We start from the raw sequence: 115343 nt of genomic DNA on the forward strand, positions 1-115343 counted from the left end.
AAGGCGGCGTGGCCGTGATCCCGGCTGACAGCCCCCACTTCGCGCGCCTCAAAGCCGCTGCGGACAAGCTGGGCATCACCGTAATTTCGTTCGGCAAGGCCGATCATGCCAACGTCCGCCTGCTCGATGCCGTATCGGCGATCGGCGGCGGTTCGTTGGTGACGGCGGACATGGGTGATCGGCGCGTGTGCTACACCGTGGCCTCGCCCGGCGAGCATTGGGTGATCAATTCGCTTGCGGTTATGGCCGCGGTGCGTGCGGTGGGCGGGGACCTAGGCGCCGCGGGCGTCGCGCTGGCCGAGATGGAGGGTCTTGCCGGGCGCGGCGCTCGCCTGGAGATCGACATCGATGACGACATGCCGCCGGGCCAGGCGCTGCTGATCGATGAAAGCTACAATGCCAATCCTGCATCGATGCGCGCCACGCTGGCGCAGCTGGGGCGCACGCCTGCTCGCCGCCGCATCGCGGTGCTGGGCGCGATGAAGGAACTGGGAAGCCATGGCCCTGATTATCACGCGGCGCTGGCGATGCCGGTGCGCGAGGCAGGGGTCGATTACGCAGTGCTGGTTGGCGGCGAAATGCAGCCACTGGCGGACGAACTGGGGAAAGGCGTGCCCAACGCGCTTGGCAAATCCATGGCCTTCGCGCATGTCGGTTCGGTGCCGGAAGCCTTGGAAAACCTGCGCGCCTTCGGGCTTGAGCGTGATGATGCGATCCTTGTGAAGGGCTCCAACTCGGTCGGTCTGGCGGCGCTGGTCGCGGCGCTTGGCAAACGCGAAGGGTAAGAGCGATGGGGGGGGCAGCAACCTATTGTCTGAACGCCGACCAACCGTTCGGCGCGTCGCGCGGATACGGCGCTGGCGTTGATCACGAAGGGGCCTTATCGGCCCTGCGCCATCTCGGCACAGACTAGGTCGCAACCCTCCCAATGCTGTACATCATCGCAGACTGGTTTCACTTCGAAGGGGTCTCCAACCTCTTCCGCTACCAGACGTTCCGCTCCGGCGCGGCCCTCATGACCGCGCTTGTCGTAGGGCTGCTGATCGGGCCCAAGTTCATCAACATGCTGCGCGTGCGCCAGGGGAAGGGTCAGCCTATCCGCCTGGACGGTCCGCAGACGCACCTGGCCAAGCGCGGCACGCCGACGATGGGCGGGCTGATGATCCTGATCGCGCTGGTCATCTCCATGCTCTTGTGGATGGACCTGACGAACCCGTTCGTCTGGGCCTGCCTGGCCGTGACGGTCGGCTTCGGCATGATCGGTTTCCTGGATGATTATGACAAGGTGACGAAACGCCACCATGCCGGCCTCTCCAGCAAGCTTCGGCTTTTGCTGGAATTTCTGGTGGCAGGAGTGGCCGCCTTCATCATCGTCAGCCAGCTGAACACGAACCTTTACGTGCCGTTCCTGAGCGGGCGCTACATCCCGCTGGGCCCGTTTTACTACGTATTCGCCGCTGTGGTGATCGTGGGTGCGGGTAACGCCGTGAACCTGACGGACGGGCTGGACGGCCTGGCGACGATGCCGGTGATCATTGCGGCGGGTACCTTCGCGATCATCGCTTATCTAGCGGGCCGCGTCGACTACGCCACGTATCTGGGCATCCCCCACGTGCCCCGCGCGGGTGAACTGGCGATCTTGTGCACCGCGATCATGGGGGCGGGGTTGGCCTTCCTGTGGTTCAATGCCCCCCCTGCAGCCGTGTTTATGGGCGATACCGGCAGCCTTGCGCTGGGCGGCGCACTAGGGGCTATTGCAGTCGCCGCGCATCACGAGATCGTGCTGGCGGTGGTCGGCGGGCTGTTCGTGCTGGAGGCGCTGTCGGTCATCATTCAGGTCTTCTTCTTCAAGCGCACCGGACGCCGCGTGTTCCGCATGGCCCCGATCCATCACCATTTCGAGCAACTCGGCTGGGCAGAGTCGACCGTCGTGATCCGCTTTTGGATCATCTCCATCGTGCTCGCGCTGCTAGGCCTGTCCACGCTGAAGCTGCGGTAAGCGGCGCGGCGATGATCGTCTCTCCCGCCTTCTCGGGCAAGCGGTACGCGGTGCTGGGTCTTGCCCGTTCCGGCTTGGCCACTGTGGAGACGTTGCTGGCCAGTGGCGCGCAAGTGATGGCGTGGGACACGCGGGAGGAACCCCGCGCTGCGCTGGCGGACCGCGTGGAACTTGCCGATCCTACCAGTGCCGACCTGACGGGCTATGACGCCGTCATCGTCTCCCCCGGCATCCCGCTGAACCGCCATCCCATCACCGAGGTTGCCGCTCAGGCTGGCGTGCCGGTGATCGGCGATATCGAGCTTTTTGCCCAGGCCCGCGCGGCCCTGCCTCCGCACAAGGTGGTGGGCATCACCGGCACCAACGGCAAGTCCACCACGACCGCGCTGGTGCGCCACCTTATCGAGAGCGCGGATCTTCCCGTCCTGATGGGCGGCAATATCGGCCTGCCGATCCTGGGTCAGGAGCCTTTGGCACCGAACGAGCACGGCACCGGCGTCTATGTGCTGGAACTGTCGAGCTATCAGATCGACCTGACGCGAAGCCTGGACTGCGACGTGGCAGCGTTGCTCAACATCACGCCGGACCACCTCGACCGGTATGAAGGTTTCTCCGCCTACGCCGCTTCCAAGGCGCGGCTTTTCGCGATGCAGAGCGCGGACCATCACGCCGTCTTCGGCATCGGGGACGATGATACCGCCGCGATCGCCGGGATACAGGTGGCGCGTCACGAACCGGGCCGGGTGAATTTTGCCGACGGGCGGGACATCGTATCCCTGCAGAAGGACTGGCCTTCGCTGCAAGGGCCGCACAACCTTCAGAACGCCGCAGTCGCCATCGCCATCGTCGAGGCGCTGGGGATCACGCGTGACCAGTGGGAGCCGGCGATCACCACGTTCAGTGGCCTGCCTCACCGCATGGAGCGGGTGGCGGAGGCGAACGGCGTGCTGTTCCTGAACGACAGCAAGGCGACCAACCCGGCCTCCACCGCACCCGCGCTGGCGGCATTCCCCCCAGATCCGGACCCGCGCATCCATTGGATCCTGGGTGGTTTGCCCAAGGGTGAGGATCTGGACGAGTGCGCGCCGTTCTTCGGCAATGTGGCGGCCGCCTATACGATCGGCGATGCCGGCCCGATGTTCGCCGACCTGCTGAAGCCGCATATGACGGTCCATCGCAGCGAGATGATGGCCGAAGCGATCCGCGAGGCAATCACGCAGGCCAAACCAGGAGACGTGGTCATGCTCTCCCCGGCATGCGCCAGTTTCGATCAATTTCGCGACTACGAAGCGCGGGGCAATGCATTTCGGCAGATCGTTCAGGCGCTGGTTGCGCCCGAAGCGCCGGAACGTGACGATGACGATGGGGTGATCGACTGATGGCGACCGCAGCATCCACGGTAACACCTATCGCCAGCGGCAACGCGATGGTGCGGTACAATCGCAGCCGTCGCAGCGCGTTGGCGATCTGGTGGCAGGAGATCGACCGGGTCACGCTGGCGCTTGTGCTGATCCTGATGGCGATAGGCACGGTCTCGGTGGCGGCGGCTTCTCCGGCCAGTTCGCGCCGGCTTTCCACGTCGGCCAAGCATCTGTCGGACCTGCACTTCTTCTTCATCCACTTGCGCTGGCAGGCGCTGGGGCTGCTGGCGCTGTTCGGCACCTCCACGCTGTCCAAGGAGACGGCCCGCCGCCTTGGTATCCTGATCGCCGGGGCGATGCTGTTCGCGCTGATGCTGGTGCCGTTCGTCGGCAGCGAAGTGAACGGCGCGCGGCGCTGGCTGAACCTGGGCGTCTCGATCCAGCCCTCCGAATTCCTGAAATGCGGCTTCCCGATCCTGCTGGCCTGGATCCTCGCCTGGCGCGTGCGGGACAATCGCCTGCCGGTGATGCAGGTGACCGTCGGCCTGATGGGGCTGATCGGCGTGCTGCTGATGGCGCAGCCGGATTTTGGCTCGACCATGCTGTTTTCCGCCACCTGGTTCGTGCTGATCCTGCTTTCCGGCTTGGATGTGCGCCGCATCATGGCGGCGATGGGCGCCGGCGTGGCGATCGTGGCGCTGGCCTACATGTTCTATGAGAACGGCCGGAACCGCATCAACGCCTTTCTGGGCGGTGGCAGCGCTTATGATCAGGTCGATCTGGCTGAGCGCACATTGCTGAACGGCGGTTGGTTTGGCACCGGCTTCTGGATGGGTTCGCGCAAGCTGTCCTTGCCGGAGGCACATACGGATTACATCTTCTCGGTGATCGGCGAAGAGTTCGGCTTGGCCGTGTGTGCGGTGATCATCATGCTGTATGCCGCGATCCTGTTTCAGGCGATCCTGCGGCAGACGCGGGAGGACGATCTGTTCACCGTGCTGGCCGGCACCGGCATCGTCGCCCAGTTCGGCGGGCAGGCCTTCATCAATATCCTGGTCAACCTTCAGCTGTTCCCCTCCAAGGGCATGACCTTGCCGCTCGTCTCGTACGGCGGTTCTTCCACCGTGGCGGTTTGCACTTGCCTGGGATTGCTGCTGGCCATTACGCGCAGAAACCCGTTTATCGAGCGTGAGCGGTTTTCGCTCAGCGATGTCGGAGAGACTGCATGACTGCCGCAAGCCGCCATTATGTGCTGGCCGCCGGGGGGACCGGGGGGCACCTGATCCCCGCGTTCGCGCTGGCGCTGGAGCTGGAACGGCGAGGGCATCACGTGGCGCTGATCACCGATGAGCGCGGCGCGCAGATTCCGGGCAAGCCTGCCAGCTTGCCCGCCCATATTCTGCCGCCCGGCCGCATCGCCGGAAAGAACCCGCTGGGCTGGGTCAAGGGCGCGATGGGTGTGATCGAGGGCCGCCGCATGGCGCTGCGCCTGTTCGAAAGCTTCGCGCCCACCGCCGTGGTCGGCTTCGGCGGCTATCCCGCGCTGCCGACGATGCTGGCGGCGCGAGCAGCGGGTATCCCCACGATCCTGCATGAGCAGAACTCGGTGCTGGGCCGGGTCAATCGCTTCTTCGCGCCGCGCGTCAATGCGATCGCGACGGCGTACGAGGATATCGACAAGCTTGATCCCAAGCTGGCCAAGAAGGTCACGCTGGTCGGCAATCCGGTGCGCAGCGAAGTGCTGGCGCTGCGCGATGCGCCGTTCCCGGCCTTCACCTCGGACAGTTTGCTCCGCATCCTGGTTACCGGCGGCAGCCAGGGCGCAAGGGTACTTTCCGAAGTCGTGCCCGATGGCCTGGCCATGCTGCCCACCGCCTTGCGGGCGCGGCTGCAAGTGATCCAGCAGTGCCGCCCGGAAGATATCGAGGCGGTGCGCCATCGCTACGCCAGCCACGGCATCCCGGCTGAACTGGCCACGTACTTTGAGAACATGGCCGAGCGATTGGCCCATGCGCACTTGTTCATCGGCCGGTCCGGAGCTTCGACCATCGCCGAACTGACCGTGGTGGGTCGCCCCGCGATCCTGATCCCGCTGCCGATCGCCACGGACGATCATCAGGCGGCCAACGCGCGCGAGATGGTGGCCGCCGGCGGTGCGCGGGCGATCCGGCAGGAGAAGTTCACCGCCAGCGAACTTGCCAAGCAGATCCAGGCGATGGCGCAGCACCCTGAAACGCTGGCGAACGCGGCGCATGCCGCGTGGAATTGCGGCTATCCCAACGCGGCGAGCGACCTTGCCGATCTGGTGGAGGGCTTCGGCGGTGCGCCGCTGATGGACGTGATCCGTGTTGGCGGAAAGCCTGCTGTGGCCAAGAGCAAGGAAGCCCTCGCATTGGAGAGCGCGGAATGAAAGGCGTCGCCACCGATATCGGGACCGTCCACTTCGTGGGCATCGGCGGCATCGGCATGTCCGGCATCGCCGAGGTGATGCACAACCTGGGCTACACCGTGCAGGGCTCTGACATTGCCGAGGGTTACGTGGTCGAAGGGCTGCGCTCACGCGGGATCAAGGTGATGATCGGCCACGCGGCCGAGAACGTCAGCGAGGCCGCCGTAGTCGTCACGTCGACGGCGGTGAAGCGCGACAATCCCGAGGTCGTCTATGCGCTGGAGCATCGCATCCCGGTCGTCCGCCGGGCAGAGATGCTGGCGGAGCTGATGCGGCTCAAAAATACCGTCGCCGTGGCCGGCACGCATGGCAAGACCACGACGACATCGATGGTGGCCTGTCTGCTGGAAGCGGGCGGCGTCGATCCGACGGTGATCAACGGCGGCATCATCAACTCCTACGGGTCCAACGCGCGGCTTGGCGCCAGTGACTGGATGGTGGTGGAGGCGGATGAGAGCGACGGTTCGTTTCTGCGGCTGGACGGCACCATCGCCGTCGTCACCAACATCGATCCCGAGCACCTTGAGCATTACGGCAGCTTCGACAAGGTGAAGTCCTCGTTCATCGAGTTCATCGAGAACGTGCCCTTTTATGGCGCCGCAGTGCTGTGCATCGATCATCCCGAGGTGCAGGCCCTGATCGGCAAGATCCGCGATCGGCGCGTGATCACTTACGGTTTCTCCGCGCAGGCCGATGTGCGGGGCGAGGCGGTGACGCCGGTGCCCGGCGGCAATCGCTTCGATGTCGTGGTGCGAGAGCGTGATGGCGAGCAGCGCCGGATCGAAGGGATCGAGTTGCCGATGCCGGGCCGCCACAACGTGCAGAACGCGCTCGCCGCCGTCGCCGTGGCGATCGAGATGGGCTGCGATGATGAGATCGTTCGCGGCGGCTTCGCCCAGTTCGGCGGGGTCAAGCGGCGTTTCACCAAGGTCGGCGAAGTGGGCGGCGCCACCGTGATCGATGATTACGGCCATCACCCGGTGGAGATTCGCGCCGTTCTTGCCGCCGCGCGCGAAGGCGTGAAGGGCCGCGTGCTGGCCGTGGTGCAGCCGCACCGTTTTACGCGCCTGCGCGATCTTATGGAGGAGTTCCAGACCGCCTTTAACGATGCCGATGCCGTCTATGTGACGCCGGTATATGCGGCAGGCGAGACGCCGATCGACGGTGTGGATGCCGAGGCGCTGGTCACCGGGCTCAAGGCGCGGGGCCATCGCGATGCGCATGTCATCGGCGGGGCGGATGAACTGGCCGAAGCCATGGCGCGGATCATCCGGCCGGGCGATATGATCGTTTGCCTGGGCGCGGGCGATATCACCAAGTGGGCGGCAGGCCTTGCCGGCGCGATCGGCGAGCGGGCCGTCGCCTGATGGTCGAGCAACCCACGCTCGAAAAGAATGGGGTGAGGGGGAAACTGACCCCGCAGGCCCCGCTCGCCCCGCTGGTCTGGTTCAAGTCCGGCGGCGCGGCAGAGTGGCTGTTCGAGCCCAAGGACATGGCCGATCTGCAGGCGTTCCTGCATGATCTCCATCCGTCCGTGCCCGTCATGGCGCTGGGGCTGGGCTCCAACATGATCGTGCGTGATGGCGGCGTGCCGGGCGTGGTCGTTCGTCTGGGCAAGGCCTTCGCAAGGGTTGAAAAGGTGGACGAAGTGACGCTGCGGTGCGGCGGCGGTGCTTCGGGTATTCTCGTCTCCTCCACCGCGCGCGATGCGGGCATCGCGGGGGTCGAGTTCCTGCGCTCCATCCCCGGCACCGTCGGCGGGTTCGTGCGAATGAACGGCGGCGCTTATGGCGGCGAGGTGAAGGACATCCTCGTCGATTGTGACGTGGTGCTGCGTTCGGGCGAACTGATCACGCTGGGTGTGGCTCAGCTTGGCTATACCTATCGCCACTCTGAATTGCCCGATGGCGCGATGGTCGTCAGCGCGCAGTTTCGCGGGCATCCGGGTGAGCCTGGCGCGATCCAGGCTGAGATGGACCGCATCTCCGCCAGCCGCGAGGCCAGCCAGCCGCTCCGCTCCAAGACCGGCGGCTCGACCTTCAAGAACCCGGAAGGCCACAAGGCGTGGCAGCTGGTGGATGAAGCCGGGTGCCGGGGACTGACGCTGGGCGGCGCGCAAGTGAGCGAGAAGCACACGAACTTCCTCATCAACACCGGCACCGCGACCAGCGCCGAGATCGAGGCGCTGGGCGAGGAAGTGCGGCGGCGCGTGCGGGAAAACTCGGGCGTGGAGCTGGAGTGGGAAATTCAAAGGGTGGGCGAACAGTGAAGAATACGGCCATCCCGAACGGAGATCGCGCATGACCATCGGCAAACTTCACGTCGCAGTGCTGATGGGCGGTTGGTCATCCGAGCGGCCCGTCTCGCTGATGAGCGGCGAGGGCGTGGCCAAGGCCCTGGAGTCCAAGGGCCACCGCGTGACCCGGATCGACATGGGCCGCGATGTCGCGCTCAAGCTGGCGGAGGCCAAGCCCGACGTCGTGTTCAACGCGCTCCACGGCTCGCCCGGTGAGGATGGCACCGTTCAGGGCATGATGGACCTGATGGGCCTCACTTACACGCATTCCGGCCTCTCCACTTCGGTCATCGCGATCGATAAGGAGCTGACCAAGCAGGCGCTGGTCCCCCACGGCATTCCGATGCCTGGCGGGCGAATCGTGCCGTGCGAAGAGATTTTCGAGCGAGACCCGCTGCCGCGCCCCTATGTGCTGAAGCCGGTGAACGAAGGTTCTTCTGTCGGCGTGGCGATCGTCACGGACCAGGGCAATTATGGCAATCCGGTTTCCCGTGACGCAAAGGGGCCGTGGCAGGACTTCGATCGCCTGCTGGCAGAGCCGTTCATTCGCGGACGTGAACTGACCACGGCCGTCATCGGCGATCGTGCCCTGCTCGTCACCGAACTGCGGCCTAAGTCCGGCTTCTACGATTTCGACGCCAAATACACCGATGGCATGACCGAGCATATCTGCCCGGCCGATATCCCGGATGACATCACCGCGGCCTGCAAGGACATCGCCCTGCGCGCGCACAAGTTGCTGGGTTGCAAGGGCACCAGCCGTTCGGACTTTCGCTGGGATGACGAGCAGGGCGTGGAAGGCCTGTTCCTGCTGGAAGTGAATACGCAGCCTGGCATGACCCCGCTGAGCCTGGTGCCGGAGCAGGCGAAGGCTTGCGGTATGGAGTACCCCGATCTGGTCGAGGCGATCATCGCCGAGGCACTGGCCGATGCGCGCGAGCGGGCCGGCACACCATGAGCCAGACGATCCGCCGCAAGGCGACGAATGTTCGCAAGACCGCGGCGGCGCAGGGCAAGAAGGCCCGTGTTAATCAGGCCAAGGCGCGCACCGGCTCGGTTCTCGACATGGCGATGGCGGCGCTGCCGTTCAGCGAAGCGCAGCTGCACCGCATCTTCCTGTTCGCCATCCTGGCGGGCGCGGCTGTGTTGGCAGTGGTCGTGGCGTCGGCGGCGGGATTGCCGGCCCTGGCGAACCTGCAAGTGGCGCAAGTGGCGTCCGGCGCGGGCTTCGAGGTGCGCCATGTGGACGTGCGCGGGGTTAAGAATCTCAACGAACTGAAGGTCTACGAACGGGCACTGGCCCAGCGTGACCGGGCGATGCCGCTGGTCGATCTCGATGCGCTGCGGCAGGACCTGCTCGGCCTTTCGTGGGTCAAGGATGCGCGCGTTTCTCGCCAGTTGCCCGATACGCTGGTGATCGACATCGTCGAGCGCGAGCCGCACGCGGTTCTACGCAAGGTCGATCGCTTCGTTCTGATCGACGAGACGGGGCACGAGCTGGAGACGGTGGCGCGCGGGCGGGCGCAAGGTAAGCTGATCGTGTCCGGGCTGGGCGCGGGCCAGCAGGTGATTGCGCTGTCCCGCGTGCTGGACGCCGCGCCCGCGCTCAAGCCCCGAGTGCAGGAAGCCGAATGGATCGGCAACCGCCGGTGGAACATCACGTTCAAGACCGGGCAGGTCCTGGCCTTGCCGGAGGGCGAGCAGGAGGCGGCCAGTGCCCTCGTGTCCTTTGCGCGTCTCGATGGAACAAATCGGCTGCTCGGCGGTAAAGTCACGATATTCGATATGCGCGCGCCTGATCGCATCTACTTGCGGATTCCTGGCCGCGAGGCGGAGGCGGCCGCGATCAAGGCCGGGGCGACACGCAAGGGGGAGGCGAACTGATGGCTGGCGCGCGATCTTCCACTCCCCGCATCAGCCGCGTGTTCGGGGCCGTCAACATCGGCTCGTTCCGCATTTCCGCCATAGTTGCAGGTATTTCCGATGTGGGTGACGTCGTGGTGCTGGGTTCCGGCCACCGCGCCAGCCAGGGCGTGCGCCGTGGTTATGTGACGGACATGACTGCGGCTACTTACGCCATCCGCGATGCGATCGACCGCGCGGAGAAAATGGCGGACACGTCTGTGCAGCGCGTCTGGATCGGCTGCTCGGGCGCGGGCCTCGCCTGCCAGGTTGCCGAGGTGGATGCCGAGATCGGCGGTCGCCGGATTGAGCAGGAGGACATCGACGAACTGCTCAGTTCCGCGCGGGACGTGATCCGGCCTGACGGGCGCATGGTGCTTCACGCGCAACCGGCGCAATATCGGCTCGACGGAGCGCACGGTGTCGCTAATCCACGCGGACTTCACGCCGAGCGGCTTGGCGTCGATATCCACATCATGCTGGCGGATGGCGCGCCGATCCGCAACCTGACGGAAGCGGTGCAATCCGCGCACCTGGAGGTAGAAGCGGTGGTCGGCTCACCCGTGGCGGCGGGCCATGCCTGCTTGTCGCCCGAGGAGCGGGATCTGGGCGTCGCTCTGGTGGAGTTCGGCGCGGAAGTCACGAACGTGGCGATCTATTCGCAAGGAATGCTGACGGGCTTGACCTCGATCCCGATGGGTTCGGCCGATGTGACCGACGCGATCGCTTCGGCGTTCGGCATTCGTCGCTTCCAGGCGGAACGGCTGAAGTGCGTCAACGGCTCGGCGCTTGCCAGCCCAGCGGACCATCGCGAGATGATCCCAGTCAACGCTCCCGGTGAGGAAGAAACCGGGCCGATCGCGCGCCATGCCGATGACAAGAACCGCATTCCGCGTGCCGAGCTGATCGCGGTCATCACCGGGCAGCTGGGCACCTTGATGGAAGAGGTCAACAAAGCGCTCAAGGCGATGCGTTTCAACGGCCAACGCGGCAAGCAGGTGGTATTCACCGGCGGCGGCGCCGAACTGGTAGGCCTGGCTGATTATGCGCAGGCCGCCCTGGGCAAGCCGGTGCGCATCGGCCGGGTGCCACATCTCAATGGCTTGGCCGAAGCGCATGTAAAGCCGGGCTTTTCCACACTGGCCGGTCTGGTGCTTTACGCCTCCGCCGATCCCATCGACATTCGCACGCTCAACAGTCGCCGGCAGCTGTCCGTGCGTTCGGAGCGGATGGGCACGGCAGGGCGTATCTATCGCGCTTTCCGGCAATATTTCTAGATGATGGCGTCGCAGGTGATGATTCCGGATGGCGTCTCGCCCCGATCCGATGCCGCATCGCCGAAATGTGTCCGAATTACGCTTGTCTGTTGTGGACAAAGCCTTGCGATGCTTTGCTTCCCGGCGCAGGGCTGTGCCATCAGATTTGGTCAATGATTTCTTGCCGCGCGTGTCTGCCAGGAGAGTAAGATGAGCATCAATATCGGACCGCCGGCGATTGAAGAGCTGCGTCCTCGTATCCTCGTGATCGGTGTGGGTGGTGCAGGCGGCAACGCCATCGCCAACATGATCCAGGCCCAGATCGAGGGTGTGGATTTTATCGTCGCCAACACTGACGCGCAGGCGCTGAACAGCTCGATCGCCGAAAATCGCATTCAGCTGGGCCCCGATATCACCCAGGGCCTGGGTGCAGGCTCGCGGCCTGAAGTGGGCCGCGCCGCCGCCGAAGAGACGATCGAAGAGATCGATCGTCTGCTCGAGGGCGTTCACATGGTGTTCATCGCCGCTGGCATGGGCGGCGGCACCGGCACCGGCGCCGCACCGATCATCGCCAAGGCCGCGCGTGACAAGGGCGTGCTGACCGTGGGCGTGGTCACCAAGCCGTTCATGTTCGAAGGCACGCGCCGCATGCGCTCTGCCGAGACCGGCATCGACGAACTGCAAAAGCATGTCGACACGCTGATCGTCATCCCCAACCAGAACCTGTTCCTGGTCGCCAAGGCGGACACCACCTTCAAGGAGGCTTTCGGGCTGGCTGACGAGGTGCTGCAGCAGGGCGTGCGCTCGATCACCGACCTGATGGTGATGCCGGGCCTTATCAACCTCGACTTTGCTGACGTGCGCTCGGTCATGGGTGAAATGGGCAAGGCGATGATGGGCACGGGTGAGGGCGAAGGCCCCAACCGTGCGCTCGAGGCCGCCGAACGCGCCATCGCCAATCCGCTGCTCGATGGCGTATCGATGCAAGGTGCCAAGGGCGTGATCATCTCGATCATCGGCGGCGACGACATGAAGCTGCTGGAAGTGGATGAGGCCGCCAACCACATCCGAGAACTGGTCGACAGCGACGCGAACATCATCTGGGGTTCCGCGTTCAATCCTGACCTGCAGGGCAAGATTCGCGTGTCGGTGGTCGCCACCGGTATAGAGCAATCGGCCGAGCAGGCCGAGATCGCCTCCCGCCCGATGAATCTGGGCAGTTCGCGCGGACCGGTTCGTCCTGCTGCGGCACCTTCCGCTGAGCGTGCGCCTGTGCCCTCGTTCGCGCCACCAGCGGCCTCGCAGGCCGCGCCCGAGCCTTTCGATCTTGGCCAGGACGCCGAAGTCGCCGAGGATGACAGCGCGTTCGATCTGGGCGGTGCCGAGGAACTGGCCCCCGAAGAAACGGCGGCCACCTCTGCGCAGCTTCAGCCTTATGGCGACGGTGCTGCGGCGCCGGCTCCCGCGCAACGTGGCACGCGTCAGGACGAACTCGACCTTCAGGCCGACGCCGCCGAGCCGGTCTCGCCGATGCGCCGCCGCACGTTCCTGTCGGAATCCGCCCCGGCGGCGGCTGCTCCGGCCCCTGCGGCCAAGCCCGCTGCGGCGGCTCCGGTGCAGCGTCCGGCATCGACCGGCAGCACTTTGTTTGAGCGTATGTCGAACCTTTCGCGCGGTTCGCGTCCAGCGCCGAGCGAAAACCCGGACGACGATGATAGCGGCTCTATCGCGATCCCGCGTTTCCTAGGTCGACAGAACAATCAGTAAGCCCATGGGCAGGAACGGTTTTCGTGATCGTTCCTGCCGGGTTAAGCTTGTGATGGGTAGGGGCTGGCTGATGCGATCGGCCAGGATAAACTGTGGGTAGTTTGGATATGAGGCACCGCCTTTCAGGCTGGTTGGCCGGTGTAGCTGGTGTTGCCCTGGCGGCCAGCGCTGGCTCCGCCGTGGCCCAGTCCGTCCCAACGGTTTCCCGGCCCGTCGTGCAGCGCCCGCCCAGCGCCGCCTCCCAGCGATTGAGCGCGGCTTTGGCCCGTATCGCGCGTGATCCACGCGATTACATGGCCTTGGTGGACGCCGGCGATGCCGCCAATTCGCTTGGCGATCCGGAAGCGGCCGTGGGTTTTTACACCCGCGCCGACGCCATCTCCCCCAACAATGCCCGGATAAAAGCGGGAACGGCCCGCGCTTTGGTGCTGCAGGGCGATCCCATCAAGGCGATCCCGCTGTTCGCCGCCGCCGAGGCGGGTGGTGCCGGTGTCGACGTCACGTCCGACCGGGGCCTTGCCTATGATCTGGTCGGTGACCCAATTACCGCACAGCGCTATTACCGCGCAGCACTGACCCGAAACGCCGACGATGAAACCCGCCGTCGGCTGGGGGTGAGCCTGGCGATCACCGGTGATACCGCCGGTTCGGAAGTCATGCTGATGCCGCTGCTGCGCAAGCAGGACAAACCCGGCTGGCGATCCCACGCCTTTGCGCTCGCGATCGAGGGTAAGACCAAGGAAGCGGTCGATACCGTCAACGCGATTCTTCCGGGTCCCCTCGCGCAAAGCGTTACGCCATACCTGCGATACATGCCCCGGCTGACACGGGCGCAGCAGGCAGCGGCTGCCAATCTGGGCAAGTTTCCCCGCGCGTCGGAGATCGGTCGCGATGATCCCGCCATTGCTGCCTATGCCGCTTCGGCACCGCGAATGGCTGCCGCGGATGCGGGCCTGATCCCCCGGGGCCAGCAGCTGGGAAGCGGCGCACGGAGCGTGCCGGCAGCGCCGCCGTTGACCCGATCGCAACGCCGCGCGCAAGAGAAGGCCGCGCAATTGGCTCGCGCCTCGTCAGCGGCGGCATCGCGCGTTGCACCACCCGATCCGCGGCCTGCGATCAGCCAGAGCAGTGACGGCGAGCTGCCAGCGATCGGCGGCGGCGGTCGCGGAACGCTGGCCATGAACGATGCCAGTCGCCCGACAGTCCAGACGACCACCTCGCGTCAGCCGCTGACACCGGCACCGTCGCCTGCTCCATCTGCCAGCTACGCGCGCCGCGAAACGACGGTTGAGCGCTCTGCTGTGCCGGCTGCTAACCAGAATTACGGCGCGATAGCGGGCACCGGGTCCGCGACGGTGCGAAGCGGATCGATCGTGCTTCCCGGGGCGGTAAGCGCTTCACCGGCGGCAAACGCGGGCAGCGCCGCTCTTGCCAGCGCGCAACCGCAAGTGCCGGGCCGTTCATCCGTCCCCACCACACCGCCAGCTGCTCCGGCATCGCCAGCCCTGGCTTCGGGTTCTTCTGCAGCACCGACCCCGGCTCCCACTGCTACGGCGAACACGGCGCCAGTCCCAGGCTTCGACCTGGCGCGCCTTGCCCCCACGGCAGGCCCCAGCGCCTCAGGCACCAGCACGCCGCCGCCAGCAGCGGGCGAAACCCCGCCCGATCCCGTATCTCTGGAAAAGATCTTTGCCGATCTCGGGTCACCGAGCCGGGCGGCCGCTCCGGTTTCAGGCGCAGTGGACATCCGCGCCATCGTACCGGCCAAGAATGTCCCGGTGCGTGAGCCGGAGGCCGTAGCGCCCGAGGCGCCGGCTCTGGCCAAGGCCGCCACTGCAAAGCCGGGCTCCAGGAAGGCGGCCGAAGCCAAGCTCGCGGATGCAGGCGCAATCGATACCAAGGCTGCGCCGCTGAAGGACGTCAAGCTCGACCCTAAGAAGGCCAAGGCCGACGCCAAGAAAGCGGAGGCGAAAAAGGCTGAGGACAAGAAAAAGGCCGATGCCGAGAAGCTGCTCAAAAGCAACCCGAGCCGCACTTGGGTGCAGATTGGCGTGGGCCGCAACATGGATGCGATCGCCTTTGACTGGCGGCGGTTCGTGAAGGAAAATCCGGCTCTGCTGAAAGGCCGCAAGGCCTCCACTATCGATATGGGCCGCACCAATCGCATCCTCGTCGGCCCGTTTGAGACTCAAAAGGCGGCATCGGCTTTCGTGGCACAGGCGAAGAAGGCCGATTTTGCCGGGGCTTTCGTGTGGTCCAGCACTGCCGGACAGGTGGTGGAGCCACTTGGCGCGAAATAAGGTAAGCGAACTTTTACCGGCTTATCCACACGCTGTTCACAGACTTGTCGAGTTTTGCGCAGGTCATTGATCCGCGACGATTGTGCGCAGGGCCGGTGAGGCCGCAATCGATACACGTCATGGAGGCGTGATGTCTGGGATTATGAGAAGCGTTGGAGACGACATCGAGCGGGAGGAAGACGCCGCACCGGTAGAGATGCTGGCCGCGCTGTTCGAGGCGCGAGACTGGCCGCACGAGTACACCGGCGAGGACGAAATCTCTGCCGAGGTGAAGGGCAGCTGGGCCACCTATCAGTTCCAGGCGATCTGGCGCGCGGAAGATCGCGTCGTGCAATTGCTGTGTCTGCCGGAAATCCGCGTCCCGGAGCCGAAGCGCGCCGCGATGCATGAGGCGCTGACGCTGATTAACGAGCAACTGTGGGTCGGCCACTTCGATATGTGGTCCAGCGGCGGTGTCGTGCTCTATCGTCATGGTCTGATGCTGGGCGAGGACGGACTGCTCGGCCCGGCGCAGGCGCAGACCGTGGTGGAAGCGGCGATCGATGAGTGCGATCGCTTCTATCCGGTGTTCCAGTTCATCCTGTGGGGCGACAAGACGCCGACCGAAGCGCTGGCGGCCGCGATGGTCGACGCTGCCGGCGAAGCTTGAGGGCAAAGGCGCAAATGGCGAAGTTCGACACGATCCTCATCGTTGGCTGTGGCAACATGGGCGGCGCGATGCTGCAGGGCTGGCTGACCGGGGGCGTCGATCCGGCGCGCGTGACCATCATGGACCCGGGCATGAGCGCCGCGCCGGACGGCGTGACCCTGGTTCGCGATGTACCGGATGCCGCGTTCGATGTCGTCCTGCTGGGGGTGAAGCCCCAATTGCTGGGTGCGGTTACCCCACAAGTGGAGGCACTGATCGGGCCGCAAACGACCTTGCTGTCCATCCTGGCCGGCGTGGAATTGGCGACGCTGTCGGCACGCTTCCCGCGCGCTGGCGGGATCGTGCGGATCATGCCCAACCTGGCCGCCGCGATCGGCCGATCGCCGCTGGCGCTGTCCGGCCGTGGGCTGGACGATGCGGCTCAGGCCGAATTGACGGCGCTGCTGGCTCCTTTGGGCACGCCGGAGTGGCTGGCGAAAGAGGGCCTGTTCGATGCGGTGACGGCATTGGCCGGATGCGGCCCGGCCTTCGTCTATCGTTTCATCGATGCGTTGGCGGCAGGGGCGGTGGCCTTGGGTATAGCCGAGGATCAGGCGCAACGACTGGCTCTCGCCACTTCGGAGGGGTCCGCGCTTCTGGCGGCGGCATCGCCCCACGGTCCGGGCGAACTGGCGCGCCGCGTGGCGAGCCCTGGTGGCGCGACTCAGGCTGGGCTGGATGTGCTCGACGATCAGGCCGCGCTGTCCAAGGTGGTGGCGGCGGCCATGGCGGCGGCGGAGCGGCGCTCCGCTGAAATGGGTGCGGCGGCACGCGGTGGCTGACACACTTCGTTACGCGATAGGCAACTCTCTCCTCCTTGAATTGTTGATCCCGGCGAGCGATATTCGCTGATGTCCGGAAACCATCGCATTGGGCGGTGCCGGAAAGGAGTTTGAAATGGCTAACTGGAACGACCCCCAGCCCCGTTCGGGCTTAGGTGCGTCCCCGAGCCTGGGTGGCCGTACCGGCACGCGTGTCGGCTACGATGCCGGCCTGCGTCGGCACATGCTGTCGATCTACAATTACATGGCTTCCGGCGTGCTGCTTTCGGGCGTTGTGGCGTTGCTGTTCGCGCAGTCCGGCATGGCGGCTCAAGTGCTGACCACGCCGCTTCGCTGGGTCATCATGCTGGCTCCGCTGGGCTTCGTCATGGCGATGAGCTTTGGCGTGAACAAGATGCGCACCTCCACGTTGCAGCTGCTGTTCTGGGGCTTCGCGATCGTGATGGGCCTCTCGCTCTCGTCGATCTTCCTGGTGTTCACCGGCGCGTCGATCGCCACCACCTTCTTTGCGACGGCGGGTGCGTTCGCAGGTCTTAGCCTGGTGGGCTACACCACGAAGAAGGACCTGTCGGGCATGGGCTCGTTCATGATCATGGGCTTGATCGGCATCATGATTGCCATGGTGATCAACCTGTTCGTACAGTCCAGCGCGCTGCAGATGGGCATCTCGATCCTGGGCGTGCTGATCTTCGCGGGCCTCACCGCCTACGACACGCAGCGCCTGAAGCAGGAATACTATGTGCTGGCCGGTACAGAGTTTGCCGGCAAGGCGATCGTGATGGGCGCACTCAGCCTCTATCTCGATTTCATCAACATGTTCCAGTTCCTGCTTAGCTTCATGGGTCAGCGGGACTGATCGGAAGGCGGTCGGCTCATCCGGGCTGAAATCTTCCACAGGTGAATGGCAATGCCCGGCGCGACTGCTTCGTGCCGGGCATTTGCTTTGTCGGCTGAACCGGTTAGATGGGTTTTCTCGCGATAATTGAAGAGGGTCGGGTGACGGCTGCGAACATCAGGGGGTCTATCCCTACTCCGCTTAAGCTGATCCCGTTGGTGGTGATCAGCCTGATGGCTGGTTGCGCCAAGAAGGTTCCGCCGCCACCGCCGCCGCCGGTCGTGGTGATCCCGCCCCAGCCGCAACCGCCGATGGGCGCGCAAGAGAACATGCGCATCCCCGAAGCGGCTCCTGACGGCACGCGCAAGACGGTGAATTCCAGCGTTTCCACCGCTCAGGCGGTATGGAACCTGCGCTCGGCATATAACGTGGCTGCGCTCAACTGCGTGGATGCCAAGTACAATCCCGTGTTGGAAGGCTACAAGTCGTTCCTCAAGGTTCATGACAAGTCGCTCGACAAGGCCGATGCGGAACTGAAAAAGAATTTCAACGGCGCATTCGGCAAGAGCGGCACGCGCGAGCGTGAGACCTACCAGACCCAGGTCTACAACTTCTTCTCGGTGCCCCCGGTGAAGGCCAGCTTCTGCGATGCGGCGATGCAACTGGCCACGGAGATCGCGGTGCTCCCGGCCGGTCAGTTGGAGGCTTACGCACCCATGGGCCTCTCCAAGTTCGAAGCACCGTTCATGGCGTTCTTCAACGCCTACGATCAGTATCGCGCAGACTTGGCGGCATGGCAGGCCAAGTACGGCGGCATCGTAGTGGTCGCACCCAACCAGGCGCAGAACTCTGCCGGTCCGCCCGCTGGAGCAGTGTCTGGCGTTTCCACCGGGACCGTTGCCCGCCCGCAGTAAGGTGGCGGTGGTTCGGGGGCAATTTAGCTCTTCCCTTGATGCGGTCCCTTCGCTAACGGGGCCGCTCGTGATGCGAGCGTACCCGCATCGCGCAATTGCTGGAACGGGGCCGTAGCTCAGCTGGGAGAGCGCGTCGTTCGCAATGACGAGGTCAGGGGTTCGATCCCCCTCGGCTCCACCAGTGATTGAATTTGTCGTATGACGGCCGCACAACGTGCGGCCGTTCGCGTTTGCCGGGCCGTGCCGCTCAGCGCAGAACACACCGGACTGAACCGCCATGCATTTTCTCGATCAAGCCAAAATCTATATCCGCTCAGGCGGCGGTGGCCCGGGTGCGGTCAGCTTCCGGCGTGAGAAGTACGTCGAGTATGGCGGGCCTGATGGCGGCGACGGCGGCAAGGGCGCGGATATCGTGTTCGAGGCGGTGGCCGGGCTCAATACGCTGATCGACTTTCGCTACACCCAGCACTTCAAGGCCCCGCGCGGTGGCCATGGCATGGGCAAGGATCGCAAGGGCGCGCAGGGCAAGGACTTGGTGATCAAGGTGCCGGTGGGCACGCAGATCATCGCCGATGACGAAGATCGCGACACGGTTCTGGCCGACCTGACCGAAGCCGGACAACGCGTGGTGCTGTTCGAAGGCGGCCTGGGTGGTCGCGGCAACGCCTCGTACAAGACAAGCACCAACCGCGCGCCGCGCCAGCATCAGCCGGGTCTGCCGGGTCAGGAAGCCTACGTTTGGCTGCGACTGAAGCTGCTGGCCGATGTCGGCCTGGTCGGGCTGCCCAACGCGGGCAAATCCACCTTCATCAACCAGCTTACCAACACGCACGCCAAGGTGGGCGCGTATCCCTTCACCACTCTGCACCCGCAACTGGGCGTGGTGCGCCACAAGAACCGTGAGTTCGTGCTGGCCGACATTCCCGGCCTGATCGCCGGCGCGGCTGACGGCGCAGGCATTGGCGATCGCTTCCTGGGTCATATCGAGCGTTGCCGGGTTTTGATCCATCTGATCGACATTGCCGGCACAGATCCTGCCGAAGCGATGCAGGTGGTGGAGGAAGAACTGGCCGCGTACGGCGAAGGTCTCGATGAAAAGCCACGCCTGATCGTGCTCAACAAGATCGACTTGGCCGATACCGAGCTGGCGGCCGGTTTTGCCGCCGAACTGCAAGAGGCCGGCGCCGAGCAGGTCTTCGCCATTTCCGGTGCGACGGGAGCGGGCATGGATGCGCTGCTGGACGCGGTGATCTCGCATCTGCCTGCCGCCACTGCCACGGAACGACCGCAGGGCGAGCAGGAAGAGGTGGATCAGGAGCCCTGGTCCCCGCTATGACCTACCCGCGCTGATGGCTCCCGCCCTGGAGGCTGTTGCCGCAGCGCTTGGGTTTGTCCCCATCGGCATCGATATGCCGTGCCGTGCGTGCCATGCCCCGCGCTTCCCATCGCGGGTGGTTTTGCCTAGAGGCTGACGCTCTCATGACGATCGCCAGCTTATCCGACTTGTCCGACAACACGCGCTGCCCGCTGCTGGTGGTCAAAGTCGGCTCGGCGCTGCTTGTGGGGCACGAAGGCGTGCGGCGAGAGTGGCTGCAGGAACTGGTCAATGAAATCGCCGCAGCGCGCGGGCGTGGGCAGCGGATCATCGTCGTCTCGTCCGGCGCGATTGCCTTGGGCGCGTCGCGGCTGGGTCTGGAGAAGGGCGGACGCGGCAGTCTGGCCGATGCGCAGGCCGCCGCCGCCGTCGGCCAGATCGCGCTGTCCGGGCTCTGGGCCGAATTGCTGGGCGATCATGGCCTGACGGCGGCGCAGATCCTGCTGACGCTGGACGATCTGGAAGATCGCCGCCGGTATCTGAACGTCACCGCCACGCTGGCGCGGCTTCTGGACGCGGGCGCGGTTCCCGTGATCAACGAGAACGATTCGGTCGCCACGCAGGAAATCCGCTTTGGCGATAACGATCGGCTGGCGGCACGCGTGGCGCAGGCGGCGCAGGCCAGCGCGGTCCTGCTGCTGTCGGACGTGGACGGGCTCTATACCCGCAATCCCAAGGAGCCGGGGGCGGAGCGCATCGCCGAAGTGGATGGCATCACGCCCGAAATCCACGCGATGGCGAGCCGCGAATCGGCGTCGGGCATGGGCTCGGGCGGAATGACCTCCAAGTTGCAGGCGGCCGAGATTGCGGAACTGGCGGGCATCGCGCTGGTCATAGGCAACGGAACGCATGCCCAACCGATCGCGCGGGTGACGCAACAGGGTATCGGGACGCTGTTTCGCGCCCATCGCCGCTCCGGCGCGCGCAAGGCCTGGCTGGGCGGGCGTTTGCGGTTGAAGGGCGAACTGCACGTCGATGCGGGCGCGGCGGCGGCTCTTTCGCGCGGGTCCAGTCTGCTCGCGAAGGGCGTGACTCGCGTCGATGGCCTGTTCGAGCGTGGCGATCCCGTGGCGATCTGCGCGCCCGCGGGCCGGGTGATCGCGCATGGCTTGGCCGAGTATGATGCCGCCGAATGCACGCGGTTGCAGGGGCGGCACAGCAGCGAACATGCCGAACTGCTGGGCTACGCGCCGCGCTCTGCCGTGATTCATCGCGACCAGTTGGTCTTGAAGTGATCGTCGCGCTGACGGGTGGCACCGGCTTTGTCGGCCGGGCGGTGCTGGAGTGCCTGCTGGATGCGGGTCATGAGGTGTCCGCGCTTGCCCGCTCTATCCAGGTGCCACTGGCGGGCGTGGAGTGGGTGTTGGGCGATTTGTCCAACCGGGAGGCTCTGGCCGAGCTGGTGCGCGGCGTGGATGCGGTGATCCACGTAGCGGGGGTGGTGAATGCGGCTGAGCCCCAGGGCTTTGTCACCGGCAATGTCCATGGCACGCTCAGCCTGGTGGAAGCCGCGCGGGACGAGGGCGTGCCACGTTTCGTGCATGTCTCCTCGCTGTCGGCGCGGGAGCCGGGGTTGTCGGCCTATGGTGCCTCCAAGGCGCGCGGTGAGACGGTGGTGAAGGCCAGCCTGCTCGATTGGACCATCGTGCGCCCGCCCGCGATCTACGGCCCGCGTGACAAGGAGATGTTCGAGCTGTTCCGCGCCGCCCGCTGGGGCGTGGTGCCGGTACCTCGCGACGGGCGCGCCTCGATCATTCATGTCGAGGATCTGGCACGCCTGCTGGTGGCGTTGCTACCCGGCGCCGATGATGTGAGCGGCCAGACCTTGGAGCCTGACGACGGTCGCCCCGGTGGCTGGGAGCATCGCGAGCTGGCACTGGCGATCGGCTGGGCAGTGGGGCGGCGCCCCCGCGTGCTGGGGCTTTCGCCTGCGGCCTTGCGCCGCGCGGCGGGAGTGGATGGCTTCCTGCGTGGCAAGGCCGCCAAGATGACACCGGATCGGGCGGGCTATCTCAGCCATCCCGATTGGACCGGGCACGCCGATGCGCAAGTGCCGGGCCATATCTGGGAACCCAAGATCGAGACGCGCGGCGGGCTGAAAACCACGGCGGAATGGTATCAGGAGCAAGGCTGGCTTTAACTGCTGACCTTTTGATTTTGATCAGGCGAACGATCGATTTCTGGTCCGTTCGTGTCGAGCCCCGTTCGTGTCGAGGGAAGTCGAGACACGGCAGCACTGCGCCAGCGCGTCTCGACTATGCTCGACACGAACGGGGAGGGCGTAAGACGTTGGCCGGGGGAAGCGGTTAGCTTCCCTCCCCATCCTCCGCCGGATCATCGCTTTCCGCCTCCGCTGGTGCTGATCCGGCTTTTTCCGCTGCCAGCTTGGTCATCGTCACATAGTCCAGCTTGCCCGTGCCCAGCACCGGCAGCGCATCGACGACGCGCACGTCGCGCGGCAGCATCAGTTCGGTGACGCCATTGGCCTTGCCCCAGCTGAGCAGCGCCTTGCCCTCCGCGCCCTTGGCGGTGGTGAACAAAACGAGCTGTTCGCCCTTCTTGGGGTCTGGACGCGTGACGACTGCGTTTTCCGCGTCGGGGAAGACTTTGGCCGCGTAACCTTCGACGGCCGGCAGCGACACCATCTCGCCACCGATCTTCGCGAAGCGCTTGGCGCGGCCCTTGATGGCGATGAAGCCTTCATCGTCGATGGTTACGATATCGCCGGTATCATGCCAGCCGCCTTCGGGCGGTTGCAATGTTCCGGGATCGCTGGCGAGCAGATAACCTGCCATCACGTTCGGGCCGCGGATGAACAGGCGGCCGCCTTCGTCGATGCCTTCGACGGGTTCCAGTTTCTGGTCGATGGCCGGGAGCAGGCGGCCGACTGTGCCCGCCTTGAAGTGCATCGGCGTGTTGACCGCGATCACCGGTCCGGCCTCGGTCGCGCCGTAGCCTTCCAGGATGCGCAGGCCGAACTTGTCGGCATAGGCCTTGCGCGTTTCGTCGCGCACGCGCTCGGCCCCGGCGAAGATGTAGCGCAGCGAATAGAAGTCATAGCTGTGCGCCATGCGGGCATAGCCGGCCAGGAACGTATCGGTGCCGAACATGATCGTGGCGTTGGCGTCATAGGCCAGCGCGGGCACGATGCGATAATGCAGCGGGCTGGGGTAGAGCACAGTCTTAACGCCGTTGAACAGCGGCAGCAGCGTGCCGCCGGTCAGGCCGAAGGAGTGGAACACCGGCAGCGCATTCAGCACGATGTCTGCGGGGTTGAAGTCCACGCGCGCGGCCAGCTGCGCGCAGTTGGACAAGAGGTTACGGTGGGTGAGGACGACGCCCTTGGGCGTGCCTTCGGAGCCGCTGGTGAACAGCACCACCGCCGGCGCTTCGGGCGAGATGCGCCGCGCCTTGTGGCGGTTTGCCGCGCCCAGCTTGGTCAGCAGCTTCCACAGCTTGGCCCAGGTGCCGATCCGCTTGGCGACATCCTCCAGATAGAAGATCCGGCGGCCGTCTGCCTCCAGCGCGCTGACGATCTCGCCCAGCTTGGCTTGCTCGACAAAGGCATGGGCGGTGACGACAGTGCGGATGCAGGCCGTTTCACAAGCGGAGAGCAGGTTGGCCTGCCCCGCGGTGAAGTTCAGCATCGCAGGCACGCGGCCCTCGGCTTGCAGCCCGAAGAAGGCGACCGCCACGCCCGCCACATTGGGCAGCAGCACACCCACGTTCTCGGCGGGGCGGGTGCCATAGGCCAGTTGCTCACCCAGCAGTTCCGAGGCGAGGATCAGGCGATCGTAGCTCAGCGGCTCGCGCTTGGTATCCTCGACGACGGCGGAGCCGCCGCCGTGCAGGTGCCGCGCTTCGCACAGGGCTGCGAACAAGGTGCTATCCGTGTGCGAGGTGTCGAAGATCATCGTGCTCATGACATCGTAGAGCTGGCGACCTGCCGTGGCGCGACGCTGGCGCGCGGACATCTCGCCCTCAATTTCGAAGCGGCGCGGGGGCAGCACGGTGATGCTGATCTTGGGGAAAAGGCGCGTGCGGACTTTGCCCTTCAGGTGCGAGAAAGGCGTGAATTGCGGGCCGTCCAGGCGCACCGGCACGATCGGCGCGTGGGCCTTGTCCGCCACCATGCCAGGGCCGTCGAACACCTTCATCAGGGCGCCCGTCACAGTGATGCGGCCTTCGGGGAAGATCACCAGCGTCTTGCCCTCCTTGACCGCGCGCACCATCGCCTTGGCGGCCATGGGGTTGGTGGGATCGACCGGAAAGGCCTCGAATAGCTTGAGGAAGGGCTTCACCCACCACGCCTTGGCGATCTGGGTGTTGATCGCGAAAGTCGGCTTGCCCGGCAGGAACGCGCCCAGCAGCACGCCGTCCAGCAGGCTAATGTGGTTGACCACGACGACGGCGGGCGTGCCCTCTGCCGGCATGTTCTCCGCACCGGTAACTTCGACCCGGTAGAGCGCCTTCAGCACCCACCGCACCACGCTCTTGAACACCGTCTCGGGCAGCAGCCACACGCTGATCAGCGCGACCGCCAGCGTGGCGAAACCCAGCGTGCCGATGACGCCGGGGATATCCACGCCGCTCGCCACCAAGCCTGCCGCGACTGCGACGACCAGGACGTTGACCGCCGCGTTCACGATGTTGTTCGCCGCGATCACTTGCGAGCGTTGCTCGGGCGCGGTCCAGACCTGCAGGATCGCATAGAGCGGCACGATGAACATGCCACCCGCAAAGGCGATCACGAAGATGTCGGCCAGAACGCGCCAGGAGCCGGGATTGGCGACAAATTCGGCCACCTTCGCACCGTTCACTTGCGGCTGGAAGGCGTGGGAGGAGAGCCACAGGTCGATCATGCCCGCCGCCATCAGCAGCGCGCTGACAGGCACATAGCGGGCGGATACCTCGCCCTTGAGCAGGCGGTTCACGGCCACCGAGCCCAGCGCCACACCCACCGAGAACACCGCCAGCAGCAGGTTCACGACATGCTGCGATCCCGAAAACTGCCCGGAAACCAGCGGTGCCAGTTCAATTGTCAGCACCGCGCCGGCACTGAAGAACCAGCTGATGCCCAGGATCGCCAGCCACACCCCGCGGCCATTGTGCGCAGCCTTCAGGATGTTCCACGTGCCGCGCGCGATGTTGAGATCGATCGGCGCACGCTTTCCCGCAGTGGGTGGGGCGGCGGGGACGGCGAAGCTCATTGCCAGACCCAGCGTGGCCAGACCCACGGCGACGAGGCCCGCCTCCCACGCGGGGATGAAGCCCGCCAGCAGTTGCCCGCCCAGGATCGCCAGGAAGGTGCCGCCTTCTACCAGGCCGGTGCCGCCCATGATCTCGTTAGAATGCAGGTGCTGGGGCAGGATCGAGTATTTCACCGGGCCGAACACGGTGGAATGCACGCCCATGCCGAACAGGCACGCTAGCAGCAGCGGGATCGACTGGAACCAGAAGCCGGCCAGGGCGAACGCCATGATCACGATTTCGGCCGTCTTCACCAGCCGGACGAGGCGGGCCTTGTCCATCCGGTCCGCCAGCTGGCCGGCGATCGAGGAGAACAGGAAGTAGGGCAGGATGAACAGGCCGGTCGATATCAGGCCCAGCTGGCCCGCCTTGTCCGGATCGCCCTTGTAGATCGTGAAGCTGGCCAGGAACACCAGCGCGTATTTCAACAGGTTGTCATTAAAGGCGCCCAGGAACTGGACGGCGAACATCGGGCCAAGCCGGCGTTTGCCGAGAAGCGAAAGATCGGGTGCTGACAAACGCTTACTCCTGCAACGCGAGGCCCCGCCGTCCGTTGGGACCCGGCAGGACGCTTAGCCTGATTTGTCTTCAGGAATGCTTTCGTATGCGGGCAAACGCAGATGGGCAATGAAGTCATCCACGAATTGAACGATCTCTTCATCCGTAGGCAGTTCTGGCCGGGTGAGCGCATGCGTACGGTACCCCACCATCGCGGCGTTGACGATGCGGGCCATGCGAGCGGCTTCGGCAGCGTCCATGGCGGTGGCAAGGAACGCGGTCATCTGCCGTTGAGCGCGGGCTGGAGCGCGATCATGGAAGACATGCCTGATCTCGGGGAAGCGGCGTCCTTCGGCGATGATGAGGCTGAACAAGCTGATCGCATCGGGCGTCAGCAGTTTTCGGGCCAACCGGACGCAATGATCTCGCAGCCCTTCGACGCTGAACGCATGACTGTCGAGCGGATCGCCTATGCTGGCGGCAAAACGCTCCACCAATCCATCGACCACGGCGGCGAACAGTTCTTCCTTCGATGTGAAGTGAGACCAGAGCGTGGCTTTCGATCCGCCGAGTTCGTCAGAGATCGCGGTCATGCTGGTGGCCGCGTAGCCCCGCTCCAGGAAGGAGCGCGTGGCAATCTCCACGATCGCCGTACGGCGATGCAGGCGGTTCATCTCGCGCTTCGTCAGGGCTATTTTCATACCGTACGGGGAAGTACACTTTTTGTTTGACACAGGCAAGCCGGAGGAGGATGGGCGCGATCGTGATGCGCAGAAATTTTCGAAATCGAATCAGGGCCGGAAGCAGTCTGGCGCTGACTTTGGCCCTTGCCGCGTGCGGCATGCCCAACCTGGGCGATCGCCCGCAGATCCGGCCCCCGGCGCAGTTGGAAAGTGCTCGCTCATTGGCTTCGGCTCAAGGCGGGATGACGACCGCGTGGCCTCAGGAAAACTGGTGGGAAGCTTATGGCGACCCCACTTTGAACGCGCTGGTGGCGGAAGGCCTGGCCAATTCCCCCTCCGTAGCGGCGGCGGCGGCGCGTGTTCGCCAAGCCACCGGGGCGACGCAGGTCGCAGGTGCGGATGGGCTGCCGCAGATCAATGGCGAGGGGCAAGCCGGCTGGACCAAGCAGAGCTATAACAACGGCTTCCCACGCGAATTCCTGCCGCAGGGCTGGAAGCAGACGGGACAGCTGGCCCTGACGGGTGATTTCGACCTCGATCTGTGGGGCCGCCGTCGCAAGCAACTGGCGGCAGCGACGTCCGAGGAATACGCCGTCCGGACCGACGCCGACCAGGCACGGCTTTTGCTGGCGAGCAATATCGTCTCCTCCTATTTCGACCTTGCGCGCCTGCTGGAGCGGGATACGTCGCTGTCGACCGCGGTCGCCTCGCGTGAGAGCTTGGGCGGTCTGATCCGCCGCCGGTCTGAACAGGGCTTGGAAAATCAGACGCCCGTGCGGCAAACTGCGGCAGAGACGTCTCGCGCGCGTGTCTCGTTGTCCGCCAATCGCGAGCAGATCGCCGCCCGCCGGCATGCGCTGGCGGCACTGCTCGGGGCCGGACCGGACCGGGGGCTGGATATCAAACCCGCCGTCCTGGGCACGATCCAGGAAACGGCTTTGTCCCCCGATGCAGGCATCGCGCTCGCGGGTCGTCGGCCAGATATCGTCGCAGCACGCCTTCGGGCGGAAGCTGCGGGCAAGCGCCTCGACATCGCCAAGACCGCGTACCTGCCGGACATTTCCTTGCGCGGCCTGATCGGCCTGACCTCGCTGGGCTTTTCGAACCTGTTCAAGTCGGGCTCCGACTATGGCACCGGCGCAGCGGCCTTCAGCTTGCCGATCTTCGATGGCGGGCGCTTGCGCGGCCAATACCGCCAGAGCCGGGGCGCATTCGACCTTGCCGTGGCGGATTACAACGAGACAGTCGTCACCGCGCTGCGCGAAGTGGCGGACGCGCTTGCCTCCCGCGAGGCGGCCAAGACGCAGGAGCAGGATGCGCGACAGGCGCGGCGTGATGCCGATGCGGCGTTCAGCCTGGCCTCGCAGCGCTACAACGCCGGTTTGTCCAACTACATCGACGTCTTGAGCGCGCAGCAAGTGGCGCTGGAGGCGCGAGAGGCGGCGATCGACGCACATTTCCGCACGCTTGCCACCGAGATCGCCCTGAAGCGGGCGCTGGGCGGCGGCTTTGCCGAGAATTCGAACGAAAAGGTTTCGAGCAATGACTGACATGGCGCAGGATCTCGCCACGGACGACCGCCATCGTGAGGGGCAGCGCGCGCATGACGCCGCGGCTGACAGCCCGCGCGACAGTGCCGGCACGCAGCCTGCTCAGGCAGATGAGAGCCCGACCAGTGTGGTCGACAAGTCCAGGCGCAAGCCGCTGATCATCGGCGTCATCATCGTCGTGCTGGTGGTTGCGCTGCTGTATTTCCTGTATGCCACCTTCATCGGCAGTCGCTCGGTTTCGACCGACAACGCCTACGTCGCCGGAGAGAACGCGCAGATCACGCCGCTGACGGAAGGGCAGGTCGCCGAAGTCGCCGTGGTTAACACGCAGCCCGTGCGTCGGGGCCAGCTGTTGATGCGGTTGGATGATGCCGATCAGCAGATCGCCGTGACAGAGGCCGAGGCGATGCTGGCGGCAGCGCAGCGGGCTTACACCGAATCGCGTGCGCAAGGCTCTGCGGCGGGTGCTTCGGCTGACGCGAAATCAGCCGCAATTCCCGAGGCGCAGGCCCGCCTGGCCACGGCCCGCGCCAATCTCGACAAGGCGCAGACCGACTTTCGCCGTCGCGCCAATCTGGAAGGCAGCGGTGCCGTATCCGGCGAGGAACTGACCAGCGCGCGCAATGCCCTGGCTGCGGCTCAGGCGGCGGTCGGCGAAGCGCAGGCCAGCGTCAACCAGGCGCGGGCCGATGCCGCCAGCGCGCGTCAGCAGGAAGTGGCCAGCCGCGCCGCCACGGCCGGTGTGGGCGTGAACGAGGCGCCGGAAGTGCGCCGTGCGATGGCCCGCCTCAACAATGCCCGCCTGGCCCTGCAGCGCACCGTGATCCGTTCGCCGATCGATGGTGTCATCGCCCAGCGCATGGTGCAGGTGGGACAGCGCGTGACCAACAGCACTGTCGCCATGATCGTCGTTCCGGTCGACCAGCTCTATGTCGATGCGAACTTCAAGGAGACGCAGCTGGGCAAGGTGCGCCCGGGCCAGCCGGCGGAAGTCATCTCGGACTTCTACGGCGATGACGTGGTCTATCACGGCAAGGTCGTCGGGTTCTCCGGTGGGACCGGTGCCGCTTTCGCCTTGATTCCGGCGCAGAACGCCACGGGCAACTGGATCAAGGTTGTCCAGCGCCTGCCGGTGCGCATCCAGCTCGACCCCAAGGAACTGCGCGAACATCCGCTGCGGGTCGGCTTGTCCATGGAAGCGAAGATCGACCTGACGGGCGGCCGCGACTGATGCTCTTCAGCCGCCTCTTCACGCCGACGGAGCCGCCCCGACAGCTTCATGGCGTGCGGCTGGTGCTGGCCGGGATCGCTTTGGCGGCCTGCAATTTCGTCGTCCTGCTCGACATGACGATCGCCAACGTCGCGGTGCCGCATATCGCGGGCGGCCTGGCGGTCTCGATCTCGACCGGCACCTGGGTGATCACGTCCTATGCGGTGGCAGAAGCGATCTGCGTGCCGCTGACGGGCTGGCTCTCCCAGCGGTTTGGCGCGATGCGCTGCTTCGTCACCTCTCTGATCGGGTTCGGCATATTCTCGATGCTGTGCGGCCTGTCGCAGACGCTGCCGATGCTGGTGGTGTTCCGCATCGGACAGGGATTGTTCGGCGGTCCGATCATGCCGCTTACCCAGACACTGCTGCTGCGGATCTTTCCCAAGGAATTACACCCCAAGGCGATGGCCTTGTGGGCGTTGACCGTCGTCGTCGCGCCAATCGTGGGCCCAATCATGGGTGGCTGGATCAGCGATAACTGGTCATGGCACTGGATCTTCTTTATCAACGTGCCGATCATTGTGGTGATCCTGTTCGCCATCTTCACGCTCTTGCAGGCGGTGGAGACGATGCGCCAAAAGCGGCCTATCGATGGGGTCGGGCTGGGGCTGCTGATCATCTGGGTTGGCGCGCTTCAAGTCATGCTGGACAAGGGGCGTGAAGAGGATTGGTTCGCCTCACCCTTCATCATCGGCTGCGCCGTGGTCTCGGCGGTCTTCTTCGCGTTCTTCGTGATCTGGGAATTGACCGAGGATGATCCGATCGTCGACATCAAGGTGTTTCGCCACGCCGGCTTTACCACTGCGACGCTATCGCTGGTCCTGGCGTTCAGCACCTATTTCTCGTCCATCGTGGTCATCCCGCAGTGGTTGCAGACTTCATTGAACTACACGGCCACAGATGCCGGCCTGGTCATGGCGTTCAGCGGCGTGCTGGCTCTGGCGGTGACGCCGTTCGTACCGGCCTTGATGAAGCGCTTCGATCCCCGGCTGCTGGTGTTCGTGGGGATCGGCTGGATCGGAGTGATCGCCCTGATGCGCGCGTTCACCTGGTCCGCCGGAGCCACCTTCTGGACATTTGCGACCCCGCAATTGCTGCAAGGTGCGGGCGTGGCGTTGTTCATGGTCCCGCTGACCACGATCAGCCTAGGTTCGGTATTGCCGCGGGAAACCGCGTCCGCTGCGGGTATCGCCAACTTCGGGCGGACGCTGGGTGGTGCGATTGCCACGGCGGTGGTGACGACGTACTGGACCAACCAGGCGCGGTCAGACGCGGCGCAGATGGCGGGATCGCTGAATGGCGCGCCGGAATTGATGACCAAGCTGCAGGGCCGGGGCTTTTCGACCGAGCAAGCGCGCGGCGTGCTGGATCAAACTGTGATGCAGCAAGCGACGGCAGTGGGAACCACCCACTTGTTCATGGTGGCCTTCGTGCTGTTCGTCTTCGCAGCGTCGGCCATCTGGCTGGCTCCGCGTCCACCAAAGAATATAAAGCCGGCCGCCGGACATTGAGGCGTCAGGTCCGCGGCACGGTAAATCCAAAGCGCGTGAACACCGCGCGACCCTCTGGCGAGAGCAGGAACGCGCGCAGTCCCGCGGCGTCCTTGCTGGGCGAAGCGGAAAGCCGCGCAATCGGATAGAGGATCGCCGCGTGGCTGGTCTCCGGGAAGGTCGCCACCACGCGGACTTTGGGTTCCACCCTGGCGTCCGTTGCGTAGACGATGCCGAGCGGCGCTTCTCCACGCGCGACGAGTGACAACGCGGCGCGCACGTTGTCCCCCGAAGCGATGCGACTGGAGACGTCCTGCCAGACGCTCATTGTTTCCAGCGCCTGCTTGGCGTAGCGGCCCGCCGGAACGCCGGACGGATCGGCCAGCGCCAGCCGTCCGCCGCCCAGCGCGCGGGCCAGCGGAAAGCCCGGCGTGATCTGCAGCGCCAGCTTGCTCGATGCCGGCGCGATCAGGACCAGGCGGTTGCCCAGCAGCGTGGCGCGGGTCGCCCTATCGATCTTGTTGCGCGCCGCCAGCTGATCCATCCATTCTTCATCGGCGGAGATGAACAGGTCCGCCGGTGCGTCGGTCTCCACCTGCCGGGCAAGCGCCGAACTGGCGGCGAAGGAGAGGACCGGCCGCGGATGCCCTTTCGCGGCCCAGGCATCGGCGGCCGCCTCCATCGCCTCTTGCAAGCTGGCGGCGGCCAGGACGACGGGCGCCTTCGTGTCGGTATCGGACGCAGGCGTCTGTCGCAGCAGCCATAGACCGGCCCCGAACAAAGCAATGACGGCAGCGATAAGGATAAGAGTGCGGCGCAAGCGAGGGTATCTCCAAAATCGATATTTTGCGGTATATAGTATGTTGTTTGTGAGGGAAGAGCGTTTGCGGGTGAGCGCGACGCGGCTATCGCGGCGCCATGTCAGACTTCCGCCTCTCGTCCCCCGCCGTCGCGCGCAATCGCGATCCGATCCTCGCCATCCTGCGCCATGTTCTGCCGGAGCGGGGCGAAGTGCTGGAAATCGCCAGCGGCACGGGCGAGCATGTGGCCTACTTCGCCGCCCAACTGCCGGGACTGAACTGGCAACCGACCGACCCCTCCGACGACGCGCTCGCGTCTATCACCGCGTGGCGTGATGCGGGTGGCTGGCCGAACCTGCTGGTGCCGCTGCGCCTCGATGCTGAAGAAGACGTCTGGCCGGTCGATCGTGCGGCGGCGATCGTGTGCATCAACATGATCCACATCAGCCCATGGGAAGCGACACAGGGACTGATGCGTGGCGCGGAGCGGCTGTTGCCATCAGGCGCGCCGATGGTGCTGTATGGTCCTTATCACCAGGCCGGAGTGCCGCTTGCGCCCAGCAATGCCGCGTTCGATGCCAGCTTGAAGGCGCGCGATCCTCGCTGGGGATTGCGTGATCTGGAAACGGTGCTGGCGCTAGCCCGGACGCATGGCTTGCGGTGCGAGGAGGTAACGGCGATGCCCGCCAACAATCTCACGGTCGTGTTGCGGCGGGATTGAAGCTGCGGTTCGTCAGCCGGGGCAGGACCAGAAACTGGAACAGGCCCCGCGCCAGATAGAACACGCTGAAAGCCAGCCACAGACCGGCATTGCCCAGCGGATGCGCCAACGCCAGCAGCGCCACGTACAGGATCATCGCGGCGATCATCGTGCCCAGCATCGCCCGCGTCCACCCGGCCCCCACGAAAACGCCATCAAACACGAACGAGGCAAAGCCGGCGAGGGGAAGCACGGCCAACCACAGACTGTCCCGCGCGGCAGCGTCGATGACTGCGGGATCGGTGCTGAATAGTCCGGTCAGCGGCGCGCCTGCGGTCAACCCGATCAGGGACAGCGCCACTGCGGCGGCGCCCCCGGCGATTATCGCGGCGCGCAGCACGGCCCGAAACCGGGCGCGATCCTGAGCCCCCACGGACTCGGCGCAGAGGACTTGCGCGGCGCTTTCGAACCCGTCGAGGATCAGCGTGCCCAGCATGAACAACTGGAACAGGATGCCATTGGCCGCGAGGATGACTGGCCCCTGTTGCGCCCCGCCGCGTGCCAGCAAGAGCAACGCCACCGTCAGCAGCGCGGTGCGCAGGAACAAGTCACGGTTGATGGCGAACAGCGGCCGCAGCGCCGCACCGCTCCATGTCAGGCGGTGGCGCGCAAAGTTGATCGCCTGCCGGGCCTCTGGCTGGCGAAACACCAGCGCTGCCAGCAGCGCGCATTTCAGTGCTTCGGACAGGAAAGTCGCAGCGGCCACCCCGCTGATGCCGAGCCCGAAACCGAGCACCAGCGCCAGGTCCAGCGCGATGTGGGCGATGTTGGCGCTGACCTCCACCATCAGCACGGCGCGAACGCGCCGCCGCCCGATCATCCAGCCGACCAGCACGCAATTGGCCAGCCAGATCGGGCCTGACCAGTAACGGATCGCCACATAGTCGGCGGCTCCCTGACGCAGTGCTCCCTTCGCCTCCAGCAGATCTAGGCCGATGGGCACGATCAACGGCATCGCCGCCAGCAGCAGCAGCCCGATCGCCAGCGAGACGCCCAGCGCCCGCGCGAGCGTTCCGGCCTGCAATTGCGCATCGCCGCGCCCGCTGGCCTGCGCGATCAGGGCGATGGTGCCGCTGCGCAGGAAGTTGAAGGCGTTCAACAGGCCGAACATCAGCTTTGCGCCCAGTTCCACAGAGCCTTGCGCGGAGGCATCGCCGAGACGGCCGATCGTCCACATGTCAGCCAGGCCGAACAGGGCGGTGGCGATATTGGTGAGCATCGCGGGCAGCGCGATGGCCCAGACCAGGCGCATCGGGGATGTTCGAAGATCGCTCACGACGCAGGCGACTGCAGCGCCGCCCGGGGTTCGTCAACCGATGACGGTGGTTTCCGCGCTTTCGCCGCCGCAAATCTGCGCTTGCAAGCGGGCGATATCCTCCAGGTGGGCCAGCCCGGTGCCGGGGGATAGCACCGCTGCAGATCCCGCCGCCATGGCCAGGCAAAATGCCTCATGGACGCTTTGCCCGGTGGTCAGTGCGAAGATCATCGCCGCCACGAAGCTGTCTCCTGCACCGACCGCGCTTTTGGCCTCGATCTTGGGGGCAGGAAGAAAGGTCACGCCGCTTTCCTGCGCCAGAACGGCTCCCAGATGGCCCAGCGTCACGGCCATGAATTGCGCCTTGCCCGCGCGAACGATGGCCAGAGCCTCGCACCCGATATCGTCGATCGTCTCCAATGGCCGTCCGACCAAGGCGGCCAATTCGCCTTGGCTGGGCTTGGCGAGGAAGATGCCGCCTGCCGCCAGCGCGGCTTGCAGCGGCTCGCCGGAAGTGTCGATGACCACGCGCGTATGACGCTGGCGGGCGATCGCAGCCACTTGCGCGTAGAAATCCACTGGCACGCCCTGCGGCAGCGACCCGGACAGAACCAGCGCGTCGAGCGGCAGGGCTTCGGAGATGGCGTCCAGGCAGGCTTGCCATTCCGCCTCGGCCACGATCGGCCCGGACGGCGTGAAGCGATATTCCTTGCCGGTGCCCAGTTCATGCACGGCAGAGGCGATGCGGGTATCACCTGCGATGGGGATGCGGCAGCAGCCCAGATCATGGTCGGCCAGCAGCCCGTCCAGCGTCGGGCCGGTCGCGCCGCCGGAGAGGTAGAAATTTAGCGCTTCGCCGCCTAGCCGCTGGAACACCCGCGCCACATTGATGCCGCCGCCGCCGGGGGCATATTGCTCGTTGCGGGTGCGCATCTTGTGGGTGTGTTGCATGCGATCGATGTCATACGAGACGTCGATCGTCGGGTTCATGGTCAGCGTGGCGATGCGGGGCATGGGCGAGGCGCGTCCTCTTCAGGCGTGACTGGTCTTCAGGCGGGACTGGGCAGCCGGGCGACCTGACTCCTAACGAGCGCGACGGCGGGAGGATGCATTATTCGCTGCGCATCGTCCCGACATGTCGTCAGCCGAGGCTGGGCACCGCCGAATGCCCCATGTCTTTAAGATAGCGCAGCGCCTCCGGCCCCGGTTGCGGGCGACCGAACAGATAGCCCTGGCCCTGCATGCAGCCTTCGTCGCGCAAGTAATCGCGCACGGTCTCGCGCTCGATCCCCTCCGCCGTGACGGTCAGGCCCAGGCTTTTGCCCAGGCCGATCACCGCCCGGATCACCGCGCGTGAATTGGTCTCTCCCTCCAGATTGAGGATGAAGGACTTGTCGAGCTTGATCTTGGTGAACGGAAAGTTGAGCCAATAGCCAAGGGACGAGTATCCGGTACCGAAGTCATCCAGCGAGATGCCGATGCCAAACGCGCGCAAGTTGCGGATGATGGCGGACGGACGGGGGCCTTTTTCCATCAGCACGGCCTCGGTGATCTCCAGTTCCAGCCGCCCTGGCGCGAGACTCGATGCCGTCAGCGCCGCGATGACGGTGCTGGTAAGGTTGCCGTTCCGGAACTGCAGCGGAGAGACGTTGACGGAAAGCTGGATGTGGTCCGGCCATTTCCGCGCTTCGGCGCACGCGGCGTTGAGGACGAAGCGGCCGACGGTATCGATCAGGCCCATTTCCTCGGCCAGCGGGATGAACACGTCGGGCGATACGGGTCCGCGCACCGGATGGCGCCAGCGCAGCAACGCCTCGAAACCCTGAACCTCGCCCGTCGCCAGCGCGACCAATGGCTGGTAGTGAACTTCAAGCTGGTTCTTTCGCAAAGCCTCGCGAAAGTCGATTTCCAGCCGGGTCTTTTCCTGCGCGGCGGCGTCCAGATCGCTTTCGAAGCAGCGACAAGTCCCGCGGCTTTCCCCCTTCGCGGCGTAGAGCGCCAGATCGGCATACCGCAGCAGGGTTTCCGGGTCCGAGCTGTGATGCGGAGACGATGCGAAGCCGATCGTGGCGCCGATGTGCAGCACATTGCCATCGACATGGAAGGGCTGGGACAACGTGGTAATGATCGAGCGGGAAACGATCTCGACCTGCGCGCGGCTGGACTTGCTGAAGATGATGGCGAACTCGTCTCCGCCGACCCGGCACAGCAGCGCGTCGGTTGGCACCAGCGAGCGCATCCGGCGTGCTGCCTCGGTCAGCAACACGTCGCCCAGGTGATGGCCGTAAGTATCGTTCACTGCCTTGAAGTGATCGAGGTCGACCAACGCCATCGTCACGCTATCCGTGGATGAGGCATTTTGCAGCACTTGGCGCAAATGCGCACGGCAATGGGCGCGATTGGCAAGGCCCGTTAGTTCATCATGGCGCGCCATGTGCTTCATGCGCTGCTCGATGCGCCGCCGCTCGGTAATGTCGAAGATGGACACGATCGTAGCGGAATAGCCTTCCAGCTGGGAGAGGCGGGTGTAGATCATCGCTTCGCTGATGGTGCCGTCGCGGTGCCGCACTTGCCAGACCTGGCGGTCGTCGCTGGAATCCTGGGCCAGTAGTTGCTCGGCGCGCGCCCAGGTCTTCTCAGGGAAAAGGGCGCTGGCGGAAAGGCCTTCCAGATCAGCGGTCGGATAGCCGAAGTAATCGACCGCGGCAGGATTGGCAGATCGAATGCAACCGCTTTCGATATCGTAGACCATCATCGCGATGGGATTGCGTTCGAACAGCAGGCGGAACGCCTCCTCGCTCTGACGCATGTCGGTGATGTCGATTCGCAGGCCGATGTTGCCACCATCGGAAGTGCGGCGCTCTTCGATCAGGATGCGCCGGCCATTGGCAAGCCGCTGTTCGTGGCGGGAGGATGGAGCGGTCAGGCGCGCCATCCGCTCTGCCAGCCATTCCTCCTCGCGTCCGATCGCCTCGGGATAGTCGCCCCGCTCCACGCCCTCGCGCAGCGTATCGGCGAAACGCACGCCAGGGGCTAGGAGATCGGCGGAGACGGCGTAGATCTGGGCGTACTGCTGGTTCCACAGGATGTACCGCCCCTCGGCATCCAGGAACACCACGCCCTCGGGCAGCAGATCGATCGCCTCGCGCAGCCAGCGTTCGGCACGATGCGCCGCGCCCATCGCCTCCTCCAGCGATTGCAGGCTCTCGACAGCCACGGCGCCCGCCATGGAATCTTGGCCGAAGTCCAGTTTCATCGACGCCCCACTGTTTCCGCCCGAACAGCTTGGTCGATAAAGGTTAATGTGTCCGTAAAGACAAAGTGGACCAGCGGTTTATTTCGGCCTTAGGCACGCCCAGCGATGGGAGACGCGTGGCTTTCGCGCCTTGGGTGAGCAGGCCTGGCCACAGCCGCGCCGCCAGTACCCCCGCCGCCAGCGCGATCGGCCGTTCCGAAAGGCGCTGCATTCGCATCGCCATTCGTACTTGCGGGCCGACATGGCGCGCCAGTTGCCGATGAAACTGCGTGGCGGTTTTGCCCTGTAGCAGGCCTTGCGCCGCGAGGCGGGCGCTGCGCAGCGCGACCGACATGCCATCGCCGCTGAGTGACGCAGTCATCGCGGCCTGGTCGCCCAGGCGCCATACCTCTTCCGGCCCATCCTGCTCGCCGGACAGGACGTAGCCGTAAGGCAGATTGGCGATGGCGAGCGGCTTTGCGAACAGCGGCTGCGCGGAGCCGAGCAGGCGGGCAAAGGCGGGTTGCGGCATGAGGTCTGCCAGCAGCGCCTCCCACGTGCCGCCCACGCGCGTCAGCTGGCTGCGCTGGACCACAAGGCACAAGTTCGCATCGCGCGCGCCGACGCGCTGAAGCCCCGCGTAACCGGTGCCCAGCAGCATGAGATCGATCGAGCGATCGAGTTCGGCCAAGGCTGGCGCGGGGAGACGCCAATGCATCTTGAAGCCGACGTAACCATCCTTCGTGGACGGGGCGGCGCGGGGCATCGCGCGCATGTCGTGCTTGCCGGTGGCCAGCAGGATCGCATTGCTCTCGCGGTTCTGGTCAGAGGCCAGAACGGTGTAGCCCTGGATGCCGGTGACACGCACCCCGCGCACCACTTCAGCTCCGGCATCGGCGGCCGTTTCCAGCAAGGCTTCGTCCAGCACCCGGCGGCTAAGCCCATGCGCCAGGAAGGGCAGGCGCGCTTCGACAGTGTGGCGGCCGCGATGCACGCGTACACGGTCGATCGGCACGCCGCCCAGCCGCTCGGGCGGCAGGCCCAGGCTCGCCAGATCCTCGCACGCCTCCACCGAGAGGAATTCACCGCAGACCTTTTCGTGAGGACCGGTCTCCCGTTCCAGCACGGTGACGCCATGACCGGCACGCGCCAGCCGGGTCGCCACCGCTCCTCCGGCGAGGCCGCCGCCGATGACGATCGCTGAGCCTACCACCGTCGCCGCTCGACACAAAAGCGGAAGGGGAAGCGCCAGCGGATGTTAGCGACATCGGCCACGCCGGCCTCCGTCAGCAAGGTTTGCCAATCCGCGCGACGAAAGCTGCGGGCGATTGAGAGAGGGCCATCGTGCCGCACGAAGCGATGCCAGCCCGCAACACGCGCCATGACGGTGAAGGCGTGCCAGGGCAGGGCGTGGCGGTGCAGATCGTTGATGAACCAGCCGCCACGCGCGGTATCTTCCATCCACCGCACGAACCGCACGATCTCCGGGTCGGTCATGTGGTGCGTGACGAGCGAACTGATGATGAGGTCAGGCCGCTCCCGTTCGCTCCACGCATAGGCATCGCCGGTGACCCATTCGATCCGCATGTCATCAGGCGTCATCATACTGGCGGCGGGCTCGCTACGGGGATTGAGGTCGATACCGACCAATCGTGCCGAGCGACCTTTGCGTTTCAGCATCCGGGCGATGTGCCGCAGCATGTCACCGGCCCCGAACCCCACGTCGAGGATAGTGGGCTCGCCAGGCAAGTTCGCGAGTGCTTCAGCTAGAAACCCCAGCGTCGGTCGGCGCGCGAGGGTGACGGTGTTGACGCGCGCCAGATCGGCCATGCAGGCCGCGAAGTCCTGCGCCGATACGTCATCACCGTCCATCAGCTCCGGCGCGAGCGAGCGGCGGGAGAAATCCGGCATCGTCAAAGCAGGTTGAAGCGAAAGCTCTCGGCGGCGAGGCCGGGGCCGAAAGCCATGCCAATCCCGGACTGTGGCGGAGTGCCCGGCGTCTTCCCGGCCATCATCCGCGCCAGCACAAACATCAGCGTGGCCGAAGACATGTTGCCGTTCTCCCGCAGCACCGCGCGCGACGGGGCGAGCGCTTGGGCCGGCAACTCAAGCCCCCGCTCCACCGCATCCAGGATCGAGCGCCCGCCGGCGTGGACGGCCCACAAGTCATAGTCTGCCACCGCCTGTCCGCGCAGGATGCCGTCCGGCGCATTGCGGCTGCGCTCCATCCCCAGGGCTTCTGCGATGCGGGCGGGCACGTGGCCATCCAGATGCATCAGAAAGCCCTGGTCGGTGATGTGCCAGGTGATCAGGTCCGCCGATCCGGGGATCGACGCGGCGCGAAAATCGAGCAGGGCGATGCCCTTGGGTTCGGCAGTCACCAACGCGGCCGAAGCACCATCGCTGAACAGCAGCATCGCCAGCAATTTGTCGAGATCCTGCGTCTCCTGCAAATGCAGCGTGCACAGCTCCACATTCACCACCAGCACCCGCGCCTCGGGCGTGGAGCGCACGATGTGGTGGGCCAGCCGCAGCGAATTCACGGCGGCATAGCAGCCCATGAAACCCACCAACGTGCGCTCTGCCGAAGGATCGATGCCGGTGCGCTTGATCAGAATCTGGTCCAGTCCCGGAGCGACGAAGCCTGTGCAACTGGCCACGATGACGTGGGTGATCCCTTGGTCCGTGATGTCGCCATCCAGCTGGCCGATCGCATCCAGTGCCAGTTCGGGCGCCCACTTCTCATACTGCCGCATCCGCGATGACGTGCCGGGATAGGCGCCCGGGGCGTAGAAACTGTCGGCATGTTCGTAGCCATCGTCCACCGCATCACCGCTGCGGATAAAGGAATAGCGCCGGTCGATCGCGGAGCGCTTTGCCATGCGATCATAGATCGCCCGCTTGCGCGGGTCAGGCAGCATGTGATCGACAAGGCCATGGTAGGCGGCGTGAATCTCATGCGGGGGGAGTGCGGTGCCGATCGCGTTGATGTGCGCCGTGGCGGGGGCGTGCCGTGCCGGATGTCCGGTCATTATCATATTTGTCGCTTCCCTGCGGAGGGGCGAGGAGCGCCGACCGCAATGAGATGATAACGACGCCGCGCGCGGAATGCTGCGCGTCTTTGTGGGCGGCGACAAAAGAATATGGCCCGCCGCGCGGGGAAGCGCGACGGGCCATGGTTTTCCTCCCCAGGAAAACGGTGAGCGGGTTGGCCTGAGGACCGAACCCGCGCCTGCGATCAGCGGCGAACGGCGCTGCCCAAGCGATGGTAGAGATTGGAATACTTGGACGAGATCGGATCGTCCTCATGCGCCTTGATGTAGAACATCACGGCTTCTTGCAGCAGCTTGAAATCTTCGTTCGAAAGTACCGCGCGGGCGCGGCTCGGTTCGGTCGTGGTGGTAGTGGTCATCGCACGTTTCCTTTCCTGCATCGCGCTGGTTCGTGACCTCGCCATCCCGGCGCTTGATCGGGATGACGAGGGGTTTCTTTCGGTCGTCCGCTCACCTCAGACGGCAGCGAACTGGTTCCCCGCTGCTGCCTTAAGCGGCAGCAAACTGGTTCATAGTATTGTGCGCGCCGCCGGCCTTGAGAGCGGCTTCACCGGCGAAGTATTCCTTGTGATCGTCGCCGATGTCCGAGCCGGCCATGTTCTGGTGACGGACGCAAGCGATGCCCTGGCGGATTTCCTCGCGCTGCACGCCCTTGACGTAGCCGAGCATGCCCGCCTCGCCGAAGTACTCCTTGGCCAGGTTGTCGGTTGACAGCGCGGCGGTGTGGTAGGTCGGCAGCGTGATGAGGTGGTGGAAGATCCCCGCCTCGCGCGCCGCATCGCGCTGGAAGGTGCGGATGCGCTCGTCAGCCTCGATGCCCAGCTCGGTGCCGTCATAGTCCACGCTCATCAGGCGCGTACGGTCGTAAGCCGAGACGTCCTTGCCTTCCGACTGCCAGCGGTCGAACACCTGCTGGCGGAAGTTCAGCGTCCAGTTGAAGCTGGGCGAGTTGTTGTAGACCAGCTTGGCATTGGGGATCACTTCGCGGATACGGCTGACCATGCCGCCGATCTGGGCGATGTGGGGCTTCTCGGTTTCGATCCAGAGCAGGTCGGCGCCCTTTTCCAAGGCCTCGATGCAATCCAGAACGCAGCGGTCTTCACCGGTGCCGGGGCGGAATTGGTAGAGGTTGGAAGGCAGGCGCTTGGGCTTCAGCAGCTTGCCGCCGCGGCTGATCAGAACTTCGCCATGCTCGATCGTGCTGACTTCGTCGCAATCGAGGAACGAGTTGTACTGATCGCCGATATCGCCCGGCTCGCGGGTGTAGGCGATCTGCTTGGTGAGGCCAGCGCCCAGCGAGTCGGTGCGGGCAACGATCAGGCCGTCATCCACGCCCATTTCCATGAAAGCATAGCGGATGGCGCGGATCTTCGCGATGAAGTCCTCGTGCGGGACGGTGACCTTGCCGTCCTGGTGGCCGCACTGCTTCTCGTCGGAAACCTGGTTCTCAATCTGCAGGCAGCAGGCGCCCGCTTCGATGAACTTCTTGGCGAGCAGATAGGTCGCCTCGGCGTTGCCGAAACCGGCGTCGATGTCGGCAATGATCGGCACGACGTGGGTTTCGTAGTTGTCGATGGCGTGCTCGATGCGCTTGGCTTCGACTTCGTCGCCAGCTTCACGCGCCTTGTCGAGATCGCGGAACAGGCCGCCCAATTCGCGGGCGTCGGCCTGCTTCAAGAAGGTGTACAGTTCCGAGACCAGGGCCGGAACCGAGGTCTTCTCGTGCATCGACTGGTCGGGCAGGGGGCCGAACTCCGAACGCAGCGCGGCGACCATCCAGCCCGACAGGTAGAGGTAGCGGCCCTTGGTGGTGCCGAAGTGCTTCTTGATGCTGATCAGCTTCTGCTGACCGATGAAGCCGTGCCAGCAGCCCAGCGACTGCGTGTAGTTCGCAGGATCGGCGTCGTATGCGGCCATGTCGGCGCGCATCACCTTGGCGGTGTAGTTCGCGATATCGAGGCCGGTGCGGAACTTGTTCTGCAGGCGCATGCGTGCGACGGACTCGGCTTCGATCCCGTTCCAGTTGGGTTCGTTGCCAATGGCGGTGCCGGCCTCGGCGATGGTCTGCTGATACGTCACGTGTCTTTCCCCGATCTTCTTTAAGAGCGTGGCCCGTCTTCTATGCAACGGCTCGACAGCGGGAAACCGCCTGTGGTGTCAGCGTGTCAAACTTTACAAAAGTTCTTTGTAAAGTTGTGCGGCTATGACAAGTATTGCGGTCATGGCAGAAACCCGTCCTCTTTACCTCGGTCCTCGTCTGCGGCGATTGCGCCGGGAGCTTGGCCTGACTCAGCAAGTCATGGCCGAAGACCTGGGCATCTCTCCTTCCTATGTGGCACTGCTGGAACGCAATCAGCGCCCGGTCACGGCGGACATGCTGCTGCGCCTCGCCCGCACCTATCGCATGGATGTGACAGACCTCGCCAACGAGGATGGTGAGACATACACCCGGCGTATCGCCGAAGTGCTGCGCGATCCCATCTTCTCGGATATCGACCTGCCGCCGCTGGAAACGGCCGACTTGGCCACCAGCTTCCCCGGCATTTCCGAAGCCTTGCTGCGGCTGCATGGGGCTTACGTGCGTGAGCAGCAGGCGCTGGCGCAGCGCGCGGCGGGCGAGGGGGATGCGCAAGACCGCGATCCTCTGGCCGAGGCGCAGGGCTACTTCGCCAAGAACCGCAATTACTTCGATGCGCTGGATCGCCAGGCGGAGCAGCTTGCGCAAGAGATCGAGGCGGAGGGCGGCGCGGCGAAGTTCCTGGCGAAAAAGGGGGTGCGCGTGCGCTTCCTGCCGCCCGAGGTTCTGCTCCACGCCTTGCGTCGGTTCGACCGGCACAATCAGCAATTGCTGATCGCCGATACGCTGAATGCGCCCAGCCGCGCGTTCCAGATCGCGATACACATCGCCTACACGGAAATGCGATCGGAGCTGGGACGTCTTGTGCGGCAGCAGCCGTTCTCCACGGAGACCGCGGAGGCGTTGGTCAAGCGCGGCCTGGCTGCTTACGCTGCTGGTGCGATCGTGATGCCGTATGAACGCTTCGCCAAGATCGTGGAGGCGCGCAGCTACGATATCGGGGCGATCCGGGGGGTGTTTGGCGCCAGTTTCGAGCAGGTGGCGCATCGCCTCACCACGTTGCAACGGCCGGGGCAGGAGGGTGTCCCCTTCTTCTTTTTGCGCGTGGACGAGGCGGGCAATGTCGCCAAGCGTCTGGATGGCGCGGGCTTTTCCTTCGCGGCGCATGGCGGTGGCTGCCCCTTGTGGAACCTGCATCAGGCGTTTCGTCGGCCTGGCGAAGTGCTGACGCAGTGGTTGGAACTGCCGGACGGGCAGCGCTTCTTCTCCATCGCGCGGACGGCCGGAGCATCGGGTGGCGGTCACGGGCGTCCGCGCATGCAACACGCAGTGGCTCTGGCGTGTGCGGCGCATGACGCGGACAAGCTGGTTTATGCTCGTAGCGAGCAAGCCGCCGTGCCCACGCCTATCGGGGTCACCTGCCGACTGTGCCATCGCGCGGAGTGCGAGGCGCGTTCGGCGCCGCCGATCGGACGGGAGATCCTGACGGACGAGTACCGGCGGCCTGCGCAGCCGTTCGCTTTCGCAGAAAGCTAGGCGTCTGACGCGGTTGGCGGGTGGCTGGTCCTCGGCGCAGCTCTTTTCCATGCCAATGCTTGACGGAGTGTTCGCCAGCCCAGTCGCGCGCCCTGTCAAACCGGGCGGGCTGACCTATATCAATCGGCCATGCCCGCCCCCGATCTCAAGCCACGCAAACGCGCCCGCCTGATTATCGCGGTGGCGGTTCTGGGGCTGCACGTGGCGGCGATCGTAGCGCTGGTGGCGGTCTTTGCGCCTTCATTGGGAGACGCGGCCCTGCGGCCCGTCCTGCAGGCGGTAAACGTCACGCTCGCAACCCCATCGCCACCTCCGCCGCCGCCGCCCGCGCCCCGGCCAAGTCCGAGCAATGCGGTGGCGCAAGCGCAAGGAGCCGCCGCTCCGCCTGCCAAGAAAGCACGCCCCCGCGCAGTCGCGGCGCCCGCGCCCCGTATCGTGATCGCCACGCCGCCCGCACCCCCCGTCGCGGGGGAAGGAGCGGCGAACCGCGCCGGAGCCAGCGCCGCCGGAGCAGGAACAGGCGCTGTCGGCATCGGGCAGGGCACGGGCGCCGGTGGTAGCGGAACCGGCACGGGCGGCGGGGGAGGCGCGGTCAAGGCCGTGAAGATCGCCGGTGATATCGTTTCCGCCCGCGATTATCCGCGCCGCACCCGCGACTTGCGGCTTGGCAGCGCGGTGACGATCGCCCTGACGGTGGGTGCGGATGGCAGGCCCACCGCTTGCCGCATCGTCGGGCCCAGCCGCGACCCGGAGGCTGATCGCATCACCTGCGACCTGGCGACGAGCCGGTTCCGGTTCCGTCCGGCTCGCAATGCCGCAGGGGAGCCGGTCATCTCGATCTACGGCTGGCAACAGCGTTGGTTCACTCCGGAACGCAATTGAGGCAAGATCGCTTTATGTTCTTCCAACCGCTATTCAGCCCGGACTTTCGATGATCGCGCATACCATCCAGTTGGCGCTGGCTCCCGTTTTCGTCCTGGTCGCGATCGGGAACATCCTGAACCTGCTGTCCACGCGCCTTAGCCGCGTGGTCGACAGGGCGCGCGTGCTGCAGGAACGGCACACCGCCACGACGGGCTTGGAACATGACATGGTCGTCACCGAAATCCGGCTGATCGACCGGCGCATGGCACTAAGCACCAGCGCGATCCGCCTGCTGGTGCTCTCCGGCCTGTTCATCGGCTTCACCGTGGCGCTGCTGTTCGTGGAGGAGATGACGCACACCAACTTGCAGATCGCGGCAGCCGTCACCTTCGTGATCGCGCTGACGCTGCTGATGTGGGGCCTGGTGCTGTTCCTGCGCGAAACGCAAGTCGCCGCGCTGGCCCTACGGATCCCGCGCGACTACCTGGAATTGCACCGCAATATCTAGCGGGACGGAAGGGGGAACGCCTCGATCCCCCCGCTGCCGATGAAGCCTCAGGCGGCCAGATCGAACGGCGCGATCTCGCCCGAGAGGTACAGCTTCTTCGCCTTCGCGCGGCTGAGCTTGCCGGAGCTGGTGCGAGGGAGGCTCTTGGGCGGGATCAGCTCGATCACGCAGTTCATGCCGGTGATGGCGCGCACCTTGTCGCGGATCTGATCACGCAGCTCCAAGCGCTTGACCGGATCGGACACGCGGCAATGGACCAGCACAGCTGGGGTTTCCTCGCCATTTTCCATCTCGATCGAGAAAGCCGCGATGTCGCCATGGTTGAAGCCAGGCAATTGCTCCACCGCCCATTCGATATCCTGAGGCCAGTGGTTCTTGCCGTTGATGATGATCATGTCCTTCGCCCGGCCGACGATGAACAGGTAGCCTTTGGCCATGTACCCCATGTCACCGGTATCGAGCCAGCCATCGACCAGGCAGGCGGCGGTGGCTTCGGGATCGCGGAAATAGGAATGCATCACGCTGGTGCCGCGGCACCACACCTTGCCGATCTGATGATCGCGCAGCGTGCCGCCGTCCTCGCCCCGGATCACCACTTCCATGTCCTTCACGGCCTTGCCGCAGTTGACGATGGCGCGGTAGCGGGCGGGGCGGCTGAGATCGCGGGGAGAGCCGGACAGGCGCTCTTCCTCGACCAATTCGACGCGGATGCCTTCGCCGGGCGGCATGACGGTGACGGCCAGGGTCGCCTCGGCCAGGCCGTAGCTGGGCAGAAAGGCGCTTGCCTTGAAACCGGCATCCGCAAAGGCATTGACGAAGCTTTGCATTACGTCGGGCCGGATCATGTCCGCACCGTTGCCGGCCAGGCGCCAGCGCGACAAGTCGAAGCGATCGTTCACGGCTGTTTGGCTGGAGATGCGGCGCGCGCAGATGTCATAGCCGAAGGTGGGCGAGTAGGAGACCGATGTGCCCTGGTTACGCGTGATCAGGTCCAGCCACGCTAGTGGACGACGGGCGAAATCCTCTGTCTTCAGGTAATCGCCCGAAACCTGGTTGGCGATCAGCGACAGGAAACAGCCGACCAGCCCCATGTCGTGATACCACGGCAACCAGGAAATACAGCGATCGTTGTCCTCCAACTCCATAGCGTGGCTATGCGCCGACAGGTTCGACAACAGCGAGCGATGGGTGACGGCAACGCCATGCGGGAAACGGGTGGAGCCGGACGAGTACTGGAGGTAGCAGATATCGTCGGTCTGGATGTTCGGCAGGTCCACCGCAACCGCGGTGCCAGCCGTGAAATCGTCCCAGCCGGCATGCTCGCATCCTTGGCGGGCGGCGGCGGCGGCGGTCATCTCGCCGATCTCGTTCGGTCCAACCAGCATCTTGGGGTCAGAGCTGTTGAGCTGCACGGCCAGCTGCTCGATGTAGTTGTCCTTGCCGCCAAAGCTAGTGGGCAGCGGCAGTGGCACCGGCCATACGCCAGCGTAGATCGAGCCGCAGAACAGCGCCGCGAACTCCGGCCCGGTCTCCGCGATCAGGGCCAGGCGATCACCCGGCACAAAGCCGCGCGCGATCAGTTCATAAGCAACCTGGCGAGCATCCTCGCGCAGCTCGGTATAGCGATAAGCCCGGGTCAGCGTGCCGCGCGGATCGTGGAAATTGAAGCCGCGCTTGCCCGTTGCGGCATAATCCAGCGCTTCACCGAACGTCTCGAAGTTGGCCAGACGACGCGGCAGGCTATCGGTATTGGGGGTGGCGAGCAACTTGGTCTCCGCCAGGTCCGGCACCAGTCCGATGGTGTCGTTCATCTCACAAAACCTTGTGCTGTTGTTCTTTTTCGCATGGTTGCGCGGGCCCTTATCGGGGTTTCAACGATTGCGAAACACCTCTCTCCCACGCAATGCTATAGCGCTCCTCATTCCAGGGCGACTGTGGCACGAATAGGGCAGCATGCCACGAACTGACCGCAAACCGTCGCCATTGGACGACAAACGGCTGGAAGAGCTGGCTTTGTCCTATGTCGCCCGCTTCGCCACCACCCGTGCAAAGCTGGAGGCCTATCTTATCCGCAAGCTGCGGGAGCGTGGCTGGGACGGCGAGGAAATGCCGAATGCCGCCGCCCTTTCACGCCGCTTTGCCGAGGCGGGCTATGTCGACGACGCGGTCTATGCTCGGATGAAGTCGGACAGCTTGCTGCGCCGCGGCTACGGCGGGCGACGCGTGGGCGAGGCTTTGCGGGCGGCGGGGGTGGAAGAGGCGGTGCGCGTGGATGTGGCGCCAGACGCGGGCACGGCGCGGCAGTCGGCCGTCTCGCTGGCCCGGCGGCGGCGGTTCGGCCCATGGCACGATCCCCTCCCGGACCGTCCGCTGCGCGACAAGCAGGTGGCCGCGATGCTGCGCGCGGGACATACGCTCGACAATGCGCGTCGGATCGTGGAATCGACGACGATTGCCGCGCTCGAGGAATGGCTCGAGTCGGCGCAAGGAGATGACCTTTGCGATTGATTCCGACACTTGCGGCCCTGGCGCTGGCGCTGGGCGCGTGTTCTTCTGGCGGCTTGGACGGCGGCTCCGGCGCAGCGAACGCCAAGAGCGCCACCGCCGCGCCGGCCGTGCATGCGGTATCCGGTCTGCCCGTCATCGACCTGACGGTCCGCAGCGGGGCAAAGACTCACGCCTTCCGCGTCGAAGTGGCGGCATCGCAGGAGGAACAGGCGAAAGGCCTGATGTTCCGTCCCGAAATGGGCGCGGACGAGGGCATGATATTTCCGGAAGCAACGCCGCGTCGCCCCTCGTTCTGGATGAAGAACACGGTGATCCCGCTGGACATCATTTTTATCGCGCCCAATGGCACGATCCTCAACATCGCCAATGCCTTGCCGTATGACCTGACGCCGGTGCCGTCCGAAGGGATCGCCGGGGCGGTGCTGGAACTGAACGGCGGCCGGGCGGCCCAACTGGGCATCAAGCCGGGCGACAAGGTCAGCTGGAAGCTGCCGAAGGCGCGGTGAAGGCATATCCTTGCCCAATCCGCTTGGCACGGGCGGCGAAGGGGGCTAACGCGAGGCCGCTATGAGCATCCTCTCAAAGATCTTCACCTGGTGGAACGGCGCGACAATCGGCACTTCGCTGTGGAGCGCGCGCAATGGCGAACACGTCGGCACCGACGCGCAAGGAAACACCTATTTCCGCTCGGCCAAGCTGAAGACCACGCAAGGGTATGAGCGCCGCTGGGTCATGTACGCCGGCGCGAACGACGCCAGCAACGTGCCCGCCGAATGGCATGGGTGGCTTCACCACAATTCTGACGGCTTGCCGGAAAGCAATCTGCCGCCGGCCCGCATCTGGGAGGTGGACTACACGCCCAATGCCACCGGCACCGGCAACGCTTATCGTCCGCAGGGCGCATTGGAGCGTGGTGGCCAGCGCGCCCGCGCCACTGGGGACTACGAAGCCTGGTCCCCGGACGCCTGAGGAAAGCGCGTTGAAGCGGTTTTGCATGGCAAGGGGGGCGATCGCGGCACCGTTCGCTGCGCTTGCCCTGTTGTCCGCCTGCAAGGGAGAGCCAGCGCCGGAACCGCAGGAAACCGGCGTTCCCGAAGCGATCGCGCAGACCGGCGGCAAGGCCGTGATCCCCGTCGCCGGCAAGGACGATTATGGCACCCCGCTCAAAGAGCGCGTTGCCACGCTGGGCCTGCTGAACAAGCGCAACAACCTGAGCCAGGACGTGGTGATGAAGCCGGGCGAGACTCGGCGCGTCGGCAATGTCGTGCTCAAGCTGGCGTCATGCGAACGCACGTTGCCGTGGGAAGCGCCGGCGGATGAGGGCGCTTTCGTGCAGGTCTTCGTGCAGGATCGCGCCACCGCTCAGGAAAAGCTGGGCTGGCACAAGATCTTCTCCGGCTGGCTTTTCAAGAATTCGCCTGCGCTGAACGTCGTGCAGCACCCGGTCTACGATGTCTGGGTCAAAAAGTGTGCGATGAATTTCCCAGGTGAAGAAGCGGGCCCGGCGGACGCAGCCTCGGCCAAGAGCGCGGCAAAGGCCTCCGGCACCGCGAGTGCTCGCCCTGCGGCATCGCCGTCCGCTTCAGCCACACCGGCCGCCCCGGCGGCGCCGGAAGAGGACGTCGTGGAAGAGGCCAATGCCCCGGATTGAGCTTGTTTCAGCAGGGTCAGGTACCGCTTTTGGCTGATTTCCACCGCCCCTAACGAAGCAAGGTGCGGGGTCATGAACTGGCAATCCAGCACTTGCGCGCCCGCTTTACGCAGCGAAGCGACCAGCCAGCACAGCGCAACTTTCGACGCGTCGGTGCGGCGGGAGAACATACTCTCACCGCAGAACGCCCGATCGAAGCCGACGCCGTAAAGCCCGCCAACCAGGATGCGAGAGCCGTCCGGCAGGGTTTCCCAACATTCGATCGAATGGGCATGGCCCAGCGCATGAAGCCGCTCATAGCTCGCCTGGATGCGGTGGCTGATCCAGCTTTCATGCTCTTCCGCGCGCGGGGCCGCACAGGCATTCAGCACATCCGGAAAGGTGGTGTTGCACGTCACCGTGAACCGCCCGCGCCGCAGAGTGCGAGCGAGCGACTGCGAGAGATGGAACCCATCGAGCGGCAGGATCGCGCGCAAGCGGGGCTCGACCCAGAAGACATCGGGATCGTCACGCCGGTCGGCCATGGGAAACACGCCGCTGCGATAGGCGAGCATCAGCAGTTCGGAATCGATCATGGGCGAAGATACGGAAGCGTGCACACTGGAGAACGTAGCAGAGTTTTTGGAAGACGAGATGCCTTTCGGCGGCTGGCCTTTCACAGGCAGCGCGCGGGGAAATGCGCTAGAACATGCCCCCGGCCAAAGCATCGATCGCACCCTGCAGGATCACTGCCGCCGCTGCCGAATCGATCCGCTCTGCCCGCTTGGCGCGGCTCATGTCCTGCGCGATCAGATCACGCTCCGCCCCGCTGGTCGACCAGCGCTCGTCCCAGAGCAGGATCGGCAGCCCCAACACCGCCAGATTGCGCGCATAAGCCCGGCTCGACTGCGCGCGCGGACCGGAACTGCCATCCATGTTCAGCGGCAGGCCGATCACCAAGCCCTTGATCCCCCGCTCGCGGATCAATCCCTCCAACGCGGCCTTGTCCGCCCCGAACTTTCCGCGCTTCAGCGTCTTGCCCGGCGAGGCGATCCGCCAGCCGGCATCGCAGAATGCCGTGCCGATGGTCTGAGTGCCAAGATCAAGACCCAGCAATCCACCGCCTACGGGCAAGGCATCGCGATATTCCAGCGCGCTGGTGGTGACGGGGGGAGCGGCAACCGGCGGTTCGCTCACTTCCCGAACTTCCTTTGCGTCTTGCCATAGCGCATCTTGCGCGTGCCGGGTTTACCCTCGTTGCTGCGTCCCACGATCGGTGCGCGCTTGTCCTTGTCGGGAAGGCCGAGTTCCTCGCCTTCCAGCTTGCGGATCTCGTCGCGCAGGCGGCCGGCTTCTTCGAACTCCAGATCGGCTGCGGCGGCGCGCATCTTCTTTTCCAGGTCTTCGATGTAACCGCGCAAATTGTGGCCGACCAGGTTGTTCTGGCCTTCCGCGTCGATGTCCACCAGCACGCCGTCGCGGCTGGCGGTGTCGGCGACGATATCGGCGATGCGGCGCTTGATCGTTTGCGGGGTGATCCCGTTCGCTTCGTTGAACTCTTGCTGGCGGGCGCGACGGCGGTCGGTCTCGGCGATCGCCCGCTCCATGCTGCCGGTCATGCGATCGGCGTAGAGGATCACGCGGCCATCGACGTTGCGGGCGGCGCGGCCGATGGTCTGAATTAGCGAGGTTTCGGAGCGCAGGAAGCCCTCCTTGTCGGCATCGAGGATGCAGACCAGACCGCACTCTGGAATGTCCAGCCCCTCGCGCAGCAGGTTGATGCCGATCAGCACGTCATAGACGCCCAAGCGCAAGTCGCGGATCAGCTCGATGCGCTCCAGCGTCTCGACGTCGGAGTGCATGTAACGCACCCTGACGCCCTGCTCGTGCATGAACTCGGTCAGGTCTTCGGCCATGCGCTTGGTGAGTGTTGTGACGAGGGTGCGATAGCCGTTGGCGGCCGTCGTTTTGCATTGTTCGATGCAATCCTGCACCTGGTCCTCGACCGGCCGGATCTCCACCGGCGGATCGATCAATCCGGTCGGGCGAATCACCTGTTCGGCGAAGACGCCGCCCGATTCCTCGATCTCCCAGCGGCCGGGCGTAGCGGAAACCGCAATCGTCTGCGGGCGCATCGCATCCCACTCGTTGAAGCGCAGCGGGCGGTTGTCGATGCAACTGGGCAGCCGAAAGCCGTACTCGGCCAGGGTGATCTTGCGCCGATGGTCTCCCCTGGCCATCGCGCCGACTTGCGGCACCGTCTGGTGGCTCTCGTCCACGAACAGCAGGGCGTTGTCCGGCAGATATTCAAACAGTGTCGGCGGTGGCTCGCCGGGCAGGCGGCCGGTGAGGAAGCGACTGTAGTTCTCGATGCCGTTGCACGATCCGGTGGCGGCGATCATCTCCAGATCGAAGTTGGTGCGTTGCTCCAGCCGCTGCGCTTCCAGCAGGCGGCCTTCGATTTCCAGTTCCTTCAGCCGCTCCGTAAGCTCGAACTTGATGGCCTCGCTCGCCTGCTTCATCGTCGGGCCGGGCGTCACGTAGTGCGAATTGGCATAGACGCGCACCTTTTCCAGAGCCTGGCCTTTCTTGCCGGTCAGCGGATCGAACTCGGCGATCTCCTCGATCTCGTCGCCGAAGAAGCTGATGCGCCAGGCAGTGTCTTCCAAGTGGGACGGGAACAGCTCCAGATTGTCACCACGCACCCGGAAGTTGCCGCGCGCGAAGGCGGTGTCGTTGCGCTTGTACTGCAACGCCACAAGCTTGCGGATGATCTCGCGCTGGTCCTGCGTCTCACCCTGCTTGAGATCAAAGATCATCGCCGAATAGGTTTCGACCGAGCCGATGCCGTAGAGGCAGGAAACCGAGGCGACGATGATCACGTCGTCCCGCTCCAGCAGCGCACGCGTGGCCGAATGGCGCATCCGGTCGATCGCTTCGTTCACCGAGCTTTCCTTCTCGATGTACGTGTCCGATCGGGGGACGTAGGCCTCGGGCTGATAGTAGTCGTAGTAGGATACGAAATACTCGACCGCGTTGTCCGGGAAGAAGTCGCGGAACTCGGCATAAAGCTGTGCGGCCAGGATCTTGTTGGGGGCCAGGATCAGCGCCGGGCGCTGCAATTCCTCGATCACCTTGGCCATGGTGAAGGTCTTGCCCGAGCCGGTGACGCCCAGCAGCGTCTGCGTCTTCTCACCCTCCAGCGCGGCGGCGACGAGATCGGCGATGGCGGTCGGCTGATCGCCTGCGGGCGCATAGTCGGACTGGATCACGAACCGCTTGCCCGGCATCGATTTTTCCGGCCGCGTCGGCTTGTGCGGTACGAAGTTTCCGGATGTGTCAGGCTCTTCCAAGCCGCGGCGGATGACGAGTTCGGGCATGGCGGAACATATGGGGTATGGTGCGCCCAGCCGCAATGCGCCCGGTCGGCCATCAATCATGACAATTCGATTACAGTTGCGCCATTCAGGTGACGTTGGCGATCGCGGCGCATAGTGGGCAACTCTGCAGCCGCGCATTCGTTCGGCAAAATCGACATCTAACAGGAGACTAAGCGAAGTGCTGGCCATACCGGGCAATTTCTGGAGGATCGCCGAGGAGCGCACGATGCGCGCGCGGGCGGAAGTCCTGCGCCGGTCCGCACTCGCCCGCATGCCGCGCCCCGAAGGCGTGCGCACTCCGCCGCTGCGTTATCTATGGGGAGAAGTCGCCTCGCTTCACCGGCGACCGGGTCGGCATGTGCCCCTCCAGGCCGCCAGCCCGCAAGTCATCATGCTATTGCCGGGCTTCGGTGCTCATCCCAAGCGGATGAAGCCGCTGGCCGATGGCCTGGCGGCGGCGGGGCATACCGTCCTCGATTGGGGACTGGGCTTCAACCTTGGGCCTACCGAGCAGAACTTTGCCTTCCTGATGCGCCGAGTGGGAGCGCTTGCGCGCCAGCACCGGCGTCCCGTGACCTTGATCGGCTGGAGCCTGGGCGGCCTGTTCGCGAGGGAGATCGCACGGCGTGAGCCGGATAGTGTCGCGCGCGTGATTACGATGGGTACGCCGTTCTCGGGCAATCCGCGCGACAACAATGCGTGGCGCGCCTATCAGGTGATCACCGGGCATTCCGTCGACGAACCGCCAGTCTCCTGCGAATTTCGGGCCAAGCCGCCCGTGCCAACTACTGCCTTGTGGAGCCCTCGCGACGGCGTGGTGCATCCGCGCTCCGCCGCGGGCTGGCCGGGTGAGCGGGATCGGGCGGTCGCGCTGCGTTGTACTCACTTGGGATTTGCCGGCGCTCCGGAAGTAGTAGCGGCGGTACTGCGTGAATTGAACCGCGAGGGGCGGGCCGCCGACTCGGTTACGCAGCCGGAATAAAGCGCAATGTGCCGGCCAGAACGGCGCGGCCCGCATTGTCCTTCGGGTGGTTGACCCCATCCAGCACCGGCACTTCGCGAAAATCGAATGGGCTCACTCCATCAAGGCAAGCCACATTCACGCCGTACTGATTGGGAACCGAACGGCGCTGGTGGTGCGTGTAGATGCCGCAGTGCGAGCAGAAGAAGTGCTGCGCCGACCCCGTGTTGAATCGATAGCTCGTCAACTGATCCTCGCCCTGGAGAAACCGAATGCCGCCGATCTCCGCCGATACGGCCACCGCGCCACGCATCCGGCAATAGGAACAGGTGCAGCGGCGGACGGTCTCGAAGCCATCACTGAGCGTCGCCTCGAAGCGAACCGCCCCGCAATGACACTGGCCTGCATGTACGGTCTTGTCGGCAGTCATCGTCCTGACACCTTCCGCTTTCAGCGCTTCGACAGGCCTGCCCCGACGCGGCGGCCGTGGCGGGCCATTCAACTATTCCTGATATGGCCGCCGATGCCAAGCCGCCCCTAGCCTTCAGCTCCTCGGCGGCTGTCGGCGATAACTGAGTGCCTCGGCTATGTGAATGCGACCGATCCCAGGTGCTCCAGCCAGATCGGCGATCGTCCGCGCGACCCTCAGGATACGCGTATAGCTGCGTGCCGAGAGCCGCATCGCCTCAGCCGCCTGCATCAGCAGCTTGCGGCCCGCCTCGTCCGGGGTGGCGTGGGTTTCCAGCAAGTCACCGTCAAGCTCGGCATTGCTGCGAAGGCCGGTGCCCTCCAACCTTTCGGTCTGCACTGCCCGCGCGTACGCCACTCGGGCAGCCACTTGTTCGCTGCCCTCGCTCGGGGGTGGGAGTCCAAGGTCCGCCGCGCTGACGGGATCGACATCGACGTGCAAGTCGATTCGATCGAGCAGCGGACCGGAGACCTTGCTCTGATAATCGGCGGCGCAGCGCGGCGCGCGGCTGCACCCCAGCGCGGGATCGCCCAAGTGCCCGCAGCGGCACGGGTTCATCGCTGCGATCAATTGCACCCGGGCCGGGTAGGTGACGTGGGCATTGGCTCGGGCGACGGTGACTTCACCGGTTTCCAAGGGCTGACGAAGCGAATCAAGTACGGCGCGCTGGAACTCGGGCAGTTCGTCGAGAAACAGGACGCCCAGGTGCGCCATCGAGACTTCGCCCGGCTTCACTTTCAGGCCGCCGCCGGTCAGCGCCGCCATCGAAGCGGAGTGATGCGGCGCGCGGTAGGGCCTGGCGCGGCTGATGCGGCCTTCTTCCAGCGCGCCCACGACGCTCGCCACCATCGAAGTTTCCAGCGCTTCGGCCGGGGTCAGCGGCGGCAGGATGCCCGGCAGGCAACTGGCGAGGAGGGACTTGCCCGCGCCCGGCGGGCCGATCAGCAGCAGATTGTGCGATCCGGCGGCGGCGATCTCCAGCGCGCGTTTGGCGGTTTCCTGGCCTTTGACCTGCCTCAAGTCCGGCCCGCGCGGCGGTGGATCGGCCTTGCCCGGTTCCGGCGCCGGCAGAACCTGCGTGCCTTTCAGATGGTTGAGCAGGCTGATAAGGTTGGGCGTGGCCAACACCGGCACGCCGCTGGCCCAGCGGGCCTCCGATCCTTGAGCGGCGGGGCAGATCAGCCCCTTGTCCCCCGCGCTGGCGTGGAGCGCGGCGAGCAGCACGCCGGGGGAAGGTATCACCCGGCCATCCAGCGCCAATTCGCCCACGGCCACGAAGTCTGCCAACTGCTCGGCATCGGCCACGCCCATCGCGGCCAGCAGCGCCAGCGCGATCGGCAGGTCATAGTGAGAGCCTTCCTTGGGCAGGTCGGCGGGGGAGAGGTTCACGGTGATGCGCTTGGGCGGCAGCGCAAGGCCCATGGCGGAGAGCGCCGCAGTGACGCGCTGGCGGCTTTCCCCGACCGCCTTATCCGGCAGGCCTACCACCTGGAAGGCGGGCATTCCAGGCGCAACCTGGCATTGCACCTCGACGCTGCGTGCTTCCAAGCCGAGATAGGCCACTGTCGATACCAGCGCGACCAAACCGCTTCCCCCTTGCCGGTGACGATCGCGCGGGTCATGGATGGTGCGAATGGCCACGTCGAGTTACAAGATTGTAAGAGGTATGACCGATTAGGGGTGGCCACAGCGAGATGCCAACCGCCTTGACTCGACTCACGTCCTCCCGTAACCGCGCCAGCCTGATCTGGTCGCTCCTGGCGGGGCGGCCTTTTTGTTCGTTAGAGTTAGCATCGCGCCGGGATGGCGCCTAGTTTTTGAGGTTTCGCCATGAAGCGCACGTTCCAGCCCAGCAACCTCGTCCGCGCTCGCCGCCACGGTTTCCGCGCGCGCACCGCGACGGTCGGTGGCCGCAAGGTGTTGCGTGCCCGTCGCGCGCGCGGCCGCAAGAAGCTGTCGGCCTGATCCAGGCACACGTCGGGGCGCCCTATGCCCCTGACTGGCGGCACCGCACCTCGTTCCCGCATCCAGCATGCGGGGCCAAGGTGCGGTGCCGCTGCGTTTGACGCGTCCTGCCGCAGCGTTTCGCGATCTTGCCCGCGCCCTTTATCATGATGACGCGCCGGGCGGACTTTCTGGCCGCCAATCGTGGCTTGCGTGTCGCCCGTCCCGGCTTTGTGCTGCTGGCGCTCGGCAACGAGGGGCAGGGGCGTCGGCTGGGGATCACGGTCACCAAGAAGATCGGCAACGCCGTCGTCCGCAATCGGATGAAGCGACGCTTCCGTGCCCTTGCGCGCGAAGTGCTGCCGCTCCATGGCATGGCCGATACCGACCATGTGCTGATCGGTCGGGACGGCGGGGTGGAGCGTGATTTTGCCCTACTGCGCGATGAGCTGGTGGCCGCGCTCAGCCGCGCGAAAGCTGGCAAAGGCGATCCGCCCAGGCCGCGCCGGGGCAAGCGATGAGCAGCCTGTGGGCCTTCATCCTCGCCATTCCGCGCCGTACGCTGATGGTGCTGGCCCGCGCGTGGCAGCTGGGTCCTTCGGCGATCATGCCGCCCACGTGCCGCTTCCAGCCCTCCTGCTCGCAATACGCGATCGAGGCGCTGCAAAAGCATGGTGCGATTAAGGGTGGCTGGCTGGCGATCAAGCGTATATTGCGCTGCAACCCTTGGGGCGGGCATGGCCCGGACCCCGTACCCTGACATGCCCTGCGGCATCCGGGGCGATTGCTAGATACGGGATACGGAACGCTTCGTGGAGAATCAGCGCAACATCATTCTTGCGGTCCTGCTGACCGCTCTCGTCCTGTTCGGATGGGACGCGGGCGTCGGGTACTTCTACCCGCAAAGCAAGACGCCGGCACAAGTCGTCGCCAATGGCGGCGCGGACAAGGCCGTCAGCCCCCTCAAACCGACCCGTGAGGGTGGCCTGCGCGATAACGCGGAAGTCGCTCTTGAGCAGCAGGACCTGAAGACCGCGCTGGCATCAGGCGGTCGCGTGCCGATCGACGCCGGTGGCGTCGCCGGTTCGATCAACCTGAAGGGCGCGATCCTGGATGATCTCGTGCTCAAGCGCCACCGCGAGACCGTGAAGAAGGATTCGGGCCCCGTCCGCATCTATTCGCCCGCCGGAACGCCCGCGCAGGAGTTCGCGCAGTTCGGCTGGGTTGGCGATGGCATCCAGGCTCCCGACGCCAACACCGTGTGGACTGCGCCTGCGAATGCGCGCCTGACGCCGCAGACGCCGGTCACGCTGACCGCGCGGAATGGCACCGGGCAGACTTTCAGCCTGACCTTTGCGATCGATAACGATTACCTGATCACCGCGACGCAGCGGGTCGCCAATGGCGGCACGGCCCCGGTGGTGGTGCAGCCTTTCGGCCTGATCAATCGCACCGATCGGACGGCCAGCCTGGATACGTGGAACGTCCATTCGGGCCCGATCGGCGCGTTCGACGGCTCGGTTTCGTTCAGCACGAACTACAAGGACGTGGTCGAAGGCGGCGTTGTCACCAAGCCGGGCCGCACCGACTGGATCGGCTTTACCGACGTTTACTGGATGTCCGCGCTGGCCTCGGTCAACAACCCGGCGGCGGGCACGTTCCGTTCACTGGGTAACTCGCTGTTCCGCTCCGATCTGGTGTACGACAAGGCGACCGTGCAGCCCGGCCAGCAGCTTGAGCGCACGACCAAGCTGTTCGCGGGTGCGAAGGAGCACAACGTCCTTGATCGCTACGAAGACGGCGGCATCGCCAAGTTCGGTCTCTCGATCGATTGGGGCTGGTTCCGCTGGTTCGAAAAGCCAATTTTCTGGCTGCTGACCTCGCTGTTCAAGCTCGTCGGCAACTTCGGTGTCGCCATCATCCTGCTGACGCTGATCGTGCGGGGCATCATGTTCCCCGTCGCCCAGCGCCAGTTCGCCAGCATGGCGGCGATGAAGGCGATCCAGCCGAAGATGAAGGCCATCCAAGAGCGCTACAAGGACGACAAGCAGACCCAGCAGCAGAAGATCATGGAGCTGTACAAGACCGAGAAGGTGAACCCGCTGGCGGGCTGCCTTCCAATCTTCCTGCAGATCCCGGTGTTCTTCGCGCTGTACAAGACGCTGATGCTGGCGATCGAGATGCGGCACCAGCCGTTCGTATTGTGGATCAAGGACTTGTCCGCACCCGATCCGCTGCACATCCTGAACCTGTTCGGCCTGCTGCCGTTCGATCCACCCAGCTTCTTGGCGATCGGTGTGCTGGCGGTGATCCTGGGTGTCACCATGTTCCTGCAAATGAAGCTGAACCCCGCGCAGGGCGATCCGGCGCAGCAGCAGGTGATGATGCTGATGCCCTGGTTCATGATGTTCGTGATGGCCCCGTTCGCGGCCGGCCTGTTGATCTACTGGATCACATCGAACGTCCTGACGATCGTGCAGCAGAAGTTCCTCTACAGCCGCCATCCGCAGTTGAAGGCGATGGCCGAGAAGGAAGCCGCCGATAAGCAGCGGGCGGCTGCGGCGAAGGGCTGACTTCACGGGCCTGGGGCCAGAGGCAGGGGCCGGCAATCATAGCCACCTCCCGTTCGTGTCGAGCGAAAAGTCGATACGCGGGAGGGCGGCATCAGCGTGTTTCGACTTCGCTCGGCACGAACGGAGATAGAGCATGACTGACGAAGATGACATCGAACGCGCGCGCAAGCTGTTTGCCGGGCCGGTCCAGTTCCTGCTGAGCGCCCCGCAGCTGCAGTTCCTGCCCGATCCGATCACGCCCGAGATCGCGCTGTGCGGCCGGTCGAACGTGGGCAAATCCTCGCTGCTGAATGCCATCACCGGGCGAAAGGCCATCGCGCGTACTTCGGTGACGCCTGGCCGCACGCAGGAGCTGAACTTCTTCGACGTCGGTGATCCGCTGGTGTTCCGGCTGGTCGACATGCCGGGCTATGGCTTTGCCAAGGCACCGCCCGCCGTGGTCGAGAAGTGGCGGCGGTTGGTTCGCGATTTTCTTCGGGGCCGCGTGGTGCTGAAGCGCACGCTGCTGCTAGTCGACGCGCGGCACGGCGTGAAGACGGTCGACGCCGAGATGATGCAGATGCTGGACGAGGCGGCAGTCGGTTATCGCATCGTCCTGACCAAGGCGGACAAGATCAAGGCCAGCGAATTGGAGGCCGTTACCCGGCATACCGAAGCGGAAGCGCGCAAGCATTCCGCCGCCTATCCGGCGGTCCATGTCACTTCCTCGGAGAAGGGCCTGGGCATCGCCGAGCTTCGCGCCGCCGTGCTGGGTGATATCGCCACGTGATCTGGTAAGCCGCGCCCGCGTTTTTACATGAGCGCGGGCGGCGCACTTGGTAGTCAGGATCAATGGTATGAACATCGGATTTGTCGGGCTTGGCCAGATGGGCCACGCGATCGCAGGCAACGTATTGGCGGCGGGCCATGCCTTGACCGTGTGGAACCGCAGCCCGGACAAGGCGGACGATCTTGTCGCCAAGGGAGCCGCGCGTGCAGCCTCTCCCGCGGAGGCGGGGAATGGCGATATCGTCGCCACGATGCTGGCGGACGATGCGGCGTTGGAAGCGGTCTGCTTTGGCGAGAATGGCTTGCTGTCCGGTGAATCCCCGGCGCTGCATGTTTCGCTCAGCACCATAAGCTTGCAACTGGCAGAGCGTCTGGAGCAGGCCTACCGGGCGAATGGCGGCCGTTTCGTCTCCGCCCCCGTATTCGGCAGGCCGGACGCCGCGGCGGCGGCCAAGTTGTTCGTGGTCGCGGCGGGGCAGGCCGATGATCTGGTGCGCTGCCAGCCCTTGTTTGACGCGATCGGCCAGCGCACGTTCGTGGTGGGTGACAAGCCCAGCCAGGCCAACGTGGTGAAACTCTCAGGCAATTTCCTGATCATGGCCTCGATCGAGACGATGGCCGAAGCGCTTACCCTGGCCGCAAAGAACGGCGTTGAGCGCGCCGCGATGATGGAAGTGCTGACCGAAACGCTGTTCGGCGGGCTGGTCCATCGCAACTATGGCAAGATGCTGGTGGAGGAAAGCTACCGCCCGGCGGGCTTCGCGGCGCCCCTCGGGCTGAAAGACATGCGCCTGGTCGGTGCGGCGGCGGAGGCATCGCGCGTGCCGATGCCGGTGCTGGGCGTGGTGCGCGATCACCTGCTTTCCGCTATCGCGCGCGAGGGCGAGGACATCGACTGGTCCGGGATCGGCAAGATCATCGCGGCAGATGCGGGTTTGGGTTGAGGTTGCGGCCCGTTTCTTAGGCGCGCAGGCAACCTTACGATCCTGCCGCCTTCAGATCCGCCGATTCGATATGCCAGCGCAGTTGGGCCGGGGTAGCGCCGTCCACATCGTTCACCCGGCGCAAGATGACATCGCCTTGCAATCGAAAGGGCTTGCCCTCGATCGTGTCGCCGGTGACGATCGCGGGGGCGGTGTAATAGGATGACCCCGCAGCTCCCTCCATTTCGCCGGTGGGCACGGAGACGGTGATCGTGCGATAACGCTGCCACCACTTGGTGAAGGCGGCGCGGCTAGCGGGCGGGTTGCCGAACTGGTCCCAGGCGGTGCCGAATTGGCGGTTTTCTAGGGCGCGAGCCCAAGTCAGCAGCACGGCGCGCGCACCCTTCACGCCCTTCATTGCCTCGGGCGTCAACGAACTCACAGGGGGTGCGGGCGGCGGCGCGCCGATATCCGAAGCCGGCGGTGCGGGCGGCATCGGCACTGGCGGCGGCATCACCGGGGCCGTGTCAGACGTAGCAGCCGCCGCCTCGCTGGGAGCCGGTATGGCCGCTTCGGTTGTCGGCGCATCGGACGGGGCGTTGCTCGCGTTGGCTTCGGGAGCGCCGTTGCCGCCGCAACCGGCCAGCATGACGATCGCGCTCATGACAAAGAAATCGGCCTTGCGCATGAATGTCTCCTCGATCCCCATCAACTTGTGATCGCCTTGCGCGGTTCCCGGCCGAGGCGACGCTCCTGTTCATCCTCGACAAGCGAAATCTGAACCTCTAGGCGCGATGGGCCAGCAGGAGGGACGCCGCCCATGAAGCTGATCATTGGCAATAAGAACTATTCGAGCTGGAGCTTGCGGGCCTGGCTTGCCGTCAAGCAGTCGGGCCTCGCATTCGAGGAACTGACCGTGCCCATCCTCGGTGAGGATTGGGAAGAGCGCAAGCGCAGCGCTGAGGAACTCGCGCCCTCGTCCGGCAAGGTGCCCGTCCTGTGGGATGGCGAGGCCGTGGTGTGGGACAGCTTGGCGATTATCGAATACCTGGCGGACAAGGTCGGGCGCGATCGCTTCTGGCCCAAGGACGACGGCCCGCGTGCCATGGCACGATCGATGGTGGCCGAAATGCATTCCAGCTACTTGGCGCTGCGTCGATCCTGCCCGATGAACGTGCGGGCATCGGCCTCCGGCTTCACGCTTTCGGCGGAGGTGCAGGCCGATGTGGTGCGCATCCTGACGCTGTGGGCCGAAGCGCGGGCGCGGTTCGGCAAGGGCGGGCCGTTCTTGTTCGGCACGTTCTGCGCGGCGGATGTGATTTACGCGCCGGTGGTCAGCCGCTTTCGCACATATGGCATCGGCGTGCCCGGTTTTGCCCTGTCCTACATGCAGGCTGTGTGGGAGCACGAATGGATGCAGCAATGGATCGCCGGGGCCGAAGCGGAGCAATGGGTGATCGAGCAGTACGAGATGCCGGCCGCGCAGTAGGGCGGTTGCGGCTTTCGTGCCGGATGTGCGAAGGGGCTGCATGACCCAGATCACTGCCGCACCCCAGACCGTTGCGCATTTGGCACAAGCGCTGATCGCATGCCCCAGCGTCACACCGGCGCGGGGCATGGTGTTCGATTGCCTGGAGGCGGCGCTGGCCCCCATCGGCTTCGAGGTGATCCGCTTCGTTGCCGGTGCAGCGCCCGATGGCCCGGTGGAGAACATGCTGGCGATCCGGCGGGGCCCTGAGGGCTCGCGCCACTTCGCCTTTGCCGGACACTTGGATGTTGTGCCGCCTGGAGAGGGTTGGACGAGCGCGCCGTTCGCGCCGGAGATCCGGGGCGAGCTGCTGTATGGCCGCGGCGCGGTGGACATGAAGGGGTCGATCGCGGCTATGGCCGTGGCCGCGCGGGATATTCCGGCAGAAGCCGGCACCCTCAGCTTCGTGATCACCGGGGATGAGGAAGGCCCGGCGCGTTACGGCACTTTGGCGCTGATCGAAAAGATGCGCGAAGTGGGGGCGATCCCGGACCTGTGCCTTGTGGGAGAGCCGACCTCGGTCAACCGGCTGGGTGATATGGCCAAGATCGGCCGGCGCGGTTCGGTCAATATCTTCCTCGATGTCGAAGGCGTGCAGGGCCACGTCGCTTACCCGCACCTGGCGGACAATCCGATCACGCGGCTGGTCGCGATGCTGACCGAATTGAAGGCGCTGATGCTGGATGAGGGGACGGACTGGTTCCAGGCGTCGAACCTGGAAGTGACCGACCTGACCGTCGGCAATCCGGCGCACAACGTCATCCCCGCCAAGGCGAGCGCGCGCATCTCGATCCGCTTCAACGATCGACATACCGGCACGAGCCTGTCAGAGAAGGTGATGCAAATCGCAGCCCGCCATGGTGGTAGCGCGCGGGCGCTGATCTCTGGAGAGGCGTTTTTGACGCCGCCGGGCGCGTTCTCCGATATGGTCAGCGCCGCGATCGAAGCCGAAACTGGACACAAACCCGAGCTTTCGACGAGCGGCGGCACGTCCGACGCGCGCTTCCTGAAGGACTTGTCTCCAGTGATCGAGTTCGGTCTGTGCAATGCCACGATGCACAAGCGGGATGAGGCCGTGGCGGTGCCGGATCTGGAAGTGCTCGCCCGTATTTACCGGCGGATCGCATTAGCAGCGTTGGCGTCAAACTAGACAATTGTTATGATCTAAATATTTGTAAATAAATAAAAATCAAGCAACCTCCTGCGAGCCGGTTGGTTCTTCTTATAATGCGATAGGCTCTTTCTGGGCCAATGTCGTGACCAATAAGGAAGCGACTATGACCAAGACGACCAGCGAAGACACCCGTCCTGAAGACGCCGCACGCAGCTTTGACACAGAAGTCGGCGCGGGCGGCGAACTGCACCAGATCGCGGATGATGGCGGTGATGTGCTGACGACGCAGCAAGGCGTCCGTGTCGCGGATGACCAGAACTCGCTCAAGGTCGGCGATCGCGGGCCCACGCTGCTGGAAGATTTCCACTTTCGCGAAAAGATATTCCACTTCGATCATGAGCGCATTCCGGAGCGCGTGGTCCATGCCCGGGGCTTCGGCGTCCACGGCACTTTCACCCTGACGGAAAGCCTGGAAGACCACACAGTCGCCAAGATGCTGACCGAAGTGGGCGAGCAAACGCAGATGTTCGTGCGCTTCTCCACCGTCGCCGGCAACAAGGGCTCGCCCGATCTGGCGCGCGACGTGCGCGGTTTCGCCGCCAAGTTCTACACGAAGGAGGGCAACTGGGACATCGTGGGCAACAACATCCCGGTGTTCTTCATCCAGGACGCCATCAAGTTCCCCGACATGGTCCATGCCGCCAAGCAAGAGCCCGATCGCGGCTTTCCGCAGGCGCAGACGGCGCATGACAACTTCTGGGATTTCATCAGCCTGACGCCGGAATCGATGCACATGATCATGTGGATCATGTCCGACCGGACGATCCCCCGCTCGTTCCGCACGATCGAGGGCTTTGGCGTTCACACCTTTCGGCTGATCAATGCCGAGGGCAAGGGTACGTATGTCAAGTTCCACTTCAAGCCCAGGCAGGGTCTGCAGTCGGTGATGTGGAACGAGGCGGTTAAGATCAACGGCGCCGATCCGGACTTCCACCGCCGCGACTTGTGGGACGCGATCGATCAGGACACGCCGCCCGAATGGGACCTGGGTGTACAGTTGTTCGACGACGAATTTGCCGACAACTTCGAGTTCGACGTGCTCGACGCCACCAAGCTGATTCCGGAAGAGCAGATACCCGTCCGCATCATCGGCAGCTTCGTGCTGGATGCGCGGGTGGAGAACTTCTTCGCAGAGACCGAACAGGTGGCGTTCTGCACGCAGAACGTGGTGCCCGGCATTGGGTTCACCAACGATCCGCTGCTTCAGGGCCGCAACTTTTCGTATCTTGATACGCAGCTCAAGCGCCTGGGCTCGCCCAACTTCACGCACATACCGATCAACCAGCCGCGCGGCTGCCCGGTGATGAATTTCCAGCAGGATGGGCACATGGCGATGCGCAATCCCAAGGGCCGCGTGAATTATGAGCCGAACAGCTGGGCCGGATCGGGCCCCAACCCGCGCGAATCCCCCACCACCGGCTATCGCCATTTCCCTGCCGAGGAGAGCGGCCGCAAGGCGCAGGTCCGCTCAGCCAGCTTCGCCGATCACTATAGCCAGGCGCGCCAGTTCTTCATCAGCCAGGCGCCGATCGAGCAGAAGCATATCGGCGATGCCCTGGTGTTCGAGCTTTCGAAGGTGGAGCGGGTCGACATCCGCCAGAAGATCGTCGGCCATTTGCGCAATATCGACGAGACGTTGGCCAAGGTCGTCGCAGGTGGCCTGGGGCTAAAGGAATTGCCACCCAAGGAAAAAGCGGCCGTGGAACCGCGCACGGATCTGCCGGCCAGCCCGGCGCTCAGCATCGTAGGGCGCGGGCCGGAAAGCTTTGCCGGTCGTAAGCTGGGCATCCTCGTCACCGATGGCGCGTCGGCCAAGCTGGTAAAGGCGCTGACGGAGAGCGTGGCCGCGATGGGCGCGGTGTCCGAGATCATCGCGCCGAAGATCGCCGGCGCGACGCTGGACGATGGCACCTTGGTTGAGGGCAAGCAGAAGATCGATGGCGGCCCTTCGATACTCTACGATGCCGTGGCACTGTTGCTTTCCAAGGACGGCGCGGCGCAATTGGCCGAGGACAAGACAGCCAAGGACTTCGTCTCTGACGCGTTTGCGCACTGCAAGTTCATCGGCCACACGCCCGAAGCCGTGCCGTTTATCCAGCGCGCAGGCGTCACCGAGAAGGACATGGACGAGGGCGTCATTCCGTTGGATAGCGCCAAGTCGGTGGACGCCTTCCTGAAGGCATGCGGCAAGCTGCGTTTGTGGGATCGTGAGTTCAAGGTCGATCTGGACGCGGCCGGGTTCCTGGCGGCACAATCCGCAAAGGGCTGAGCGTTGGCGGGGTGGGCCATGTGCCCGCCCCGCGATCGTTGCGCTGTCCGGCCAATCGCGGTGAGCCGCGCGGGCATTTGACCTGCCCGCCTGCGCCGCCTAATCCCCGCTCGATCATGACCATCGTTACCCGCTTTGCGCCTTCGCCCACCGGCCTCCTCCATGTCGGCAACGTGCGGGCTGCCCTGCACAACTGGCTGCTGGCCAAGCGCCACGGCGGCCGCTTCCTGCTGCGTATCGACGACACCGATGCCGAGCGCAGCCGTGAGGAATATGTCGATGCTATCCGCGCCGATCTCGCCTGGCTGGGCATCACGCCCGACGGCGAAGAGCGCCAGTCGGCACGCTTTGCTATCTACGAAGAGGCTTTCGCGCGGTTGGCCGATGCGGGCCGGGTCTACCCATGCTGGGAAACGCCGCAAGAGCTGGACCTGAAGCGCAAGGTGCTGCTGGGTCGCGGCCTGCCCCCGGTCTACGATCGCGCTGCTCTCGATATCCCGGAGCTGGAGCGGATGCGCCGCATCGCCAGTGGTGACGCGCCGCACTGGCGGTTCCTGCTGGATCGCGAGACGCCGATCACCTGGGATGACGGCATTCGCGGCCCTCAGCGCTTCGATCCGGCGATGATGTCCGACCCGGTGGTGCGCCGCGCGGACAATTCCTGGCTCTACATGCTGCCTTCCGTGATCGACGATATCGCGATGGGCGTCACGGACGTGCTGCGCGGGGAGGATCACGTGTCAAACACCGCCACGCAAGTGCAGATGTTCCAGGCGCTGGGTGCGCCGCTGCCGCGCTTTGCGCATGAGGCGCTGCTGACCGGGGCGGAGGGCAAGCTTTCGAAGCGCCTGGGCTCGCTAGGCATCGCGCATTTCCGCGAGATCGGCATCGAGCCAGCCGCTTTGCGGGCGCTACTGGCACGGCTGGGTACAAGCGATCCGGTGGATGCGTCGCTGGATGCGGAGGGCTTGGCAGCGGCTTTTGACCTGGCGCATTTCGGACGCGCGCCCGCGCGGTTCGATGAAGCGGAACTCGAGCGGGTGAATGCCTCTGTTGTCCATGCGCTGCCATTCGATGCGGTGGCCGACCGCCTGCCTAGCGGAATGGACGAAGCCGCCTGGGTTACGGTGCGGCCGAACCTGACACATGTGCATGAAGTGGCGGATTGGTGGCGCGTGGTCACAGGGCCGGTGGCACCGCCGCAAGTGTCGGAAGAGGATCGCGCCTACCTCACGCGCGCTGCCGAGCTATTGCCTGATACTTGGGGCGACGATCCCTGGCACGCGCTGACCGGAGCGCTCAAGGCGGAAACCGGGCGCAAGGGCAAAGTGCTGTTCCTGCCCTTGCGGCAAGCGCTGACGGGCCTGGATCATGGGCCGGACATGGCCGCCCTGCTGCCCCTGATCGGGCAGGAGCGAGCCGCAGAGCGCCTGCGCGCGGCGGGATGAGGTTTTACGGGGGACGGTGCTACGGAGTACGCCTACCCCGTTCATATCGCGGGTGGTGCAGAAACCGACATGCTCCTAGACAGCGATTTCCCGCCACTCCCCAGGCTGCAAGCCTCCCAGCGTCCAATCGCCAATCCGTGCCCTGACCAGGCGCAATGTCGGAAGGCCGACCGCCGCAGTCATTCTGCGTACCTGACGATTGCGGCCTTCGCGGATGGTGAGTTCGATCCAGCTATCCGGCACTGACTTGCGGAACCTGACGGGCGGATCGCGGGGCCACAAATGGGGTATGGGGATGAGCTCCGCCCCGGCCGGGCGGGTGAGGCCGTCGTTCAACCGCACCCCTCGGCGCAGGGCCTGCAGCGCATCTTGCGTCGGCTCGCCTTCCACTTGCACCCAATAGCTTTTAGGCAACTTGAACTTGGGATCGGCGATCCGGGCCTGCAGGCGCCCATCGTCCGTCAGCAGCAACAGCCCTTCGCTGTCCCGATCGAGCCGGCCGGCGGGATAGACGCCCGGCACCGTCACGTAGTCTGACAGCGTCGCTCGTGCGGTTTCGGTCCCGCGATCGGTGAATTGGCTGAGAACACCATAGGGTTTGTTGAACAGGATCAGGCGGGACATGCCGACCGCCCTAAGGCCTCCCGCCCGTTGCTGTCGAGCAGGAGGATTAGGGAAAGCGGTCCTACTCCATGAACCAGCCGTGGCTTGCCACCAGGGACTGGCCGTTCAGCGCATTGGTTTCGAAGCCTGCAAAAAACAGCGCGACTTCCGCGATATCGTCCACCGTGGTGAATTCGCCGTCGACCGTCTGGCCCAGCATCACGCGCTTGACCACTTCGTCCTCGGAGATGCCCAGCTCCTTCGCCTGCTCGGGGATCTGCTTGTCCACCAGTGGCGTGCGCACGAAGCCGGGGCAGATCACGTTGGCTCGCACGCCTTTCTTGCCGCCTTCCTTGGCGATCACGCGCGCAAGACCCAGCAGGCCGTGCTTGGCGGTGACATAGGCGCTTTTCAGCGGGCTCGCTTCCTTGGAGTGGACCGAACCCATCAGCAGCACCGTGCCCGCGCCCTTGGCATACATATGCGGCAGGCAGGCCTTGGAAGTTAGGAAAGCACCGTCCAAGTGAATCGCCAGCATCTTCTTCCAGTCGGCATAAGCGAAATTCTCGACCGGGTTGACGATCTGGATCCCGGCGTTGCTGACCAGCACGTCCACGCCGCCCCAGGCCTCGATCACCTGCGCGACGCCCGCGTTCACCTGGTCTTCGCTCGTCACATCCATGGCGATGCCCAGCGCATCGACGCCGTACTTCGCCTTGATCTCATCCGCTGCCTTTTGCGAGGCTTCGGCGTTGAGGTCTGCGATCGCGACCTTGCCGCCTTCGGAAGCGAAGCGTTTGGCGATGGCGTTGCCGATGCCGCTGGCGGCACCTGTGACGATGCAGGCCTTGTCCTTCAGTTTCATCACGAATTCCTCACTGTTTCAGGCGCAGGTTTCTGATTGGTTCGTTGCGAAGCGGCATCGCGCGGGCGGTCAGTCGCAAGATCGAAGGTGGTGATGGCGTCTTCCGCCCGAGTGCGGCCGATCCAGTCCGGATGGGCAAGCGAATAGTGCGCGTCCTCGAACCCGTCGTTCCAGTGCTCGACCACCGTCTGGCGCGAAAACTCGTAGTCCTTCGACGCGCTTTCGTAGCTTGTGCAGCGGTTGATGAGGTGCATCACCGTCACGTTGCCCTCCCGCTCTTCCTTGAGCAGCGCCAGCAGGTCGGGGTCCTGGCGCAATTCCGAAGGCAATCGCTTGGCGAGGCGACGTGCGGCGGCACGCAGCGCTTCGACCTGTTTCGACTGATTGACGTTCAGCCGGGTGCGGCTGGAAAAGCGGATGTCCTTTTCCCGCTGCAGCACGTCCGCCATGGTGCGGGGCACGTGACCGCGAGAGCTGAACAGATCGACCTGAAACACCGTCATGTCGTCCTGCGCGCGATGATCGAGGACATATTGCAGCGGCGTGTTGGAAACCAGGCCGCCATCCCAAAACCATTCGTCGCCGATCTGCACGGGCGGAAAGCCGGGAGGCAGCGCACCTGAGGCCATGATATGTTCGGGGCCGATGGTCTGCTCGCGATTGTCGAAATACGCGAAGTTTCCGTTCATCACGTTGACCGCGCCCACGCTGAAGCGGATCGGGCCGTTGTTGAGCAGATCGAAGTCCACAAGGTCCAGCAGCGTCTGGCGCAGCGGCGTCGTGTCATAGAAGCTTAGCTGGCCGATCTCTGCCGGCCATTCGATCGGCAGGGGCGGGAAGCGCGGCGTGAAGAAGCCGGGCAAGCCGAATGTGGCGGCGTATCCGGCAGAGCCCTCGTTGAACATCCGCCGCGCGAAATTGAGCGGCTGGCTGAGCCGGTATCGCAATTCGCGAGAGATGCCGTACCAGAAATCGCGCAACCGCTGCAGGCGCTGGCCTGGCGGATTACCGGCAATGATCGCCGCATTGATCGCACCGATCGAGATTCCCGCCACCCAGTCCGGCTGAATGTCTTCGCCCAGCAGCGCTTGGTAAACGCCCGCCTGATAGGCTCCCAGCGCCCCGCCGCCCTGAAGCACGAGCGCGATGGCGGACGCCTGCCTGGCCGCTTCGATAGGTTTCGTCATGCCGAGCCACGCCTTGCGGATATTGCGGTGCAACACAGATGGCGGCGGATGGGCGGAGTGCAAGCGAAAATCTGCGCCACCACCAATCCCGCTCCCTCGCAATCAGGCCGCTACCGCCGCACTCGCTACCTCGCTCGCGGCCTCCAGAAGCTGGGTTTCCAGCGCCTTGATCCGGTTCGCCGCTTCCAGCTTTCCGCCCAGCAGGTCCGTGACATAGAACGTATCCGCCGCGCGCTCGCCATAAGTGGCGATGTGAGCGGAATGGACCATCAGCCGCGCGTCGAACAGGGTATAGGCCAAGCGGTTCAGCAGGGCGGGGCGATCACGCGCGTTCACTTCGATCACGGTGAAGCGGTTTGACGCCTTGTTGTCTACCAGCACGCGCGGCCGCACGTCGAACGCATCGGCACGGGGCCGGGCGTCGGGGCGAGCGTGCAGCTGGGGCAGCAGTTGCACGCGGTTCGCCAGCGCGTTCTCGATGGAGGTGCGCAGGCGTTCCAGCTGCGCCTCTTCGCGGAACGGGCGCTCCAGCGGGTCCTGCACCAGGAAATTGTCGACCGCGCGGCCGGTGCGGGTGGTGTGGATGCGGGCGTCGATGATGTTGCCGCCCGCCAAGTGGATGCCTCCGGCGATGCGGTAGAACAAGCCAGGGTGGTCGGCCGCAATCACGGTGACGAGTGTGGCTCCGCGCGCAGGGTAGAACTCGGTCTGGATCGAGAGCGGCTCCTCTCCAGAGGCGGCGAATTGCGCCAGGTTCTTGGCGATCACGTCGTCCGCCTCGGCGATCCAGTAGGCATCGCCGAATTGCTTGCCGATCTCCTCGATCAGCGGATTGCCCTGGCCCAGCAGCGTCTCCACCGCCGCGCGCTTGGCGACGATGCGTTTCTCGCGGCCGTATTGCGCGTGGCCCAGCCGCAGCCGGTCATCCGCTGCGCCGTAAAGCTCGCCGATCAGCTGGCGTTTCCAGCTGTTCCAGGTGCCGGGGCCGACCGCGCGGATATCCACCACGGTCAGCAGCGTCAGCTGTCGCAGGCGATCGATCGACTGCACCTGCGCCACGAAATCGCCGATGGTCTTGCCGTCAGACAAGTCCCGCTTGAAGGCGGTGGCGCTCATGATCAGGTGCTGGCGCACCAGCCAGGCGACCAGCTCGGTCTCTTCCTCGTCCAGACCCAGCCGGGGACACAGCCGCTCCGCGATTTCCGCGCCCAGGACTGAGTGATCGCCGCCGCGTCCCTTGGCGATATCGTGCAGCATCACCGCAACGTAGAGCACCCGGCGAGAGCGAACCTTGGTGATGATGTCGTGCGCCAGCGGGTGATCGTCGCGCAATTCGCCCCGCTCGATCTTGGCGAGCAGGCCAATGGCGCGGATCGTGTGTTCGTCCACCGTGTAGTGGTGGTACATATCGAACTGCATCTGCGCGTTGACGCGGCCAAATTCGGTGACGAAGCGCCCGAACACGCCCGCCTCGTTGAAGGCGCGCAGGGCTTTCTCCGGATCGCGGCGGCTGGTCAACAATTCCAGGAACAAAGCATTGGCGCGTGGATCATCGCGCAGATCGTCACGGATCAGCCCGGCGTCATGGCTGATCTGGCGCAGTGTTTCGGGATGGATTTCCAGCCCTTCGCGGTCCGCGATGACGAAGATATCAAGCAGCCGCAGCGGGTCTTCGGCAAACCATTTGTCGGACGTGGCGCGCAGCCTTCCGCCAAAGACCTGATAGCCTTTCAGCATGCGCGGGCGGGCGCGGAAATTGGCCAGCAGCCCGCGCACCGGGCGCTGGGCGAACTGCTCGTCCAGCTGCGCCAGGAACACGCCGGTCAGATTGCCCACCACTTTGGCCTGCAGGAAGAAATACTGCATGAACCGCTCGACCGCGCTTTTGCCGGGGCGATCGGAATAGTTCATCCGCGCCGCAACTTCGCGCTGCAGATCGAACGTCAGCCGGTCCTCGGTCCGGCGGGTGATTGCATGAAGATGGCATCGCACCGCCCAGAAAAAGGTCTCGGCCCGGCGGAACGCGCGATATTCGCGCTGGGTCAGCAGGCCCACGTCGACCAGTTCGGCGGTGGAGCGGACCTTGTGGATGTATTTGCCGATCCAGTAGAGCGTGTGCAGGTCGCGCAGGCCGCCCTTGCCCTCCTTCACGTTGGGCTCCACCACATAGCGGCTATCGCCCATGCGCTTGTGCCGCGCCTCGCGCTCGGCCAGCTTTTCGACCACGAACTGACGCTCGGTTCCGCTGACCACATCCTTCCAGAACCGCTGGCCGGCTTCTTCGAACAGGTCCTGATCACCCCAGACGTAACGGGCTTCCAGCATGGCGGTGCGGATCGTCAGGTCCGACTTGCACATGCGCACCATCTCGTCGACCGAGCGGCTGGACTGCCCGATCTTGAGGCCAAGATCCCACAGGAAATACAGCATCGCCTCGATCACCTGCTCGCACCAGGCGGTGGCGCGGATCGGTGTGAGAAAGGCGATGTCCACATCCGAATGCGGGGCCATCTCGCCGCGACCATAACCACCGACCGCCGCGATCGTCAGCCGCTCACCCTTGGAGCGATTGCTCGCCGGATAGACGTGAGTGACGACGTGATCGTGGACGATGCGCAAGATCTGATCGATGAGGAAGGCCTGCGCCTCGGCCACTTCATGTCCGGCGCTGGATTTCACCACCAAGCGGCGGGCGATTTCCTCGCGCCCTTGGGCCAGCGCTTCCTGCAGCAGCGGCAGGATTTCCTTGCGCGCCATTTTCGGCCCATGCTCCTCCACCAGCGCAGCGATCTGCGTGGTGAGGCCCCGGCGGTCGATCACCGCGCGCGGCGATGGAATGCGGATGACATGCATACCACCGTATCTAGAGACTGGCGGGGCGCAGGGAAAGGTGGAAGGGCACGTGAATGGTCTGGCGGAGGCCGGACTTTTGGGCCCTGCCTTTCCACAGGCCGCCTTCCTTCCGTCAAAGCACTATGCCAGAAGGCCGGCCGAGCATTATCGAGAGGCCGACCGCTTGCTGATCCTTTCCGCCGCCGCCATCGCTTCCGAGCCGATCTACTGGGTCGATCTGGGGCTGAAGAACGGCATCAACCTCGGCTTCTTCACGCTGCGCTATTACTCGTTGGCTTACCTGGCGGGCATAGTGCTGGGTTACTGGCACCTGACGCGCATGATCAAGGCGCCCGGCGCACCGATGGCGCAGCGCCATGCGGACGACCTGTTCTTCTATTGCACGATCGGCATCATCCTGGGCGGACGGCTGGGATACGCCACATTCTATACCGGCGGCAGCACCGGCATTCCCAGCTTGTGGCTCCATCCCAAGGAGCTTTTCGCGCTGTGGCATGGCGGGATGAGCTTCCACGGCGGCCTGATCGGCACCACCGTGGCGATGGCATGGGTGGCCTGGCGCGGCGGCCTGAGCTTTATCCGGGTGACGGACTACGTCTCGGTCTGCGTGCCGTTCGGCATGATGTTCGGTCGGCTGGCGAATTTCGTGAACGGGGAACTGTGGGGCCGCGTCGCTGGTCCCGACGTGCGCTGGGCGATGGTGTTTCCCGATGGCGGCCCGCTGCCGCGCCACCCCAGCCAGTTGTATGAGGCGGCGCTGGAAGGCGCGCTGATGATCGTGATCATGCTGCTGGTCTTCTGGAGAACCCGCGCCCGCTATCGTCCGGGCCTGCTGACGGGCATCTTCGTCACCGGCATCGCCATCGCCCGCTTCTGCGTCGAATTTTTTCGTGAGCCGGATCAGCAATTGCAGAGCTTCGCGATGCGCACCGGCCTTTCCATGGGCCAGTGGCTGACAATCCCGATGATGGCGCTGGGCCTGATCCTGATCGCCCGCGCGCTCGCCAGGCGGCCGCTCGCCAGCGGACGGCCGCTCCCGGCGTGAGCGGCGAAGAGGAGCGCGAACCGCTCTCGGCGATCTTCAAGCGGTTGATCGCCAACACCGGGCCGATCAGCGTCCAGTATTTCATGGGCGAGTCCAACGCCCGCTATTACGCCGCGCGCGATCCGCTGGGCGATGCGGGCGATTTCGTCACCGCGCCAGAAATCAGCCAGATGTTTGGCGAACTGGTGGGCCTGTGGCTGGCAGATATGTGGCTGCGCGCCGGTAGCCCCCAGCCAGTGCATTACGTCGAGCTGGGGCCGGGCCGGGGAACTCTAGCGCGCGATGCCTTGCGCGCCGCCAAGCGTTTCGGCCTGGAACCCACGGTGCATTTCGTGGAAGGATCGCCGGAGCTGAAATCCCTGCAACTGGCGGCGGTGCCGGACGCGCGGTGGCATGACGATGTCTCCACTATACCCATCATCGGACCGATCCTGCTGGTGGCGAACGAGTTTCTGGACGCGCTGCCCATTCGGCAACTTGTGAAGACCGCCCAGGGCTGGCGCGAGCGGATGGTGGCGGTGCAGGACGATGCGTTCGTGGGCATTGCCGGTGATCGGCCGATGGACGCGGCGATCCCGGCGGACTTGCGCGATGCGGAGCCCGGAACGCTGATCGAGACATGCCCGGCCGCGGCGGCGGTAGTCTATGAAGTGGCGGGACGTTTGGCGATGCAAGGCGGCGCGGCGCTGTTCATCGATTACGGGTCCGACATTCCTCGCACCGGCTCTACCTTGCAGGCAGTGCGCGCGCACCGGAAGGTAGAGGCGCTGGCCCATCCCGGAGAGGCCGACATCACCGCCCATGTCGATTTCGCCACGCTCGCCAATGTCGCGCAATCGCGCGATTGTCGATGGCTGGGCACGGTGGGGCAAGGCCATTGGCTTAACGCGCTGGGTATCGATGCCCGGGCGGCCAGTCTGGCCCAGGCGTCGCCCCAGCAAGCCGATGCGATCGCTGTCGCCAAGGAACGGCTGACAGGCGCGGATCAGATGGGCGACTTGTTCAAGGTGATGGGTCTGGCCGCGCCCGGCTGGCCTGAAGGAGCCGGTTTCTGATGGCGCTGATCGCCCGTCCCAAGTCGGTGCGGCATGAGCCGGTGCCGCTCAATCCTGAACGCGCGGACAAGGTGCTGGGCGTGCTTTCGCTGGTGCTGCTGGCGTTCGTTCTGGCGGCGCTGGGGCGCGGCTTCGGCCACTGGGCGCAACTGCCGTGGACCTTGTGGCTGCACCTTGCCACTATGACCCTGACGCTGGTGTTGACCCCGGCGATCCTGTGGCAGCGGCGCGGCACACGGCGGCATCGTCAGCTGGGCTACATCTGGGTATCCGCGTTGGCGATCACCGCCTTGGTCAGCTTCACCTTGCGCTTCACCACGCCAGGGCACTTCAGCCCGATCCACGCGCTATCGGTGTTGGTGCTGGTCATGCTGCCGCTGCTGGTGCTGAGCGCCCGGCAGCACAACCACGATCGCCATCGCCGCATCGTGCGCGGCTTGGTGATCGGGGCGTTGCTGACGGCGGGGTTCTTTACCTTCCCATTCCACCGCCTGCTCGGCGGCTGGCTGTTCGGCTGACCTGCACCCCCGCTCGAAGCGCCGGACGGCCGATTGGGATCAACGGGTCACGTCGAAGGCGCGCTTGTCATCGGGCACTTGCCGCACGGGCACCGCGCTGAGCCAGGCTTCCATGGCATCGATTTCTATGCCGCTGCGGACCTTGTCGGTGGCTTTGGTGAACGTCGAATAGAAGTCCCCGCCTTCCGACAGGAAGCTGTTGGTCGCAACGCGGTACTTGGCCGAAGGGCTCAGTGGCTTACCATCCAGCATCAGCGAGATCACACGCTGGCCGGACGGGCGGCGCATGTCGTAGCTATAGCGCAGGTTCGCGCTGGGGGAGATCGCCTGCTTCACGTCTTTGTCGTCCAGCCCTTCCTCGATCATCGCACGGATCTGCACTCCGGTCATCGTCTGGACCACAAGGTCGTTGTTGAACGGCTGCACCGCGTAGAGTTGGCCGAACGTCACGGTGCCATCCGCCGCCGGGGTCAGGCCGGTGCGCACGCCGAAGGGATTGGTGAACGCCATCTGCGCGCCCAGCTTGCGGGTGGCGGCAAGCTGGCTATCGGCGATGAGATAGCCCAGCGGGCCGCCCTTCCAGCCGTCCGCGCTCTCGCTCTTGAGCGCCGGGCCGGACAAGTGGCCGATGACCCGCGCGGTCTCCTTCGCCACATCGTCGACATAGCGCTTCACGAAGGCCTGTACCTCGGGCTTGGGCGCAAAGCGCGGGGCCAGATCGGTGTTATCCACCCACCCGGTGGACGACTGATACGGCTCTGACTGCACCACCACGTTGCGCGCGCGCTTGGCGGTGAGGGCGTGAGTGGCGGGATCGAAAGTTAGGGTGATATCGGTCACCATCTCGCCATAGACCCCGGCGCTGGTCAGCAGGACCGGCTTGGCGGGATCGCCCGCTGCGCGCTCGCAGACGTAATCCCAGTGCGTGTGGCCGGATACCACGACATCGACGCCCGGCTTCAGGCGATCGAGGATCGGGTTGATATCGCCCGTAAAGTCCTTGCAGCCGTTCACGTCACCAAAGTCGCTGGTCTTGCCGCCCTGGTGGATCAGCACCACCACCGCGTTCGCACCTTGCGCGCGCAATTGCGGCACCAGCGTATTGATCGTGTCCGCTTCATCCGCGAAGCGCAGGCCCTTCAGCATGTCTGGCGAGACAAGGGCGGGCACGGTGCGCAGCGACAGGCCGATGAAGCCCACCGTGATCTTGCCTGCGGGGGTGTCGAACGTCTTGAGGCCCGTGCCGGGAAACAGCGTAGAGCCATCGTCCTTGATGGTGCTGGCGGACAAGTACTTGTAGCTCGCACCCGGAAACGGTTCGAGGCGGCAAGGCTGGCGGCGGGTGTTCTTGCCGCAACCGCCGTTTTGCAGGCGCAACAATTCGGCGGACCCGCGATCGAATTCGTGATTGCCCACCGCGTTGAATTCCAGGCCGATACGGTTCATCACGCCCACCGCCGGCTCGTCGAGATAGAGCGAGGATGCCAACTGCGAGGCGCTGGTCAAGTCTCCCGCGGCCACCACCACGCTGTTCGAATGCCGCGCCTTGATCGTATCCACTGCCGAGGCCAGCCAGGAGGCACCGCCGGCCGGCACGCGAAACTTGGTGCCGTCAGCAGCGGTCATGCTCACGGATTGCTTGGGCGGCTCCAATGCGCCGTGGAAGTCGTTGAGGGCGATGATGCCGATCTCGACCGGCGCGGCGCTCGCAGTGCGCGACGGCGCTGACTGCGTTTGCGGCGTGGCGCAGGCGGCCAGCAGCGAGGCAAGGAGGAGAGGGGCGGCGAACTTGGCTTGGGGAATCATGGCGTTGCCATATCGAACAAGGATGTGACGCGCCAATGGCGTTCCTGCGGGGCAGGGCAATAGCGGCGGGCGGACTGCCGAGTAACGGGCTTGGCAGTGAGCTTCGCGCCCTTTCGGGCGAGGTCGAGACGCGGCATTCACACCGCGAAGGGCCGCGCTAGGCCCCCGCCTCCAGCGCATGCATCTGCTCATCGGACAGGCCGAAATGATGCCCCACTTCATGCACCACCACGTGTGAGACCAGATCATCCAGCGCCACGCCGGTCTCGCACCATTCGGCCAGCAAAGGCTGGCGGAACAGGGTGATCACCGGAGGCATCTCGCCGGAATTCCAGATCGATTCCTTGTCCATCGAGCGGCCATGATAGACCCCCGAAAGCTCCCACGGATCGTCCCGGCCGACAGCCGCCAGCGTCTCGGCATCGGCGAATTCCGCCACCGTCACACGAATGCCCGCCAGATGCCCGGCGAACGGCTCGGGGATACGTGCGAAAGCGGCCAGGGCCAGCGCCTCGAATGCGGCGGCGTCGGGCGCTTTCACGTCACACGTCCAGATTGGCGACGTTGAGGGCGTTTTCCTGGATGAATTCGCGACGCGGCTCGACGATATCTCCCATCAGTCGAGTGAAAATCTCGTCGGTCACGTCAGCATCCTCGACCTTGACCTGCAGCAGGATACGGTTGTCCGGATCGAGCGTGGTTTCCCACAATTGCTCGGCGTTCATTTCGCCCAGGCCCTTGTACCGCGCGATCGACAAGCCCTTTCGGCCGCCTGCCAGAACAGCGTCCAGCAATTGTGTCGGGCGGGTGATGATACCGTCGCTGGCAGCCGGAGGCGTGGCAGCGGGCTCAACTGCATCTGCATCACCACTTTCGGACGGTGCAGGCTCAGCGGTTTCAACAGCTGCCGTGGCGCGTGTCAGGCGCGCCGGCATCGCGTAGACAGAGGCCTGCTCGGCTGCGGTCTTGGCCAGTTTGCGCGCTTCGGCACTGGCCAGGAAGCTCGCCTCCACGATGTGGTGATCGGTCACGCCGCGCCACAGGCGGCGTACGATGTACGAGCCTTCTTCACCGCGTTGCGCCGTCCAACGCCCTTCCGGATCACCGCGCTCCAGCCATTCTGAGGAGGCGGTGAGCGCCGCCACCTTCTGGGCATCGGACAGATCGGGAGCCAGCGCGCCGGCCAGCGCCAGCGCCTCGATGATCCCGGCGTCATACTTGCGCGGCACGTAGCCCATGATGTTGCGCATCGCCATGGCGTGCTCGATCAGCTCGCGCAGTTCCGCGCCGCCGCGCGCGCCGCCGGCGGTTTCCAGGATGCGCCCCTGGAGCCCCGCATCGACGAGATAGCGGTCAAGCTGGCGGTCGTCCTTCAGGTACACTTCCGAGCGGCCCTTGCTCACCTTGTAGAGCGGCGGTTGCGCGATGAAGAGATGCCCGGCCTTGATGATCTCCGGCATCTGGCGGTGGAAGAACGTCAGCAGCAGCGTGCGGATATGCGCGCCGTCCACGTCGGCGTCGGTCATGATGATGATCTTGTGGTAACGCAGCTTTTCCAGGTTGAAATCGTCGCGGATGCCGGTGCCCATCGCTTGGATCAGCGTGCCCACTTCCTTGGAAGAGATGATGCGGTCAAACCGCGCCCGCTCCACATTCAGGATCTTGCCCTTGAGCGGCAGGATCGCCTGAATCTTGCGATCACGGCCGGACTTGGCGGAGCCACCGGCGGAGTCACCCTCCACCAGGAACAGTTCGCACTTCGACGGATCGCGTTCCTGGCAATCGGCCAGCTTGCCGGGCAGGCTGGCGATGTCCATCGCACCCTTGCGCCGGGTGAGTTCGCGCGCACGCTTCGCGGCTTCGCGCGCGGCGGCGGCGTCAATCACCTTCATGATGATCGACTTGGCGGTGGCGGGATTTTCTTCCAGCCATTCGCTCATCTTGTCACCCATCAGCGCTTCCAGCGGCTGGCGGACTTCGGAGCTGACCAGCTTGTCCTTGGTCTGCGACGAGAACTTGGGGTCCGGCAGCTTGACCGAGACGATCGCGGTCAACCCCTCGCGCATGTCCTCGCCCGAGAGCTGGACCTTTTCCTTCTTCAGCAGGCCCGATCGCTCGGCATAGTTGTTGAGCGTCCGCGTCAGCGCGGCGCGGAAGGCCGCGAGGTGGGTGCCGCCGTCCCGCTGGGGGATGTTGTTGGTGAAGGTGAGGACGTTCTCGTAGTAGGAATCGTTCCATTCCAGCGAGACTTCGATGCCGATGCCGTCCTTGTCCGCCGAAATGGCGATCGGCTCGGGCATCAGCGCCTGCTTGTTGCGATCGAGGTATTTCACGAAGGCGGCGATCCCGCCTTCGTAGTACAAGTCATGCTCCAACGGCTCTTCATGCCGCTTGTCGCGCAGCAGAATGCGCACGCCCGAGTTCAGGAACGCCAGTTCGCGGTAGCGATGCTCCAGCTTGTCGAAGTCATACTCGGTGACGTTCTTGAAGGTATCGGTAGAGGCCTGGAAGGTGACCTTGGTACCTTTTGCGCCTTCCGGCGCAGGCCCCAGGATCTTCAGCGGGCTGACGGCATCGCCATGTTCGAAGCGCATCCAGTGCTCCTGCCCGTCGCGCCAGATGGTCAGCTCCAGCCACTCGGACAGCGCGTTCACCACGGAAACGCCGACGCCGTGCAGGCCGCCGGAAACCTTGTAGGCGTTGTCGTCGCTGGTATTCTCGAACTTGCCGCCCGCATGCAGCTGGGTCATGATGACTTCGGCGGCGGAAACGCCTTCCTCGGCATGGATACCGGTGGGAATGCCGCGGCCATTGTCCGTCACCGAAACGGAATTGTCCGGATTCAATTCGATCAGCACCAAATCGCAATGACCCGCCAGCGCCTCGTCGATGGCGTTGTCGGAAACTTCGAACACCATGTGATGCAGGCCAGAGCCATCGTCGGTATCGCCGATGTACATACCCGGCCGCTTGCGCACCGCGTCCAGGCCCTTGAGGACCTTGATCGAGTCCGCTCCGTAAGCGTTGGTGTTCTTGGTGTTGCCGGGAACGGCGTCTTCAGGGGTGCTTGCCATAGCGATTATATAGGGTCGGCGGGGCGGAAACTAAAGCGAAATGGGCCGGGGTATCCCCAGTCCTGCCAGTCGGCCGTTCTGAGCCGGACGGGGACGGAAGCGATGAGGGCTTGGCGTCATGCCATAACCGCGTCAGTGTGTGCGCAGACGAACAAGGGGCCCTCGCAGATGAAATCCGTCCTCGCCGCATGTCTTGCAACTGCATTGGTCGCGCCCACGCTGGCAGCGGCGCAGTCCCGGCCCGATCAGCAGCAGTTCTTCGGCCTTTACAAGGAACTGATCGAAACCAACACCACGCTCAGCCAGGGCAGCTGCACCGAGGCAGCGGCGAAGATGGCGGCGCGGTTGAAGGCGGCGGGCCTGAAGGACGACCAGTTGATCCCCTACGCCACGCCCGAGCATCCCAAGGATGGCGGTCTGGTCGCGATCTATCCAGGTACGACCAAGCAGAAGCCGATCCTGCTGCTCGCCCACATCGACGTGGTTGAGGCCAAGCGTGAGGATTGGGAACGCGACCCGTTCAAGCTGGTCGAAGAGAACGGCTACTATTACGCCCGCGGTGCGGTGGACGACAAGGCACAGGCCTCGATCTGGGTGGATACGCTGGCCCGCTTCGCCAAGGACGGATACAAGCCCAAGCGCACGATCAAGCTGGCGCTGACTTGCGGGGAGGAGACCAGCGGCGCTTTCAACGGTGCCGAGTACCTCGCCAAGAACAAGCGCGACCTGATCGATGCCGCCTATGCCCTGAACGAAGGCGGTGGTGGTCGCACCGATGGCAAGCCCATTTCACAGGGTGGCAAAGTGGTGGTGCAGACGCTGCAGGTGGGCGAAAAAGCGTATCAGGACTTCACTTTGACGGCCACGAATCCGGGCGGCCATAGCTCGCAGCCGGTGCCGGACAACGCGATCTATGACATGGCGGCGGCGCTGCTGAAGGTGCAGGCCTATGAATTCCCGGTCGAGTTCAATGAGGTGACGCGTACGTTCTTCTTGAAATCCGGCAAGCTGCGCGGCGGCGAGGTGGGGGCGGCGATGCAGGCCCTTGCGGCCAACCCGGCCAACAAGGCCGCGCTCGCGATCGTCGACAAGGACAAGACGCTCCATTCCATGCTGCGCACCACATGCGTCGCGACGCTGGAGCAGGCCGGTCATGCCCTGAACGCGCTACCCCAGCGGGCGACCGCGAACGTCAATTGCCGCATGTTCCCAGGGCGGACTTCGGACGAGACGCAGGCCGCGCTTACGCAGGCGATCGGCAATCCCAAGATCGCGATCGTTCAGACGGTAAAGGGCAAGCCAATCGCCAAGTCGCCGCCGCTCGATCCCGCGATCGTGAAGCCGATCGAAACCTTGGCGGCCAAGCACTTCCCGGGCGCACCCGTCGTGCCTTCGATTTCCACCGGCGCGACGGACGGCGTCTATCTCTCCGCCGTGGGTATCCCCACGTATGGCGTGCCCAGCGTCTGGACCGATCCGGACGGTAACGGCACTCACGGCCTGAACGAGCGGGTGGAGATCAAAGCGCTCTACACCGCGCGGGACTATCTCTACGATCTGGTCAAGACGCTGGCGGGCTGAGAGCAAAGAAAAAGGCGGCCCGTTGCGGGGCCGCCTCTTCGGTTTACCGTGGCTCAAAGCCCTCAGGCGAGGGTGAGAGCGAACGCAAGGGCGCTGACGCCCAAGGCCGCGGCAAAACCGACCGTACGATGTACGATGGTCATGGCACTTTCCTCCTGTTTGATCCGGGAGCCGTCTTTATGGGCGTCATTCCCTTCGCAGTTGCAACATAGGCGGGTTGGTAATTTCCGCAACTGCGAAAGTAACAATCTTGCTTGCAAGAAACGCAAGACTGACCAATTTGCGCCGCTCGTCTTGTCGAAGGCGCGCTCGAGCTGATTTTCAATGGTGATCGCTGTTGCGCCTAACTGCATGGTCCATCTGACCTCGGCGGCGGTGTGCTTCCCCTACCGCGTCTTAAGAAGCACGCGGATTGGCCCTCGCTCTAGACTCACGAGTAAGGCCGCACTAACCGGCAGGCATGAGCATTCAGCCTTCGGATTCCATCCTCATCGTCGATTTTGGCAGCCAGGTGACCCAGCTAATCGCGCGCCGCGTGCGCGAGGCGGGCGTCTATTCCGAGATCGCACCGTTCTCTGCCGCGGAGGAGGCTTTCGCGCGGCTCGATCCGGTCGGCGTGATCCTCTCGGGCTCGCCGGCGTCGGTGCTGGACAAGGACGGGCCGCGCATTCCTGAGGTGATCCTCGACAGCGGCCGCCCCATGTTGGGCATCTGCTATGGCCAGCAGGCCTTGATGCATCAGCTGGGTGGCGAGGTCCTGGCGGGGGACAGCGGCGAGTTCGGCCGCGCCTTCATTGAGATCGACGATACTTGCGCGCTGTTCGATGGCCTCTGGCAAACAGGCGAGCGCCATCAGGTGTGGATGAGCCATGGTGACAAGGTGACCGCGCTGGCACCCGGCTTCCGCCCCGTCGCGGCCAGCCCCGGTGCGCCCTACGCCGTGATCGCGGACGACGCGCGCCGTATCTACGCCATGCAGTTCCACCCCGAGGTGGTCCACACGCCCGACGGCGGCAAGCTGCTGAAGAACTTCGTGCGTCACGTCTGCGGCATGTCCGGTGACTGGACCATGGCGGAGTTTCGCAAGACCAAGATCGAGGAAATCCGCCAGCAGGTCGGGTCAGGCCGGGTGATCTGCGGTCTTTCCGGCGGCGTCGATTCCGCCGTGGCTGCTCTGCTGATCCATGAAGCGATCGGCGAGCAACTGACCTGCGTGTTCGTGGATGGCGGCATCCTGCGCCAGGGTGAGGCCGAGCAGGTGGTCAGCCTGTTCCGCGGGCACTATAAAATTCCGCTGGTTCACGTCGACGCTTCGACACTGTTCCTCAAGGGTCTGGAAGGCGTCACCGATCCGGAGGCCAAGCGCAAGTTCATCGGCAAGACCTTCATCGATGTGTTCGAGGATGAAGCGAAGAAGATCGGCGGGGCCGAGTTCCTGGCGCAGGGCACGCTCTATCCTGACGTGATTGAATCCGTCTCCTTCACCGGGGGCCCTTCGGTGACGATCAAGAGCCACCACAATGTCGGCGGCTTGCCCGAGCGGATGAACATGAAGCTGGTCGAGCCGCTGCGCGAATTGTTCAAGGACGAAGTGCGCGAACTGGGCCGCGAGTTGGGGCTGCCGGAGATTTTCGTCGGTCGTCATCCCTTCCCTGGGCCCGGTCTGGCGATCCGCATCCCGGGCGAAGTCACGCGGGAACGCTGCGATATCCTGCGCAAGGCCGATTCGATCTACCTTGAGGAAATCCGCAATGCCGGGCTCTACGACGCGATCTGGCAGGCCTTCGCGGTGCTGCTGCCGGTCAAGACCGTGGGCGTCATGGGCGATGGCCGCACTTACGACAATGTCTGCGCGCTGCGCGCCGTCACCTCGACCGACGGGATGACGGCAGACATCTACCCGTTCGATGCGTCCTTCCTCAGCCGCGTATCCACGCGTATCATCAACGAGGTCAAAGGCATCAACCGGGTGGTCTACGACTATACCAGCAAGCCGCCGGGCACGATCGAATGGGAGTGATATTGTCGGTCTGACGATCAGGCGCTTTTCCGGCCCCATTCGCGGTTAAGATAGAGCGCGAGCAGGGTGCACGCCGCGCCCGATAGCAGGTAGCCGCCAACCGCCAGGGGGCCGAAGCGGCTGGCGAGGAACAGCGCGGCGAGCGGGGCAAAGGCCGCGCCGATGAACCACGATGCTGTCGCCGTGGTGCCCGCGCCGGTATAGCGATGCTTGGCCGAGAAGCTGCCGTTCACCACACCGGAGGACTGTCCGAAGGAGAGGCCCAGCAGGATGAAGCCTACGATCATGTAGGCCCATTCTCCCCCCGGGCCGATGTCCAGGATCAGCGGTCCGGCACAGGCGAAGATGGCGATGCCTATCGCCGACCAGCCGAGCAGGCGGCGTCGTCCGATCCGGTCGGCGATCAGGCCTGACAGGATCACCGCCCCAAGGCCCACCAGACCGCCGACGATCTCGATCATCAGGAAGCGGATCGGGCTGTCCTGCCCGGTCAGCGTCACCCATGAGAGCGGGAAGACGGTGACTAGGTGGAACAGCGCGAAGCTGGCTAGTGGCGCGAAGGCGCCCAGCACGATGGTGCGCCACTCATCCCCGAACAAGTCGCGGATCGGCGAGGGCTGAAGCTCGCGGCTTTCGTAGAGCTTGCGGAACTCAGGCGTGGAGATAAGCCGGAGCCGCGCGAAGAGAGCCACCACGTTTATCACGAAGGCGACGAAGAAGGGATATCGCCAACCCCAGCTAAGAAAATCGGCCTCTTCCAGCGTGATCAACAGGTAGGCGAACACCCCTGCTGCCACGATCAGGCCGACCGGCGCACCCAGCTGCGGAACCATCGCATACCACCCCCGGTGCGTTTCCGGCGCATTCAGGTTGAGAAGCGCGGGCAGGCCATCCCAGGTGCCGCCTTGTGCGAAGCCCTGGCCAAGCCGGAACAAGGCGAGCAACCACGCTGCCGTCTGGCCCGCCTGCTCGAAGCTTGGCACGAATGCCATGGCGGCGGTGGACAGCCCGAGCAGGAATATCGCGATCGTCAGCTTCACGCCGCGCCCGTGGCGTTCGTCGATCCACAGGAAGACCATCGCGCCGATCGGCCTGGCAATGAAGGCCAATGCAAAGATCGCGAATGCATATAACGTCCCGGTCAACCGGTCCACGTAGGGAAACAGCAGCGACGGGAAGACCAGCACCGAGGCGATGGCATAGACGAAGAAATCGAAGAATTCGCTGGAGCGGCCGATGATCACGCCCACCGCGATGTCGCTGGGCCTGATCTTGTGGCCATCGACACGATTTCGCGTGTTGAGGCGATGGGCATCGCGTTCCAGTGAGGAGGATCTGGGCGTGTCGGCCATGGTACTCGTCATCCCGCAAACGCCTCCCGCGTCTCATCCCAGCCCGATGAAGTCTGAGGGGAAGACACCAGCGTTGCAACGAATTGCCTGCACGATGGTTTCCAAGTCGGACCGGCGATGATCTGATCGGTCCGCGGCAGGGGTTCATGCGCGAAAGCGATCACATCGCCGCTCTTCGGAGCCGAGCCTTTCTGGTGCTTGTCGGCGCCCTGTTTTTGAGTGGCTGCGATATGGTGGTGCTCAAACCCGCCGGCGATATCGCCTTGCAACAACGCAACCTGATCCTGTTCGCCACGGCGGTGATGCTGCTGATCATCGTGCCGGTCCTAGTGCTGACCGTGGTGTTCGCCTGGCGATACCGACGCGGCAATCCGAATAAGAATTACGATCCAGAGTTCGACCATTCCACGACGCTGGAACTGGTGATCTGGGCCTGTCCGCTGCTGATCATCATCGCCCTTTCCGCTGTTACCTGGACGCACACGCATTTGCTGGATCCGTTCCGCCCGCTCGAAAGGCTGGGACCGGGGCGGCCCTTGGCGAAGGGCACGAAGCCGCTGGAGGTGCAGGTCGTGGCGCTGGAGTGGAAATGGCTGTTCATCTATCCGGAGCAGGGCATTGCCACCGTCAACGATCTGGCGCTGCCGGTGGACGTTCCGGTGCGCTTCTCCATCACCTCCACCGACCAATTCGCCACGTTCTATGCGCCCACGCTGGCGGGCATGATCTATGCGATGCCCGGCATGGATTCCAAGCTGAACGCGGTGCTGAACAAGCCGGGCCAGACCTGGGGCTACTCCGGGAATTACACCGGCGAAGGCCATTCCACGATGCGCTTTCGCCTGACGGGACTGCGACTGGCCGACTTCGACCGCTGGGCCCGGGAAGTGAAACAAGGCGGCGGCCTTCCCTTGGAGGCCTCACGCTACCTGGCGCTCGAAAAGCCGAGCGAGAAGGTTCCGTTCATTCGCTTTTCCAGCGTTTCGCCCACCCTGTTCGATCGCATAGTCAATCGCTGCGTGGAGGCCGGTCGGCCTTGCATGAACCAGACCATGAACCACGATATGCGTCACGGCGGGGGCAGCCCCGATGCCGGTGGGTTGGGGAGCGGCACGATGCCGGGCCACGGATCGATGCCGGCTCCGGGAGACAAGCCGGAAGCCGCGCTGGAAAAAGACGCTGGCGATAAAGGCTCGAGCCCTAAAGTGGGAATGCCGGTCGGCCCCGATTACAATGCGCGAGGCCGGGATGCCGAAAAGCCCGGTAAGCCGCAGACCCCTAAAGCGCAGGCGAACCCATGAGCGACAATCGCCTGATGCAGACCATCTTCGGACGGCTCACGTGGGATGCCTTGCCGTTGCACGATCCCATCGTCCTTCCGGTGTTCGGCGTCGTCGCGCTGGGCGGCCTGGTCACCGTGTTCCTGCTGACCCGCTATCGCCTTTGGGGTTATCTCTGGAAGGAATGGTTCACCAGCGTCGACCACAAGAAGGTCGGCATCATGTACGTCATCCTGGGCATCGTGATGCTGCTGCGCGGCTTTTCCGATGCGATCATGATGCGCATACAGCAGGCGATCGCGTTCGGGCCGAACGAGGGGTATCTGCCGCCCCACCACTACGACCAGATTTTCACCGCGCACGGTACGATCATGATCTTCTTCGTGGCGATCCCACTGGTGGTGGGTATCATCAACTTCGTGATGCCGCTGCAGATCGGCGCGCGCGACGTGGCGTTTCCCTTCCTCAACAACCTCAGCTTCTGGCTGACGGCGGCCGGTGCGGTGCTGGTGATGACATCGCTGTTCGTAGGCGAGTTCGCCCGCACCGGATGGCTGGGCTATGCGCCGCTGTCAGAGCTGGATTACAGCCCCGATACCGGCGTCGATTACTACTTGTGGGCGCTGCAGATCGCCGGGGTCGGCACCACGCTCTCCGCGATCAACATGGTGACGACCATCGTCAAGATGCGCGCTCCGGGCATGACGATGATGAAGATGCCGATCTTCTGCTGGACGGCGCTGTGCTCCAACGTGTTGGCGGTGGCGATCTTCCCGGCGCTGACCGCGGCGTTCTTCCTGCTGATGCTGGACCGTTACGTCGGCACCAACTTCTTCACCAACGATCTTGGCGGCGCGCCGATGATGTACTGGAACATGGTGTGGATCTGGGGCCACCCCGAGGTCTACGTGCTGGTGCTGCCCGCGTTCGGCATCTTTTCAGAGATCACTTCAACGTTCACCGGCAAGCGGCTCTTCGGCTATTCCTCGATGGTCTATGCCACAGTGGTGATCACCATCCTGGCGTATCTGGTGTGGCTGCATCACTTCTTCACAATGGGTTCGGGGCCGACGGTAAACAGCTTTTTCGGCATCGCCACGATGGTGATCGCCATCCCCACGGGTGCGAAGATATTCAACTGGCTTTTCACCATGTACCGGGGCGATATCCGCTTCGACCTGCCGATGATGTGGGTGGTGGCATTCATGCTGACCTTCACCGTGGGCGGGATGACCGGCGTGCTGCTGGCAATCCCACCGGCCGATTTCGTGCTGCACAATTCGCTGTTCCTTGTCGCCCACTTCCACAACGTGATCATCGGCGGTGTCCTGTTCGGGCTGTTCGCCGGCATCGTATATTGGTTCCCCAAGGCCTTCGGCTTCATCCTCGATCCGTTCTGGGGCAAGGTGGGTTTCTGGGGCTGGGTGATCGGCTACTGGATCGCCTGGACGCCGATGTACGTGGTGGGCCTGATGGGCACCACCCGCCGGGTCAATCACTTCGATGACGTCAGCCTACAGCCCTACTTCATCGTCGCGATGGTGGGGGTTGTGATCATCGCCATCGGCATCTTCGGCTTCATCATGAGCATCGTCATGGGCGTGAAGCACCGCCGGCGATTGGCCGATACCACGGGCGATCCATGGGAAGGCCGCACGCTGGAATGGTCCACCAGTTCACCGCCGCCGCACTACAACTTCGCCTTCACGCCAGTGATCCATGAACTGGACGCGTGGTACGACATGAAGCGGCGGGGATACGAACGCCCGGCGGACGGCTATCGGCCGATCCATATGCCGGGTAACACGGCATCGGGCGTGCTGATCTCCGGCCTGGCGCTGGTGATGGGCTTTGGCATGATCTGGTATATCTGGTGGCTGGCCGCGCTGGCCTTCGTCGGGCTGCTGGCCGTTGCGATCGGCCATACCTTCTTCCTCGATCGCGATTATGTCATTCCGCCCGATGAAGTGGCCAGGACCGAAGCGCACTGGCATGAACAGGGAGCCCTGACATGAGCGGGGCGACTTCCGACGAGACCCCGATCGTCTGGCACGTCAGCGAGGACGAGGATCACGGCGCGGGGCACAGCGGCCCGACCGCGCTGGGTTTCTGGATCTACCTGATGAGCGACGCGCTCATCTTCGCGTCGCTGTTCGCCATGTATGGCGTGGTCAGCACCAGCTATGCCGGAGGCCCCGTCCCTAGCGAGATATTCGATCTCAAGCTGGTGGCGATCAACACCGCGCTGCTGCTGGCGTCCTCGATCACCTTTGGCGAGGCGATGCCGCATATGGAGGCGGGCCGCGTCGGTCCCATGCGCGCCTGGCTGGTGGCGACCGGCCTATTGGGTGCGGCGTTCCTGGGCGTCGAGCTTTATGAGTTCCATCACCTGATCAACGAGGGGGCAGGTCCGCAGCGTAGCGCTTTCCTTTCGGCGTTCTTCGCGCTGGTCGGCACGCACGGGGCGCATGTATTCTTTGGGCTGATCTGGATGGTGGTGCTGCTTGTCCAGACGATGCAACATGGCTTGATCGAACCGATGAAGCGCCGGGTGATGTGCCTGTCCATGTTCTGGCATTTTCTGGACATCATTTGGATCGGGGTTTTCACCTTCGTCTATCTGCTGGGAGTTCTGCGATGAACGCCGCGCAAGACCCGGAGCACGCCCATACTGGTCGCCGGGGCTATCGCATCGGCACCCTGCTGGCGATCGTGCTGACTATCCTGCCGTTCTGGCTGGTGATGGACGGGGTGCTGGATCGCACCACCACCGTCGTGCTGATTTTCGCGATGGCGCTGGTGCAGATCGTCGTTCACGTCGTGTGCTTCCTCCATCTGGATACACGGGCGGAGGGCGGGTGGAGCCTCTTGGCGTTCCTGTTCACCGCCGTGATCGCGGTGCTGACGATCGGCGGGTCGATCTGGATCATGTATCACCTCAACACCAACATGATGCCCATGGGAGGCTGAGCGGCCATGGCTTGCCACGCCCGCCGAACGGTCTAAATCCCGTGCAGTGACCGAAGGGCAGTATCTTTCCGGACGTATCCTCCTGGCGATGCCCGGCATGTATGATCCGCGCTTCGAGCGATCGGTAAACGTCATGTGCGTGCATGACGAGCATGGCGCGTTGGGCATTGGCATCGGCCATATCCGCGATGGCGTGCGGTTTCGCGGCTTGCTGGAGGAAGTGGGCATCGATCCCGGCGATGCGCCGGATCGCGAAGTCCATCATGGTGGACCGGTGGAGCCTGGCCGAGGCTTCGTGCTGCACTCCACGGATTGGGGTGGGCAGGACACGATCGCGGTTGAGCCCTTGTGCGCCTTGTCGGCCTCGCTCGATGTGCTGCGGGCCATCGCCGAGGGGCGTGGACCCAGGCACTGGCTGATCGCGCTGGGCTATGCCGGATGGGGCGCGGGGCAGTTGGAAGGCGAGATGCGCCAGCACGGCTGGTACGCAGCGGGTGGCCATCGCGAGATCTTGTTCGACACACCGACCGATGCCCGTTGGACCAGCACCTGGCGCGCCGACGGCATCGATCCTTCTTTTCTGGCGAACACCACCGGCCGGGCGTGATTCCCGTTATCGCGCTGGAAGGCCGGCCAGATCCCCTGGGCAATCGACATCGGCATGGATGAAGGGGCTGTCGCAGTCCCAGAACACCACGTCGTCACGCGCCTTGAGCAGTTTTCCTGCCCCGGCGTCGCCTGAGAGGGCAGGGATGTCACCCAGCGCGCGGCGAGAGAGGAGGACGGGATGGCCCGGCTTGCCGCCTTGGCGAGGGAGGGCTGCATAAGCATCGCCAAGCCGCGCCGCCAGTGCAGCCGCGGCGTCATGTGGCACCAGCGGCATGTCTCCCAGGAACACGAAGACGCCCTCGACATCACCCGCCGCGCGAATTCCTGCTTGCAGCGACGCCGAAAGCGCGGGACTGGCGATCTGTTCAACGGACACTACAGGCGATCCGGGCCAAGCGCCGATAGCGAGCGTGGGATGGGCCACCACGATCACCCGTTCCACCGGCGCGGCGCGGGCGGCGCGGATCGCATGATATACCAGCGGTTCGCCGCGAAATGGCGCGGAGAGTTTGTCGCTGCCAAAGCGCCGGGCTGAGCCTGCCGCCAGTACCACCGCGGCATAAGTCACGCCCGCTCCCGGGCCGGGTTAAGCGCCTGCATCACCTCCGCCAGGATGCCGGTCGCCACTTCCCATGGCGCCTTGCCCAGACCGCTGACGCCGGGCGAGAGATGCAATCGGGCCAACTCCGCCTCCGATGCGCCCGCCGCTTGTAGCGCGGCGAGCCGAGCGGGCGCGCGCGATTTCGCACCTATCATCGCAACGTAAGCCGTATCGCCGCGCAGTGCGGACAGGCATCCGGCCAGATCGTGCTCATCCTCGTGGGTGGCGCCGACGTAAGCCGTCCAACGGTCCAGGCCGGTGACGTCCAGTGCCTGCTCTATCGGTTCACGCATATAGCGGGATACGGGAAAGGGCGGCGGGGTGTGTGGCCCATGGGGCCGGATCAGGACCGTTTCGAACCGCGCATCCATCGCCAGCCGGGCCAGGGCCAGCGCGCCCGGATCTCCCCCGGTTACGACCAGACGCCGGGCGGGGTCGTAGCGCCGCGCCAGCGCAAAGGGCTCTTCTTGCAACGAGAGGAGGGGCAGATCGCCGTCGCCTAGCTCCTGCCGAACCCCGTCTGTTCGCCAGATGCACGGCCGCCGTCCCGCGCCCTCGTTCAGCAGCGCGTGAACGGCCGGGCTGTCAGGCAGCAACCTTTCCACCAGCACATGCAGCGCGCCGCCGCAGCGCAGGCGGATATCGATCCACGGACTGCCCATGCCGTAGTGCAGGCGCTGGGGAACGCCATCTGCCAGCACTTGACGGGCATGGCCGGCCACGTCGCCTTCGATGCAGTCGCCCGAGAAATATCCCGTCGCCACGTTGCCTACGAACAGCATTTGCGCACCGGGCCCGCGCGGGGCGCTGCCTTCCACCTTGTAGAGCGTTGCCAGGGCAGCAGCCTGGCCATCGGCGACGGCCTTGGCGAGAGCCGGGCGGATATCGTCACTCCAGCCGAAAGTCGGCCAGTCCGCCCCTGCGAGCAGTGGATTATCTGGTGCGGCGTCAGGGGGCGATAACATTGCGCCCGCATATAGGATGGGAGTTTGGCCAGCGCTACGTGTGCGCGGGGTCAAACGATCCTGTCAGCGAATAACAGCCGTCCGCCGGAGAGATGCCACAGCGCTTCGTTGAAGTCCGCCGGGGCCATGGCGAAGCAGCCATCGCTCCGGCCGATCTTGCCCCACTTCGTGATCATGCCGGGATCGACGTACCATGCGGAATGCATCACGATCATGCGTTCCAGAGCGGTGGTGTTATCGGGATCGAGGCCGACCAGCCGAATCGATGTGCCGTACTTGCCGGTGTACCACTCGCACGTGAGATAGGCTCCGCGCGAGGTAGCGAGCGAGCCGTACTGGCTGGAGAAGGACTGCAGCCAGCCTTGATGCGCCGGGTCCGAGCCTTTGCCGTGCGCCACCAGAAAAGAGCGAACCGTACCATTTTCCAGGTTGGCGAAGTGCAGGCGAGGCTCCCACGATGGTCGGGAGAAATCGGCGATGCCCACGAGATCGGTGCGCCACAGCTTGGTGCGCACCCGCTCGACCTGCCGCTGGGCGGCGGCCAGGACACGTCTATTGTATTCTGGCGTGCCGACCGGGGAGGGCGGCGGCGTGAAGGCAGGGCTGACCGGGGCGATTTCCGGCATCGTCGCCGGATCACCCGGCATCACGCCATGCCCGCCAGGCACAGGAAGGCCCAGACTGCGCAAGTCCTGGGCAGAGGCACGAGAGATCAGGCCCGGAGCCAGCAGCCCCGCACCGACCATTATCGAACCCTTCAAAAGCCTACGTCGACCCAGCACTTGATCCATGCCGCAATTCTAGCGGATTTCGCTTAACCGCGCCAGACCGGCCGGCGATACCTACCCGTGAAGGGCAGCATGGCCAGCCGATCGACGGCGGCTTCAGGCGCCCGCCGGCTCGCCGATGGTACGATGCTGGGCCATCCAGCTTTCCAGCACCGGAGCGATGTTGTTGCGCCATTTGCTGCCGTTGAAGATACCGTAGTGGCCTACGTCGGGGGCCATGAAGTACTTCTTCTTATCGTCCGACAGATTGGTGGCGAGATGCAGCGCGGCGCGGGTCTGGCCCAAGCCGGAAATGTCATCGTTTTCGCCCTCGATCGCCAGGATCGCGGTGTCCTTGATCGCGCCCAGATCGATCAACGACCCGCGATGATAAAACTCGCCCTTGGGCAGCGAGTGCTTCTGGAAGACGTGCTCGATCGTCTGGAGATAGAAGTCCGCCGTCATGTCACAGACGGAACGGTACTCGTCATAGAAAGCCTTGGTCGCGTCCGCGCTGTCTTCGTCGCCGCGCACGAGATGCTGGAACATCGCCCAGTGGCTCATCATGTGGTTGCCAAGGTTCATCGACATGAAGCCGGCGAGTTGCAGAAAGCCCGGATAGACGCGGCGTCCCGCACCCGGATAAGTGGAGGGCACGGTGGCGATTACATTGGTGCGGAACCAGGCGAGAGGCTGTTGCATCGCCAGGTCGTTAACGCTGGTGGGTGCTTCGCGCGTGTCGATCGGGCCGCCCATCATCGTCAGCGATGCAGGGCGAGATGGATGCTCGTCCGCATTCATGATCGCGGCGGCCGCCAACGACGGCACTGAAGGCTGGCACACCGCCAGCATGTGCGTATTGGGGCCAATGTGTTCGATGAAGCCGATCACGTAGTCGATGTAATCGTCCAGGTCGAAACGTCCCGCCTCGGCCGGCACCAGTTTCGCATCGGCCCAGTCCGTGATGTAGACGCGGGCCGATTCCACCATCCGGGCGACGGTGCCGCGCAAAAGGGTAGCGTAGTGGCCGCTCATCGGCGCCACGATCAACAGGTTGGGCGCGTCAGCCGGCAGATCGTCACGCTCAAAACGCAGCAGATCGCCGAAGGGGCGCTGCAGTACGATCGATTCGGTGACACCGTAGGTCTTGCCGTCCACCTCAGTCGAGGTGATGCCGAAAGGCGGCTTGCCACGCGGCGCTGCTGCATGTGCGAACACTTCCAGCGCGGAAGCCAGTACCGGGCCAAACCCGAAGTAACCGGCCGGCAGCGCGGGATTGGACAGGACCTCGGAACTGATAGAGGCCCACGCCGATGCCCCGCTCAGCAGCGCGCGTTGAAGCTCATAGGCATTGTAAAGCACGAGCGGATCTCCTTGCGGCGATGGTGCGCCACTTGGGCGCGTTCATAGCGTAAACGCACATGGTGTGACTACGTTCATTGTGCAATGCGGCATTTGCCTTTGCGGGCGATGCGCCAAAGTAACAGCACTCCCTGAAGATACCCTTTCTTTGCCTTGCGTGACCGATTAGAGGCCACGGGCATGGACACGGCAATGGGCTCCGCCACGCCAGACGCGGGCGAAGGCGAAACGACGGGAGCAACCGCCACGACACGCCGGGGAGGGCGGCGCGGCCTGTCCCCCTTGCGCATGGTCTGGAGCCGGTTGCTGGCTTATCCCGGCCGTCTGGTGATTGCCGGCGTCGCCCTGGTGGTGACGGCCAGCGCCACTTTGGCGATACCGGCAGGCTTTCGCCTGGTGATCGACCGCGGCTTTGGCCAAGGCGGCAATCCGGCCGATATCGGGCGGTGGTTCGAATATCTGCTGCTCATCGTGACCGTGCTGGCGATCGGCACCGCCTTTCGCTTTTACAGCGTCTCCTGGCTTGGCGAGCGCGTGGTGGCGGACATCCGGCTTGATGTGCAGAACAACCTGCTGCGCCTTTCTCCCAGCTTCTTCGAGGAGAACAGCCCCAAGGAAATCGCCTCGCGATTGACCGCGGACACCTCCATCATCGAGCAGGTGGTCGGCTCCACCGTGTCCGTGGCGCTGCGCAATGTGATCATGGCGCTGGGCGGCGTGGCGTACCTGTTCGTGTTGGCGCCGCAACTGACGCTGGGCCTGGTGGCGGCGATCCTGCTGATCGTGCTGCCGATCACGCTCTTTGGCCGCCGGCTTCGCGCGGTTTCGCGAACCAGTCAGGACCGCGTGGCCGAGATCGGCGCGCTCGTTTCCGAAGTGCTGGGTGCGCTGCGGGTGGTGCAGGCGTTCAACCAGGAAGGGCGCGAAGCCGGGCGGTTCAGCCATGCCGTGGAGGAGACTTTCGCCACCGCAAAGCGCCGCATCGCGATCCGCGCGATCATGACGGCGGTGATCATCTTTCTGATCTTCGGCTCTATCACCTTGCTGATGTGGCGCGGCGCGATCGACGTGGCGAACGGCACGCTGACCGGCGGCACCATCGCCGCTTTCGTGGTGACCGGCGGCATCGTCGCGGGGGCATTCGGCTCCCTGGCCGAGGTGTACGGCGATCTGGTGCGCGGCGCGGGCGCTGCCGGGCGACTGGCCGAACTGCTGGCTGAACGCCCGGTCATCGCGCCACCCGCGCGCCCTGTCGCGCTGCCGCAGCCGCCGCGTGGGCAGATCACGTTCGAGCGGGTGATTTTCCGCTACCCCTCCCGACCCACCCAGGCCTCGGTTCGCGATTTCTCGCTCAAGGTCGAACCGGGGGAGACGGTGGCGATCGTGGGGCCTTCGGGCGCGGGCAAGTCCACGCTGTTCCTGCTGGCGGAGCGTTTCTACGATCCGCAGCAAGGCGCGATCAAGATTGACGGCGTGCCGCTGACTTCGGCCGACCCCGCCGACATCCGCCGCCGCATCGCGCTGGTGCCGCAGGAGGGCGTGCTGTTCGCCGCCGATGCGCGCGACAACTTGCGCTATGGCCGGTGGGGCGCCAGCGACAAAGAAATCTGGCAAGCTGCTCGTGCCGCCAACGCGGAGGGCTTCCTGCGCGATCTGCCGGATGGTCTGGACACGTTCCTGGGCGAGGGGGGCGCGCGCCTCTCCGGCGGGCAACGCCAGCGCCTGGCCATCGCACGGGCGATCCTGCGTGATGCGCCGATCCTGCTGCTGGACGAGGCGACGAGCGCGCTGGACGCCGAAAGCGAACGGTTGGTGCAGGATGCGCTGGACCGGCTGATGCAGAACCGCACCACGCTGGTCATCGCCCATCGCCTTGCCACCGTGCGGCAGGCGGACCGCATCGTGGTGATGGATGAGGGGCGCATCGTCGAGGAAGGCACCCATGCCCAGTTGAGCGAGGCAGGTGGTCTCTATGCGCGGTTGGCTTCCCTGCAGTTCGACATGACGCGGGCCTAGCGCCTACCCGCCCGAAGCAACGCAATCATGGGACTGGAAAGTCCGTCCTGACCAACTAAGTCACACCCTATCATGCGGCCCGTTCGGAGCCGCTTGGCGGCGCTATGTCGCCGCATTCGCTTGGAAAGGACCCGGGCTCTTGGCTTTTCGCTTCAAACACCTGCTTGCCGCCACCTCTTTCGTCGCTGTTGCCGGCGCTGCGCCGCTGATGGCGCAGACTGCCGCGCCCAAGGCCGGAGATATGGTGTCCGCGGCCGATCTCGACTTCGGCAAGTTCGGCATCCAGACCCAGTACATCGATCGATCGGTGAAGCCGGGTGACGACTTCGCGCGGTACGTAAACGGCAAGTGGGCCGATCAGCACGCGATACCGGCTGACAAGACTAAGACCGATTCCTTCAATACGCTCAACGATCTTTCGATCCAGCGCATCCACGGCATTCTGGACGGCCTGGTCGCGGCCAAGCCTGCGCCGGGCACCGACGAGGCGCGGATCGCGAATGCCTATACCGCTTTCCTCGATGTCGATGCGATCAACGCGCGGGGGATGGCGCCGCTCCAGCCTTACCTCGCGAAGATCAAGGCGGCGGACACGCCGCTCAAGCTGATGACCGTGTTCGCGCAGCCCGGCTTTGCATCGCCTATCGACGTAAGCGTGGAGCCCGATCCCAAGCAGAGCGACATCAATGCGCTGTCGATCTCGCAAAGCAGCCTCGGCCTGCCGGACCGGGATTACTACCTGAAGGATGACGCCAAGTCGGTGGAAATCCGGGCAAAGTACCTGGATTACCTGACGTTCTTGTTCGGCAAGCTGGGCTATGCCGATGCCGGTGGCACCGCCAAATCGGTGCTGGCACTGGAAACGCGAATGGCGCAGGCCCAGTGGGACCGCGCCGCGCAGCGCAACCGTGACCTCACCTACAACAAGCTGACCTTGCAGGAAGCCCGGGCGCTGGGCCAGCCCGGTGAAATGGACGCCATGTTCAAGGCGCTTGGCGTGAACCCGACATACGCCGTCGCCAGCCAGATGCCGCCCTCCGCCCAGGAGCTACAAGCGGCCGGGATCACGCCCGAGCAAGCGAAGACGCTGCTGGGCGGCGGTCTGCCCGCTACGATGAAGCTGCTGCACGAAGTTCCGGTGGCCACATGGCAGGCGTGGGTCAGCAGCCAGTTCCTTATCGGCCATGCGTCACATCTGCCCAGCGACATCGATAACGCGAACTTCGCGTTCTACGGCAAGGTGTTGAGCGGCCAGCCCGAGCAGCGCCCCCGCTGGAAGCGCGGCATCTCCGCCGTGGAAGGGCAGATCGGCGAACTGCTGGGCAAGGTCTATGCTCAGAAATACTATCCGCCCGCGCAGAAGGCGGCGATGCAAAGCCTGGTCGGCAATTTGCGCAAGGCGATGGCCGCCAACCTGACCGATCTTTCGTGGATGAGCCCGGCCACGCGGCAAGAGGCCGAGGCGAAGCTGGATGCGTTCGTATCCAAGATCGGCGCGCCCGATCAGTACAAGACTTATGCCGGCCTGACGATCTCGCCCACGGATGCGCTGGGGAATGCGCTTTCCGCGCAAGCGTGGCAACAGCAGGACCAGTTGCGCCGCCTGGGTCAACCGGTGGATCGCACGGAATGGTATATGCTGCCCGAAGTGGTCAACGCGTACTACAACCCTCCGTTCAACGAGATCGTGTTCCCGGCCGCGATCCTGCAGCCGCCCTTCTTCAACGTCTCAGCCGATCCGGCCGTGAACTATGGCGGCATCGGCGCGGTGATCGGGCACGAGATGGGCCATGGCTTCGACGACCAGGGGGCCAAGTCCGACGGGAAGGGCAACCTTCGCGACTGGTGGACGCCGCAGGACAAGGCCAACTTCCAGAAGCTGCAGGACAAGCTGGAGGCGCAATACAACGCCTTCTGTCCGTGGGATGACGGTAAGACCTGCGTCAACGGCAAGCTGACGATGGGTGAGAACATCGGCGATCTGGGCGGCCTCAGCCTGGCCTATCGCGCCTACAAGCTGTCGCTGAATGGAAAGCCCGCTCCGGTGATCGACGGCACCACCGGCGATCAGCGCTTCTTCATGGCATGGGCGCAAGTCTGGCGGCAGAACATTCGGGAGGAGCAGGCCCGGCAGTATCTCATCATCGATCCGCACTCACCCAACAACGTGCGCGTCAACGGCATCGTCCGTAACTTCGACGAGTGGTACAAGGCGTTTAATGTGAAGCCGGGTGACAAGCTTTATCTGCCGCCGCAGGATCGCGTGCGAATCTGGTAGGTTGGGAAAATCCAAGTCCCTGGCGCGGTTCTCAATAATCGCGCCAGGGCTAGTGTCCTGTTGGGCATGGAAAAACGCGGGAGCATAATCGCGCCAGGTCCGTTCAACGGTTCATGCAGGCTGCGACTACGACAAGTGGAGCGTGCCAGGGGTATTCTCAGGCCGAACGTTTCAACGCCACGCGGCGCCTGAGCGAGGCGCTCGTCGCATCGCTCAGCGATGCCGACGCCACTATCCAGTCGATGCCGGATGCCTCGCCCGCGAAATGGCATCTTGCTCACACAACATGGTTTTTCGAAACCTTCCTGCTGCGCGATCACTTGCCGGGCTACGCCAGGTTTGATGAGCGTTGGCCGTTCCTGTTCAATTCCTATTACGAAGCCGAAGGCGCCCGGCATGCCCGTGCGGCGCGCGGACTGCTGTCGCGCCCATCGTTGGATGAGATCCTGGACTGGCGCAGACACGTGGACCAGGCGATGCAGGCTTTGCTGGACCGCCCGGACGTTTCGGCGCTGGTCGAGCTGGGCATCCATCATGAGCAGCAGCATCAGGAGCTGCTTCTGACGGACATCAAGCATGCGCTGTGGTGCAATCCCTTGGGTCCGGCATTCGCCGATCCGATCCCCGTCGCTCCTACGGAGAGAGATGCCCCCGATTGGTACGAGCATCCCGGCGGGATCGCCCGAATCGGTCATGACGGGGCGGGCTTCGCATTCGATAATGAAGGGCCTTCGCACCGAGTGCTGCTGGAGCCGTTTGCTCTTGCAGGCGGCCTTGTTTCCAATCGGGATTGGGCGGCGTTCATCGCGGACGGCGGCTATCGCACGGCGTCGCTCTGGTTGTCGGATGGTTGGGCCTGGGTCAACGCAGAGGGCGTTTCCGCTCCGATGTATTGGCGCGGTGATGAGGCGTTCACCTTGTCCGGCTGGTTGGCCCGAGACCCCGATGCCCCGGTCACCCATATCTCGTACTACGAGGCCGACGCCTTTGCTTCCTGGGCGGGCATGCGGTTGCCGACCGAGTTTGAGTGGGAAGCCATCGGACAATCGCATGATGCGAGCGGCGGCCAGCAGTTGGACGTGGGTGCCTCTGTAAATCCAGTGCCAAGCAACGCCTTGTTCGGCGGCACGTGGCAATGGACCCGCTCCGCCTACCTTCCCTATCCGCGCTTTCGGCCGGCAAATGGCGCGGTGGGTGAATACAACGGCAAGTTCATGAGCGGGCAGTTCGTGCTGCGCGGAGCGAGCTGCGCCACCGCGCGCGGGCATTCGCGATCCAGCTACCGCAATTTCTTTTATCCTCACCAGCGCTGGCAGTTCACTGGCCTGCGCCTCGCCAAGGACGTATGACGATGGCCACCGCAGCACTGCTGATCGACGAAGATCTGGACGACATCGGGCTCGGCTCGCAATTTCGCAGCGATGTCCTTTCCGGCTTGTCCCAGGCGCGCAAGGCGATACCGGCGCGCTGGTTCTACGATCACCGCGGCAGCCAGCTGTTCGAAGAGATTACCGTTCTCCCCGAGTATTATCCCACTCGCACCGAAGTCAGCATTCTGACCGAACATTGCGGGGAAATCGCGCAGGCTGTGGGCCGCGGTCGCGTCGTCGTAGAGTTTGGCGCGGGCAGCGCCACAAAGACGCCGCTGCTGCTCGATCGCATCGATGCCGCCGGCTACGTGCCGATCGATATCTCAGGTGATTTCCTACGCGAATCCTGCGCGCCGTTGATTGCGCGGTATCCAGCACTGCCGATCCATCCGGTGGAAGCCGATTTCAACGCGCCCGCAAAAATCCCGCAGGCGCTGGCCGGGCGTGATCGGCTGGGCTTCTTCCCCGGCTCCACCATCGGCAACATGGAGCCTGCCGCGGCAATCGACTTGCTGCGCACCATGCGTGAGACGCTGGGCAACGGATCGATGCTGCTGATCGGCATGGACCGGATCAAGGCGGAAAGCACACTGACAGCCGCCTATGACGACGCCATGGGCGTGACCGCTGCCTTCAATCTCAATCTGGCGCACCGTATCAACCGCGAACTGGATGGCACGATTCCCGCCGACGCCCTGCGCCACCGCGCGGTGTGGAACGATGAGCGCGCCCGGATAGAGATGCATCTGGAAGCCCTGCAGGACATCTCTTTCACCGTGGACGGCTATCGCTTCGCCATGGCGTCCGGTGAAACCATTCACACGGAAAACAGCCATAAGTACGATGAGCGGGGCGCGACCACGCTGCTGCTGGGCGGTGGCTGGGAACCGCGCTGCATCTGGAAAGACAAGGAAGACCGTTTCATGGTCATCCTCGCCGATGCTTTGGGGCCGGACCTCACCGCCTGATGTTTTTCCGCACCTGAGGGATTTCCGGTAGGAGGGATTGCTGCCGCCTTACGCCGCCGTTAGAGCGAGGGAGGTGGAGGCTTCCGTCCCGAGGACCCGATGATCGAACGGCGCTTTCAAGTCGCGACTTTGGCCGTATATGTCATCGCGACCGCCGTCATCCTCACGATTTCCTGGTTTCAGTGCGACGGGCATTTCTTCTACGCACTGGATGACCCATACATTCATCTGTCCATCGCGGAAAACATCGCGCGCGGGCACTATGGCATTAACCTTGAAGAGTATTCCTCTCCCTCGTCGTCGATCATCTATCCTTTTCTGCTGGCCCCGTTTGCGTGGCTGGGGATCGAACGGATGGTGCCACTGCTTATCGGCGTGGCCAGCATGGCGGCGATCCTCTGGCTCGTCAGCGGATTTTTCGCACGTCATGTGATCGCCGGTGGAACCCGCGAGCATAGCTTGGGGTGGTTGTTGCTCGCCCCGTTCCTGGTGTTGGCGATCAACGGTGTGGCTCTCCCTATTGCGGGGATGGAGCATCCCTTGCACGTTCTCACCGTCGTCCTGACGATCCTGGGGCTGGTGAACCTGGGTGAGACCGGGCGCATGCCGCCGGTGCTGCTGATCGGCATTTTCCTGGCACCGCTCTTTCGATTCGAAGGGCTGGCGCTGTCAAGTGCCGCGATCGTGGTACTGGTGCTTAAGGGGCGGAAACGCGCTGCCATCGGGCTCACGGCCGCGATTGGCCTGAGCCTGCTCTCCTACGGCGTGTTTATGCACCTTCACGGTTTGCCGCTGCTGCCCTCATCCGTGATGGTGAAATCCACGGTGTCTGCGGCGGCGGCGGATCAGGGGCCGCTGCGCGTGGTGGCCGGGATCGCGCAGAACCTGGTCGGATCTTTCAAGAACCGTTGGGGCACGTTGCTGCTGGTCGGCATCGTGCTGCTGCTTCCGGCGCTTGGCACGATCAGGGCCCGGCACAGGGACGGGCGAATGGCCCTCGACCTGGATACGCGCGCGATGGTGGCGTTGGCCGTGATCGGTGCGGTGGCGGCGCATCTCGTGCTGGGGGCCTATGGCTGGTTCGGCCGGTACGAGGTCTATATCCTGACCGCGCTTCTGCTGGCGGTGATCTATGTCCTCTCCCACGCCATTCGCCGGATAGAGCCTGGCTGGTTGCGCATCGCCACGTGCGCCTTGGCGTTGACGCTGCTCGACTTCTCGTACGTGAAGACAACGTGGGACACTCCCGGCGCAGCGCGGAACGTCTATGAACAGCAGTATCAGTTGCATCGATTCGTTACCGACTTCTTTCGCCATCCGGTGGCGGTGAACGACATCGGCTACGTGTCCTATCGCAATGATGGCTTCGTGCTGGACCTCTACGGCTTGGGCTCTGAGGAAGCGCGCAAGCTGTTGAAATCGGGGAACCGTGACCTCGATAGCTTCGCCGCCATGGTCCAGCGGCATCACGTTCCGCTGGCGATGATCTATCAGAACTGGTTCCAGGGCGCCGCACCGTCAGGCTGGGTGCCGATCGCGCAACTCACCACGGACAAAGTGACGAGTGGTGACAGCACCGTCACCTTCTACCTTACGGACCCGAGCCGGCGTGAAGAGCTGATGCACGCCTTGCGCCGTTTCGCGCCGACGCTGCCGCGAAGGGTCAAGTTCGTTGTCGGAACGGAGTCCATTCCGCAGGCACCGGTGCAATCATGCCCAATCGAACATGTCCTGCCCTGATACCGCGATTCCGCCGAAAGCGCGTTCTGAACGCAACAGCGGTGCGATCGGTAGGCAACGATCCACGGAAAACCGCTGGCTGGGGCGGCAGGATTCGAACCTGCGAATGCCGGTACCAAAAACCGGTGCCTTACCACTTGGCGACGCCCCATCGCGGGAGAGGCGCGCTTAGCGGGTAAGCGCGCCGATGAAAAGACCCCATCCCGCAGCGGTGCGGCGCTAAATTACATTACCGCATCGATGTCCGCCGCCGAATGCCGCTCTCGCACCAGACCGTCGCCCATGCGGTTGACCTTGATGCCGCGCTTCACCGCAGTGCGCGCAAGCATCTCGTCCGACCACCGCACCACGTTTTCGTAGCTGGCGAATTCCAGAAACTCATACGCGGTGCCGTATGCTTCACGCCGGGCGATCATGCCGAACCAGCCATACACGGCGATATCGGCGATCGTGTATTGCTGTCCGGCAAAGTAGGGCACTTCGCCCAGCCGCTTGTCCGCCACGTCCAGAAGGCGCTTGGCCTCCATGGTGAAGCGGTCGATCGCATATTCAATCTTTTCCGGCGCGTAGGCGTAAAAGTGCCCGAATCCTCCGCCCAGCAACGGCCCGCTGCCCATCTGCCACATCAGCCAGGAGAGGCACTCCGCACGCTCGGCGGGGTCAGTCGGAATAAACGCACCAAACTTCTCGGCCAGATGCAGAAGGATCGCGCCCGATTCGAAAACGCGGATCGGCTTTTCGCCCGACAGGTCCATCAACGCTGGTATCTTGGAGTTGGGATTGATCTCCACGAAGCCGGAACTGAACTGTGGGCCCTTGGTGATATCGATCAGCCAGGCATCGTATTCGGCGGGGTAGCCTGCTGCCAGAAGCTCCTCGAATAGGATCGAAACCTTCTGCCCATTGGGCGTCCCCATCGAGTGGAGCTGGAACGGGTGCGAGCCGCGCGGCAGTTCGTGATCGTGGGTCGCGCCGGAGATCGGGCGGTTGATATTGGCGAACTTGCCGCCGCTCTCCTTCTCCCAGGTCCATACTGCGGGCGGGGTATAAGCGTCGGCCATGGTATCGTCCTTCGGCGGTAATTCAGCGCCCCATACTTAGGTTCGCCTCGCCTATCGACAACCCGTCGCTTCCAAGGCGCAACGACATTGCGCCTCAGTGATGGTGCGCGTGGCCATGGATCGCGCAATCCTGATCGCCGGCTTCTACCTGCAAGGTCGGGTGGCCGATGCCGAACCGGTGCTCCAACTCGTGCGCCACATCATGCAGGAAAGCATCGGCAGGGCGCGTACCTGGCATAACCAGATGGGCGGTCAGCGCCGATTCCGTGGTGCTCATCGGCCAGATGTGGAGGTGGTGGATACGCTCCACGCCGGGCAAGGCTTCCAGGTATGTCCGCACTTCGCCGACATCGATGGCATCGGGCACGCCCAACATTCCGAGGCGTAGCGAATCGCGCAGCAAGTGCCAGCTCGACCACGCGATCACCGCCGTCACGATCAGCGAGGCCAGCGGATCGATCCAGGCGCGTCCTGTCAGCAGGATCATGACGCCAGCAACCACGACTCCGGCCGACACCGCCGCATCCGCCATCAGGTGGACGAAGGCTGCGCGCAAGTTCAGGTCGGACTTGCTGCCCTTGGCGAACAGCAGCGCCGAGGCGCCGTTGACGATGATCCCGGCAGCGGCGACCGCGATCATCGCAGCGCCGCCCACTGACGCGGGATCGGCGAAGCGGCGGATCGTCTCGACCAGGATACCTCCGATCGCGACCCACAGCAGCGCTGCGTTGGCGATCGCCGCCAGGATGGACGAGCTTTTCAGACCATATGTGAAACGCTCTGACGGGGGACGTGCCGCCAGCACGCTCGCGACCCAGGCGAGGACGAGCGAGAGCACATCCGACAAATTGTGCCCGGCGTCCGCGATCAGTGCCATGGAGCCGCTGATCCAACCGGCCGCGCCCTCGACGACGACGAAGGCCAGGTTCAGCCCCACCGCGATCGCGAACGCAGATCCGGGATGCGCTCCTTTAGGCGGAGCAGGATGGTGGTGATGGTGGTGTCCGGCGCCCATGCCCGCTTCTGCCACGCCACAGCCCATGCCGACAAGGTGGTGCTGGAAATCGTAGATCCGCAAAACGACGGGTGAGGAAAGCCGTGTGATGGATTTGCATCACTTGCGGAAAAATGTTGCGCTGCGGCAGCCAATCCTACGCACTGTCACATGCATTGTCACAATTGCTAAGCTATTGAAGCGGCATCGGCAGGGTACGCAATCCGTTCGCAATCGGGACGTTCGAACAAGACTTTGGCAGCGCAAGCCGCTTACCTTCAAGACTGTAACAAAATGGTCACGAAGGGATGCTCTAGGCCGTTCCAGCACGGCGCGCGCGATACCGGGGCACGAAATCCAGACCGCGCGCGGCGCCATATCTGACGAGATATTATTCGGATCGCTTTGCCTCGAACGGGCAAAACAGGGGACAAGACATGCACTTGAGGTATCTGCTTGCGGCCAGCGCCGCATCCGTTTCGCTTGCCGGTGCCCTCGCCACGCCGGCGATGGCCCAGGAAACGACGTCGACGATCGCGGGCACCGTGCTCAGCGACGGCCAGCCGGTGGCCGGTGCGCAAGTGGAAGTGCTCAACACCGCCACGGGCGGCCGCAGCACGGCGACCAGCTCTTCTAACGGCAGCTTCACCGTCACTGGCCTGCGCCCGGGTGGCCCTTACACCGTTACCGTTCGCGCCGACGGCTTCGCAGACACGCAAGTCACCGAAATCTCGACAGTCGTGGCACAGTCCTTCAACTTGCCCGTCAACCTCGTCGCGCAGGGCGATGCCATTATCGTTACCGCGTCCCGACTGAAGGGAGCTGGTTCGATTTCGCGTGGCCCGGCCACTGTCCTGAGCGCCGAGCAGATCGCCAACGTCGCCACCGTCAACCGCGATTTGCGTGACCTTATGCGTCGCGATCCCTTCGCCCGTCTGGACGATACGCCGTCGGGTGGTCGCGCAGTTTCGTTTGCCGGTCAGAACGCTCGCTTCAACCGCTTCACTGTCGATGGCGTGCCGATCACGGATAACTTCGGCCTAAATCCGGATGGTTTGCCCAGCCGTCGTTCGCCGATCCCGTTGGATGCGATCGGTCAGTTCCAGACGGTCGTTGCGCCCGATAACGTGCGCGATGGCAACTTCCAGGGCGGCGTCGTCAACGTCATCCTGAGGTCCGGCACGAACGATTTCCAGGGCACCGGCTTCTTCGCGTATTCCGCCGATGAGCTTTCCGGCAAGCGGACCAAGGCGGGGCCCGGCGTTCCGACCGGTCGCGTGACCCTGCCAAACTACGAATACAAGAACTACGGCGCTGAGCTTTCGGGCCCGATCGTCAAGGACAAGGTGTTCTTCATGATCGCGGGTGAGCGTATTCGCGCGCCGCGTCCAATTGCGGAAGGTCCTTCGGACAACAACGCCGGATCCGCCATTCCGAACCTGACGCAAGCGCAGGTCGACCAGATTTCGTCGATCGCATCCTCGCGGTACGGTTATACGACGGGCGGCGTGGTCAACGCCAATGGCGACAAGGACGATCGCTTGGTCGGCAAGTTGGACTTCAACATTTCAGATACGCAGCGCCTTTCGGTTACCGGCACGTACGCAAAGGATCAGCTGACGCTGACCAACAACACCAGCGCCAACGTCAATTCGCCGCAGCTGGGCCTGGCCTCCAATGCGTACATTTCCGGCAACGAACTGTGGACCGCCGTCGCGCAGCTGAATTCCGACTGGTCGGACAATTTCTCGACCGAAGTTCGCGGGTTCTACAAGGACTACAAGCGAATCCAGGACCCGCTGCTGGGCCGCGGCTTCGCGCAGATGCGCGTCTGTACGGCGCCGACGTCCGACCGCACCAACCCTGGTGCCGCCGGAGCTGGCGCCTCGGTTAACTGTCAGCCCGGTTCTGCCATCGTGTCCTTCGGGCCCGACGTATCGCGCCAGACCAACGCGCTGAATACGCAGACCTGGGGCGGCCTCGTTCAGGCTCGCTTGACGATGAATGACCACGACGTTCGGTTCTTCACCGAAATCCAGCACGTCGATGTTTTCAACGCCTTCCTCAGCTCGTCGAGCCCGGCGGCTGGCACCTCAGGGGCTTATTACTTCGATTCGATCGCGGACTTCCAGGCCGGCAACGCACAGCGCTTTGGTTATATCAATGCAGTGCCGTCACTGAACCCGGACGACGCTTCGGGCGTGTTCAGCTACATGAGCTACACCTTCGGCATTCAGGACAACTGGCGCGTCAACGACATGCTGTCAGTCAGCTATGGCGCCCGCTATGATCTGTATGGAAGCGATAGCCGCCCCGCGCTGAACCCTGCGTTCACCTCGCGGATCGGTTATCCGAACACCGCGTTCCTGTCAGGGCGCGGCGTGTTCCAGCCCCGCTTCGGTTTTACCTTTACGCCGATGCGAACGCTGAACCTGCGCGGCAGCCTGGGTATCATCTCGGGCGGTACGCCGGACGTCTACCTGTCGAACAGCTTCTCTAACACGGGCATCCTGTCCAACCTGATCGACATCACGCAGAACAACAATGGCTCGTACACCGGCGCCCCCGCGAATGTAGCACAGGCCGCGTTGACGAACGTCAACGGCAGCACGATCCCCACGGCGGTAAACAATCAGCTAGTCACCGGCGTATCGGCCGCGGCCACCAACGCCACTGATCCCAAATTCGAGATCCCGTCGCAGTGGCGTGCCTCGTTGTCTGCCGACTGGACGCCGAACTTCGGCGATAGCTCTTTCGGTCGCGGTTGGACCTTCGGGGCTGACTTGCTCTACTCTGCAGTGCGCAATCAGGTGTTCTTCACTGATGCGCGTTCCGTGCCGACCGCGCTCACCACGCCGGATGGCCGTGTTCGCTATCGTTCGCTGACCAGCTTCGATGACACCTTCAACGACATCATCCTGACCAATACGAAGAAGGGCCGCAGCTACGTTGCAGTAGCCCGCATCCGGAAGGAGTTCGACTGGGGCCTGAACATCGGTGCCAGCTACACCTATCAGGACATCAAGGACCAGACCCCGGCAACCTCCTCCACCGCCGGTTCGAACTACGCCAACGGAGCGTTCCTGGATGCCAACGGTGCAGCTTACGGAATTTCGAACGACGAGGTTAAGCACAACATCAAGTATGACCTCACCTTCGATCACGCGTTCTTCGGCGATTACAAGACGACCTTCGCACTCTTTGGTGAGACCCGCATCGGCCGTCCGTACAGCTATACGTTCCAGGATACGAGCAGCCGCCGCAGCGCGATCTTCGGCACGACCGGTTCGACCAGTCGCTACCTGATTTACGTGCCGACGGGCATTGACGACCCGCGCGTCTCCTACGATTCGGCGTCCACCGCCCAAACACTGGATACGTTCTTCCAGAATTCGGGCCTCGCCAAGTATCGCGGGCAGATCGCACCGCGTAACGCCTTCAATTCGAAGTGGTTCACGCGCATCGATCTGCACGTCGCGCAGGAAATCCCGGTTCCGGGTTGGTCGAAGTCGCGCATTCAGCTGTTTGCCGATATCGAGAACTTCACCAACTTCCTGAACCGGAAGTGGGGGCAGATCCGCGAGTATCAGTTCTCGTACACCGCGGTTGCCGCCCGCGTCGCGTGCCTCACAGCTGCGACCCCGACCGGCGTAAGCGGGCCGGTGGCGACGAACAGCGGGCAGGCATGCGCACAGTATCGGTACTCGCTGCCGAACGCGACGCCGAGCGACACGATCTACGCGCCGCAGTCTCTCTACACGATCCGCGTGGGTGCTCGTTTCAGCTTCTGAGCCTGAGCGCATATCCGCAAAACAGAAAGGGCGGCCAATGGCCGCCCTTTTTTGTTCTGGTACGCACACGTCATTTGTAGACGCAGGCGTCGAGTCCGGCCCGGCGCACGGTGCCGAGCCTAGCGGTGATGGCGTTGCCGTAGCGGCGGGTGAAGCCGCGAGGGTTGGTTACGCTGCGCTTTTTGGGGCTGGGGAGGGCGGCGGCCATGCGGGCGGCTTGCGCCGGGGAAAGGATCGCGGCGGATTTGCCGAAGTAGCGCTGTGCGCCCGCCTCGACACCATAAGTGCCGATCCCGGTCTCGGCGACGTTCAGGTACATTTCCATGATCCGGCGCTTGCTCCACACCGTTTCGATCAGGAAGGTGAAGTAGACCTCAAGCCCCTTGCGCAGATAGCGGGTCCATCCCTCGCCCTGCCACAGGAAGACGTTCTTGGCGGTCTGCTGGCTGATGGTGGAGCCGCCCCGGATGCGGCTGCCGCGCATGTTTCGCTCCATGGCCTGCTCGATCGCCGCCGTGTCGAAACCGTTGTGAAGGCAGAACTTGGCATCTTCCGCCGCGATCGCGGCGTCGACCATGTTGCGGTCGATCCGGCTTAGCGGCGTCCAGTCCTTGGTGATGCCATTGGCATCGACCAGCATCGTCACGGTGACGGGCGGCGGGACGAACCGGAACACCACCGTCAGGCCGACGGTGATGGCGACGAACCAGAATATAGCCTTTGCGATAATCCGCAGCATTGTGCCTGTACGCCCCCAGAGCCGTGAGATCGGTACCCTAGGAGGGGGAACGGCAACCAAGCAAGCAGGCACGCACTGGGTGCGGATGTCCGGCACGCAGAACGGCGCGAGAGGACTATCCTCCCGCGCCGGTTCTTTGCGATCTAGCCCGGAGGCTTAATCGTTCACCGATGCTTACTTGCCGCCGCGATTACGGCATGAGTCCTGCACGGTCTTTGAGCACATCGGGTAGGTTTTGTTGGCCGAAGCGCTGGGCGACATCGTGTCTGCTGCTGCGTTCGAACCGGTATCCATGGCCGATGGTGCGGCAGTCGCGCTCGTCGATGCGGTTGCATCTGCCGCGGTGTTCGCACCGGAAGCGCTATCGCTCATTGTGCCGCCCGGCATAGCCGATGGATCGCTTGGCGTGGTCGTCCCAGAGGGAGCGGTGCCGGACTGCGCGCTCATGTCGCCCTGCGCGCCCATCGTGGACTGCGTGTCAGTGGGGGCCGGTGTGGTCGTAGCCGAATCCGCCTGACCGCTCATGGTCGCGCCGGGCTGGGTGGACATGGCCGACTGTGCGCTGACGGCACCCGGGATCATGATGGCGGCCGCGGCGAGAAGAAGTACCTTACGCATGACTAAACTCCTGCAATTCATTTAGATAACAAGCTACAGACGTTTGGGCCGGGCAATGCGTTGCCATACTTGCGACGAAGCGTTCTTCTATGATGACGCAACACATTCGCTATTGCTATTATGTTGCCGGCATACTTCGCAACTGCCCTGATATGCGCAAAGCGGACGGAGCATTTTCTCGAACTTCGGCCCGTCCGGCGCTGGGCGGATCAAGCGGCTTTCGGCAGCGCTTATGGGGCTCGCATCAGGCCTTGGCAGCGATCCTGCATCGGACCGGAAGTTATACAGCAGCCAAAAAAAAGGCCGCCCCTTCGGGCGGCCCTTCTTGTACTCAAGCCGGGATGATCAGGCGAGGGCAGGCAGCAGGTGCTTGTCCGTGGCGATCCGGTTCATCGCCTTCTGCAGCTTCTCGAACGCCCGAACCTCGATCTGACGCACTCGCTCCCGGCTGACGTGATAGACTTGGCTCAGTTCTTCGAGTGTCTTGGGATCGTCCGTCAGGCGGCGCTCGGTCAGAATGTCCCGCTCGCGTTCATTGAGCGATCCCATGGCCTCTATCAGCAAATCGTGGCGCACAGTCTTCTCTTCGGCGTCGGCGACGATCTCGTCCTGCAGCGGATTGTCGTCCTGCAGGATGTCCATCCACTGACCTTCACCCTCCTCGCGCAGGGAGACGTTCAGCGAAGCATCGCCGCCCATCATCATGCGCCGGTTCATGTTGACCACTTCGGTCTCTGATACGCCCAGCTTGGTGGCGATCGTGGTCACATGATCGGGATGAAGATCGGAATCCTCGTAAGCATCGAGGTTCTTCTTCATCCGGCGCAAGTTGAAGAAAAGCTTCTTCTGCGCCGCGGTGGTGCCCATCTTTACCAAGCTCCACGACCGCAGGATGTACTCCTGGATCGAGGCCTTGATCCACCACATGGCGTAAGTGGCAAGACGGAACCCGCGTTCAGGCTCGAATTTCTTGACGCCCTGCATCAGGCCGATGTTCCCTTCGGAAATCAGCTCGGACACCGGTAGCCCATAACCACGATATCCCATGGCGATCTTGGCCACGAGCCGCAAATGGCTGGTCACCAGTTGCGCCGCTGCGTCACGATCCTCATGTTCACGGTAGCGCTGGGCGAGCATATACTCACGCTCCGGCGCGAGGACCGGGAATTTCTTGATCTCGGACAAATAGCGATTGAGGCTCTGTTCGCCCCCGAGAGAGGGAACGGCCGGCAAATTGCGTTCCTTAGTAGCCACGTGATCCGTCCTTTCTGTGTCGGCCCACGGTTGAAGATCCAATCGGCATCTTAGTTCGGAGCCACAAGTTCAGTATAGCACACAATTCCGATTTCAGTCTTGCAATTCCCTGATCAGCGCCGACATGTCGGATGGGATAGAGCTGAAAAATCGGACCGTTTCCTGTGTAACGGGATGGAGGAAGCCAAGTTCCGCGGCATGCAACGCTTGCCTGCGGAATTGTAGCCGTTCCAGGATCGGTCGCAGCGGTGATGATGTGCGTCCATAAGTTGGGTCCCCCAATAGCGGATGCCCGATTGACGACATGTGAACGCGCACCTGATGCGTCCGCCCAGTTTCCAGCCTGCATTCAATCAAAGTGGCGGATTTTAGCGGTTGCAGCACTGAATAATGAGTTACGGCATGCTTGCCGCGACCATCTGCGACAATGGCCATCTTCTTGCGGTTGGTTGCTGATCGGCCGATCGCGCCCTCGATTCGTCCGGCGGCCGGGCGGGGCATTCCGGATACGACGGCGCGGTAGGCTCGTGCGATGGAATGGTCAGCGAATTGCCGCGCCAGTCCTTCGTGCGCCTTGTCAGTCTTGGCCACCACCAGCAGGCCAGAGGTGTCCTTGTCGATCCGGTGGACAATCCCCGGGCGCGCCACGCCGCCGATGCCGGACAGCTGGCCCTGGCAGTGATGGAGCAGGGCGTTGACCAGGGTTCCGTCCAGATTGCCCGCCGCCGGGTGAACGACCAATCCGGCAGACTTGTCCACGACGATCAGGTGCTCATCCTCGAATACGATGACGAGCGGGATGTCCTGCGCCTCCGCCTTGGCCGGGATGGCCTTGGGCACGGCGATGGTGAAAGGGGTGCCCGCAGCGATCTTCAGCGACGGCTGTACTGCCGACGCACCGGCAATCGAGACCCGGCCTTCGCCGATCAGCGCTTTCACCCGCTCGCGCGAGAGGCTGGTGGCGTCCGCCAGGGCTTTGTCAAGCCGGGCCGCTTCGGGCCCGGTGACGCCGGAGATGATCTCGTCGCTCATCGCCGGCACGGGCCGGCTGAGAAGATTACGCTGTGCTGGGGCCCCCCGGTCATGCTTAATACGTGGGCATGGCTGTGGAAGTGACAAGTGGCGTGATCGCCACACTGTTGAAGGAAGCGGAAGCGTCCGCCCCGCTAGAGTGTTGCGGCCTGCTTTTGGGGCATGGCGAACGGATCGATCAGGCTGCCCCCGCCGCCAATATCTCGCCAGCGCCCGAGACGCGTTTTGAGATTGATCCGGCAGCGCTTTTCGCCGCGCACCGGGCCGCGCGGGCGAGCGGGGCGGCGGTGCTGGGCTATTATCATTCGCATCCCAAAGGCCATCCGGTTCCGTCCGCCACGGACTGCGAACATTCCACCGGCGATTTGCGCGTGTGGGCGATCATCGCCGCGGGCGAGGTTGCTTTCTGGCGCGATAGCGGAAATGGTTTCACGCCACTTTCCTGCCGCATCATCGACGGCTAGAAGCCTTTTCACAACAAGCGCCGAAGCGAAGAACGGATACACGGAAAAATCTCATGACCACCTCTTCGCTTGATCTTGCCAGCCTGCTCTGCTCGCGCTTGTGCCACGATATGCTCAGCCCGGTGGGCGCGCTCAGCAATGGGCTGGAACTGCTCGCGGACGAGAAAGACCCAGAGATGCGCCAGCGCTGCTTCGAATTGCTGGAGCAAAGCGCGCGGATCTCGGCGGACAAGCTGAAGTTCTTCCGGCTCGCCTTCGGCGCCGCCGGCGGGTTCGGAGAACTGGTGGCAGTGAACGAGGCGCGCGTCCTGGTCGATGCGCTGGTGGCCAATAATCCGCGCATCACGGTGGAATGGGCCTTCGGCAGCGATGCCTTGCCCAAGCCGGCCATCAAGACGCTGCTGAACTTCGCGCTCGTGGGGATAGAGGCCTTGCCGCGTGGCGGCGTGCTATCGCTCGCGGCCGAGCAGCGCGATGGCGCCAGCGAGATCGTGGTGCGCGCCGAAGGACCGCGCATCGCCTTCGATCGCGATATCGGCCGCGCACTGGAAAACCAGCTTCCCGAGAACGAGCTGTCCAGTCGCACCGCGCCTGCCGCCATGCTGGCGGGCCTGGCCGAGACTGTCGGGGGGCAATTGCAATATATGCTGACTGACGAGGCGCTGGTGCTGGGCGCCATGCTGCCCGACGCGGCTTGAGCGCATAGGAGAGGGCATGATGGCCATGCAGACGCGGATCGCACGATGAACCGCTGGCTGGTCAACAAGGTCGTCCATTCTCCCAATTTCAACGAGCGGCAGCTGCCGATCTCGATGATCGTGCTGCACTACACCGGTATGCGCACGGCGGGGGAGGCGCTGGCGCGGCTGTGCGATGAAAGCTCGCAAGTCTCCGCGCACTACATGATCGATGAGGACGGCACAGTCACCTGCCTGGTGCCCGAGGACAAGCGCGCCTGGCACGCCGGTCGGTCCTACTGGCGCGGGATCACCGACGTGAACTCGGCCAGCATCGGCATCGAGCTGGTCAATCCCGGGCATGAGTTCGGCTATCGCCCGTTTCCCGAGCCGCAGATGGATGCGCTGCTGCCGCTCCTGGCCGACATGATGGACCGGCATGACATCCCGCGCGCCAATGTGGTCGGCCACTCCGACGTCGCGCCGGCGCGCAAGGTCGATCCGGGTGAGTATTTCGACTGGGCTCGCCTGGGCGATCTGGGTCTCGCGCTAGAGATTCCCAAGGCGAAGATGAACCTGTTCTACGACAATCCGGGCGCGTTCTATCTCGCCCTGGAGCGCTTCGGCTACGAGGTGGTCGACGGCCGCGCCGCCGTGCGGGCCTTCCAGCGCCGCTGGCGACCCGAATACATCGACGGTGAGATCGACGGTGAAATCGGCGGTATCCTGCTAGAGCTTTTGTTGGAACGCGACACCGGTCGTGCTAGGTGACCGCTTCGCGCCGGGGAGCCGGGCAGCCGCGTCACTTCTTTTTGAAGTGCCGAGGAAAGTCCGGGCTCCACGAAACGAGGGTGGCGGGTAACGCCCGCCGGGCGAGGGGCCTTGGCCCCGAAGCTTAGGGAAAGTGCCACAGAGAGCAGACCGCCAGACGTTCCTTGGAACCGACGGTAAGGGTGAAAGGGTGCGGCAAGAGCGCACCGCGCTTCCGGTAACGGCAAGCGGCATGGCAAACCCCACCCGGAGCAAGACCGAATAGGGGCTGCGCGCCGAGGCTTATGCCAAGGCGGGTCTGTTTCGGACCCGACAGCCCGGGTTGGTCGCTAGAGCGGTGCAGCGATGCAACGCGTAAGAGGAATGGCTGCCCTTGGCGATACGGTCCCGTCTGGGATACCGTCGGCATGACAGAACCCGGCTTACAGGCTCCCCGGCGCGAATCCTGGATACTCGATCAACGCGATGATCAAGCGGCGGCCTGCAGCGGGTCTGGCACGCTTTCGATGCGATTGCGCCCCTGCGCCTTGGCCGAATACAGCGCCCGGTCGGCGGCGGAGAGCAACTCGCTCAGGCTGGTGCCGTGGCTCCCGTGCTCGGCGATGCCGATGCTGACGGTGGCGGTCACCCCGGCAAGGCCAGGTTCCGCAGCGACGGCCCGGGAAAAGCGCGACGCTATCCGTTCCCCCGCCACGATCGCGTCGCAACGGGAACGGCCCCGCAGGATCGCGGCGAATTCTTCACCGCCAAGCCGGGCGACGATCTCTCCTCCCCGCAGCGTGTCACGTACGACGCGGGCGAAAATCTGCAGCACGTGGTCACCCGTCGCATGGCCGAATCGATCGTTGATGGCCTTGAAATGATCGAGGTCGAAAGCAAAGATCCAGGTCTCACTGTGGGTTGCCGGCAGGTCCGCCAGCAGGCGTTCCCCGGTTTCGAAGAACCAGCGCCGGTTGCCCACGTTCGTCAGGAAATCGGTTTGCGAGGCATCGCGCAGTTGCTCGTGCGCCTCCTCACGCAGCATCGCCAGCAAGGCAGCCGGCATCGCGACGGAGTACAGCACGCCTTCGTACATCGTCACCTTGCTGGCGATGATCACGACGTCCGCGCCAAAGCGCTCCGCCAGCAGGGGCAGGATCGTGGCTCGGCCAAGGTACAGCAGCGCGTGCAAGGCTGATATCAGCACGGCGACCCGGCGTGAACGCAAGTGCCGCAGTTGGGCACTGCGTGACATCTCCCAGGCGGTAAGACCGCTGGCGAGCGCGATCGGCAGGCCACAGGCGAAATACCAGATGCTTGCGGACTGGTTACCGCCGAATACCACCCAGGTCGCCGTGAGCATCACCAGCAGCGCGATCGCCTTTCGCCGATGACTCCGGCCCGAAAGCGCGGCTGCACCTTCCAGAAGCAGGAGGTATCCGCCCAGCATTACGATACTGCTGAGTGCCGGAACCATAGCGCCCGGCGCGTGAGGCCGCACGGTGGCCAGCGCACATCCCACTGCCAGCCCGAAGTAACCGGCGGCCAGGATGCACATCTCGCGCGAACGGCCTGCACGGTCTTGGCATTCCCAAAGCGTCATCAGCGCGCTGAGAAGCAGCGTTCCGATCGCTAGATAGTACAGAGTGAGAAGATCGAAATGCATCGCCACCGCCAGGGATTCGGCGAAGGTTTAATGTACGATCCTGAAAGTTATTCTTAACGCGGGACGAGCGTGGGTGATTCAGGCAGCCCGCGCCACGCAGGCGATGTCTCCGTCATTCTGCTCGCAGGCCTGCATCAGCCAACGCTCTGTGCCTTCCAGGCCGATAGCGGTCAATTTGCCGCTCATGAACGCGCCGGTGTCGATACCGATGCGGTTGGGCATCAGTTCGGGCGCTTCGGTGACCGTATGGCCGTGCACCACCATCCCGCCGAAGTCCCCTTCGTGGCTGAGGAAAGGCTCACGGATCCAGCGGCAGTCCTGCCCGGTCTGGCGTTCCAGCGGCATGTCGGGCCGCACGCCCGCATGGACGAAGACGTAGTCGCCGTAACGCACCATCTTTTCGAAGCCGGCCAGAAAGTCGCGGTCCTCCTGCGGAACCGCATCGGCCATCAGACGCTGCAATTCTTCAGGCTCCGCCTCCGCCAACGCGCGCTGGGGAATGCCGTAGGACATCATCGTGACCTGCCCGCCAAAGCGCATGAAGTTGCGCAGGATGCCCTGCTTGCGGAAGCTGTCGAGGAACATCTCCTCATGGTTGCCCATGATCAGCTTCAGCACGCGCTGCTCCGCCCAGGCCCTGGCACGGGCGACGACGCCAGCGCTGTCTGGCCCCCGATCAATCAAGTCGCCGAGAAGCACGATGACGGTGCGAGCCGGTTTACGCCGAGCGTCGTCGGCTTCGATCGAGCGGATCATCTCCTCGAACAAGTCGAGCCGGCCATGGATATCGCCCACCGCGTAGATGCGCGTGCCGGGCGGTGTCGATGCCGGATGGGCGGGAAGGGCCGGCCGCGCCTTGCCGGAAAACCTGCGGAATAGACTTTTCATCGTGTTGCGCTGCACCATACCCGGAAAGTACTTAAGCGACAAGACGTGGCCACGGGCTGAACAGATGCCTTGTAAAACTACATAAGCCCTCCCGAAGCGGCGGGTTGCGTGCGGGTTCCGGCTTGCACGCGGCGTATGGCCCGCCACATAAGCGGCCATCCCATACGGCCGCTTCAACCCCAGGAACCGCGCCGCC

The 115343-nt window shown here is 64.3% G+C and carries 98 protein-coding genes, 2 tRNA genes, 1 other RNA gene and 1 pseudogene (1 of these 102 running past the window's edge); 62 read left to right on the forward strand and 40 right to left on the reverse strand.

Annotation, left to right across the window (positions count from 1 at the left end; all coding sequences use genetic code 11):
• The 20 genes from GGR39_RS04775 to GGR39_RS04870 all read left to right on the forward strand — a co-directional run.
• Window positions 1-785, forward strand: partial view of a UDP-N-acetylmuramoyl-tripeptide--D-alanyl-D-alanine ligase gene (locus GGR39_RS04775; protein ID WP_183616119.1) — the 3' portion only. Its footprint begins 685 nt before the window's first position; the window shows 785 of its 1470 coding nt (coding positions 686-1470); its start codon lies off the left edge, out of view; it ends in the stop codon at window positions 783-785.
• A 143-nt stretch (window positions 786-928) separates the two neighbouring features.
• On the forward strand, window positions 929-1999 hold the full coding sequence (gene mraY, locus GGR39_RS04780; protein WP_058735176.1) for a phospho-N-acetylmuramoyl-pentapeptide-transferase: 1071 nt from the start codon (window positions 929-931) through the stop codon (window positions 1997-1999).
• Window positions 2000-2010: 11 nt separating this feature from the next.
• Window positions 2011-3378, forward strand: coding sequence for a UDP-N-acetylmuramoyl-L-alanine--D-glutamate ligase (gene murD / locus GGR39_RS04785; RefSeq protein WP_183616120.1), 1368 nt, complete (start codon window positions 2011-2013; stop codon window positions 3376-3378).
• Window positions 3378-4589 carry an FtsW/RodA/SpoVE family cell cycle protein gene (locus GGR39_RS04790; protein ID WP_183616121.1) on the forward strand — a complete coding sequence of 404 codons (1212 nt, stop codon included), beginning with the start codon at window positions 3378-3380 and terminating at the stop codon, window positions 4587-4589. Before murD ends, GGR39_RS04790 begins: the two co-directional genes overlap by 1 nt.
• The gene (gene murG / locus GGR39_RS04795) at window positions 4586-5770 is read left to right on the forward strand and encodes an undecaprenyldiphospho-muramoylpentapeptide beta-N-acetylglucosaminyltransferase (RefSeq protein WP_183616122.1); all 1185 of its coding nucleotides are present in this window, start codon (window positions 4586-4588) and stop codon (window positions 5768-5770) included. The genes GGR39_RS04790 and murG overlap by 4 nt, the downstream gene beginning before the upstream one ends.
• Window positions 5767-7176 carry a UDP-N-acetylmuramate--L-alanine ligase gene (gene murC / locus GGR39_RS04800; RefSeq protein ID WP_183616123.1) on the forward strand — a complete coding sequence of 470 codons (1410 nt, stop codon included), beginning with the start codon at window positions 5767-5769 and terminating at the stop codon, window positions 7174-7176. Before murG ends, murC begins: the two co-directional genes overlap by 4 nt.
• Window positions 7176-8078, forward strand: a complete 903-nt coding sequence (gene murB / locus GGR39_RS04805; RefSeq protein ID WP_183616124.1) for a UDP-N-acetylmuramate dehydrogenase — start codon at window positions 7176-7178, stop codon at window positions 8076-8078. The genes murC and murB overlap by 1 nt, the downstream gene beginning before the upstream one ends.
• 31 nt (window positions 8079-8109) lie before the next feature.
• The gene (locus tag GGR39_RS04810) at window positions 8110-9063 is read left to right on the forward strand and encodes a D-alanine--D-alanine ligase (protein ID WP_058735170.1); all 954 of its coding nucleotides are present in this window, start codon (window positions 8110-8112) and stop codon (window positions 9061-9063) included.
• A complete protein-coding gene (locus GGR39_RS04815) occupies window positions 9060-9989 on the forward strand; it encodes a cell division protein FtsQ/DivIB (protein ID WP_183616125.1) in 930 nt (309 codons plus the stop codon). Before GGR39_RS04810 ends, GGR39_RS04815 begins: the two co-directional genes overlap by 4 nt.
• Entirely contained in the window at window positions 9989-11284 is a 1296-nt protein-coding gene (ftsA, locus tag GGR39_RS04820; protein ID WP_058735168.1) for a cell division protein FtsA, read from the forward strand. The genes GGR39_RS04815 and ftsA overlap by 1 nt, the downstream gene beginning before the upstream one ends.
• A gap of 189 nt (window positions 11285-11473) precedes the next feature.
• Window positions 11474-13030 (forward strand): cell division protein FtsZ, encoded by a 1557-nt coding sequence (ftsZ, locus tag GGR39_RS04825; protein ID WP_183616126.1) that lies wholly within the window; start codon window positions 11474-11476, stop codon window positions 13028-13030.
• A 92-nt stretch (window positions 13031-13122) separates the two neighbouring features.
• Window positions 13123-15330: an SPOR domain-containing protein gene (locus GGR39_RS04830; protein WP_221225970.1), complete on the forward strand. Its 2208-nt coding sequence runs from the start codon at window positions 13123-13125 to the stop codon at window positions 15328-15330.
• 130 nt (window positions 15331-15460) lie between these two features.
• Entirely contained in the window at window positions 15461-15979 is a 519-nt protein-coding gene (locus GGR39_RS04835) for a type III secretion system chaperone family protein (RefSeq protein WP_082667796.1), read from the forward strand.
• Between the two features lie 14 nt (window positions 15980-15993).
• Window positions 15994-16800, forward strand: a complete 807-nt coding sequence (locus GGR39_RS04840; RefSeq protein WP_183616128.1) for a pyrroline-5-carboxylate reductase family protein — start codon at window positions 15994-15996, stop codon at window positions 16798-16800.
• 115 nt (window positions 16801-16915) lie between these two features.
• Window positions 16916-17656: a Bax inhibitor-1/YccA family protein gene (locus GGR39_RS04845; protein WP_183616129.1), complete on the forward strand. Its 741-nt coding sequence runs from the start codon at window positions 16916-16918 to the stop codon at window positions 17654-17656.
• 140 nt (window positions 17657-17796) lie between these two features.
• Window positions 17797-18549, forward strand: coding sequence for a hypothetical protein (locus GGR39_RS04850; RefSeq protein WP_183616130.1), 753 nt, complete (start codon window positions 17797-17799; stop codon window positions 18547-18549).
• A gap of 105 nt (window positions 18550-18654) precedes the next feature.
• Window positions 18655-18730, forward strand: a tRNA-Ala gene (locus tag GGR39_RS04855).
• A gap of 96 nt (window positions 18731-18826) precedes the next feature.
• On the forward strand, window positions 18827-19885 hold the full coding sequence (obgE, locus tag GGR39_RS04860) for a GTPase ObgE (protein ID WP_183616131.1): 1059 nt from the start codon (window positions 18827-18829) through the stop codon (window positions 19883-19885).
• A 143-nt stretch (window positions 19886-20028) separates the two neighbouring features.
• The gene (proB, locus tag GGR39_RS04865) at window positions 20029-21159 is read left to right on the forward strand and encodes a glutamate 5-kinase (protein ID WP_183616132.1); all 1131 of its coding nucleotides are present in this window, start codon (window positions 20029-20031) and stop codon (window positions 21157-21159) included.
• A complete protein-coding gene (locus tag GGR39_RS04870) occupies window positions 21156-22064 on the forward strand; it encodes an NAD-dependent epimerase/dehydratase family protein (protein WP_343055776.1) in 909 nt (302 codons plus the stop codon). Before proB ends, GGR39_RS04870 begins: the two co-directional genes overlap by 4 nt.
• A 166-nt stretch (window positions 22065-22230) precedes the next feature.
• Here GGR39_RS04870 and GGR39_RS04875 read toward each other — a convergent pair whose 3' ends face one another.
• Together GGR39_RS04875 and GGR39_RS04880 are read right to left on the reverse strand one after the other, a co-directional pair.
• Entirely contained in the window at window positions 22231-25692 is a 3462-nt protein-coding gene (locus tag GGR39_RS04875) for an acyl-[ACP]--phospholipid O-acyltransferase (protein WP_183616134.1), read from the reverse strand.
• Between the two features lie 54 nt (window positions 25693-25746).
• Complete coding sequence (locus tag GGR39_RS04880) at window positions 25747-26346, reverse strand: TetR/AcrR family transcriptional regulator (protein ID WP_246388334.1); 600 nt, start codon at window positions 26344-26346, stop codon at window positions 25747-25749.
• Between the two features lie 146 nt (window positions 26347-26492).
• On the opposite strand from GGR39_RS04880, the gene GGR39_RS04885 reads away from it, so the two are divergent.
• Genes GGR39_RS04885 through GGR39_RS04895 form a run of 3 tightly spaced genes read left to right on the forward strand, consistent with a single transcriptional unit; the run spans window position 26493 to window position 30686 of the window.
• A complete protein-coding gene (locus tag GGR39_RS04885; RefSeq protein WP_246388336.1) occupies window positions 26493-27905 on the forward strand; it encodes an efflux transporter outer membrane subunit in 1413 nt (470 codons plus the stop codon).
• Window positions 27898-29136: an HlyD family secretion protein gene (locus GGR39_RS04890; protein ID WP_246388338.1), complete on the forward strand. Its 1239-nt coding sequence runs from the start codon at window positions 27898-27900 to the stop codon at window positions 29134-29136. The genes GGR39_RS04885 and GGR39_RS04890 overlap by 8 nt, the downstream gene beginning before the upstream one ends.
• Window positions 29136-30686, forward strand: coding sequence for a DHA2 family efflux MFS transporter permease subunit (locus tag GGR39_RS04895; protein WP_183616136.1), 1551 nt, complete (start codon window positions 29136-29138; stop codon window positions 30684-30686). Before GGR39_RS04890 ends, GGR39_RS04895 begins: the two co-directional genes overlap by 1 nt.
• Before the next feature lie 4 nt (window positions 30687-30690).
• On the opposite strand, the gene modA is transcribed toward GGR39_RS04895, so the two are convergent.
• A complete protein-coding gene (gene modA / locus GGR39_RS04900) occupies window positions 30691-31485 on the reverse strand; it encodes a molybdate ABC transporter substrate-binding protein (RefSeq protein WP_183616137.1) in 795 nt (264 codons plus the stop codon).
• Between the two features lie 98 nt (window positions 31486-31583).
• On the opposite strand from modA, the gene GGR39_RS04905 reads away from it, so the two are divergent.
• Entirely contained in the window at window positions 31584-32186 is a 603-nt protein-coding gene (locus tag GGR39_RS04905) for a DUF938 domain-containing protein (protein WP_183616138.1), read from the forward strand.
• Here GGR39_RS04905 and GGR39_RS04910 read toward each other — a convergent pair.
• From GGR39_RS04910 to GGR39_RS04945, 8 genes are all read right to left on the reverse strand, one after another.
• Window positions 32161-33501, reverse strand: coding sequence for an MATE family efflux transporter (locus tag GGR39_RS04910; protein WP_343055777.1), 1341 nt, complete (start codon window positions 33499-33501; stop codon window positions 32161-32163). The two genes, GGR39_RS04905 and GGR39_RS04910, sit on opposite strands and share 26 nt — an antisense overlap.
• Before the next feature lie 33 nt (window positions 33502-33534).
• Window positions 33535-34494 (reverse strand): 1-phosphofructokinase family hexose kinase, encoded by a 960-nt coding sequence (locus tag GGR39_RS04915; protein WP_183616139.1) that lies wholly within the window; start codon window positions 34492-34494, stop codon window positions 33535-33537.
• Between the two features lie 127 nt (window positions 34495-34621).
• The gene (locus tag GGR39_RS04920; RefSeq protein WP_343055778.1) at window positions 34622-36697 is read right to left on the reverse strand and encodes a putative bifunctional diguanylate cyclase/phosphodiesterase; all 2076 of its coding nucleotides are present in this window, start codon (window positions 36695-36697) and stop codon (window positions 34622-34624) included.
• An 82-nt stretch (window positions 36698-36779) separates the two neighbouring features.
• Window positions 36780-37928, reverse strand: coding sequence for an NAD(P)-binding protein (locus tag GGR39_RS04925; RefSeq protein ID WP_183616141.1), 1149 nt, complete (start codon window positions 37926-37928; stop codon window positions 36780-36782).
• Window positions 37922-38626: a methyltransferase domain-containing protein gene (locus GGR39_RS04930; protein WP_221225971.1), complete on the reverse strand. Its 705-nt coding sequence runs from the start codon at window positions 38624-38626 to the stop codon at window positions 37922-37924. The genes GGR39_RS04925 and GGR39_RS04930 overlap by 7 nt, the downstream gene beginning before the upstream one ends.
• A gap of 2 nt (window positions 38627-38628) precedes the next feature.
• Window positions 38629-39753: a type III polyketide synthase gene (locus tag GGR39_RS04935; RefSeq protein ID WP_246388340.1), complete on the reverse strand. Its 1125-nt coding sequence runs from the start codon at window positions 39751-39753 to the stop codon at window positions 38629-38631.
• A gap of 200 nt (window positions 39754-39953) precedes the next feature.
• Window positions 39954-40127, reverse strand: coding sequence for a hypothetical protein (locus GGR39_RS04940; protein ID WP_183616142.1), 174 nt, complete (start codon window positions 40125-40127; stop codon window positions 39954-39956).
• 130 nt (window positions 40128-40257) lie between these two features.
• A complete protein-coding gene (locus GGR39_RS04945) occupies window positions 40258-41847 on the reverse strand; it encodes an isocitrate lyase (protein ID WP_183616143.1) in 1590 nt (529 codons plus the stop codon).
• Window positions 41848-41989: 142 nt separating this feature from the next.
• On the opposite strand from GGR39_RS04945, the gene GGR39_RS04950 reads away from it, so the two are divergent.
• The 3 genes from GGR39_RS04950 to GGR39_RS04960 all read left to right on the forward strand — a co-directional run bounded on the left by GGR39_RS04950 (window position 41990) and on the right by GGR39_RS04960 (window position 44753).
• A complete protein-coding gene (locus tag GGR39_RS04950; RefSeq protein WP_183616144.1) occupies window positions 41990-43381 on the forward strand; it encodes a helix-turn-helix domain-containing protein in 1392 nt (463 codons plus the stop codon).
• A gap of 129 nt (window positions 43382-43510) precedes the next feature.
• Window positions 43511-44263: a TonB family protein gene (locus GGR39_RS04955; RefSeq protein ID WP_183616145.1), complete on the forward strand. Its 753-nt coding sequence runs from the start codon at window positions 43511-43513 to the stop codon at window positions 44261-44263.
• A 49-nt stretch (window positions 44264-44312) separates the two neighbouring features.
• Window positions 44313-44753, forward strand: coding sequence for a DUF2721 domain-containing protein (locus GGR39_RS04960; protein ID WP_058735146.1), 441 nt, complete (start codon window positions 44313-44315; stop codon window positions 44751-44753).
• A 47-nt stretch (window positions 44754-44800) separates the two neighbouring features.
• Here the strand turns inward: GGR39_RS04960 and GGR39_RS04965 are convergent, their stop codons facing one another.
• On the reverse strand, window positions 44801-46564 hold the full coding sequence (locus GGR39_RS04965; protein ID WP_183616146.1) for a fatty acyl-AMP ligase: 1764 nt from the start codon (window positions 46562-46564) through the stop codon (window positions 44801-44803).
• Between the two features lie 142 nt (window positions 46565-46706).
• Between GGR39_RS04965 and GGR39_RS04970 the strand changes: the two genes are divergently transcribed.
• The 4 genes and pseudogenes from GGR39_RS04970 to GGR39_RS17190 all read left to right on the forward strand — a co-directional run.
• Entirely contained in the window at window positions 46707-47261 is a 555-nt protein-coding gene (locus GGR39_RS04970; protein ID WP_183616147.1) for a regulatory protein RecX, read from the forward strand.
• Window positions 47252-47767, forward strand: coding sequence for a DUF192 domain-containing protein (locus GGR39_RS04975; protein ID WP_183616148.1), 516 nt, complete (start codon window positions 47252-47254; stop codon window positions 47765-47767). Before GGR39_RS04970 ends, GGR39_RS04975 begins: the two co-directional genes overlap by 10 nt.
• A 61-nt stretch (window positions 47768-47828) precedes the next feature.
• Window positions 47829-48230: an NADH:ubiquinone oxidoreductase subunit NDUFA12 gene (locus GGR39_RS04980; RefSeq protein ID WP_058735142.1), complete on the forward strand. Its 402-nt coding sequence runs from the start codon at window positions 47829-47831 to the stop codon at window positions 48228-48230.
• Window positions 48231-48489: 259 nt separating this feature from the next.
• A pseudogene (locus tag GGR39_RS17190) lies at window positions 48490-48672 on the forward strand (DUF2155 domain-containing protein); the annotation flags it as partial.
• Window positions 48673-48707: 35 nt separating this feature from the next.
• Here the strand turns inward: GGR39_RS17190 and aat are convergent.
• The 3 genes from aat to uvrB all read right to left on the reverse strand — a co-directional run bounded on the left by aat (window position 48708) and on the right by uvrB (window position 52271).
• Window positions 48708-49487 (reverse strand): leucyl/phenylalanyl-tRNA--protein transferase, encoded by a 780-nt coding sequence (aat, locus tag GGR39_RS04990; RefSeq protein ID WP_183616149.1) that lies wholly within the window; start codon window positions 49485-49487, stop codon window positions 48708-48710.
• A 106-nt stretch (window positions 49488-49593) separates the two neighbouring features.
• A complete protein-coding gene (gene ruvX / locus GGR39_RS04995; RefSeq protein WP_183616150.1) occupies window positions 49594-50088 on the reverse strand; it encodes a Holliday junction resolvase RuvX in 495 nt (164 codons plus the stop codon).
• Entirely contained in the window at window positions 50085-52271 is a 2187-nt protein-coding gene (uvrB, locus tag GGR39_RS05000; RefSeq protein WP_183616151.1) for an excinuclease ABC subunit UvrB, read from the reverse strand. The genes ruvX and uvrB overlap by 4 nt, the downstream gene beginning before the upstream one ends.
• 226 nt (window positions 52272-52497) lie before the next feature.
• Between uvrB and GGR39_RS05005 the strand changes: the two genes are divergently transcribed.
• Window positions 52498-53253, forward strand: coding sequence for an esterase/lipase family protein (locus GGR39_RS05005; RefSeq protein WP_183616491.1), 756 nt, complete (start codon window positions 52498-52500; stop codon window positions 53251-53253).
• Here the strand turns inward: GGR39_RS05005 and GGR39_RS05010 are convergent.
• Entirely contained in the window at window positions 53237-53662 is a 426-nt protein-coding gene (locus GGR39_RS05010) for a GFA family protein (protein ID WP_183616152.1), read from the reverse strand. The genes GGR39_RS05005 and GGR39_RS05010 overlap by 17 nt on opposite strands.
• A gap of 114 nt (window positions 53663-53776) precedes the next feature.
• A complete protein-coding gene (locus tag GGR39_RS05015) occupies window positions 53777-55285 on the reverse strand; it encodes a YifB family Mg chelatase-like AAA ATPase (protein WP_183616492.1) in 1509 nt (502 codons plus the stop codon).
• Window positions 55286-55531: 246 nt separating this feature from the next.
• Between GGR39_RS05015 and rpmH the strand changes: the two genes are divergently transcribed.
• The 6 genes from rpmH (at window position 55532) to GGR39_RS05045 (ending at window position 59930) form a co-directional block, all read left to right on the forward strand.
• Window positions 55532-55666, forward strand: coding sequence for a 50S ribosomal protein L34 (gene rpmH, locus GGR39_RS05020; RefSeq protein WP_058735136.1), 135 nt, complete (start codon window positions 55532-55534; stop codon window positions 55664-55666).
• A gap of 146 nt (window positions 55667-55812) precedes the next feature.
• Complete coding sequence (gene rnpA, locus GGR39_RS05025) at window positions 55813-56166, forward strand: ribonuclease P protein component (RefSeq protein ID WP_425490590.1); 354 nt, start codon at window positions 55813-55815, stop codon at window positions 56164-56166.
• The gene (yidD, locus tag GGR39_RS05030) at window positions 56163-56405 is read left to right on the forward strand and encodes a membrane protein insertion efficiency factor YidD (protein WP_058735135.1); all 243 of its coding nucleotides are present in this window, start codon (window positions 56163-56165) and stop codon (window positions 56403-56405) included. Before rnpA ends, yidD begins: the two co-directional genes overlap by 4 nt.
• A 52-nt stretch (window positions 56406-56457) precedes the next feature.
• Entirely contained in the window at window positions 56458-58218 is a 1761-nt protein-coding gene (gene yidC, locus GGR39_RS05035) for a membrane protein insertase YidC (protein ID WP_183616153.1), read from the forward strand.
• Window positions 58219-58351: 133 nt separating this feature from the next.
• On the forward strand, window positions 58352-58987 hold the full coding sequence (gene yihA / locus GGR39_RS05040) for a ribosome biogenesis GTP-binding protein YihA/YsxC (RefSeq protein WP_183616154.1): 636 nt from the start codon (window positions 58352-58354) through the stop codon (window positions 58985-58987).
• 67 nt (window positions 58988-59054) lie between these two features.
• Entirely contained in the window at window positions 59055-59930 is an 876-nt protein-coding gene (locus GGR39_RS05045) for an NAD(P)-dependent oxidoreductase (protein WP_183616155.1), read from the forward strand.
• 34 nt (window positions 59931-59964) lie between these two features.
• Here GGR39_RS05045 and GGR39_RS05050 read toward each other — a convergent pair whose 3' ends face one another.
• Complete coding sequence (locus tag GGR39_RS05050; RefSeq protein WP_183616540.1) at window positions 59965-60597, reverse strand: hypothetical protein; 633 nt, start codon at window positions 60595-60597, stop codon at window positions 59965-59967.
• A 132-nt stretch (window positions 60598-60729) separates the two neighbouring features.
• Here GGR39_RS05050 and GGR39_RS05055 point away from each other — a divergent pair, with 132 nt between their 5' ends.
• The 4 genes from GGR39_RS05055 to gltX all read left to right on the forward strand — a co-directional run bounded on the left by GGR39_RS05055 (window position 60730) and on the right by gltX (window position 66328).
• Window positions 60730-61398, forward strand: a complete 669-nt coding sequence (locus GGR39_RS05055) for a glutathione S-transferase family protein (RefSeq protein WP_183616156.1) — start codon at window positions 60730-60732, stop codon at window positions 61396-61398.
• A gap of 40 nt (window positions 61399-61438) precedes the next feature.
• Complete coding sequence (gene dapE / locus GGR39_RS05060) at window positions 61439-62587, forward strand: succinyl-diaminopimelate desuccinylase (protein WP_183616157.1); 1149 nt, start codon at window positions 61439-61441, stop codon at window positions 62585-62587.
• Between the two features lie 127 nt (window positions 62588-62714).
• On the forward strand, window positions 62715-64880 hold the full coding sequence (locus GGR39_RS05065) for a catalase (RefSeq protein WP_183616158.1): 2166 nt from the start codon (window positions 62715-62717) through the stop codon (window positions 64878-64880).
• A gap of 116 nt (window positions 64881-64996) precedes the next feature.
• Window positions 64997-66328, forward strand: a complete 1332-nt coding sequence (gene gltX / locus GGR39_RS05070) for a glutamate--tRNA ligase (protein ID WP_183616159.1) — start codon at window positions 64997-64999, stop codon at window positions 66326-66328.
• A 75-nt stretch (window positions 66329-66403) separates the two neighbouring features.
• Here gltX and GGR39_RS05075 read toward each other — a convergent pair whose 3' ends face one another.
• The 4 genes from GGR39_RS05075 to GGR39_RS05090 form a co-directional block, all read right to left on the reverse strand.
• Window positions 66404-66952 carry a pseudouridine synthase gene (locus GGR39_RS05075; protein ID WP_183616160.1) on the reverse strand — a complete coding sequence of 183 codons (549 nt, stop codon included), beginning with the start codon at window positions 66950-66952 and terminating at the stop codon, window positions 66404-66406.
• 61 nt (window positions 66953-67013) lie between these two features.
• Window positions 67014-67796, reverse strand: a complete 783-nt coding sequence (locus GGR39_RS05080) for a 3-hydroxybutyrate dehydrogenase (protein ID WP_183616161.1) — start codon at window positions 67794-67796, stop codon at window positions 67014-67016.
• The gene (locus GGR39_RS05085) at window positions 67796-68983 is read right to left on the reverse strand and encodes a patatin-like phospholipase family protein (RefSeq protein WP_183616162.1); all 1188 of its coding nucleotides are present in this window, start codon (window positions 68981-68983) and stop codon (window positions 67796-67798) included. The genes GGR39_RS05080 and GGR39_RS05085 overlap by 1 nt, the downstream gene beginning before the upstream one ends.
• Window positions 68984-69085: 102 nt before the next feature.
• On the reverse strand, window positions 69086-71836 hold the full coding sequence (locus tag GGR39_RS05090; protein ID WP_183616163.1) for a [protein-PII] uridylyltransferase: 2751 nt from the start codon (window positions 71834-71836) through the stop codon (window positions 69086-69088).
• On the opposite strand from GGR39_RS05090, the gene lgt reads away from it, so the two are divergent.
• Genes lgt through GGR39_RS05105 form a run of 3 tightly spaced genes read left to right on the forward strand, consistent with a single transcriptional unit; the run spans window position 71826 to window position 74454 of the window.
• Window positions 71826-72881: a prolipoprotein diacylglyceryl transferase gene (lgt, locus tag GGR39_RS05095; RefSeq protein WP_183616164.1), complete on the forward strand. Its 1056-nt coding sequence runs from the start codon at window positions 71826-71828 to the stop codon at window positions 72879-72881. The genes GGR39_RS05090 and lgt overlap by 11 nt on opposite strands.
• Window positions 72878-73936 (forward strand): class I SAM-dependent methyltransferase, encoded by a 1059-nt coding sequence (locus GGR39_RS05100; RefSeq protein ID WP_343055781.1) that lies wholly within the window; start codon window positions 72878-72880, stop codon window positions 73934-73936. Before lgt ends, GGR39_RS05100 begins: the two co-directional genes overlap by 4 nt.
• Window positions 73936-74454, forward strand: a complete 519-nt coding sequence (locus GGR39_RS05105; protein ID WP_183616165.1) for a DUF2306 domain-containing protein — start codon at window positions 73936-73938, stop codon at window positions 74452-74454. Before GGR39_RS05100 ends, GGR39_RS05105 begins: the two co-directional genes overlap by 1 nt.
• Before the next feature lie 39 nt (window positions 74455-74493).
• On the opposite strand, the gene GGR39_RS05110 is transcribed toward GGR39_RS05105, so the two are convergent.
• The 3 genes from GGR39_RS05110 to gyrB form a co-directional block, all read right to left on the reverse strand.
• Entirely contained in the window at window positions 74494-76260 is a 1767-nt protein-coding gene (locus GGR39_RS05110) for a bifunctional metallophosphatase/5'-nucleotidase (RefSeq protein ID WP_183616166.1), read from the reverse strand.
• Window positions 76261-76417: 157 nt separating this feature from the next.
• Window positions 76418-76801: a metallopeptidase family protein gene (locus tag GGR39_RS05115; RefSeq protein ID WP_183616167.1), complete on the reverse strand. Its 384-nt coding sequence runs from the start codon at window positions 76799-76801 to the stop codon at window positions 76418-76420.
• A 1-nt stretch (window position 76802) separates the two neighbouring features.
• Window positions 76803-79334: a DNA topoisomerase (ATP-hydrolyzing) subunit B gene (gene gyrB, locus GGR39_RS05120; RefSeq protein ID WP_183616168.1), complete on the reverse strand. Its 2532-nt coding sequence runs from the start codon at window positions 79332-79334 to the stop codon at window positions 76803-76805.
• 168 nt (window positions 79335-79502) lie between these two features.
• Between gyrB and GGR39_RS05125 the strand changes: the two genes are divergently transcribed.
• Window positions 79503-80915, forward strand: a complete 1413-nt coding sequence (locus tag GGR39_RS05125; protein ID WP_183616169.1) for a M20/M25/M40 family metallo-hydrolase — start codon at window positions 79503-79505, stop codon at window positions 80913-80915.
• 62 nt (window positions 80916-80977) lie between these two features.
• Here GGR39_RS05125 and GGR39_RS05130 read toward each other — a convergent pair whose 3' ends face one another.
• Window positions 80978-81268 (reverse strand): hypothetical protein, encoded by a 291-nt coding sequence (locus GGR39_RS05130; RefSeq protein ID WP_183616170.1) that lies wholly within the window; start codon window positions 81266-81268, stop codon window positions 80978-80980.
• Between the two features lie 107 nt (window positions 81269-81375).
• On the opposite strand from GGR39_RS05130, the gene guaA reads away from it, so the two are divergent.
• On the forward strand, window positions 81376-82935 hold the full coding sequence (gene guaA / locus GGR39_RS05135) for a glutamine-hydrolyzing GMP synthase (protein ID WP_183616171.1): 1560 nt from the start codon (window positions 81376-81378) through the stop codon (window positions 82933-82935).
• A 17-nt stretch (window positions 82936-82952) separates the two neighbouring features.
• Here guaA and GGR39_RS05140 read toward each other — a convergent pair whose 3' ends face one another.
• A complete protein-coding gene (locus GGR39_RS05140; protein ID WP_246388342.1) occupies window positions 82953-84299 on the reverse strand; it encodes an MFS transporter in 1347 nt (448 codons plus the stop codon).
• A gap of 134 nt (window positions 84300-84433) precedes the next feature.
• Between GGR39_RS05140 and cyoA the strand changes: the two genes are divergently transcribed.
• From cyoA to GGR39_RS05165, 5 genes are all read left to right on the forward strand, one after another.
• Window positions 84434-85588 carry a ubiquinol oxidase subunit II gene (gene cyoA, locus GGR39_RS05145; protein ID WP_183616172.1) on the forward strand — a complete coding sequence of 385 codons (1155 nt, stop codon included), beginning with the start codon at window positions 84434-84436 and terminating at the stop codon, window positions 85586-85588.
• On the forward strand, window positions 85585-87582 hold the full coding sequence (gene cyoB, locus GGR39_RS05150) for a cytochrome o ubiquinol oxidase subunit I (protein ID WP_183616173.1): 1998 nt from the start codon (window positions 85585-85587) through the stop codon (window positions 87580-87582). The genes cyoA and cyoB overlap by 4 nt, the downstream gene beginning before the upstream one ends.
• Window positions 87579-88208 (forward strand): cytochrome o ubiquinol oxidase subunit III, encoded by a 630-nt coding sequence (cyoC, locus tag GGR39_RS05155; RefSeq protein WP_183616174.1) that lies wholly within the window; start codon window positions 87579-87581, stop codon window positions 88206-88208. The genes cyoB and cyoC overlap by 4 nt, the downstream gene beginning before the upstream one ends.
• Window positions 88205-88537 (forward strand): cytochrome o ubiquinol oxidase subunit IV, encoded by a 333-nt coding sequence (cyoD, locus tag GGR39_RS05160; RefSeq protein WP_183616175.1) that lies wholly within the window; start codon window positions 88205-88207, stop codon window positions 88535-88537. The genes cyoC and cyoD overlap by 4 nt, the downstream gene beginning before the upstream one ends.
• Window positions 88538-88634: 97 nt before the next feature.
• Entirely contained in the window at window positions 88635-89144 is a 510-nt protein-coding gene (locus GGR39_RS05165; protein ID WP_183616495.1) for a YqgE/AlgH family protein, read from the forward strand.
• Between the two features lie 6 nt (window positions 89145-89150).
• Here the strand turns inward: GGR39_RS05165 and GGR39_RS05170 are convergent, their stop codons facing one another.
• The 4 genes from GGR39_RS05170 to GGR39_RS05185 form a co-directional block, all read right to left on the reverse strand.
• Window positions 89151-89714 (reverse strand): NTP transferase domain-containing protein, encoded by a 564-nt coding sequence (locus GGR39_RS05170; RefSeq protein ID WP_183616176.1) that lies wholly within the window; start codon window positions 89712-89714, stop codon window positions 89151-89153.
• Window positions 89711-90712, reverse strand: a complete 1002-nt coding sequence (locus GGR39_RS05175) for an XdhC family protein (RefSeq protein WP_183616177.1) — start codon at window positions 90710-90712, stop codon at window positions 89711-89713. Before GGR39_RS05175 ends, GGR39_RS05170 begins: the two co-directional genes overlap by 4 nt.
• Window positions 90713-90762: 50 nt before the next feature.
• Window positions 90763-91503 carry a murein L,D-transpeptidase catalytic domain-containing protein gene (locus tag GGR39_RS05180; RefSeq protein ID WP_246388344.1) on the reverse strand — a complete coding sequence of 247 codons (741 nt, stop codon included), beginning with the start codon at window positions 91501-91503 and terminating at the stop codon, window positions 90763-90765.
• Between the two features lie 93 nt (window positions 91504-91596).
• A complete protein-coding gene (locus tag GGR39_RS05185) occupies window positions 91597-92841 on the reverse strand; it encodes a polyhydroxyalkanoate depolymerase (RefSeq protein WP_183616178.1) in 1245 nt (414 codons plus the stop codon).
• A 180-nt stretch (window positions 92842-93021) separates the two neighbouring features.
• Between GGR39_RS05185 and GGR39_RS05190 the strand changes: the two genes are divergently transcribed.
• From GGR39_RS05190 to GGR39_RS05210, 5 genes are all read left to right on the forward strand, one after another.
• Complete coding sequence (locus GGR39_RS05190) at window positions 93022-94857, forward strand: ABC transporter transmembrane domain-containing protein (RefSeq protein ID WP_281374450.1); 1836 nt, start codon at window positions 93022-93024, stop codon at window positions 94855-94857.
• A gap of 208 nt (window positions 94858-95065) precedes the next feature.
• On the forward strand, window positions 95066-97135 hold the full coding sequence (locus GGR39_RS05195) for a M13 family metallopeptidase (protein WP_183616498.1): 2070 nt from the start codon (window positions 95066-95068) through the stop codon (window positions 97133-97135).
• Between the two features lie 113 nt (window positions 97136-97248).
• Window positions 97249-98484, forward strand: a complete 1236-nt coding sequence (gene egtB / locus GGR39_RS05200; RefSeq protein ID WP_183616179.1) for an ergothioneine biosynthesis protein EgtB — start codon at window positions 97249-97251, stop codon at window positions 98482-98484.
• 2 nt (window positions 98485-98486) lie between these two features.
• A complete protein-coding gene (gene egtD, locus GGR39_RS05205; protein WP_183616180.1) occupies window positions 98487-99473 on the forward strand; it encodes an L-histidine N(alpha)-methyltransferase in 987 nt (328 codons plus the stop codon).
• Window positions 99474-99572: 99 nt separating this feature from the next.
• On the forward strand, window positions 99573-101213 hold the full coding sequence (locus GGR39_RS05210) for a hypothetical protein (RefSeq protein WP_183616181.1): 1641 nt from the start codon (window positions 99573-99575) through the stop codon (window positions 101211-101213).
• 76 nt (window positions 101214-101289) lie between these two features.
• Here GGR39_RS05210 and GGR39_RS05215 read toward each other — a convergent pair.
• The 3 genes from GGR39_RS05215 to GGR39_RS05225 form a co-directional block, all read right to left on the reverse strand.
• Window positions 101290-101364, reverse strand: a tRNA-Gln gene (locus GGR39_RS05215).
• Between the two features lie 73 nt (window positions 101365-101437).
• Window positions 101438-102274, reverse strand: coding sequence for a glutathione-dependent disulfide-bond oxidoreductase (gene yghU / locus GGR39_RS05220; RefSeq protein WP_183616182.1), 837 nt, complete (start codon window positions 102272-102274; stop codon window positions 101438-101440).
• 94 nt (window positions 102275-102368) lie between these two features.
• Window positions 102369-103289 (reverse strand): cation diffusion facilitator family transporter, encoded by a 921-nt coding sequence (locus GGR39_RS05225; protein ID WP_246388418.1) that lies wholly within the window; start codon window positions 103287-103289, stop codon window positions 102369-102371.
• 416 nt (window positions 103290-103705) lie between these two features.
• Between GGR39_RS05225 and GGR39_RS05230 the strand changes: the two genes are divergently transcribed.
• Window positions 103706-107059, forward strand: a complete 3354-nt coding sequence (locus GGR39_RS05230) for a TonB-dependent receptor (RefSeq protein ID WP_183616183.1) — start codon at window positions 103706-103708, stop codon at window positions 107057-107059.
• Between the two features lie 70 nt (window positions 107060-107129).
• Here the strand turns inward: GGR39_RS05230 and mtgA are convergent, their stop codons facing one another.
• From mtgA to GGR39_RS05250, 4 genes are all read right to left on the reverse strand, one after another.
• Window positions 107130-107798, reverse strand: coding sequence for a monofunctional biosynthetic peptidoglycan transglycosylase (mtgA, locus tag GGR39_RS05235; RefSeq protein WP_183616184.1), 669 nt, complete (start codon window positions 107796-107798; stop codon window positions 107130-107132).
• Between the two features lie 174 nt (window positions 107799-107972).
• Entirely contained in the window at window positions 107973-108416 is a 444-nt protein-coding gene (locus GGR39_RS05240) for a hypothetical protein (RefSeq protein WP_183616185.1), read from the reverse strand.
• 345 nt (window positions 108417-108761) lie between these two features.
• A complete protein-coding gene (gene rpoH / locus GGR39_RS05245; protein ID WP_183616186.1) occupies window positions 108762-109670 on the reverse strand; it encodes an RNA polymerase sigma factor RpoH in 909 nt (302 codons plus the stop codon).
• Window positions 109671-109763: 93 nt separating this feature from the next.
• Window positions 109764-110702 (reverse strand): RluA family pseudouridine synthase, encoded by a 939-nt coding sequence (locus GGR39_RS05250; protein WP_183616187.1) that lies wholly within the window; start codon window positions 110700-110702, stop codon window positions 109764-109766.
• A 68-nt stretch (window positions 110703-110770) separates the two neighbouring features.
• On the opposite strand from GGR39_RS05250, the gene GGR39_RS05255 reads away from it, so the two are divergent.
• The 4 genes from GGR39_RS05255 (at window position 110771) to rnpB (ending at window position 113055) form a co-directional block, all read left to right on the forward strand.
• Window positions 110771-111166 carry a M67 family metallopeptidase gene (locus tag GGR39_RS05255; RefSeq protein ID WP_183616500.1) on the forward strand — a complete coding sequence of 132 codons (396 nt, stop codon included), beginning with the start codon at window positions 110771-110773 and terminating at the stop codon, window positions 111164-111166.
• A gap of 53 nt (window positions 111167-111219) precedes the next feature.
• The gene (locus tag GGR39_RS05260) at window positions 111220-111864 is read left to right on the forward strand and encodes a histidine phosphotransferase family protein (protein WP_058735099.1); all 645 of its coding nucleotides are present in this window, start codon (window positions 111220-111222) and stop codon (window positions 111862-111864) included.
• 45 nt (window positions 111865-111909) lie between these two features.
• Window positions 111910-112614 (forward strand): N-acetylmuramoyl-L-alanine amidase, encoded by a 705-nt coding sequence (locus GGR39_RS05265; RefSeq protein WP_058735098.1) that lies wholly within the window; start codon window positions 111910-111912, stop codon window positions 112612-112614.
• Window positions 112615-112624: 10 nt separating this feature from the next.
• An RNA gene (gene rnpB, locus GGR39_RS05270) (RNase P RNA component class A) lies at window positions 112625-113055 on the forward strand.
• A gap of 28 nt (window positions 113056-113083) precedes the next feature.
• Here rnpB and GGR39_RS05275 read toward each other — a convergent pair.
• Window positions 113084-114259 carry a GGDEF domain-containing protein gene (locus GGR39_RS05275; RefSeq protein ID WP_058735097.1) on the reverse strand — a complete coding sequence of 392 codons (1176 nt, stop codon included), beginning with the start codon at window positions 114257-114259 and terminating at the stop codon, window positions 113084-113086.
• A gap of 78 nt (window positions 114260-114337) precedes the next feature.
• Window positions 114338-115147: a metallophosphoesterase gene (locus tag GGR39_RS05280; RefSeq protein ID WP_058735264.1), complete on the reverse strand. Its 810-nt coding sequence runs from the start codon at window positions 115145-115147 to the stop codon at window positions 114338-114340.
• Window positions 115148-115343: the final 196 nt, after the last annotated feature.

The sequence above is a fragment of the Novosphingobium fluoreni genome (assembly GCF_014196615.1).
GTDB classification, from domain to species: domain Bacteria; phylum Pseudomonadota; class Alphaproteobacteria; order Sphingomonadales; family Sphingomonadaceae; genus Novosphingobium; species Novosphingobium fluoreni.

Bases quoted from the DNA above. Each gene is read 5' to 3' on its own strand.
- dapE (WP_183616157.1), top strand. From the start codon at position 61,439: ATGACCCAGATCACTGCCGCACCCCAGACCGTTGCGCATTTGGCACAA.
- ftsZ (WP_183616126.1), top strand. From the start codon at position 11,474: ATGAGCATCAATATCGGACCGCCGGCGATTGAAGAGCTGCGTCCTCGT.
- GGR39_RS04835 (WP_082667796.1), top strand. From the start codon at position 15,461: ATGTCTGGGATTATGAGAAGCGTTGGAGACGACATCGAGCGGGAGGAA.
- GGR39_RS05175 (WP_183616177.1), bottom strand. From the start codon at position 90,712: ATGTTATCGCCCCCTGACGCCGCACCAGATAATCCACTGCTCGCAGGG.
- gyrB (WP_183616168.1), bottom strand. From the start codon at position 79,334: ATGGCAAGCACCCCTGAAGACGCCGTTCCCGGCAACACCAAGAACACC.
- GGR39_RS04960 (WP_058735146.1), top strand. From the start codon at position 44,313: ATGATCGCGCATACCATCCAGTTGGCGCTGGCTCCCGTTTTCGTCCTG.
- GGR39_RS04790 (WP_183616121.1), top strand. From the start codon at position 3,378: ATGGCGACCGCAGCATCCACGGTAACACCTATCGCCAGCGGCAACGCG.
- GGR39_RS04965 (WP_183616146.1), bottom strand. From the start codon at position 46,564: ATGAACGACACCATCGGACTGGTGCCGGACCTGGCGGAGACCAAGTTG.
- GGR39_RS05085 (WP_183616162.1), bottom strand. From the start codon at position 68,983: ATGACGAAACCTATCGAAGCGGCCAGGCAGGCGTCCGCCATCGCGCTC.
- uvrB (WP_183616151.1), bottom strand. From the start codon at position 52,271: ATGCCCGAACTCGTCATCCGCCGCGGCTTGGAAGAGCCTGACACATCC.
- GGR39_RS05165 (WP_183616495.1), top strand. From the start codon at position 88,635: ATGTATGATCCGCGCTTCGAGCGATCGGTAAACGTCATGTGCGTGCAT.
- GGR39_RS04815 (WP_183616125.1), top strand. From the start codon at position 9,060: ATGAGCCAGACGATCCGCCGCAAGGCGACGAATGTTCGCAAGACCGCG.
- GGR39_RS04890 (WP_246388338.1), top strand. From the start codon at position 27,898: ATGACTGACATGGCGCAGGATCTCGCCACGGACGACCGCCATCGTGAG.
- ftsA (WP_058735168.1), top strand. From the start codon at position 9,989: ATGGCTGGCGCGCGATCTTCCACTCCCCGCATCAGCCGCGTGTTCGGG.
- GGR39_RS05045 (WP_183616155.1), top strand. From the start codon at position 59,055: ATGAACATCGGATTTGTCGGGCTTGGCCAGATGGGCCACGCGATCGCA.
- GGR39_RS05240 (WP_183616185.1), bottom strand. From the start codon at position 108,416: ATGCGTAAGGTACTTCTTCTCGCCGCGGCCGCCATCATGATCCCGGGT.
- GGR39_RS04840 (WP_183616128.1), top strand. From the start codon at position 15,994: ATGGCGAAGTTCGACACGATCCTCATCGTTGGCTGTGGCAACATGGGC.
- GGR39_RS04955 (WP_183616145.1), top strand. From the start codon at position 43,511: ATGCCCGCCCCCGATCTCAAGCCACGCAAACGCGCCCGCCTGATTATC.
- GGR39_RS04880 (WP_246388334.1), bottom strand. From the start codon at position 26,346: ATGAACCGCCTGCATCGCCGTACGGCGATCGTGGAGATTGCCACGCGC.
- GGR39_RS04915 (WP_183616139.1), bottom strand. From the start codon at position 34,494: ATGCCCCGCATCGCCACGCTGACCATGAACCCGACGATCGACGTCTCG.
- GGR39_RS05230 (WP_183616183.1), top strand. From the start codon at position 103,706: ATGCACTTGAGGTATCTGCTTGCGGCCAGCGCCGCATCCGTTTCGCTT.
- murG (WP_183616122.1), top strand. From the start codon at position 4,586: ATGACTGCCGCAAGCCGCCATTATGTGCTGGCCGCCGGGGGGACCGGG.
- mraY (WP_058735176.1), top strand. From the start codon at position 929: ATGCTGTACATCATCGCAGACTGGTTTCACTTCGAAGGGGTCTCCAAC.
- GGR39_RS05280 (WP_058735264.1), bottom strand. From the start codon at position 115,147: ATGAAAAGTCTATTCCGCAGGTTTTCCGGCAAGGCGCGGCCGGCCCTT.
- murD (WP_183616120.1), top strand. From the start codon at position 2,011: ATGATCGTCTCTCCCGCCTTCTCGGGCAAGCGGTACGCGGTGCTGGGT.
- GGR39_RS05080 (WP_183616161.1), bottom strand. From the start codon at position 67,796: ATGAAACTGAAGGACAAGGCCTGCATCGTCACAGGTGCCGCCAGCGGC.
- GGR39_RS05110 (WP_183616166.1), bottom strand. From the start codon at position 76,260: ATGATTCCCCAAGCCAAGTTCGCCGCCCCTCTCCTCCTTGCCTCGCTG.
- murC (WP_183616123.1), top strand. From the start codon at position 5,767: ATGAAAGGCGTCGCCACCGATATCGGGACCGTCCACTTCGTGGGCATC.
- GGR39_RS04895 (WP_183616136.1), top strand. From the start codon at position 29,136: ATGCTCTTCAGCCGCCTCTTCACGCCGACGGAGCCGCCCCGACAGCTT.
- yidD (WP_058735135.1), top strand. From the start codon at position 56,163: ATGAGCAGCCTGTGGGCCTTCATCCTCGCCATTCCGCGCCGTACGCTG.
- lgt (WP_183616164.1), top strand. From the start codon at position 71,826: ATGACATGCATACCACCGTATCTAGAGACTGGCGGGGCGCAGGGAAAG.
- GGR39_RS04970 (WP_183616147.1), top strand. From the start codon at position 46,707: ATGCCACGAACTGACCGCAAACCGTCGCCATTGGACGACAAACGGCTG.
- GGR39_RS05125 (WP_183616169.1), top strand. From the start codon at position 79,503: ATGAAATCCGTCCTCGCCGCATGTCTTGCAACTGCATTGGTCGCGCCC.
- cyoA (WP_183616172.1), top strand. From the start codon at position 84,434: ATGCGCGAAAGCGATCACATCGCCGCTCTTCGGAGCCGAGCCTTTCTG.
- GGR39_RS05075 (WP_183616160.1), bottom strand. From the start codon at position 66,952: ATGTCCCGCCTGATCCTGTTCAACAAACCCTATGGTGTTCTCAGCCAA.
- cyoD (WP_183616175.1), top strand. From the start codon at position 88,205: ATGAACGCCGCGCAAGACCCGGAGCACGCCCATACTGGTCGCCGGGGC.
- egtB (WP_183616179.1), top strand. From the start codon at position 97,249: ATGCAGGCTGCGACTACGACAAGTGGAGCGTGCCAGGGGTATTCTCAG.
- GGR39_RS05105 (WP_183616165.1), top strand. From the start codon at position 73,936: ATGGCGCTGATCGCCCGTCCCAAGTCGGTGCGGCATGAGCCGGTGCCG.
- GGR39_RS05050 (WP_183616540.1), bottom strand. From the start codon at position 60,597: ATGCGCAAGGCCGATTTCTTTGTCATGAGCGCGATCGTCATGCTGGCC.
- GGR39_RS05210 (WP_183616181.1), top strand. From the start codon at position 99,573: ATGATCGAACGGCGCTTTCAAGTCGCGACTTTGGCCGTATATGTCATC.
- GGR39_RS04845 (WP_183616129.1), top strand. From the start codon at position 16,916: ATGGCTAACTGGAACGACCCCCAGCCCCGTTCGGGCTTAGGTGCGTCC.
- GGR39_RS05225 (WP_246388418.1), bottom strand. From the start codon at position 103,289: ATGGGCGCCGGACACCACCATCACCACCATCCTGCTCCGCCTAAAGGA.
- GGR39_RS05250 (WP_183616187.1), bottom strand. From the start codon at position 110,702: ATGAGCGACGAGATCATCTCCGGCGTCACCGGGCCCGAAGCGGCCCGG.
- rpmH (WP_058735136.1), top strand. From the start codon at position 55,532: ATGAAGCGCACGTTCCAGCCCAGCAACCTCGTCCGCGCTCGCCGCCAC.
- proB (WP_183616132.1), top strand. From the start codon at position 20,029: ATGACGATCGCCAGCTTATCCGACTTGTCCGACAACACGCGCTGCCCG.
- GGR39_RS05010 (WP_183616152.1), bottom strand. From the start codon at position 53,662: ATGACTGCCGACAAGACCGTACATGCAGGCCAGTGTCATTGCGGGGCG.
- GGR39_RS04950 (WP_183616144.1), top strand. From the start codon at position 41,990: ATGGCAGAAACCCGTCCTCTTTACCTCGGTCCTCGTCTGCGGCGATTG.
- egtD (WP_183616180.1), top strand. From the start codon at position 98,487: ATGGCCACCGCAGCACTGCTGATCGACGAAGATCTGGACGACATCGGG.
- GGR39_RS05255 (WP_183616500.1), top strand. From the start codon at position 110,771: ATGGCTGTGGAAGTGACAAGTGGCGTGATCGCCACACTGTTGAAGGAA.
- GGR39_RS04940 (WP_183616142.1), bottom strand. From the start codon at position 40,127: ATGACCACTACCACCACGACCGAACCGAGCCGCGCCCGCGCGGTACTT.
- gltX (WP_183616159.1), top strand. From the start codon at position 64,997: ATGACCATCGTTACCCGCTTTGCGCCTTCGCCCACCGGCCTCCTCCAT.
- yghU (WP_183616182.1), bottom strand. From the start codon at position 102,274: ATGGCCGACGCTTATACCCCGCCCGCAGTATGGACCTGGGAGAAGGAG.
- GGR39_RS05265 (WP_058735098.1), top strand. From the start codon at position 111,910: ATGAACCGCTGGCTGGTCAACAAGGTCGTCCATTCTCCCAATTTCAAC.
- GGR39_RS05260 (WP_058735099.1), top strand. From the start codon at position 111,220: ATGACCACCTCTTCGCTTGATCTTGCCAGCCTGCTCTGCTCGCGCTTG.
- GGR39_RS05005 (WP_183616491.1), top strand. From the start codon at position 52,498: ATGCGCGCGCGGGCGGAAGTCCTGCGCCGGTCCGCACTCGCCCGCATG.
- cyoC (WP_183616174.1), top strand. From the start codon at position 87,579: ATGAGCGGGGCGACTTCCGACGAGACCCCGATCGTCTGGCACGTCAGC.
- GGR39_RS05140 (WP_246388342.1), bottom strand. From the start codon at position 84,299: ATGACGAGTACCATGGCCGACACGCCCAGATCCTCCTCACTGGAACGC.
- obgE (WP_183616131.1), top strand. From the start codon at position 18,827: ATGCATTTTCTCGATCAAGCCAAAATCTATATCCGCTCAGGCGGCGGT.
- aat (WP_183616149.1), bottom strand. From the start codon at position 49,487: ATGATCGATTCCGAACTGCTGATGCTCGCCTATCGCAGCGGCGTGTTT.
- GGR39_RS04905 (WP_183616138.1), top strand. From the start codon at position 31,584: ATGTCAGACTTCCGCCTCTCGTCCCCCGCCGTCGCGCGCAATCGCGAT.
- GGR39_RS05190 (WP_281374450.1), top strand. From the start codon at position 93,022: ATGGACACGGCAATGGGCTCCGCCACGCCAGACGCGGGCGAAGGCGAA.
- GGR39_RS04935 (WP_246388340.1), bottom strand. From the start codon at position 39,753: ATGATAATGACCGGACATCCGGCACGGCACGCCCCCGCCACGGCGCAC.
- GGR39_RS05180 (WP_246388344.1), bottom strand. From the start codon at position 91,503: ATGGATCAAGTGCTGGGTCGACGTAGGCTTTTGAAGGGTTCGATAATG.
- GGR39_RS04810 (WP_058735170.1), top strand. From the start codon at position 8,110: ATGACCATCGGCAAACTTCACGTCGCAGTGCTGATGGGCGGTTGGTCA.
- GGR39_RS05195 (WP_183616498.1), top strand. From the start codon at position 95,066: ATGGCGCAGACTGCCGCGCCCAAGGCCGGAGATATGGTGTCCGCGGCC.
- GGR39_RS05055 (WP_183616156.1), top strand. From the start codon at position 60,730: ATGAAGCTGATCATTGGCAATAAGAACTATTCGAGCTGGAGCTTGCGG.
- GGR39_RS05065 (WP_183616158.1), top strand. From the start codon at position 62,715: ATGACCAAGACGACCAGCGAAGACACCCGTCCTGAAGACGCCGCACGC.
- yihA (WP_183616154.1), top strand. From the start codon at position 58,352: ATGACTGACGAAGATGACATCGAACGCGCGCGCAAGCTGTTTGCCGGG.
- guaA (WP_183616171.1), top strand. From the start codon at position 81,376: ATGAGCATTCAGCCTTCGGATTCCATCCTCATCGTCGATTTTGGCAGC.
- GGR39_RS05275 (WP_058735097.1), bottom strand. From the start codon at position 114,259: ATGCATTTCGATCTTCTCACTCTGTACTATCTAGCGATCGGAACGCTG.
- GGR39_RS04930 (WP_221225971.1), bottom strand. From the start codon at position 38,626: ATGCCGGATTTCTCCCGCCGCTCGCTCGCGCCGGAGCTGATGGACGGT.
- mtgA (WP_183616184.1), bottom strand. From the start codon at position 107,798: ATGCTGCGGATTATCGCAAAGGCTATATTCTGGTTCGTCGCCATCACC.
- murB (WP_183616124.1), top strand. From the start codon at position 7,176: ATGGTCGAGCAACCCACGCTCGAAAAGAATGGGGTGAGGGGGAAACTG.
- GGR39_RS05090 (WP_183616163.1), bottom strand. From the start codon at position 71,836: ATGCATGTCATCCGCATTCCATCGCCGCGCGCGGTGATCGACCGCCGG.
- GGR39_RS05130 (WP_183616170.1), bottom strand. From the start codon at position 81,268: ATGCAGTTAGGCGCAACAGCGATCACCATTGAAAATCAGCTCGAGCGC.
- GGR39_RS04980 (WP_058735142.1), top strand. From the start codon at position 47,829: ATGAGCATCCTCTCAAAGATCTTCACCTGGTGGAACGGCGCGACAATC.
- rnpA (WP_425490590.1), top strand. From the start codon at position 55,813: ATGATGACGCGCCGGGCGGACTTTCTGGCCGCCAATCGTGGCTTGCGT.
- cyoB (WP_183616173.1), top strand. From the start codon at position 85,585: ATGAGCGACAATCGCCTGATGCAGACCATCTTCGGACGGCTCACGTGG.